At 58.2% G+C, this 109,771-nt stretch carries 97 protein-coding genes, 1 rRNA gene, 5 pseudogenes and 1 riboswitch; of the genes and pseudogenes, 54 read left to right on the forward strand and 49 right to left on the reverse strand.

Annotated features, from left to right (window positions below):
• Positions 1 to 92 (forward strand): 5S ribosomal RNA (gene rrf, locus ACLH1U_RS22255); the annotation flags it as partial.
• A 194-nt stretch (positions 93 to 286) separates the two neighbouring features.
• Here the strand turns inward: rrf and ACLH1U_RS22260 are convergent.
• Positions 287 to 748, reverse strand: coding sequence for an acetyltransferase (locus ACLH1U_RS22260; RefSeq protein WP_032454547.1), 462 nt, complete (start codon positions 746 to 748; stop codon positions 287 to 289).
• 156 nt (positions 749 to 904) lie between these two features.
• Here ACLH1U_RS22260 and metA point away from each other — a divergent pair, with 156 nt between their 5' ends.
• The 4 genes from metA to aceK all read left to right on the forward strand — a co-directional run bounded on the left by metA (position 905) and on the right by aceK (position 6,968).
• Complete coding sequence (gene metA / locus ACLH1U_RS22265) at positions 905 to 1,834, forward strand: homoserine O-acetyltransferase MetA (RefSeq protein WP_004146576.1); 930 nt, start codon at positions 905 to 907, stop codon at positions 1,832 to 1,834.
• 260 nt (positions 1,835 to 2,094) lie between these two features.
• Positions 2,095 to 3,696, forward strand: coding sequence for a malate synthase A (gene aceB / locus ACLH1U_RS22270; RefSeq protein ID WP_101990232.1), 1,602 nt, complete (start codon positions 2,095 to 2,097; stop codon positions 3,694 to 3,696).
• An 80-nt stretch (positions 3,697 to 3,776) separates the two neighbouring features.
• Positions 3,777 to 5,081 (forward strand): isocitrate lyase, encoded by a 1,305-nt coding sequence (gene aceA, locus ACLH1U_RS22275; RefSeq protein WP_004206828.1) that lies wholly within the window; start codon positions 3,777 to 3,779, stop codon positions 5,079 to 5,081.
• Between the two features lie 102 nt (positions 5,082 to 5,183).
• Positions 5,184 to 6,968, forward strand: a complete 1,785-nt coding sequence (gene aceK / locus ACLH1U_RS22280) for a bifunctional isocitrate dehydrogenase kinase/phosphatase (RefSeq protein WP_023291610.1) — start codon at positions 5,184 to 5,186, stop codon at positions 6,966 to 6,968.
• Between the two features lie 50 nt (positions 6,969 to 7,018).
• Here aceK and iclR read toward each other — a convergent pair whose 3' ends face one another.
• Positions 7,019 to 7,849 carry a glyoxylate bypass operon transcriptional repressor IclR gene (gene iclR / locus ACLH1U_RS22285; RefSeq protein WP_004206826.1) on the reverse strand — a complete coding sequence of 277 codons (831 nt, stop codon included), beginning with the start codon at positions 7,847 to 7,849 and terminating at the stop codon, positions 7,019 to 7,021.
• Between the two features lie 194 nt (positions 7,850 to 8,043).
• On the opposite strand from iclR, the gene metH reads away from it, so the two are divergent.
• Both metH and ACLH1U_RS22295 read left to right on the forward strand, forming a co-directional pair.
• Positions 8,044 to 11,727 carry a methionine synthase gene (metH, locus tag ACLH1U_RS22290; protein WP_101862364.1) on the forward strand — a complete coding sequence of 1,228 codons (3,684 nt, stop codon included), beginning with the start codon at positions 8,044 to 8,046 and terminating at the stop codon, positions 11,725 to 11,727.
• Positions 11,728 to 11,856: 129 nt separating this feature from the next.
• Positions 11,857 to 13,488 (forward strand): Na/Pi cotransporter family protein, encoded by a 1,632-nt coding sequence (locus ACLH1U_RS22295; protein ID WP_023291612.1) that lies wholly within the window; start codon positions 11,857 to 11,859, stop codon positions 13,486 to 13,488.
• 112 nt (positions 13,489 to 13,600) lie between these two features.
• Here the strand turns inward: ACLH1U_RS22295 and pepE are convergent, their stop codons facing one another.
• The gene (pepE, locus tag ACLH1U_RS22300; protein WP_032454551.1) at positions 13,601 to 14,290 is read right to left on the reverse strand and encodes a dipeptidase PepE; all 690 of its coding nucleotides are present in this window, start codon (positions 14,288 to 14,290) and stop codon (positions 13,601 to 13,603) included.
• A gap of 198 nt (positions 14,291 to 14,488) precedes the next feature.
• Between pepE and rluF the strand changes: the two genes are divergently transcribed.
• Positions 14,489 to 15,364, forward strand: coding sequence for a 23S rRNA pseudouridine(2604) synthase RluF (gene rluF / locus ACLH1U_RS22305; RefSeq protein ID WP_044525123.1), 876 nt, complete (start codon positions 14,489 to 14,491; stop codon positions 15,362 to 15,364).
• Here the strand turns inward: rluF and ACLH1U_RS22310 are convergent.
• The 3 genes from ACLH1U_RS22310 to lysC all read right to left on the reverse strand — a co-directional run bounded on the left by ACLH1U_RS22310 (position 15,361) and on the right by lysC (position 18,167).
• Positions 15,361 to 15,633 carry a DUF3811 domain-containing protein gene (locus ACLH1U_RS22310; protein WP_004177859.1) on the reverse strand — a complete coding sequence of 91 codons (273 nt, stop codon included), beginning with the start codon at positions 15,631 to 15,633 and terminating at the stop codon, positions 15,361 to 15,363. The two genes, rluF and ACLH1U_RS22310, sit on opposite strands and share 4 nt — an antisense overlap.
• 116 nt (positions 15,634 to 15,749) lie before the next feature.
• Positions 15,750 to 16,679 carry a ketopantoate/pantoate/pantothenate transporter PanS gene (panS, locus tag ACLH1U_RS22315; protein ID WP_023291615.1) on the reverse strand — a complete coding sequence of 310 codons (930 nt, stop codon included), beginning with the start codon at positions 16,677 to 16,679 and terminating at the stop codon, positions 15,750 to 15,752.
• Between the two features lie 138 nt (positions 16,680 to 16,817).
• A complete protein-coding gene (gene lysC, locus ACLH1U_RS22320; protein WP_032454552.1) occupies positions 16,818 to 18,167 on the reverse strand; it encodes a lysine-sensitive aspartokinase 3 in 1,350 nt (449 codons plus the stop codon).
• Between the two features lie 179 nt (positions 18,168 to 18,346).
• A riboswitch (Lysine riboswitch) is annotated at positions 18,347 to 18,582 on the reverse strand.
• A gap of 348 nt (positions 18,583 to 18,930) precedes the next feature.
• On the opposite strand from lysC, the gene pgi reads away from it, so the two are divergent.
• Entirely contained in the window at positions 18,931 to 20,580 is a 1,650-nt protein-coding gene (pgi, locus tag ACLH1U_RS22325) for a glucose-6-phosphate isomerase (RefSeq protein WP_023291617.1), read from the forward strand.
• Positions 20,581 to 20,628: 48 nt separating this feature from the next.
• On the opposite strand, the gene ACLH1U_RS22330 is transcribed toward pgi, so the two are convergent.
• The 6 genes from ACLH1U_RS22330 to ACLH1U_RS22355 all read right to left on the reverse strand — a co-directional run bounded on the left by ACLH1U_RS22330 (position 20,629) and on the right by ACLH1U_RS22355 (position 24,506).
• Positions 20,629 to 21,084, reverse strand: coding sequence for an acyltransferase (locus ACLH1U_RS22330; protein WP_121936473.1), 456 nt, complete (start codon positions 21,082 to 21,084; stop codon positions 20,629 to 20,631).
• A gap of 8 nt (positions 21,085 to 21,092) precedes the next feature.
• Positions 21,093 to 21,602 carry a GNAT family N-acetyltransferase gene (locus ACLH1U_RS22335; protein ID WP_101862368.1) on the reverse strand — a complete coding sequence of 170 codons (510 nt, stop codon included), beginning with the start codon at positions 21,600 to 21,602 and terminating at the stop codon, positions 21,093 to 21,095.
• Between the two features lie 109 nt (positions 21,603 to 21,711).
• Positions 21,712 to 22,092 carry a RidA family protein gene (locus ACLH1U_RS22340; RefSeq protein WP_023291620.1) on the reverse strand — a complete coding sequence of 127 codons (381 nt, stop codon included), beginning with the start codon at positions 22,090 to 22,092 and terminating at the stop codon, positions 21,712 to 21,714.
• Between the two features lie 20 nt (positions 22,093 to 22,112).
• On the reverse strand, positions 22,113 to 22,433 hold the full coding sequence (locus tag ACLH1U_RS22345; RefSeq protein WP_004206276.1) for an AzlD domain-containing protein: 321 nt from the start codon (positions 22,431 to 22,433) through the stop codon (positions 22,113 to 22,115).
• Positions 22,426 to 23,166 (reverse strand): AzlC family ABC transporter permease, encoded by a 741-nt coding sequence (locus ACLH1U_RS22350; protein ID WP_023291621.1) that lies wholly within the window; start codon positions 23,164 to 23,166, stop codon positions 22,426 to 22,428. The genes ACLH1U_RS22345 and ACLH1U_RS22350 overlap by 8 nt, the downstream gene beginning before the upstream one ends.
• A 62-nt stretch (positions 23,167 to 23,228) precedes the next feature.
• Positions 23,229 to 24,506: a serine dehydratase subunit alpha family protein gene (locus ACLH1U_RS22355; RefSeq protein ID WP_411299467.1), complete on the reverse strand. Its 1,278-nt coding sequence runs from the start codon at positions 24,504 to 24,506 to the stop codon at positions 23,229 to 23,231.
• Between the two features lie 370 nt (positions 24,507 to 24,876).
• Here ACLH1U_RS22355 and psiE point away from each other — a divergent pair, with 370 nt between their 5' ends.
• Positions 24,877 to 25,287, forward strand: coding sequence for a phosphate-starvation-inducible protein PsiE (gene psiE, locus ACLH1U_RS22360; protein ID WP_004206282.1), 411 nt, complete (start codon positions 24,877 to 24,879; stop codon positions 25,285 to 25,287).
• Positions 25,288 to 25,480: 193 nt separating this feature from the next.
• Here psiE and malG read toward each other — a convergent pair whose 3' ends face one another.
• The 3 genes from malG to malE form a co-directional block, all read right to left on the reverse strand.
• On the reverse strand, positions 25,481 to 26,371 hold the full coding sequence (malG, locus tag ACLH1U_RS22365) for a maltose ABC transporter permease MalG (protein WP_002884725.1): 891 nt from the start codon (positions 26,369 to 26,371) through the stop codon (positions 25,481 to 25,483).
• 14 nt (positions 26,372 to 26,385) lie between these two features.
• On the reverse strand, positions 26,386 to 27,930 hold the full coding sequence (gene malF, locus ACLH1U_RS22370; RefSeq protein WP_373638464.1) for a maltose ABC transporter permease MalF: 1,545 nt from the start codon (positions 27,928 to 27,930) through the stop codon (positions 26,386 to 26,388).
• Positions 27,931 to 28,059: 129 nt separating this feature from the next.
• Positions 28,060 to 29,250, reverse strand: a complete 1,191-nt coding sequence (gene malE, locus ACLH1U_RS22375) for a maltose/maltodextrin ABC transporter substrate-binding protein MalE (RefSeq protein ID WP_004206285.1) — start codon at positions 29,248 to 29,250, stop codon at positions 28,060 to 28,062.
• Between the two features lie 370 nt (positions 29,251 to 29,620).
• Between malE and malK the strand changes: the two genes are divergently transcribed.
• The 5 genes from malK (at position 29,621) to ubiA (ending at position 34,713) form a co-directional block, all read left to right on the forward strand.
• Positions 29,621 to 30,730, forward strand: a complete 1,110-nt coding sequence (gene malK / locus ACLH1U_RS22380; RefSeq protein ID WP_002884743.1) for a maltose/maltodextrin ABC transporter ATP-binding protein MalK — start codon at positions 29,621 to 29,623, stop codon at positions 30,728 to 30,730.
• An 85-nt stretch (positions 30,731 to 30,815) separates the two neighbouring features.
• On the forward strand, positions 30,816 to 32,105 hold the full coding sequence (locus ACLH1U_RS22385; RefSeq protein ID WP_072421178.1) for a maltoporin: 1,290 nt from the start codon (positions 30,816 to 30,818) through the stop codon (positions 32,103 to 32,105).
• 114 nt (positions 32,106 to 32,219) lie between these two features.
• The gene (gene malM, locus ACLH1U_RS22390; RefSeq protein ID WP_008807310.1) at positions 32,220 to 33,149 is read left to right on the forward strand and encodes a maltose operon protein MalM; all 930 of its coding nucleotides are present in this window, start codon (positions 32,220 to 32,222) and stop codon (positions 33,147 to 33,149) included.
• A gap of 187 nt (positions 33,150 to 33,336) precedes the next feature.
• Positions 33,337 to 33,834, forward strand: a complete 498-nt coding sequence (ubiC, locus tag ACLH1U_RS22395) for a chorismate lyase (RefSeq protein WP_017900123.1) — start codon at positions 33,337 to 33,339, stop codon at positions 33,832 to 33,834.
• A 12-nt stretch (positions 33,835 to 33,846) separates the two neighbouring features.
• On the forward strand, positions 33,847 to 34,713 hold the full coding sequence (gene ubiA / locus ACLH1U_RS22400; protein WP_002884808.1) for a 4-hydroxybenzoate octaprenyltransferase: 867 nt from the start codon (positions 33,847 to 33,849) through the stop codon (positions 34,711 to 34,713).
• Positions 34,714 to 34,771: 58 nt separating this feature from the next.
• On the opposite strand, the gene plsB is transcribed toward ubiA, so the two are convergent.
• Positions 34,772 to 37,195 (reverse strand): glycerol-3-phosphate 1-O-acyltransferase PlsB, encoded by a 2,424-nt coding sequence (plsB, locus tag ACLH1U_RS22405; protein ID WP_017900122.1) that lies wholly within the window; start codon positions 37,193 to 37,195, stop codon positions 34,772 to 34,774.
• 128 nt (positions 37,196 to 37,323) lie between these two features.
• Between plsB and ACLH1U_RS22410 the strand changes: the two genes are divergently transcribed.
• The 3 genes from ACLH1U_RS22410 (at position 37,324) to dinF (ending at position 39,809) form a co-directional block, all read left to right on the forward strand.
• Entirely contained in the window at positions 37,324 to 37,692 is a 369-nt protein-coding gene (locus tag ACLH1U_RS22410) for a diacylglycerol kinase (RefSeq protein WP_004206290.1), read from the forward strand.
• Between the two features lie 122 nt (positions 37,693 to 37,814).
• Positions 37,815 to 38,423, forward strand: a complete 609-nt coding sequence (gene lexA, locus ACLH1U_RS22415; RefSeq protein WP_004206291.1) for a transcriptional repressor LexA — start codon at positions 37,815 to 37,817, stop codon at positions 38,421 to 38,423.
• A 69-nt stretch (positions 38,424 to 38,492) separates the two neighbouring features.
• A complete protein-coding gene (gene dinF / locus ACLH1U_RS22420; RefSeq protein ID WP_411299468.1) occupies positions 38,493 to 39,809 on the forward strand; it encodes an MATE family efflux transporter DinF in 1,317 nt (438 codons plus the stop codon).
• Positions 39,810 to 39,854: 45 nt separating this feature from the next.
• Here dinF and ACLH1U_RS22425 read toward each other — a convergent pair.
• A pseudogene (locus ACLH1U_RS22425) lies at positions 39,855 to 39,981 on the reverse strand (hypothetical protein).
• A 65-nt stretch (positions 39,982 to 40,046) separates the two neighbouring features.
• On the opposite strand from ACLH1U_RS22425, the gene ACLH1U_RS22430 reads away from it, so the two are divergent.
• Complete coding sequence (locus ACLH1U_RS22430; RefSeq protein WP_023291626.1) at positions 40,047 to 40,256, forward strand: CsbD family protein; 210 nt, start codon at positions 40,047 to 40,049, stop codon at positions 40,254 to 40,256.
• 95 nt (positions 40,257 to 40,351) lie between these two features.
• Here ACLH1U_RS22430 and zur read toward each other — a convergent pair whose 3' ends face one another.
• Positions 40,352 to 40,867, reverse strand: coding sequence for a zinc uptake transcriptional repressor Zur (gene zur / locus ACLH1U_RS22435; protein ID WP_049013098.1), 516 nt, complete (start codon positions 40,865 to 40,867; stop codon positions 40,352 to 40,354).
• Positions 40,868 to 41,115: 248 nt separating this feature from the next.
• On the opposite strand from zur, the gene ACLH1U_RS22440 reads away from it, so the two are divergent.
• The 3 genes from ACLH1U_RS22440 (at position 41,116) to pspG (ending at position 43,086) form a co-directional block, all read left to right on the forward strand.
• The gene (locus tag ACLH1U_RS22440) at positions 41,116 to 41,604 is read left to right on the forward strand and encodes a cupin domain-containing protein (protein ID WP_050533632.1); all 489 of its coding nucleotides are present in this window, start codon (positions 41,116 to 41,118) and stop codon (positions 41,602 to 41,604) included.
• Between the two features lie 100 nt (positions 41,605 to 41,704).
• Positions 41,705 to 42,703, forward strand: coding sequence for a tRNA dihydrouridine(20/20a) synthase DusA (dusA, locus tag ACLH1U_RS22445; RefSeq protein WP_072199093.1), 999 nt, complete (start codon positions 41,705 to 41,707; stop codon positions 42,701 to 42,703).
• A 140-nt stretch (positions 42,704 to 42,843) separates the two neighbouring features.
• On the forward strand, positions 42,844 to 43,086 hold the full coding sequence (gene pspG / locus ACLH1U_RS22450; protein WP_004206297.1) for an envelope stress response protein PspG: 243 nt from the start codon (positions 42,844 to 42,846) through the stop codon (positions 43,084 to 43,086).
• Between the two features lie 181 nt (positions 43,087 to 43,267).
• On the opposite strand, the gene ACLH1U_RS22455 is transcribed toward pspG, so the two are convergent.
• A complete protein-coding gene (locus ACLH1U_RS22455; RefSeq protein WP_072421182.1) occupies positions 43,268 to 44,251 on the reverse strand; it encodes a quinone oxidoreductase in 984 nt (327 codons plus the stop codon).
• A gap of 169 nt (positions 44,252 to 44,420) precedes the next feature.
• Here ACLH1U_RS22455 and dnaB point away from each other — a divergent pair, with 169 nt between their 5' ends.
• The 6 genes from dnaB to ACLH1U_RS22485 all read left to right on the forward strand — a co-directional run bounded on the left by dnaB (position 44,421) and on the right by ACLH1U_RS22485 (position 50,131).
• Positions 44,421 to 45,836, forward strand: a complete 1,416-nt coding sequence (dnaB, locus tag ACLH1U_RS22460; RefSeq protein WP_002884942.1) for a replicative DNA helicase — start codon at positions 44,421 to 44,423, stop codon at positions 45,834 to 45,836.
• Between the two features lie 31 nt (positions 45,837 to 45,867).
• Complete coding sequence (gene alr, locus ACLH1U_RS22465) at positions 45,868 to 46,947, forward strand: alanine racemase (RefSeq protein ID WP_064155513.1); 1,080 nt, start codon at positions 45,868 to 45,870, stop codon at positions 46,945 to 46,947.
• 177 nt (positions 46,948 to 47,124) lie between these two features.
• Entirely contained in the window at positions 47,125 to 48,318 is a 1,194-nt protein-coding gene (gene tyrB, locus ACLH1U_RS22470; protein WP_048296433.1) for an aromatic amino acid transaminase, read from the forward strand.
• Positions 48,319 to 48,509: 191 nt separating this feature from the next.
• Positions 48,510 to 49,223 (forward strand): acid phosphatase AphA, encoded by a 714-nt coding sequence (gene aphA / locus ACLH1U_RS22475; RefSeq protein WP_117100577.1) that lies wholly within the window; start codon positions 48,510 to 48,512, stop codon positions 49,221 to 49,223.
• Between the two features lie 131 nt (positions 49,224 to 49,354).
• A complete protein-coding gene (locus ACLH1U_RS22480) occupies positions 49,355 to 49,771 on the forward strand; it encodes a secondary thiamine-phosphate synthase enzyme YjbQ (protein WP_048296434.1) in 417 nt (138 codons plus the stop codon).
• 3 nt (positions 49,772 to 49,774) lie between these two features.
• Complete coding sequence (locus tag ACLH1U_RS22485; protein ID WP_023291634.1) at positions 49,775 to 50,131, forward strand: MmcQ/YjbR family DNA-binding protein; 357 nt, start codon at positions 49,775 to 49,777, stop codon at positions 50,129 to 50,131.
• Here ACLH1U_RS22485 and uvrA read toward each other — a convergent pair whose 3' ends face one another.
• Positions 50,132 to 52,957, reverse strand: coding sequence for an excinuclease ABC subunit UvrA (gene uvrA, locus ACLH1U_RS22490; RefSeq protein ID WP_023291635.1), 2,826 nt, complete (start codon positions 52,955 to 52,957; stop codon positions 50,132 to 50,134).
• 254 nt (positions 52,958 to 53,211) lie between these two features.
• Between uvrA and ssb1 the strand changes: the two genes are divergently transcribed.
• Positions 53,212 to 53,736, forward strand: a complete 525-nt coding sequence (ssb1, locus tag ACLH1U_RS22495) for a single-stranded DNA-binding protein SSB1 (RefSeq protein WP_004151744.1) — start codon at positions 53,212 to 53,214, stop codon at positions 53,734 to 53,736.
• Between the two features lie 128 nt (positions 53,737 to 53,864).
• On the opposite strand, the gene ACLH1U_RS22500 is transcribed toward ssb1, so the two are convergent.
• Both ACLH1U_RS22500 and ACLH1U_RS22505 read right to left on the reverse strand, forming a co-directional pair.
• Positions 53,865 to 55,445 carry a transglycosylase SLT domain-containing protein gene (locus ACLH1U_RS22500; RefSeq protein WP_411299469.1) on the reverse strand — a complete coding sequence of 527 codons (1,581 nt, stop codon included), beginning with the start codon at positions 55,443 to 55,445 and terminating at the stop codon, positions 53,865 to 53,867.
• A gap of 287 nt (positions 55,446 to 55,732) precedes the next feature.
• Positions 55,733 to 56,899, reverse strand: coding sequence for an SMP-30/gluconolactonase/LRE family protein (locus ACLH1U_RS22505; RefSeq protein WP_032454566.1), 1,167 nt, complete (start codon positions 56,897 to 56,899; stop codon positions 55,733 to 55,735).
• A gap of 122 nt (positions 56,900 to 57,021) precedes the next feature.
• Here ACLH1U_RS22505 and ACLH1U_RS22510 point away from each other — a divergent pair, with 122 nt between their 5' ends.
• Both ACLH1U_RS22510 and iraM read left to right on the forward strand, forming a co-directional pair.
• Entirely contained in the window at positions 57,022 to 57,969 is a 948-nt protein-coding gene (locus ACLH1U_RS22510; RefSeq protein ID WP_411299472.1) for a LysR family transcriptional regulator, read from the forward strand.
• 269 nt (positions 57,970 to 58,238) lie between these two features.
• Positions 58,239 to 58,592, forward strand: coding sequence for an anti-adapter protein IraM (gene iraM, locus ACLH1U_RS22515; protein ID WP_023291644.1), 354 nt, complete (start codon positions 58,239 to 58,241; stop codon positions 58,590 to 58,592).
• A 37-nt stretch (positions 58,593 to 58,629) separates the two neighbouring features.
• Here the strand turns inward: iraM and ACLH1U_RS22520 are convergent.
• A pseudogene (locus ACLH1U_RS22520) lies at positions 58,630 to 58,899 on the reverse strand (inositol monophosphatase family protein); the annotation flags it as partial.
• Positions 58,899 to 59,000 (reverse strand): annotated as a pseudogene (locus tag ACLH1U_RS22525) (LacI family transcriptional regulator); the annotation flags it as partial. The pseudogenes ACLH1U_RS22525 and ACLH1U_RS22520, both read right to left, overlap by 1 nt.
• Here ACLH1U_RS22525 and ACLH1U_RS22530 point away from each other — a divergent pair.
• Positions 59,000 to 59,239: pseudogene (locus ACLH1U_RS22530) on the forward strand (ABC transporter permease); the annotation flags it as partial. The pseudogenes ACLH1U_RS22525 and ACLH1U_RS22530 overlap by 1 nt on opposite strands.
• 46 nt (positions 59,240 to 59,285) lie before the next feature.
• On the opposite strand, the gene ACLH1U_RS22535 reads toward ACLH1U_RS22530, so the two are convergent.
• Positions 59,286 to 59,567 (reverse strand): YjcB family protein, encoded by a 282-nt coding sequence (locus ACLH1U_RS22535; protein WP_002885064.1) that lies wholly within the window; start codon positions 59,565 to 59,567, stop codon positions 59,286 to 59,288.
• A 508-nt stretch (positions 59,568 to 60,075) separates the two neighbouring features.
• Between ACLH1U_RS22535 and ACLH1U_RS22540 the strand changes: the two genes are divergently transcribed.
• On the forward strand, positions 60,076 to 61,680 hold the full coding sequence (locus ACLH1U_RS22540) for an EAL domain-containing protein (protein WP_065805940.1): 1,605 nt from the start codon (positions 60,076 to 60,078) through the stop codon (positions 61,678 to 61,680).
• Here the strand turns inward: ACLH1U_RS22540 and soxS are convergent.
• Complete coding sequence (gene soxS, locus ACLH1U_RS22545) at positions 61,665 to 61,994, reverse strand: superoxide response transcriptional regulator SoxS (protein WP_023291646.1); 330 nt, start codon at positions 61,992 to 61,994, stop codon at positions 61,665 to 61,667. The genes ACLH1U_RS22540 and soxS overlap by 16 nt on opposite strands.
• A gap of 84 nt (positions 61,995 to 62,078) precedes the next feature.
• On the opposite strand from soxS, the gene soxR reads away from it, so the two are divergent.
• From soxR to ACLH1U_RS22565, 4 genes are all read left to right on the forward strand, one after another.
• Positions 62,079 to 62,537 (forward strand): redox-sensitive transcriptional activator SoxR, encoded by a 459-nt coding sequence (gene soxR, locus ACLH1U_RS22550; RefSeq protein ID WP_004206331.1) that lies wholly within the window; start codon positions 62,079 to 62,081, stop codon positions 62,535 to 62,537.
• A gap of 259 nt (positions 62,538 to 62,796) precedes the next feature.
• Positions 62,797 to 63,465 (forward strand): glutathione S-transferase family protein, encoded by a 669-nt coding sequence (locus ACLH1U_RS22555; RefSeq protein ID WP_023291647.1) that lies wholly within the window; start codon positions 62,797 to 62,799, stop codon positions 63,463 to 63,465.
• Positions 63,466 to 63,855: 390 nt separating this feature from the next.
• Positions 63,856 to 65,205, forward strand: a complete 1,350-nt coding sequence (locus tag ACLH1U_RS22560) for an NCS2 family permease (protein WP_004206333.1) — start codon at positions 63,856 to 63,858, stop codon at positions 65,203 to 65,205.
• Positions 65,206 to 65,352: 147 nt separating this feature from the next.
• Positions 65,353 to 66,999, forward strand: coding sequence for a Na+/H+ antiporter (locus ACLH1U_RS22565; protein WP_411299470.1), 1,647 nt, complete (start codon positions 65,353 to 65,355; stop codon positions 66,997 to 66,999).
• Positions 67,000 to 67,134: 135 nt separating this feature from the next.
• On the opposite strand, the gene ACLH1U_RS22570 is transcribed toward ACLH1U_RS22565, so the two are convergent.
• Positions 67,135 to 68,016: a LysR family transcriptional regulator gene (locus ACLH1U_RS22570; protein WP_017900105.1), complete on the reverse strand. Its 882-nt coding sequence runs from the start codon at positions 68,014 to 68,016 to the stop codon at positions 67,135 to 67,137.
• Between the two features lie 105 nt (positions 68,017 to 68,121).
• Between ACLH1U_RS22570 and ACLH1U_RS22575 the strand changes: the two genes are divergently transcribed.
• The 7 genes from ACLH1U_RS22575 (at position 68,122) to ACLH1U_RS22605 (ending at position 75,282) form a co-directional block, all read left to right on the forward strand.
• A complete protein-coding gene (locus tag ACLH1U_RS22575; RefSeq protein WP_004206336.1) occupies positions 68,122 to 68,529 on the forward strand; it encodes a CidA/LrgA family protein in 408 nt (135 codons plus the stop codon).
• Complete coding sequence (locus tag ACLH1U_RS22580) at positions 68,526 to 69,215, forward strand: LrgB family protein (protein WP_023291649.1); 690 nt, start codon at positions 68,526 to 68,528, stop codon at positions 69,213 to 69,215. Before ACLH1U_RS22575 ends, ACLH1U_RS22580 begins: the two co-directional genes overlap by 4 nt.
• 509 nt (positions 69,216 to 69,724) lie before the next feature.
• Positions 69,725 to 70,282, forward strand: coding sequence for a fimbrial protein (locus tag ACLH1U_RS22585; RefSeq protein WP_074423164.1), 558 nt, complete (start codon positions 69,725 to 69,727; stop codon positions 70,280 to 70,282).
• 59 nt (positions 70,283 to 70,341) lie between these two features.
• Positions 70,342 to 71,031, forward strand: coding sequence for a fimbrial assembly chaperone (locus ACLH1U_RS22590; RefSeq protein ID WP_032454572.1), 690 nt, complete (start codon positions 70,342 to 70,344; stop codon positions 71,029 to 71,031).
• Positions 70,985 to 73,576, forward strand: a complete 2,592-nt coding sequence (locus tag ACLH1U_RS22595) for a fimbria/pilus outer membrane usher protein (protein ID WP_032454573.1) — start codon at positions 70,985 to 70,987, stop codon at positions 73,574 to 73,576. Before ACLH1U_RS22590 ends, ACLH1U_RS22595 begins: the two co-directional genes overlap by 47 nt.
• A gap of 36 nt (positions 73,577 to 73,612) precedes the next feature.
• The gene (locus ACLH1U_RS22600; RefSeq protein ID WP_050442670.1) at positions 73,613 to 74,164 is read left to right on the forward strand and encodes a fimbrial protein; all 552 of its coding nucleotides are present in this window, start codon (positions 73,613 to 73,615) and stop codon (positions 74,162 to 74,164) included.
• Between the two features lie 20 nt (positions 74,165 to 74,184).
• Positions 74,185 to 75,282, forward strand: coding sequence for a type 1 fimbrial protein (locus tag ACLH1U_RS22605; protein WP_085551761.1), 1,098 nt, complete (start codon positions 74,185 to 74,187; stop codon positions 75,280 to 75,282).
• A 54-nt stretch (positions 75,283 to 75,336) separates the two neighbouring features.
• Here ACLH1U_RS22605 and actP read toward each other — a convergent pair whose 3' ends face one another.
• The 3 genes from actP to acs form a co-directional block, all read right to left on the reverse strand.
• Positions 75,337 to 76,989, reverse strand: a complete 1,653-nt coding sequence (actP, locus tag ACLH1U_RS22610; RefSeq protein ID WP_032429245.1) for a cation/acetate symporter ActP — start codon at positions 76,987 to 76,989, stop codon at positions 75,337 to 75,339.
• The gene (locus tag ACLH1U_RS22615) at positions 76,989 to 77,300 is read right to left on the reverse strand and encodes a DUF485 domain-containing protein (RefSeq protein WP_004206350.1); all 312 of its coding nucleotides are present in this window, start codon (positions 77,298 to 77,300) and stop codon (positions 76,989 to 76,991) included. The genes actP and ACLH1U_RS22615 overlap by 1 nt, the downstream gene beginning before the upstream one ends.
• A 184-nt stretch (positions 77,301 to 77,484) precedes the next feature.
• Positions 77,485 to 79,443 (reverse strand): acetate--CoA ligase, encoded by a 1,959-nt coding sequence (gene acs, locus ACLH1U_RS22620; RefSeq protein WP_004206352.1) that lies wholly within the window; start codon positions 79,441 to 79,443, stop codon positions 77,485 to 77,487.
• Positions 79,444 to 79,543: 100 nt separating this feature from the next.
• On the opposite strand from acs, the pseudogene ACLH1U_RS22625 reads away from it, so the two are divergent.
• Both ACLH1U_RS22625 and gltP read left to right on the forward strand, forming a co-directional pair.
• Positions 79,544 to 79,744: pseudogene (locus tag ACLH1U_RS22625) on the forward strand (hypothetical protein).
• A 111-nt stretch (positions 79,745 to 79,855) separates the two neighbouring features.
• On the forward strand, positions 79,856 to 81,169 hold the full coding sequence (gene gltP / locus ACLH1U_RS22630) for a glutamate/aspartate:proton symporter GltP (RefSeq protein WP_004206354.1): 1,314 nt from the start codon (positions 79,856 to 79,858) through the stop codon (positions 81,167 to 81,169).
• A gap of 34 nt (positions 81,170 to 81,203) precedes the next feature.
• Here gltP and ACLH1U_RS22635 read toward each other — a convergent pair whose 3' ends face one another.
• Both ACLH1U_RS22635 and fdhF read right to left on the reverse strand, forming a co-directional pair.
• Complete coding sequence (locus ACLH1U_RS22635) at positions 81,204 to 81,890, reverse strand: tetratricopeptide repeat protein (RefSeq protein ID WP_032454575.1); 687 nt, start codon at positions 81,888 to 81,890, stop codon at positions 81,204 to 81,206.
• Positions 81,891 to 82,203: 313 nt separating this feature from the next.
• On the reverse strand, positions 82,204 to 84,351 hold the full coding sequence (gene fdhF, locus ACLH1U_RS22640; protein ID WP_077598907.1) for a formate dehydrogenase subunit alpha: 2,148 nt from the start codon (positions 84,349 to 84,351) through the stop codon (positions 82,204 to 82,206).
• A gap of 272 nt (positions 84,352 to 84,623) precedes the next feature.
• Here fdhF and ACLH1U_RS22645 point away from each other — a divergent pair, with 272 nt between their 5' ends.
• The gene (locus ACLH1U_RS22645) at positions 84,624 to 85,352 is read left to right on the forward strand and encodes a response regulator (RefSeq protein ID WP_044525150.1); all 729 of its coding nucleotides are present in this window, start codon (positions 84,624 to 84,626) and stop codon (positions 85,350 to 85,352) included.
• A 40-nt stretch (positions 85,353 to 85,392) separates the two neighbouring features.
• Here the strand turns inward: ACLH1U_RS22645 and ACLH1U_RS22650 are convergent, their stop codons facing one another.
• The 4 genes from ACLH1U_RS22650 to ACLH1U_RS22665 form a co-directional block, all read right to left on the reverse strand.
• Positions 85,393 to 86,409, reverse strand: coding sequence for a carbohydrate kinase family protein (locus ACLH1U_RS22650; protein ID WP_411299471.1), 1,017 nt, complete (start codon positions 86,407 to 86,409; stop codon positions 85,393 to 85,395).
• A 74-nt stretch (positions 86,410 to 86,483) separates the two neighbouring features.
• Complete coding sequence (locus tag ACLH1U_RS22655) at positions 86,484 to 87,425, reverse strand: ABC transporter substrate-binding protein (protein ID WP_032454582.1); 942 nt, start codon at positions 87,423 to 87,425, stop codon at positions 86,484 to 86,486.
• 30 nt (positions 87,426 to 87,455) lie between these two features.
• Complete coding sequence (locus ACLH1U_RS22660; protein ID WP_023291658.1) at positions 87,456 to 88,454, reverse strand: ABC transporter permease subunit; 999 nt, start codon at positions 88,452 to 88,454, stop codon at positions 87,456 to 87,458.
• Positions 88,451 to 89,971 (reverse strand): sugar ABC transporter ATP-binding protein, encoded by a 1,521-nt coding sequence (locus tag ACLH1U_RS22665; protein WP_044525151.1) that lies wholly within the window; start codon positions 89,969 to 89,971, stop codon positions 88,451 to 88,453. Before ACLH1U_RS22665 ends, ACLH1U_RS22660 begins: the two co-directional genes overlap by 4 nt.
• A 179-nt stretch (positions 89,972 to 90,150) precedes the next feature.
• Between ACLH1U_RS22665 and ACLH1U_RS22670 the strand changes: the two genes are divergently transcribed.
• Both ACLH1U_RS22670 and yjdP read left to right on the forward strand, forming a co-directional pair.
• Positions 90,151 to 92,436: an ATP-binding protein gene (locus ACLH1U_RS22670; RefSeq protein ID WP_032454585.1), complete on the forward strand. Its 2,286-nt coding sequence runs from the start codon at positions 90,151 to 90,153 to the stop codon at positions 92,434 to 92,436.
• Positions 92,437 to 92,506: 70 nt separating this feature from the next.
• Positions 92,507 to 92,863 carry a DDRRRQL repeat protein YjdP gene (gene yjdP, locus ACLH1U_RS22675; RefSeq protein WP_032429059.1) on the forward strand — a complete coding sequence of 119 codons (357 nt, stop codon included), beginning with the start codon at positions 92,507 to 92,509 and terminating at the stop codon, positions 92,861 to 92,863.
• Between the two features lie 22 nt (positions 92,864 to 92,885).
• Here the strand turns inward: yjdP and phnP are convergent, their stop codons facing one another.
• The 12 genes from phnP to ACLH1U_RS22735 form a co-directional block, all read right to left on the reverse strand.
• Complete coding sequence (gene phnP, locus ACLH1U_RS22680) at positions 92,886 to 93,644, reverse strand: phosphonate metabolism protein PhnP (protein WP_023291662.1); 759 nt, start codon at positions 93,642 to 93,644, stop codon at positions 92,886 to 92,888.
• Between the two features lie 15 nt (positions 93,645 to 93,659).
• Complete coding sequence (gene phnN, locus ACLH1U_RS22685; protein ID WP_004206368.1) at positions 93,660 to 94,223, reverse strand: ribose 1,5-bisphosphokinase; 564 nt, start codon at positions 94,221 to 94,223, stop codon at positions 93,660 to 93,662.
• Positions 94,223 to 95,359 carry an alpha-D-ribose 1-methylphosphonate 5-triphosphate diphosphatase gene (phnM, locus tag ACLH1U_RS22690; RefSeq protein WP_032454587.1) on the reverse strand — a complete coding sequence of 379 codons (1,137 nt, stop codon included), beginning with the start codon at positions 95,357 to 95,359 and terminating at the stop codon, positions 94,223 to 94,225. Before phnM ends, phnN begins: the two co-directional genes overlap by 1 nt.
• Positions 95,356 to 96,036: a phosphonate C-P lyase system protein PhnL gene (phnL, locus tag ACLH1U_RS22695; protein WP_023291665.1), complete on the reverse strand. Its 681-nt coding sequence runs from the start codon at positions 96,034 to 96,036 to the stop codon at positions 95,356 to 95,358. The genes phnM and phnL overlap by 4 nt, the downstream gene beginning before the upstream one ends.
• Before the next feature lie 107 nt (positions 96,037 to 96,143).
• Positions 96,144 to 96,902, reverse strand: a complete 759-nt coding sequence (phnK, locus tag ACLH1U_RS22700) for a phosphonate C-P lyase system protein PhnK (protein WP_023291666.1) — start codon at positions 96,900 to 96,902, stop codon at positions 96,144 to 96,146.
• A complete protein-coding gene (locus ACLH1U_RS22705; RefSeq protein ID WP_002885202.1) occupies positions 96,899 to 97,747 on the reverse strand; it encodes an alpha-D-ribose 1-methylphosphonate 5-phosphate C-P-lyase PhnJ in 849 nt (282 codons plus the stop codon). The genes phnK and ACLH1U_RS22705 overlap by 4 nt, the downstream gene beginning before the upstream one ends.
• Positions 97,740 to 98,804: a carbon-phosphorus lyase complex subunit PhnI gene (locus tag ACLH1U_RS22710; RefSeq protein WP_023291667.1), complete on the reverse strand. Its 1,065-nt coding sequence runs from the start codon at positions 98,802 to 98,804 to the stop codon at positions 97,740 to 97,742. The genes ACLH1U_RS22705 and ACLH1U_RS22710 overlap by 8 nt, the downstream gene beginning before the upstream one ends.
• Positions 98,805 to 99,389 carry a phosphonate C-P lyase system protein PhnH gene (gene phnH, locus ACLH1U_RS22715; protein WP_008807244.1) on the reverse strand — a complete coding sequence of 195 codons (585 nt, stop codon included), beginning with the start codon at positions 99,387 to 99,389 and terminating at the stop codon, positions 98,805 to 98,807.
• Positions 99,386 to 99,838: a phosphonate C-P lyase system protein PhnG gene (phnG, locus tag ACLH1U_RS22720; RefSeq protein WP_032454588.1), complete on the reverse strand. Its 453-nt coding sequence runs from the start codon at positions 99,836 to 99,838 to the stop codon at positions 99,386 to 99,388. The genes phnH and phnG overlap by 4 nt, the downstream gene beginning before the upstream one ends.
• Positions 99,839 to 100,564, reverse strand: coding sequence for a phosphonate metabolism transcriptional regulator PhnF (phnF, locus tag ACLH1U_RS22725; RefSeq protein ID WP_072421275.1), 726 nt, complete (start codon positions 100,562 to 100,564; stop codon positions 99,839 to 99,841). It abuts the gene before it with no gap.
• A 155-nt stretch (positions 100,565 to 100,719) separates the two neighbouring features.
• Positions 100,720 to 101,154, reverse strand: coding sequence for a VOC family metalloprotein YjdN (gene yjdN, locus ACLH1U_RS22730; RefSeq protein ID WP_023291671.1), 435 nt, complete (start codon positions 101,152 to 101,154; stop codon positions 100,720 to 100,722).
• A gap of 227 nt (positions 101,155 to 101,381) precedes the next feature.
• Positions 101,382 to 101,717, reverse strand: a complete 336-nt coding sequence (locus ACLH1U_RS22735) for a zinc ribbon domain-containing protein YjdM (protein WP_023291672.1) — start codon at positions 101,715 to 101,717, stop codon at positions 101,382 to 101,384.
• A 544-nt stretch (positions 101,718 to 102,261) separates the two neighbouring features.
• Between ACLH1U_RS22735 and proP the strand changes: the two genes are divergently transcribed.
• The gene (gene proP / locus ACLH1U_RS22740) at positions 102,262 to 103,764 is read left to right on the forward strand and encodes a glycine betaine/L-proline transporter ProP (RefSeq protein ID WP_072421214.1); all 1,503 of its coding nucleotides are present in this window, start codon (positions 102,262 to 102,264) and stop codon (positions 103,762 to 103,764) included.
• 49 nt (positions 103,765 to 103,813) lie between these two features.
• On the opposite strand, the gene melR is transcribed toward proP, so the two are convergent.
• Positions 103,814 to 104,752 carry a transcriptional regulator MelR gene (gene melR / locus ACLH1U_RS22745; RefSeq protein ID WP_004206385.1) on the reverse strand — a complete coding sequence of 313 codons (939 nt, stop codon included), beginning with the start codon at positions 104,750 to 104,752 and terminating at the stop codon, positions 103,814 to 103,816.
• Between the two features lie 239 nt (positions 104,753 to 104,991).
• On the opposite strand from melR, the gene ACLH1U_RS22750 reads away from it, so the two are divergent.
• The 4 genes from ACLH1U_RS22750 to ACLH1U_RS22765 all read left to right on the forward strand — a co-directional run bounded on the left by ACLH1U_RS22750 (position 104,992) and on the right by ACLH1U_RS22765 (position 109,465).
• Positions 104,992 to 106,344 carry an alpha-glucosidase/alpha-galactosidase gene (locus ACLH1U_RS22750; protein ID WP_023291675.1) on the forward strand — a complete coding sequence of 451 codons (1,353 nt, stop codon included), beginning with the start codon at positions 104,992 to 104,994 and terminating at the stop codon, positions 106,342 to 106,344.
• A gap of 93 nt (positions 106,345 to 106,437) precedes the next feature.
• Complete coding sequence (gene melB, locus ACLH1U_RS22755) at positions 106,438 to 107,853, forward strand: melibiose:sodium transporter MelB (RefSeq protein ID WP_044525156.1); 1,416 nt, start codon at positions 106,438 to 106,440, stop codon at positions 107,851 to 107,853.
• A gap of 274 nt (positions 107,854 to 108,127) precedes the next feature.
• A complete protein-coding gene (gene parM / locus ACLH1U_RS22760) occupies positions 108,128 to 109,084 on the forward strand; it encodes a plasmid segregation protein ParM domain-containing protein (protein WP_032454592.1) in 957 nt (318 codons plus the stop codon).
• A gap of 9 nt (positions 109,085 to 109,093) precedes the next feature.
• Entirely contained in the window at positions 109,094 to 109,465 is a 372-nt protein-coding gene (locus ACLH1U_RS22765; protein WP_017900087.1) for a plasmid partitioning/stability family protein, read from the forward strand.
• Positions 109,466 to 109,771 lie beyond the last annotated feature (306 nt).

The following is a 109,771-nucleotide window of genomic DNA, read 5'->3' on the forward strand; positions in this document are numbered from 1 at the left end:
CCACCTGACCCCATGCCGAACTCAGAAGTGAAACGCCGTAGCGCCGATGGTAGTGTGGGGTCTCCCCATGTGAGAGTAGGGAACTGCCAGGCATCAAATAAAGCAGAAAGCTCAGTCGAAAGACTGAGCTTTTTGTTTTTGCGTTTAAAAAGAACCCCGTCCCGAAAGGTGCGGGGTTTTTTGCTGTGTGGGGTATATCTCCCTCGGTGGCGCTGCGCTTACCGGGGCTACGGATCCTCGGCCACCTGCTGGCCGAGGGGACATCAATGCCGCAAAGTTACCGACGTCAATCGTAGTCTGCTTCAGCCTGCTGCTCATGTATCAAATTCAATAACGGATACGGTTGACCCAGATCGTCCGTTTCAGAGCGACCTGTCACTTTGAAACCCATTCTCCGATAAAACCCGACCGCTTGTTCATTCTGCTCATTTACGTTGGTCGTCAGTGTTGGCGTTAACGACAGCGCATGCGCGATCAGCAATCTCCCCACACCGCAGCCGCGGACATCCGGATCGACGAACAGCGCATCCATATGATCTCCGGTCAGCAGCATAAAGGCGATCGGCTGGTCCTCCGTGTTAACCGCCACCCACAGCGGAGCCTCCGGTATAAAGGCACGTACCAGCTCCTCCAGCTCTCTCCGATACGCTTTTGACAGAAAATCGTGCGTGGCGTCGACTGACCGACACCAGATCGCAATCAGTTTATCCCCTTCATCAGGCCGGGAACGGCGGATGCTAATAACCATATTTTCTCCTTTTCTTCATTCTTATATTCTAACTCAATGCGCGCCGTGAAATTTTCTCACCGTGAACATGCAGACTCGACATTCACCCGATTCCTGGTTATCTTCAGCTATCTGGATGTCTAAACGTTTATACGTATGCTATGAGGTAATAGAGTTATGCCAATTCGGGTGCAGGACGAGCTACCAGCCGTCAATTTCTTGCGCAATGAAAACGTCTTTGTGATGACGACAACGCGTGCAACAACTCAGGAAATCCGCCCCCTGAAGGTGTTAATCCTTAACCTGATGCCGAAGAAAATCGAGACGGAGAATCAGTTCCTGCGTCTGCTGTCGAACTCTCCGCTGCAGGTGGACATCCAGTTATTACGTATCGATGCGCGTGAGTCACGTAATACGCCGGCGGAGCATCTGAATAACTTTTACTGCAATTTCGATGAGATCTGCGATCAGAACTTCGACGGCCTGATCGTCACCGGCGCTCCCTTAGGCCTGGTTGAATTTAATGATGTCGCTTACTGGCCGCAGATCAAACAGGTACTGGAGTGGGCCAAGGATCACGTCACTTCGACGCTGTTCGTCTGTTGGGCGGTTCAGGCCGCGCTGAATATTCTGTACGGCATTCCCAAGCAGACCCGCGCCGAAAAGATTTCTGGCGTTTATGAACACCATATTCTTCATCCACACGCTTTACTGACCCGCGGTTTCGACGACTCTTTCCTGGCCCCACACTCACGCTATGCTGACTTTCCGGCAGGGCTTATCCGGGACTATACCGATCTCGAGATCCTCGCAGAGACGGAAGAGGGCGATGCGTATCTGTTCGCCAGTAAAGATAAGCGTATAGCCTTTGTCACCGGCCACCCCGAGTACGATGCCAATACCCTGGCAAGTGAATATTTCCGCGATGTGGAAGCCGGTTTGAACCCTGAGATTCCCCACAACTATTTTCCGCAAAACGACCCGCAGAACAAACCGCGCGCCACCTGGCGGAGCCACGGTAATCTGCTGTTCGCTAACTGGCTGAACTATTACGTCTACCAGATTACACCATACGATCTGCGTCATATGAATCCAACGCTGGAGTAATACTCCGCACGAAACGATCCTAAAGCGTTTCAGCACTTTGCCTCTGGCACCTTCGGGTGCCTTTTTTATTTCCGAAATTCACCTCATGGCTGATGATAACTTTAATTTCATTGTTATCAATATGTTAATCTCATTTTAAAATTAAAATGGAAATTGTTTTTGATTTTGAAAATTAATTGAGTAGTCTTAATTGTGCTGAGCGAAAACTGCACAACGATCTTTCGCTCGCTTCCAGCGGATCAACCAAGAGGAGCAGCACAATGACGCAGCAGGCGACAATCACCGATGAACTGGCCTTTAGTCAGCCCTATGGCGAGCAGGAGAAGCAGATCTTGACGCCTGAGGCGGTAGAATTCCTGACGGAACTGGTGAGCCGCTTTACGCCGGCGCGCAATAAACTGCTGGCCGCGCGTCTGCAGCAGCAGCAGGCCATTGACGATGGGCAACTGCCGGATTTTATTTCGGAAACTGCTTCCATTAGAAATGGCGACTGGACCATTCGCGGTATCCCGGCGGATTTGCAGGATCGCCGCGTTGAAATTACCGGCCCCGTCGAGCGCAAGATGGTCATTAACGCGCTGAATGCTAACGTAAAAGTCTTTATGGCGGACTTTGAGGATTCGCTGGCGCCGGACTGGCGTAAAGTCATTGATGGCCAAATCAACCTACGTGATGCCGTGAACGGGACCATCAGCTACACCAATGAGGCTGGCAAAATCTACCAACTGCAGCCCAATCCCGCTGTGCTGGTATGCCGTGTGCGCGGCCTGCACCTGCCGGAAAAGCATGTGACCTGGCGTAATGAGGCCATTCCCGGCAGTCTTTTCGATTTTGCGCTCTATTTCTTTCATAACTACCAGGCGCTGCTGGCGAAAGGAAGTGGTCCCTACTTCTATCTGCCAAAAACCCAGGCCTGGCAGGAGGCGGCATGGTGGAACGATGTCTTCAGCTTTACTGAAGATCGCTTTGACCTGCCGCGCGGCACCATCAAGGCCACGCTGCTGATTGAAACACTGCCGGCGGTGTTCCAGATGGATGAGATCCTGCATGCGCTGCGCGACCATATTGTCGGCCTGAACTGCGGCCGCTGGGACTATATCTTCAGCTATATCAAGACGCTGAAAAACCATCCTGACCGCGTACTGCCGGACCGCCAGGTGGTGACGATGGATAAACCCTTCCTCAGCGCCTACTCACGGCTGTTGATTAGGACCTGCCACAAACGCGGGGCGTTTGCGATGGGTGGAATGGCGGCCTTTATCCCGAGTAAAGAGGCCGAGCGTAACCGTCAGGTGCTGAATAAAGTCACCGCCGACAAAGAGCTGGAGGCGAACAACGGTCACGATGGCACCTGGATCGCCCATCCTGGGCTGGCGGATACCGCCATGGCGGTGTTTAACCGCGTGCTCGGCGACAAGCCGAATCAGCTCTCGGTGACCCGTAGCGAGGACGCGCCAATTACCGCCGAACAGCTGCTGGCCCCCTGCGAGGGCGAGCGCACGGAAGCCGGGATGCGCGCCAACATCCGCGTGGCGGTGCAGTACATCGAAGCCTGGATCTCCGGCAACGGCTGTGTACCGATTTATGGCCTGATGGAAGACGCCGCGACGGCCGAGATCTCGCGCACCTCTATCTGGCAGTGGATCCATCATCAGAAAACCCTGAACGACGGCACGCCGGTCACGAAAGCGCTGTTCCGCCAGTGGCTGGCGGAAGAGCTGATGGTGATTCAGGAGGAGCTGGGGGAGCACCGCTTCAGCCATGGCCGCTTTGACGATGCGGCGCGGCTGATGGAGCAGATCACCACCTCCGACGAACTGATTGATTTTCTGACATTACCGGGCTACCGCCTGCTGGCCTAATCGCCAGATGGTGTTGTTCGCCATTTAGTCCTTCACCAATGACGCCTGGGGAGCCAGGAAATAATATGGAGCATCTGCACATGAAAACCCGTACCCAACAAATCGAAGAATTAAACAAAGAGTGGACGAACCCGCGCTGGGAAGGGATTACCCGCCCGTACAGCGCGGAAGAGGTGGTGAAATTACGCGGCTCGGTGAACCCGGAATGCACGCTGGCGCAGCTTGGCGCAGCGAAAATGTGGCGTCTGCTGCACGGTGAGGCGAAGAAAGGGTACATCAACAGCCTTGGCGCGCTGACCGGCGGCCAGGCCTTGCAGCAGGCGAAGGCCGGCATCGAAGCCATTTATCTCTCCGGCTGGCAGGTGGCGGCGGATGCTAACCTGGCGTCCAGCATGTACCCGGATCAGTCGCTGTACCCGGCCAACTCGGTACCGGCGGTGGTGGATCGGATCAACAATACCTTCCGCCGCGCCGATCAGATCCAGTGGTCAGCCGGGATTGAGCCGAACGATCCGCGCTTTATCGACTACTTCCTGCCGATCGTGGCGGATGCGGAGGCCGGTTTCGGCGGCGTCCTGAACGCCTTTGAGCTGATGAAATCGATGATTGAAGCCGGTGCAGCGGCTGTTCACTTCGAAGATCAGCTGGCGTCGGTGAAGAAGTGCGGTCATATGGGCGGTAAAGTGCTGGTTCCAACCCAGGAGGCGATACAGAAACTGGTGGCGGCGCGTCTGGCGGCCGACGTGATGGGGGTCCCGACGCTGGTGATCGCCCGTACCGATGCTGACGCTGCCGATTTAATTACCTCAGACTGCGATCCGTACGATCGTGAGTTTATTACCGGAGATCGCACCAGCGAAGGGTTCTTCCGCACCCATGCCGGGATCGAGCAGGCGATCAGCCGCGGGCTGGCTTACGCGCCGTATGCGGACCTGGTGTGGTGTGAAACGTCGAAACCGGATCTCGAGCAGGCGCGTCGCTTTGCCGAAGCCATTCATGCGCGTTTCCCGGGCAAATTGCTGGCCTATAACTGCTCGCCGTCGTTTAACTGGAAGAAAAATCTCGATGATAAAACCATCGCCAGCTTCCAGCAGCAGCTGTCGGACATGGGGTACAAATACCAGTTTATTACCCTCGCCGGGATCCACAGCATGTGGTTCAACATGTTCGACCTCGCCCATGCCTACGCTCAGGGTGAGGGGATGCGCCACTATGTTGAAAAAGTGCAGCAGCCGGAATTCGCCGCCGGGCCGGAAGGCTATACCTTCGTCTCGCATCAGCAGGAGGTGGGCACCGGCTACTTCGACAAGGTCACTACCATTATCCAGGGCGGCGCCTCGTCGGTGACGGCGCTGACCGGCTCGACCGAAGAAGATCAGTTTTGAGCCATGCCCGGTGGCACGACGCTCACCGGGCCTGTGAAGGGATCCAGACCGGATAAGCGAGCGCGCCATCCGGCCTGACGTGGTACCGGATGGGGGAGTTCGATGACGCGTGGTCTGGAATTACTGATTGCCCAAACGATATTGCAGGGATTTGACGCTCAGTATGGGCGTTTTCTCGAAGTGACTTCCGGCGCGCAGCAGCGCTTTGAACAGGCCGACTGGCATGCGGTGCAGCAGGCGATGAAACAGCGGATCCACCTCTATGACCACCATGTGGGTCTGGTGGTGGAGCAGCTGCGCTGCATCACGGAGGGAAAAAGCACGGATGCCGACTTTTTGCTGCGGGTGAAAGCCCACTACACCCGTTTGCTGCCGGATTACCCTCGTTTTGAAATTGCCGAGAGCTTTTTCAATTCGGTCTACTGCCGCCTGTTTGACCACCGCTCGCTGACCCCCGAGCGGCTCTTTATTTTCAGCTCGCAGCCCGAGCGTCCTTTTCGCACCCTTCCGCGCCCGCTGGCGAAAGATTTCTATCCAGAGCGCGGCTGGTCGCACCTGCTGGGTAAAGTGCTGTCCGATCTGCCGCTGCGGCTGCCGTGGCAAAATAAAGCGCGGGATATCGGCTATATCATTGCCAGTCTGCAGGAGGCGCTGGGGGAGGAACCGCTCGCCACCTGTCATCTACAGGTCGCCAATGAGCTGTTCTATCGCAACAAAGCCGCCTGGCTGGTGGGCAAACTGGTGATGCCGATGACCACGCTGCCCTTCTTGCTGCCGATCCATCGCAGCGACGAGGGCGAGCTGTTTGTCGATACCTGCCTGACCACCCATGCCGAAGCGAGCATCGTTTTTGGCTTCGCGCGTTCCTATTTTATGGTTTATGCGCCCCTGCCCGGCGCTCTGGTGGAATGGCTGCGCGAGATCCTGCCGGGTAAAACCACGGCCGAGCTGTATATGGCGATTGGCTGCCAGAAGCACGCCAAAACCGAAAGCTATCGCGAATATCTGCACTACATCGCTCGCTGCGATGAGCAGTTTATCGAGGCGCCGGGCATTCGCGGGATGGTGATGCTGGTGTTTACCCTGCCGGGGTTTGACCGGGTGTTCAAGGTGATCAAAGATCGCTTCGCGCCGCAGAAGGAGATGACCGCCGCCCACGTACGCGCCTGCTATCAGCTGGTAAAGGAGCATGACCGCGTCGGGCGGATGGCGGACACGCAGGAGTTTGAAAATTTCGTGCTGGAGAAACGACAAATCGCGCCAGCGCTGCTGGCGCTGCTGCAGGCGGAAGCGGGGAACAAACTGACCGACCTCGGCGACCGGATTGTCATCAGTCATCTGTATATTGAACGGCGAATGGTGCCGCTCAACCTGTGGCTGGAGCAGGTTAACGGCCAGGCGCTGCGCGATGCGGTAGAAGAGTATGGGAATGCTATCCGCCAGCTGGCCGCCGCCAACATCTTTCCCGGCGATATGCTGTTTAAAAACTTCGGCGTCACCCGCCACGGCCGGGTGGTGTTCTACGACTATGATGAAATCTGCTATATGACGGAGGTGAATTTCCGCCAGATCCCGCCGCCGCGCTATCCCGAGGATGAGCTGGCCAGCGAGCCGTGGTACAGCGTCTCGCCGGGGGATGTGTTTCCGGAGGAGTTCCGCCACTGGCTGTGCGCCGACCCGCGCATTGGGCCGCTGTTTGAGGAGATGCATGCCGACCTGCTGCGCGCCGACTACTGGCGCGAACTGCAGACGCGGATTAAAAACGGTCATGTGGAAGATGTCTATGCTTACCGGCGTAAGCAGCGTTTTAGCGTGCGCTATGGCGCCGACAGTAGGCCGGATAAGGCGTTTACGCCGCCATCCGGCAAGGTGCGCCGATCTGCCTGATGGCGCTACGCTTATCAGGCTTACTTAAAATGCCCCTGCGGGGCATTTTTTTATTTAACCCCGCCGTATGCCAGCGTCACTTCCTTCGCCGCTTTGATCACCAGCGCGCCCAGCTCGGTCACCCGATCATCGGTCATGCGTGAGATGGGACCGGAGATGGAGATTGCCGCGAACGGTTCGCGGTGTTCATCATAAATGCAGGCGGCGACGCAGCGCAGGCCGAGCGCGTGCTCCTCGTCATCGAACGAGTAGCCCCGCTTGCGGGTCTGCGCTAAATCTTCCTTCAGATGCAGCGGCGAGACCAGCGTGGCATGCGTATAGGCATGCAGCCCTTTACGGTGCAGCAGACTGGTCACCTGCTCTTCGCTCAGCTGCGAGAGGAACGCCTTCCCGGCGCCGGAGGCGTGCATCGGCAGTTTTCCGCCGATTGGCGCCGACATACGCATCAGCTGGGTGCACTGCACCTGGTCGATAATGATCGCCTGGTGGTCGCTCTGGTCAAGCACCGCCAGATTCACCGTTTCACCGGAATCTTCCATCAGCTGGCGCAGGATCGGGTGGACAATCGCCAGCAGATTGCGGCTTTGCAGAAAGCTGCTGCCGACCACGAAGGCATGCGCGCCGACGGCCCAGTGGCCCAGCTCGCCGACCTGGCGAACGAAACCCAGCTGCTGCATGGTGGTCAGCAGGCGGTGAGTGGTTGAGTTGGGCAGACCCGCCTGCTGCGCCAGCTCGGTCAGCGCGACGCTGCTGTGGGACTCGGCAATCCATTCGAGCAATTTCAGGCCGCGGGTCAGCGACTGAACCTGACCGCCAGCCTGCTGGGCGGTGGCAGCCGCGGGTTTTCTGCCGCGTTTCGCGGGAACGGGGGTAGTGGCCATCGCGGACTCCTTTTTCTGTATCGTGGAAATGATTTTCGTTTTATTTGGCGATAATGCAATCACAACCGGACTCATCGGAGGAGTGAAGCTGAACATGTCTCATATTGCCCGTTGTTGTCTTTTCCGCTCCGGTGGTTTATGCCAGTATGGTTTGTTGGCTATTTGGCCTGTGTTGAGCGTTGTCGGGAGCAAGTGTGAGCAGCAAAGTTGAGCAACTGCATCAGCAGTTAAAAGAACGTATTCTGGTTCTGGATGGGGGCATGGGCACCATGATCCAGGGCTACCGTCTGAGTGAGCAGGACTTTCGCGGTGAGCGCTTTGCTGACTGGCCGTGCGACCTGAAAGGCAACAACGACCTGCTGGTGCTCAGCAAGCCCGAGGTGATCCGCGAGATCCACGACGCCTACTTCGAGGCCGGCGCGGATATCATTGAGACCAACACCTTTAACTCGACGACCATTGCGATGGCGGATTACCAGATGGAATCCCTGTCGGCAGAGATCAACTTTGCGGCGGCGAAGCTGGCCCGCGCCAGCGCCGATGCCTGGACGGCCCGCACGCCGGAAAAACCGCGCTACGTCGCGGGCGTGCTTGGCCCAACCAACCGCACCGCCTCTATTTCGCCTGATGTGAACGATCCGGCGTTCCGCAATATTACCTTTGACCAGCTGGTGGCTGCCTATCGCGAATCCACCCGAGCGCTGGTGGAAGGCGGCGTGGATCTGATCCTGATTGAAACGGTATTTGACACCCTGAACGCCAAAGCGGCCATCTATGCGGTGAAAGAGGAGCTGGAGGCGCTGGGCGTTGACCTGCCGCTGATGATCTCCGGGACCATTACCGATGCCTCCGGCCGCACGCTGTCCGGGCAGACCACCGAAGCTTTCTATAACTCGCTGCGTCACGCCGAAGCCTTATCGTTTGGTCTGAACTGCGCCCTCGGGCCGGACGAACTGCGCCAGTACGTCCAGGAGCTGTCGCGTATCGCTGAATGCTACGTTACCGCGCACCCGAACGCTGGCCTGCCCAATGCCTTCGGCGAATACGATCTGGATGCCGATACCATGGCGGCGCAGATCCGCGAATGGGCGGAAGCCGGTTTCCTCAATATCGTCGGCGGCTGCTGCGGCACCACGCCGGAACATATCGCCGCCATGAGCCGCGCGGTGGCCGGCCTGCCGCCGCGCCAGCTGCCGGAGATCCCCGTCGCCTGCCGTCTTTCCGGCCTGGAGCCGCTGAATATCGGCGATGACAGCCTGTTCGTTAACGTCGGCGAACGTACCAACGTTACCGGCTCGGCGAAATTTAAACGCTTAATCAAAGAAGAGAAGTACAGCGAAGCGCTGGACGTGGCGCGTCAGCAGGTGGAAAGCGGCGCGCAGATCATCGATATCAACATGGACGAGGGGATGCTCGACGCCGAAGCGGCGATGACGCGCTTCCTCAACCTGATTGCCGGCGAGCCGGACATTGCCCGCGTGCCGATCATGATCGACTCCTCCAAATGGGAGGTCATCGAAAAGGGCCTGAAATGCATTCAGGGAAAAGGCATCGTTAACTCCATCTCGATGAAAGAGGGCGTCGAACCCTTTATCCACCATGCGAAACTGGTTCGCCGCTACGGCGCCGCGGTGGTGGTGATGGCCTTTGACGAAGTGGGCCAGGCCGATACCCGCGAACGTAAAATTGAGATTTGCCGTCGCGCCTACAAAATCCTCACCGAAGAGGTCGGCTTCCCGCCAGAAGATATTATCTTTGACCCGAATATCTTCGCGGTGGCGACCGGTATCGAAGAACACAATAACTATGCCCAGGACTTTATCGGCGCCTGCGAAGACATCAAACGCGAGCTGCCGCACGCGCTGATCTCCGGCGGCGTCTCCAACGTCTCCTTCTCTTTCCGCGGCAATGACCCGGTACGTGAGGCGATCCACGCGGTATTCCTCTACTACGCGATCCGTAACGGCATGGATATGGGCATCGTCAACGCCGGCCAGCTGGCGATTTACGACGACCTTCCCGCCGAGTTGCGTGACGCGGTTGAAGATGTGATCCTCAACCGCCGCGATGACAGCACCGAAAGATTGCTCGAGCTGGCGGAAAAATATCGCGGCAGTAAAGTTGACGACGGCGCCAATGCCCAGCAGGCGGAATGGCGCAGCTGGGAGGTGAAAAAACGCCTCGAATATTCGCTGGTGAAGGGCATTACCGAATTTATTGAACAGGACACCGAAGAAGCGCGTCAGCAGGCCGCTCGCCCGATTGAGGTGATCGAAGGGCCGCTGATGGACGGCATGAACGTGGTCGGCGATCTGTTCGGCGAAGGCAAAATGTTCCTGCCGCAGGTGGTGAAATCCGCCCGCGTCATGAAACAGGCGGTGGCCTACCTGGAGCCGTTTATTGAAGCCAGTAAAGAGCAGGGCTCCAGTAACGGCAAAATGGTGATTGCCACGGTAAAAGGCGACGTTCATGACATCGGCAAAAACATCGTCGGCGTGGTGCTGCAGTGCAATAACTACGAAATAATCGATCTTGGCGTGATGGTCCCGGCGGATAAAATTCTCAAAACCGCCAAAGAGGTGAACGCGGATCTCATCGGCCTTTCCGGGTTGATTACCCCGTCGCTCGACGAAATGGTTAACGTGGCGAAAGAGATGGAGCGCCAGGGCTTTACCATCCCGCTGCTGATCGGCGGCGCGACCACCTCTAAAGCGCATACGGCGGTGAAAATCGAGCAGAACTACAGCGGCCCGACCGTTTACGTACAGAACGCTTCGCGCACCGTCGGGGTGGTGGCTGCGCTGCTCTCGGACACGCAGCGCGATGAGTTTGTCGCCCGTACGCGCAAAGAGTATGAAACCGTGCGTATCCAGCATGGGCGTAAAAAACCGCGCACCCCGCCGGTGACCCTGGCCGCCGCACGGGAAAACGATCTGGCCTTTGACTGGGAGAGCTACACTCCGCCGGTGGCCCATCGCCTGGGGATTCAGGAGGTGGAAGCCAGTATCGAGACGCTACGCAACTACATCGACTGGACGCCGTTCTTTATGACCTGGTCGCTGGCGGGCAAATATCCGCGCATTCTGGAAGATGACGTGGTAGGGGAAGAGGCGCAGCGCCTGTTCAAAGACGCTAACGAGCTGCTGGATAAGCTGAGCGCAGAGAAAACCCTCAACCCGCGCGGCGTGGTGGGCCTGTTCCCGGCCAACCGCGTGGGCGACGATATTGAAATCTATCGCGATGAAACCCGCACCCACGTGCTGACGGTGAGCCATCACCTGCGCCAGCAGACGGAGAAGGTCGGCTTCGCCAACTACTGCCTCGCCGACTTTGTGGCGCCGAAGCTGAGCGGCAAAGCGGACTACATCGGCGCCTTCGCCGTCACCGGCGGCCTGGAAGAGGACGCGCTGGCGGAAGCCTATGAAGCGCAGCATGATGACTATAACAAGATCATGATCAAGGCCATCGCCGATCGTCTGGCGGAAGCCTTCGCCGAGTATCTGCACGAGAAAGTGCGCAAGGTCTACTGGGGGTATGCGGCCAATGAGAACCTCAGCAATGAGGAGCTTATTCGCGAGAATTACCAGGGGATCCGTCCGGCGCCGGGGTATCCGGCCTGTCCGGAGCACACCGAAAAAGGCACCATCTGGCAGCTGCTGGACGTCGAAGCCCATACCGGCATGAAGCTCACCGAATCGTTCGCCATGTGGCCGGGGGCATCGGTTTCCGGCTGGTACTTCAGCCATCCTGACAGCAAATACTTCGCCGTGGCGCAGATCCAGCGCGACCAGGTCGAAGACTACGCGCTGCGTAAAGGGATGACCCCGGCGGAAGTCGAGCGCTGGTTAGCCCCTAATCTGGGCTATGATGCGGACTAGTCGTCATCTTTCCTTACAACAAACAAGGCGCTCTGTGAGCGCCTTGTCTCTTTATTGAGGTTAACCCCTTATACTGAGATAGGTTCCAGAATGTCGGAACACCTATAACGATAAGGAGAAGCTGATTCCGTGTTAACTCTGCTACACCTGTTGTCCGCGGTCGCTCTGCTGGTGTGGGGCACGCATATCGTGCGTACCGGGGTGATGCGCGTCTATGGCGCTCGCCTGCGTACCGTTCTCAGTAGCAGCGTAGAGAAAAAGCCGCTCGCCTTCTGCGCGGGTCTTGGCGTGACTGCGCTGGTGCAAAGCAGCAATGCCACCACCATGCTGGTGACCTCGTTTGTCGCCCAGGATTTAGTGGGCCTCACGCCGGCGCTGGTGATGGTGCTGGGAGCCGACGTCGGGACGGCGCTGATGGCGAGGGTGCTGACCTTCGACCTGTCGTGGCTGTCGCCGTTGTTGATATTTATCGGGGTGATTTTCTTCCTCGGCCGCAAGCAGACCCGCGCCGGGCAGCTGGGGCGAGTGGGGATTGGCCTTGGGCTGATCCTGTTGGCCCTGGAGCTGATTGTGCAGGCCGTCCACCCCATTACCCAGGCCAACGGCGTGCAGGTGATTTTTGCCTCGCTGACCGGGGATATTATGCTGGATGCCTTGATTGGCGCCGTATTCGCGATCATCAGCTACTCCAGCCTGGCGGCGGTGCTGCTGACCGCGACGCTGACCGCGGCAGGAGCTATCTCTTTCCCGGTGGCGCTGTGCCTGGTGATTGGCGCCAACCTGGGGTCGGGGCTGTTGGCGATGCTCAACAACAGCGCGGCGAACGCGGCGGCGCGCCGGGTGGCGCTGGGCAGCCTGTTGTTTAAGCTGGTGGGGAGCCTGATCATTCTGCCGTTCGTCCATCCGCTGGCCGCGGCGATGCACAAGCTGCCGTTGGCCGAGTCCGAGCTGGTTATCTACTTCCATGTTTTTTACAACCTGCTGCGCTGCATCGCGATGGTGCCTTTTACCGGACCGATGGCGAAGCTGTGCCAGCGCATGATCCGCGATGAACCCGAGCTGGATAACCATCTCAAACCCAAGCATCTCGACCCGTCGGCGCTGGACACCCCGGCGCTGGCGCTGGCCAATGCCGCGCGCGAGACGCTGCGCATTGGTGACGCGATGGAGCAAATGCTGGAGAGCCTGCATAAGGTGATGCATGGCGAACCGCGTCAGGAGAAAGAGCTACGCCGCATGGCGGACGATATCAACGTACTCTACACCGCCATTAAGCTCTATCTGGCGCGAATGCCAAAGGATGAGCTGGCGGAAGAGGAGTCCCGGCGCTGGGCGGAAATTATTGAGATGTCGTTAAACCTCGAGCAGGCCTCCGATATCGTCGAGCGGATGGGCAGCGAGATCGCTGATAAATCGCTGGCGGCGCGGCGCGCCTTCTCGGTGGAAGGGTTAAAGGAGCTGGACGCCCTGTACGATCTGTTGCTCAGCAACCTGCAGCTGGCGATGTCGGTCTTCTTCTCCAGCGATGTGCCCAGCGCCCGTCGCCTGCGGCGCAGTAAACACCGGTTCCGCATTCTTAACCGCCGCTACTCGCATGCGCACGTTGACCGTCTGCATCAGCAGAACGTGCAGAGTATCGAAACCAGTACGTTGCACCTGGCGCTGCTGGGGGATATGAAGCGTCTGAACAGCCTGTTCTGCTCGGTGGCTTACAGCGTGATGGAGCAGCCGGATGAAGACGACGAACGGGATGACTATTGAGACCTTCCCCGGCGGCGCTGCGCTAACCGGGGTTATGCGTTTGGACGTTCCGTTGAGGCAGCCCGGATAAGGCGCAACGCGCCGCTATCCGGGAAACGTTAGCCATACCAGCTCAGAAGCGGTGGCCTGCAGGCAGGGTTACCGCTGCTTCCCCCGCTTTGAACAACAGCGTTGGGTTCGGGCCGCCGAGGGTCGCGTGCCCATCGGTGACCTGGATCCAGTTTCCTTCCGGTAAACCAATCACCGTTAATTCCGGCGCCACGACCAGCAGTTCGCGGATACGCTGTTCGCGGGTTTCGCCCTGATGCCCGGTCGGCAAGGCGTTGGTGAAGTGTGGGTTAATCTGGAGCGGGAACAGCCCCAGCGCATCAAATCCCTGCGGATCGACAATCGGCATATCGTTGGTGGTGCGAATGGTCGGGCAGGCGAGGTTTGAACCTGCGCTCCAGCCGATATACAACGCCCCGCGTTTGACGACATCGACAATCGGCGCCAGCAGCCCGCGGCTGCGGCACTCTTTCAACAGCTGGAAGGTGTTCCCGCCGCCGACGATCACCATCTCGGCGCTTTCAATGGCGGCGATAGGGTCGGCGACGCGGTGGATACCGGTTACGCTGACCGCCATCGGCGCCATAACCGCAGCCACTTTGGCCGTGTAATCATCCCAGGTTTGCGTCACGCCAGCGAAAGGGATGAATACCGCCGTCCGGCGGCCTTTGACCTGACCGGCAATCAGCGGCAGGGCGTGTTCCAGCCAGGCTTTCCCCGGCAGCGTGGAGTTACTGAGTAGCAGCAGTTCCATCTTTTCTTCCTGTTTTAAACCTATTATTGAAGCAGAAATTCTAGCATCGCCCTGATACCGGCGCGCTGATATGGCGCATGATGTGGGTAAGCGGAATGCTGTTCATGAGCCCGACGAAGCCGTTGAATAATGAATAACGCAATCCAGGTTTTTTCTCGCCCGCAAGGTAGGGTATATTTCGCTTTTACAGGAGAATCTATGCTGCCCGACTCATCAACCCGATTAAACAAATACATCAGTGAAAGCGGCATCTGCTCGCGTCGCGAAGCGGACCGCTTTATTGAACAAGGCAACGTCTTTATCAATGGCAAGCGCGCCACGATTGGCGATCAGGTGAAGCCTGGCGACCTGGTCAAAGTTAACGGACGGTTGATTGAGCCGCGCGAAGCGGATGATCTGGTGCTGATTGCGCTGAATAAGCCGGTCGGCATTGTGAGCACCACGGAAGACGGCGAGCGCGACAACATTGTCGATTTCGTCAACCACAGCAAGCGTATCTTCCCTATCGGCCGTCTGGATAAAGACTCCCAGGGGCTGATCTTCCTCACCAATCACGGCGACCTGGTGAATAAGATCCTGCGCGCCGGCAACGACCATGAAAAAGAGTATCTGGTTACGGTCGATAAGCCGGTGACCGATGAGTTCATTCGCGGCATGGGCGCGGGGGTACCGATTCTCGGGACCGTGACCAAAAAATGTAAGGTAAAGAAAGAAGCGCCGTTCGTTTTCCGCATCACTCTGGTGCAGGGGCTGAATCGCCAGATCCGTCGCATGTGCGAGCACTTTGGCTATGAAGTGACGAAGCTTGAGCGTACGCGGATTATGAACGTCAGCCTGACGGGGATCCCGCTGGGTGAGTGGCGCGATCTGACCGATGACGAGCTGATCGATCTGTTCAAGCTGATTGAAAACTCTTCTTCCGAAGCGAAGCCGAAAGCTAAGCCGAAGGCCAAAGCGGCGACCCCCGGCATCAAGCGCCCGGTGGTGAAGATGGAAAATAGCAACGATAAGGGCCGCCCGACTGGCAACGGCAAACGTTTCACCCAGCCGGGACGTAAAAAGAAAGGGCGTTAACGCCTGCCGCGGGTCGGCGTATTCGCCGACCAGGAAAAGGTCGCTTCCTTATCCGTCTTATAAGCCTGCTGTTTTTTCACCTGGCGGGCTTTCTTCGCTTCCGCTTCACGCTGGGCCATCAGCTTATCGATATATTCTTTTTTCACGCTGTTCGTTTCCGCATTGCTCAGCGGGCGGCCGTGCGCAATGCGCGCGCGGTCAAGCAGCGTTTTCAATTCGCGCTGTTCGCGCTCGGTCATCTCTTTTTGTGTAATACGGGGGAGTGCCATGGTGGTGCCCTCAGTCAGACCAGAGCACCCAGTGTACGGCAATGAATATTTTACTGATAGCCTGTATGGCAACTAAAGCAGGCATACGTCCGGGCCGGCGCCCGGACGTGTCACGCTCAGCGCTTGCTGGTTTTTTTGGCGATGGGCTTCCCTGACCAGTACCCGGCCAGCAGCGAACCGGACAGGTTATGCCAGACGGAGAACAGGGCTCCCGGCAGCGCCGCCAGTGGGCCGAAGTAAATTTTACCCAGCGCGGCCGCCAGGCCGGAGTTCTGCATCCCCACCTCGATCGCCAGCGTACGGCAGGTGGATTCATCAAAACCAAACAGACGTCCGCCCCAGTAGCCGCCGAGCAGGCCAATGGTGTTATGCAGGATCACTGCGATAATCACCACCAGGCCGACGGACGCGATATGGGCCGCGGAACCCGCCACCACCGCGCTGATGATCGCCAAAATGCACACCATCGAGAAAGCGGGCAGGAACGGCTCCACCGCTTTCACCACCTTCGGCAGCAGATGATGGACAATCAGCCCCAGGGCGATAGGAATGACCACAATCTGCAGAATGCTCAGCAACATCCCCATGACGTCGACCTGAATGTGCGCGTCGACGTACAGACGGGTCAGCAGCGGCGTCGCGATGACGCCGACCAGGGTGGAGACCGAGGAGATGGTCACCGACAGGGCCACATCCCCTTTGGCCAGAAAGATCATCACGTTGGAGGCCGTCCCGCTGGCGACGCTGCCCACCAGCACCATCCCGGCGGAGAGCTCCGGCGGCATATGAAACAGCAGCGCCAGCAGCCAGGCGGCGAGCGGCATCACCAGATAGTGCAGAAATATCCCTGCGGCGACCGGCGCCGGACGCGACAGGACGCGTTTGAAATCCGCCAGCTTCAGATGTACCCCCATACCGAACATAATCAGCATCAGCAGGGTGGTAACCCACGGGCCGATCGGGGTGAAGGTGGTGGGGGTGTAATAGGCCAGAACGGAGAGCAGCAGTGCCCATAACGGGAACAGCCGCGTCAGAGTTGCGAGCATGTTGTGTTCCTTGCGATACGCAAACCGGCCGCGCCGTCCCGGTAGAGCGGCGAGCAGGTCAGCTGGTTGTGTTGATGTTGTTATAAAAAAGCCGGGTTCGAGCCCGGCTATAGGTATTGTTTATCGTGCTAAGGAATTTTATTCAAACAAATTATGATGCAACGTCTGCACCACCTTCTCCGCATCGGCGCCAGGCACCAGGAAGCAGAGGTTGTGGCTGGACGCGCCATAGCAGATCATGCGGATGTTAAACGGATCAAGGACGCCAAACACCTCTTTGCCGACGCCGCAGGCTTTCGACAGCTCGTTGCCGATCAGGGCAACCAGCGCCAGGTCTTCTTCCACTTCCACGCGGCACAGCGAGGAGAGCTCGGTCAGCAGCGCCTGGGTCAGCAGGGTATCGCCCGCAGAGGTTGAGCCAGTGGTGTCCATGGTCAGGGCCACGCTCACTTCGGAGGTGGTGATCAAATCGACGGAGATGTTATGGCGCGCCAGAATACCGAACACTTCAGCGAGGAAGCCGCGGGAGTGCAGCATATTCAGGCTGTGCAGCGTCAGCAGCGTCTGGCGGCGACGCAGCGCCAGCGCGCGGAACAGCGGCGGGTTCTCGGTGGTTTTACACACCAGCGTACCGCCCGCTTTAGGTTCTTTACTGGAGCCGACAAATACCGGGATATCGCTGCGCACGGCAGGCAGCAGGGTCGCCGGGTGCAGCACTTTGGCGCCAAAGGTGGCCATTTCCGCCGCCTCTTCAAAGGCGATGACGTCGATGCGTTTCGCCGCAGGCGCGACGCGTGGGTCGGTCGTATAGATCCCGGGCACATCGGTCCAGATATCGACGCGGGTGGCATTCAGCGCTTCGCCGAGCAGAGCGGCGGTATAGTCGCTGCCGCCGCGGCCGAGGGTGGTGGTGCGGCCTTTCGCTTCGCTGCCGATAAAGCCCTGCGTCACCACCAGGCCTTCCGCCAGACGCGGCGTCAGCTGCTGCTGAGTCAGTTCGGCGACGGCGGCGATATCCGGTTCGGCGCGACCAAAGCGATCATTAGTGCGCAGCACTTTACGGGCGTCAAACCACTGCGCCTGAATTCCGCGCTCACGCAGAATCTCTACAAACAGCAGGGTGGACATCAGTTCGCCATGGCTGACCAGTTCGTCAGTCAGCGCGCTAGAGGAGGCGAGCGCGGCGGCTTCCGCCAGCGTGGTGATATTTTCCAGCAGGCGCTCAATCTCTTCGCGGATCACGTTGGGATAGCGCAAACGCTCCAGAATATTGAACTGGATCTGGCGCAGAGCGTCCAGCTGGGCAAAACGTTCGGTGGGTTCCAGCCCTTCCGCTAAGGCCACCAGAATGTTGGTCACGCCGGCAGAGGCGGAGAGCACAACAATACGGGTATTGGCATCGAGCAGCGCCACATCAATGCTGCGGTTCATCGCGTCAAAATCAGCAACGCTGGTGCCGCCAAATTTGGCGACGACTAAATCTGTCATAACAACCTCGTGTCAGGGGGCCTGACTTATTAAAACGATTCCTGAACACCGATCCTGGCAGGGGCTGGATGCCGCCGGATCGCAACAAAATGTCTTAATAAGCCAGGCCAAATTATTCAGCCATGGCACAAGGGAAGAGCGATAAACAGGGTGGCGCAGAATGATAAACAACTACGATGTCACCCAGAAGTGCTCCACCTTGTAGACCCGACTCACCGCTCTGGGCGCTGAAGTGTTCGGGTATGAAACGCCCGACTGCGAACGTTTCTGGTGACAACCCAGGGGATTCAGCCCCTGTGGCCGGTGAGGAGCGTAACCAGACGCTCTTTCACCTCGGCGTTGCTCCCCCTCACGTATTTTCGCCGGACTGGTTCCTCCAATACGGTTACCTGGGCAACGCACCTCTTCTGGCAATTACCGACGTCTTTCACCTGGCCGGGGGAATAAGGACATTATATCCCCCGCGAATACCCTTTCGCTGTAGCGTGAAATGCGCGAGCAATAGATACTTACAATACGTAAGCACTGCGGATATATAAAGGCTTAACGCCAGCTATGTCAACGCTGCGGTTATGCGGATTTTTCATGCCCCTGCCGCTAACAGAAAAAAGCCTTATGATAGCTATACTAATGGGGCTTTTTACTCCGTTTTGACCTGATTCCTGACCGGCGTCAGGGACAAGTCACAAAAATCATCACAATTTTCCGTCACCGGCGCTACAATCGACCGAAGTCACAATCTCAAATCAGAAGAGTATTGCTAATGAAAAACATCAACCCAACGCAGACCTCTGCCTGGCAGGCATTACAGAAACACTTCGACGAAATGAAAGATGTCACTATCAGCGAGCTGTTCGCCAAAGATAGCGACCGTTTTTCTAAGTTTTCCGCGACGTTCGACGATCTGATGCTGGTGGACTTCTCCAAAAACCGCATCACCGAAGAGACGCTGGCTAAACTGCAGGATCTGGCGAAAGAGACCGATCTCGCAGGCGCCATCAAGTCGATGTTCTCCGGTGAAAAGATCAACCGCACCGAAGATCGCGCGGTACTCCACGTCGCGCTGCGCAACCGCAGCAATACGCCGATTGTGGTTGATGGCAAAGATGTGATGCCGGAAGTGAACGCTGTGCTGGAGAAGATGAAAGCCTTCTCTGAAGCGATTATCTCCGGTAGCTGGAAAGGCTACACCGGCAAACCGATCACCGACGTGGTCAACATTGGTATCGGTGGCTCCGACCTCGGTCCGTTCATGGTCACCGAAGCGCTGCGTCCATATAAAAATCACCTCAACATGCACTTTGTCTCCAACGTCGATGGCACCCACATCGCCGAAGTGCTGAAGAACGTCAACCCGGAAACCACCCTGTTCCTGGTCGCGTCCAAAACCTTCACCACTCAGGAGACCATGACCAACGCCCACAGCGCGCGCGACTGGTTCCTGGCGACCGCGGGCGACGACAAGCATGTGGCTAAACACTTCGCGGCGCTCTCCACCAACGCGAAAGCGGTTGGCGAGTTCGGCATCGACACCGCCAACATGTTCGAATTCTGGGACTGGGTTGGCGGCCGTTACTCCCTGTGGTCGGCGATTGGCCTGTCCATCATTCTCTCCGTGGGCTTCGACAACTTCGTTGAGCTGCTGTCTGGCGCGCATGCGATGGATAAACACTTCTCCACCACCCCGGCGGAGAAAAACCTGCCGGTGCTGCTGGCGCTGATCGGTATCTGGTACAACAACTTCTTCGGTGCGGAAACCGAAGCGATTCTGCCGTACGACCAGTACATGCACCGTTTTGCCGCCTACTTCCAGCAGGGCAACATGGAGTCCAATGGTAAGTATGTCGACCGTAACGGCCACGCCGTGGACTACCAGACTGGCCCGATTATCTGGGGCGAGCCGGGCACCAACGGTCAGCACGCGTTCTACCAGCTGATCCATCAGGGCACCAAAATGGTACCGTGCGATTTCATCGCCCCGGCTATCACCCACAACCCGCTCTCCGATCATCATCCGAAGCTGCTGTCCAACTTCTTCGCCCAGACCGAGGCCCTGGCCTTCGGTAAATCCCGTGAAGTGGTGGAGCAGGAATATCGCGATCAGGGTAAAGATCCGGCGACCCTGGAGCACGTGGTGCCGTTCAAAGTGTTCGAAGGCAACCGCCCGACTAACTCTATCCTGCTGCGTGAGATCACCCCGTTCAGCCTCGGGGCGCTGATTGCTCTGTACGAGCACAAAATCTTCACCCAGGGCGCGATCCTTAACATCTTCACTTTCGACCAGTGGGGCGTTGAGCTGGGCAAACAGCTGGCTAACCGCATCCTGCCGGAGCTGAAAGACGGCAGCGAAGTCAGCAGCCACGACAGCTCCACTAACGGTCTGATTAACCGTTATAAAGCCTGGCGCGCATAACGCTTGCGCCGTTAAGACGAAATGCCGACCTTATGGTCGGCATTTTTTTTACAGCCGCCGCAGCAGGCGGGCTGGGTTTCCCGCCCACACGCCTTTCTCGGTGATGGACTTCGTCACCACGCTGCCCGCGCCAATCACCACGCCGTCGCAGATGCTGACGGCCAGAATCGTGGCGCCGCTACCGATCGACACGTCATCGCCAATCTCAATCCGCCCCCAGCTGGTGCGGTCGGCGTTTGGTTTGCCGTCGCGAAACAGGTCGTTGGCGAACATCACCCCGTGACCGATAAAACAGCGCCGGCCAATGGTGACGTACTCGCAGATAAAGGTATGCGACTGGATTTTACTCTCCGCGCCGATGCGGGTATTCCCCTGGATCTCAACGAACGGTCCAACGAAGACGTTATCACCCAGCGTGCAGTCGTACAGGTTGGCGGGCTGATAAATAACGACATTTTTCCCACAGACGACGTTACGTACGCCGGTATCACGAAGCTCAGGCATAGTTCCTCTCACAGCGGTTTGGCCAGAATATGTAAGGTGCTTTGCTGGCTGGCGGAATGGAAAGTCGTGTCTCTGATGTGCTGCATCCCCTGGCGTTCGTAAAAACGGCGCGCGGCGGGATTCGCGGCGAGTACTTCCAGCCACAGCCAGCGTTCGCCGGCCGTTTTTGCTCGCGTCTCGATGGCGTGAAAAATCTGCTCGCCGTAGCGGTGGCCAGTCTCCCCCGGCATCAGGTAGAGCTTATGCAGCAGCGTACCCATCGTGCCATCTTCAGCCATTCGCTGCTGATAGCTATATTTAGCGAAACCAACGGGGGAAGCGGCTTCGGCGATGAGCCAATGATGGTTGGCATCGGTAAGACTCCGACGTAGCGCATCTTCGGCATATTCTTGCTTAAGAAATAACGCCAGTTCATCGGCATTGCGCCAGAGATTGGCGAAGTGGTGCTGGTAACTGGCATAACCCATCGCGCTCAGTTGTGGCGCGTCCTCGGGCAATGCCTTTCGGATAGTTAACATGCTGCGTTCCTCGGGTCGTTCAGTGGCTATAGTGCCTGTAATATGAACAACGTGGAACGACAAAAATCGGTGGGGAAGGGGCTGGAGGTTCTTCCTCCAGCCGGGGGGGTTAACGGGCGAAAGCGATCGCTTCGATTTCGACGCCAGCGTCTTTCGGTAACCTGGCCACTTCCACGCAGGATCGCGCCGGAAAGGCCGCCTGATGTTCGGTAAAGAAGGCCTCGTAGGCGGCATTAATGGCGGCAAAATCCGCCAGGTCTTTCACAAACACCGTGGTTTTGACGATCTGACCAACGGTGAGGCCGGCGGCTTCGACGATGGCTTTCACGTTCTCCAGCGACTGGCGCGTCTGTTCGGCTATGTCGTCGGGCATGGTGCCGTCCTGCGGATTAATGGGCAGCTGGCCGGAGGTGAGGGTCATCGCGCCGAGATTGACGCCCTGAACGTACGGACCAATCGCGGCGGGCGCGTCAGCGGTAGTAATAATCATGTGGTTACCCCTTCAAACAGTTACAGAAAATAATTCAACAGCACCAGCGAGCCGACGCCGCTCACCACCACCCACACCAGACCTAAACGGAAGCTGGCGAGCGTACAGATAATGGCGGCGATCACCTTCGGATTTTTTAAGTCGAACTCCATGCTGGAATTCACGCTCAGGATCTGAATGGTGATGATGGCCGGCAGGACGGTGACCGGCACGAAGCGCAATGTTTTGGTCACCCGCTCAGACATCTGGATCTTGCCGGCCAGACCGATAAACGAGAAACGAATAAGAAAAGTGACCGCGGCCATGCCCAGCGTCAGGGCGATAAAATAGCTATTACTCATTTTCCAGCGCCTCCACTAACGGCATATCGGATTCGGTTGTTGCCATCTGCTTGCGCTCTTCCGCCAGGTCGACGCACAGGCCGGCAAGGACGCCGAGCACGGAGGCGACGACGATACCCAGCGAGTAGGGCAGGACCACTAACAGCACGCCGGAAACGGCGGCCACTACCGCGGCGACGGTGCAGGCCTGGCTTTTAATTTGCGGCACCACGATGGCGATAAAGGCGGCGACCATGGCGAAATCGAGACCGTATTTCTCAATGTGGGGAAACGAGGCGCCGACCAGCGCGCCAAGAAAATCGGCCAGCACCCAAATCGCCCAGAAGGTGACCATCGCCGAACCATAAAACAGATATTTTTCCTTTTTATTTCCTTCCATCTCTTTGACGGTGGTGGCATACACTTCGTCGGTGAGCGCATAGGACATAAAGCATTTTTTAAAGAATGAGGCTTCGCGCACGGTGCCGGAAATAGAGGCGCTATACAGCACATGGCGAAGATTAATAATTAATGTGGTGAAAATAATCACGCCGAGCGTGGCGCCGGTTTTTAACATATTCAGTGCCAGCATTTGCGCCGAACCGGCAATCACAATCGCCGACCACGCGGTACTTTGCCAGACGCTCATGCCGGCGCTGACGCTTAATGCGCCAACAATGAACGAGAAAGGAAAGTCCCCGATGCACAGGGGCATAATGGCGCTGGCGCCGCGTAATATGACTTTTTTATTCATCGTAAAATACCTGTTGGTGCAGGCAATAAATCATTATTGCGTAGGGTACAAAAGGGCTGGTCTTATTTGCTGACCATAATGCGAATGATCTCTTTATCGGTTTGCGCCATAGGCTTAATCACAAGGCGGCACAGGTTATTAATCGACTGTTCGACGTCGGCGCAGACAATGCCGTCGTTGGCGCTGGCGCAGCGGTTTTGCATCGCCATCAACACAGATTTAAAGGCGCTGGAAACCACCGAGGAGACCTTCATCGCGCAGCTGTTGGAAGCGCCATCGCAAATCATGCCGGTAACATCGCTAATCATATTGATGATGGCGGTGTTGATGGTTTCGATATTGCGGGTAAACAGCCATGCCATACCGGCGGCGGCGCCCATGGCGGCGGTGGAGGCCGCGCACAGTGCGGACAGGCGGGTATAGCGCGAATGGATGGAAATGGCCGTCAGATGCGAGAGCGCCAGCGCGCGAGCGAGCGTCTCTTCATCGGCATTCAGATGCTCGGCGACGGTAACTACCGGCATGGTCGCTGCGATCCCCTGGTTGCCAGAGCCGAAGTTCGACATGGCGACCACCGGGGCTCCGCCCATACGCGCATCGGAAGCTGCGACGGTGTTGATAATGACCTCGCTCATTAAGTCATTACTTAACAAACCATTTTTAACGGCTTCAGAGAATGTTCCGTTAATATTCAACCCATACTTTTTCGATTTGCCTTCTGCAGCCAGTGCGCTATTGAGGCGGGCGGCTTCCAGAATAAACGTAATATTCTCAACCGGGGTGGAGATAATAAAGTCATACGCTTCCTGGAGAGAGAAAGTTGGCAGTTCAGTCTGCGCTGTGGCGCTATTTTCCCCGGCGTGTAATGGCTGCTGTTCGCCATTAATATATAACTCGACCACATTGGTATGCGTGCCTTTTACCACGACGCGACAGGTCTGGTCACCGGCGCTGAGGGTGAGATCGAGATGAATAAAGTCAGGCGTATCCTGGACGTCAATAGTAACGTGGCCGGCATCCACCAGCGCTTGTGCCTGTACCACATGCTGTGAAGTAATGCCTGCCAGGGTCTGTAATCCCTTATCGGCATCGCCACCAAAGGCGCCGATGGCGGCGGCCAGCGCGACGCCATTAACTGTCGTGCCGGGAATCGTGACGCCCGTGGCGTTTTTATACAGGTTGGCAGAAATAAAACCGCTAATTTTTTCGCAGGGTGTCGCTAAATGTTTCGCGGCGTAAGCGGTGGTAAATGAAATAGCAACAGGTTCCGTACAACCTAATGCTGGTGCGACTTCTCGCTGTAGCCAGCGAATAAAAAGTGAGGATGTTTGGTCAGACATTATTATGATTCCTGGACGTAAGATGATGAGGAAATATGCTAAGGGAATCGGCAGAAAAAAACTTTCTCAAATAACCCTTTATTTATTGAGGTATGGAGAAAAGTTTTATTTTTAGCCTTATCAAAACATGCAGGCCTGTATGTAAATTAAGTTATTGATTAACAATGATTGTGCAGGGATAGTTTTATACAAAAAAGGGGATTCAGTTATGTCGATCACACGCCGTTAAGGAGAGCATTTTTCTCTTTTGCCGAAATCCTGTCCTGAGGGCGCAAACGTGGAAAGCCCACGCGGTGAGGGGTAACTGTAGATCTGGATCACACTTTTGCGCTATACCGGACGCAACAAGGACTGATTATGAGGTGTGAATATGTCGTCGGTTTATCGCCCACTGGTGAATTTTATCGCCACTGCGATGCAAACGGTTTTGAATCTGGGGCTGCTGTGCCTGGGGATTATCCTGATCGTCTTCCTCGGTAAAGAGACGCTGCATCTGGCCGATGTCCTCTTTACCCCGGAGCCGACCAGTAAGTACCGGCTGGTGGAAGGACTGGTGGTCTACTTTCTCTACTTCGAATTTATCGCGCTGATCGTCAAGTATTTTCAGTCGGGGTTCCACTTCCCGCTGCGCTATTTCGTCTATATCGGCATTACCGCGATTGTGCGTTTGATCATCATCGATCATGAATCGCCGATGGCGGTGCTCATATACTCCGCCGCGATCCTGATCCTGGTGATTACGCTCTGGCTGTGTAACTCCAATCGCCTGAAACGCGAATAAAAAAAAGCGGCCTCCAGGGCCGCTGACCAACAGTCACAAATAGAATTTATGTAGGGTCCAGTTGAGGATAGCAGTGGCATTGGCCTTACTTTTTCAGCTGAGGGCGACGGCGACAATACCCGGTTGGGGTCGTGTATTGCGGCTAGACCGTCGGCCCCCATCTGAAATTTGGGGCCGGTGTTACAAAAAAAACTTAACCTTTCACCCCACCCGCCGTCAGGCCGTTCACCAGCCAGCGCTGCGCCAGCAGGAACACTACCGTGATTGGGATGGCGGAGAGTACCGCCGCGGCGGCAAAATCGCCCCACAGATAGTTCTGCGGGTTGAGATACTGTTGCATGCCTACCGCCAGGGTATAGCTGTTCACATCGCGCAGCAGCAGCGAGGCGACCGGCACTTCGGTGATGGCGGCGATGAACGACAGAATAAAGACCACCGCCAGAATCGGCACCGACAGCGGCAGCAGCACGAGGCGGAACGCCTGCCATGGGGTCGCGCCATCCAGCGCCGCCGCTTCTTCCAGCGAGCCATCGATGGTTTCGAAGTAGCCTTTAATCGTCCAGACGTGCAGGGCGATACCGCCCATGTAGGCAAAGATCACGCCGCCGTGGGTGTTGAGGCCGACGAACGGGATGTACTGGCCCAGGCGGTCAAACAACGCGTACAGGGCAACCAGCGACAGCACCGCCGGGAACATCTGGAAAATCAGCATCCCTTTCAGCAGGGTCGCTTTCCCCGGGAAGCGCATACGGGCAAAAGCGTAGGCGCAGGTGGTGGAGAGGGCGACGATACCGATCGCGGTAATCCCGGCGACCTTAATCGAGTTCCACAGCCACAGCAGGACCGGGAACGGTGGCGGCGTGACGCGGCCATCCGCGTGTTCGACGCTGAAGCCTAACGCCAGACGCCAGTGCTCCCAGGAGATGGTATCCGGGATCAGGCTGCCGGTGGCGAAGTTGCCTTCGCGCAGCGAGATAGCGATAACCATCAGCAGCGGAAACATAATCGCGGCGATAAAAATCAGTAGCAGGAGATGCGTGGTAAATAAACGTAGCTTCTGCGATTTGGGTTGGACCATAGCCATTATCGTTATCTCCCTTAATCAAACTTCATGCGTGTGGCTTTCAGATTCACAATCGCTAACGCGCCAACCAGCAGGAAGATAAGCGTTGCGATAGCCGCCGCCAGGCCGAAGTCCTGACCGCCGCCGCCTTCAAAGGCGATACGGTAGGTGTAGCTCACCAGCAGGTCGGTATAACCGGCCGGGGTGGTGGTGCCGAGACGGTCCGGACCGCCGTTGGTCAACAGTTGAATCAGGACGAAGTTGTTAAAGTTAAAGGCGAAGCTGGCGATCATCAGCGGCGTCAGCGGCTTAATCAGCAGCGGGAAGGTAATTTTAAAGAAGTTCTGGAACGGGCCGGCGCCATCCATTGCCGACGCTTCGTACAGATCGTCCGGAATCGCCTTCAGCAGCCCCATGCACAGGATCATCATGTACGGGTAGCCCAGCCAGGTGTTGACGATGATGATCATGGTGCGCGCGGTGGTCGGGTCGCTAAACCACGCCGGTTTAATGCCGAACAGCGCGCTGAGCATCATGTTGATTTCACCAAAGCTCTGGTTGAACAGGCCTTTGAAAATCAGAATCGAAATAAATGACGGTACGGCATACGGCAGAATCAGCAGGACACGGTAAATCGCTTTGCCTTTCAGCGCTTCCCACTGCACCAGGCAGGCGAGGATCATCCCCACCGCGACGGTCAGCACCACGGTCAGAACCGAGAACACCACCGTCCAGACGAAGATGGCGAAGAACGGTTTCTGGATGCCTTCATCGTGGAAGACGCGGGTAAAGTTATCCCAGCCGATAGTCACGGTGTAGCCCGGGCTCAGCTTTTCTGTGCCCCAGCTACCGTCGGCGTTGATTGCCTGGTAGAAACCAACGTCGTTGTTCGGGCGGTATTTGACGTGGGTTTGATTGTTGGTCAGCTCGCCGTTTTCGCCAAGCGTATACAGCGGTTGGGTGCCGGAGAACTGGCGCAGCGAGCTCATGATCACTTTGCTGTCATCAGGCAGTACGGCGGTCAGCTGGTTCAGCGCGGTGCGGTTCTGGGTAATGACGCGCAGGTTGGCGCGCTCGCCTTCCGGCAGGGCGTCAGTTTCTTTTAACGCCAGCTTCTGCTCGCCGCCGAATTTAAAGGCGTCGGAAAGGTAGTTTTTACCGCTCTCGCCATCGGCCAGGGCCAGCTTCCACTCGTCGCCTGCCGGGATCAGCGTGAAGTTATAGGCTTTGCCGGCCTGGAAGGAGCGATCCATCAGCACCTGCTGCGCGCGCTCAAAGGTCAGCTGGTTGGTGCTGCTGTAGTTGGTGAACGCGATAGCGATAGTACAGATCAGCGGAAACAGGACAAACAGGCCCATGCCGGCGAGGCCGGGATAGACATAGCGCCAGGCATAGGCCTTGCGATTAGCGAAAATATACAGGCCAACTGAGCTTAAAATCAGCGTCATGATGGCGAACAGGTACTCCCCCTGGGCGTACATCAAAACAACAAGGTAACCCACCAGCAGGCACAGTAAGCCAATCACAGACCATGTGAGTTGCGGACTTTGCCACCAGTGTCTCTTTTTAACGGCATCCATGGGGATCATCCTCTACAGCGTTAAACATCTGTCGGCGTCAGTGCCTGATGGCGCTGCGCTTATCCGGCCTACGGATTGTGTAGGCCGGATAAGGCATTCATGCCGCCATCCGGCACGTGCGCTACAGCATTACTTAGTGATACGGCTCTGGGCATCCTTCAGCGCAGCATCGACAGTCTGACGACCGCTGGCGGCGTTGATAACCGCGGTACGAACGGCATACCAGAAGGCAGACATCTGCGGGATGTTAGGCATAATTTCGCCTTTCTGGGCGTTCGCCATGGTGGCAGCGATGCGCGGATCTTTTTCCAGTTTTTCCTGGAAGGATTTCAGCGCCACCGCACCCAGCGGTTTGTCGTTATTAACGGATTCCAGACCCTGATCGGTCATCAGGTAGTTTTCGAGGAACTCTTTCGCCAGCTCTTTGTTCGGGCTGGCGGCGTTGATCCCCGCGCTCAGCACGCCAACGAACGGTTTCGATGGTTTGCCTTTAAAGGTCGGCAGCAGGGTTACGCCGTAGTTAACCTTGCTCTTATCGATGTTAGACCACGCCCACGGACCGTTGATGGTCATCGCGGTTTCACCTTTGTTGAAGGCCGCTTCCGCGATGGAGTAATCGGTATCGGCATTCATGTGCTTGTTCTTGATCAGGTCAACCAGGAAGGTCAGGCCCGCTTTCGCGCCTGCGCTGTCCACGCCGACGTCTTTCACATCGTACTTGCCGTTTTCAAACTTGAACGCGTATCCGCCGTCGGCAGCGATCAGCGGCCAGGTGAAGTACGGTTCCTGCAGGTTGAACATCAGCGCGCTCTTACCTTTCGCTTTCAGTTCTTTATCCAGCGCCGGGATCTCTTCCCAGGTCTTCGGCGGGTTCGGCACCAGGTCTTTGTTGTAAATCAGGGACAGCGCTTCCACCGCGATCGGGTAGGCGATCAGTTTGCCGTTATAGCGAACGGCATCCCAGGTGAATGGATAGAGTTTGTCCTGGAACGCTTTGTCCGGGGTGATTTCCGCCAGCAGGCCGGACTGCGCGTAGCCGCCGAAACGGTCATGCGCCCAGAAGATGATGTCCGGGCCGTCGCCGGTCGCCGCAACCTGCGGGAATTTCTCTTCCAGCTTGTCCGGGTGTTCTACAGAAACTTTAATGCCGGTGTCTTTTTCAAACTTTTTACCCACTTCAGCGAGGCCGTTGTAGCCTTTGTCGCCGTTAATCCAGATAACCAGCTTACCTTCTTCAATTTTCGCGAGGGCAGAGGCGGAAAACATCATCGTGGTCAGTGCCGACAGCGCGAGGATGCGAGCGCCAGTTTTGATTTTCATATACCCGTCCTTTTTGGTGTTGTACTCGTGGATACACTTCGGTGGCTTAACGATGATGAGTTTCCTTTTTTAACAACCCCTTTCCATCCTCCCCAGGTCTACGCCCCACCCGCTGGTTGTGTGATCTCCATTGCAAAAACGGCCGTATTGCGTCCTGGAGCACAGAAAAAAGCGCCCAATTTTGTCGCCTCCATCACGAAATCACCCGCTGCCCGCCATCCCCCGCGGCGAGAGCCAATCTCTCATCCTCCCATCTCCTCCCCCATAAAAAAGCCGGGGGGTGGAGGATTTGCCCGGCTAATGAATGCCGCATAGTCGACCCATCTTGAATGTGACTGTTAGTGACAGGTTGTAACGAAGGGAGAAGGGCATGGCGAGCGTACAGCTGCGAAATGTAACGAAAGCCTGGGGTGACGTGGTGGTATCGAAAGATATCAATCTCGATATCCACGAAGGGGAATTCGTCGTGTTTGTCGGGCCATCGGGCTGCGGCAAATCTACCCTGCTGCGTATGATTGCCGGGTTAGAAACTATTACCAGCGGGGACCTGTTTATCGGTGACACCCGCATGAACGAGATCCCACCGGCAGAACGCGGCGTTGGGATGGTATTCCAGTCTTATGCGCTCTATCCCCACCTTTCCGTTGCGGAAAATATGTCGTTTGGCCTGAAGCTGGCCGGCGCGAAAAAAGATCTGATTAACCAGCGGGTGACCCAGGTGGCGGAAGTGCTGCAGCTGGCCCATCTGCTGGAGCGTAAACCGAAAGCCCTCTCCGGCGGTCAGCGCCAGCGTGTGGCGATTGGCCGTACGCTGGTGGCTGAGCCGAGCGTCTTCCTGCTGGATGAGCCGCTCTCCAACCTCGATGCCGCCCTGCGCGTTCAGATGCGTATCGAAATCTCCCGTCTGCATAAGCGACTGGGCCGCACCATGATCTATGTGACCCACGATCAGGTGGAAGCGATGACCCTCGCGGACAAGATCGTGGTCCTCGACGCCGGCCGTGTGGCGCAGGTCGGGAAACCGCTGGAACTCTATCACTATCCGGCTGACCGCTTCGTCGCCGGCTTTATCGGTTCACCGAAGATGAACTTCCTGCCGGTCAAAGTCACCGCGACGGCTATCGATCAGGTGCAGGTTGAACTGCCAAACCGTCAGCAAATCTGGCTACCGGTGGACAGCGCCAACGTTCAGGCGGGCGCCAACATGTCCTTAGGTATCCGCCCGGAGCATTTACTGCCCAGCGATATCGCCGATGTGACCCTCGAAGGCGAGGTTCAGGTTGTCGAGCAGTTAGGTCACGAAACGCAAATTCATATCCAGATCCCCGCCATCCGTCAAAACCTGGTCTACCGCCAGAACGACGTGGTGTTGGTAGAAGAGGGAGCCACATTCGCTATCGGTTTGCCGCCAGAACGTTGCCATTTATTCCGTGAGGATGGCACCGCTTGTCGTCGGCTGCATAAAGAGCCGGGCGTGTAAGGCTTCCCATTAAAAAAAGGCGCGAACCCGGCTGGCGGTACACCGGCGAAGCGTGCAAAGAAAAGCAATGATCTCAGGAGATAGAATGATGATTACTCTGCGCAAACTTCCACTGGCGGTCGCCGTCGCGGCAGGCGTTATGTCTGCTCAGGCGCTGGCTGTCGATTTCCATGGCTACGCGCGTTCCGGCATTGGCTGGACCGGCAGCGGCGGCGAGCAACAGTGCTTCAAAGCGACCGGCGCTCAAAGTAAATACCGTCTTGGTAACGAATGTGAAACCTATGCGGAACTGAAGCTGGGCCAGGAGCTGTGGAAGGAAGGAGATAAGAGTTTTTATTTCGATACTAACGTTGCCTATTCCGTGAATCAGGAAGATGACTGGGAAAGCACCTCTCCGGCGTTCCGTGAAGCCAACATCCAGGGTAAAAACCTGATCGACTGGCTGCCGGGCTCCACGCTGTGGGCGGGTAAACGCTTCTATCAGCGTCATGACGTTCACATGATCGACTTCTACTACTGGGATATCTCCGGCCCGGGTGCAGGTCTGGAAAACGTTGACCTTGGCTTCGGTAAGCTCTCTCTGGCCGCTACCCGTAACTCAGAAAGCGGCGGTTCTTATACTTTCTCCAGCGATGACACCAAGAAATATGCTGCGAAAACTGCCAACGACGTCTTTGACATCCGTCTGGCGGGCCTGGAAACCAACCCGGGCGGCGTGCTGGAGTTAGGCGTCGATTACGGCCGTGCTAACCCGCAGGATGACTATCGCCTGGAAGACGGCGCGTCGAAAGACGGCTGGATGTGGACCGGTGAACATACTCAGTCCATCTGGGGCGGCTTCAACAAGTTTGTCGTTCAGTACGCCACTGACGCAATGACCTCCTGGAACAGCGGCCACTCTCAGGGAACCAGCATCGATAACAACGGCAGCATGATCCGCGTTCTGGATCACGGCGCGATGGACTTCAACGATGACTGGGGCCTGATGTACGTTGCAATGTACCAGGACGTGGATCTGGACAGCAAAAACGGCTCCACCTGGTACACCGTGGGTGTCCGTCCGATGTACAAATGGACGCCGATCATGAGCACCCAGCTGGAAATCGGTTACGACAACGTGAAATCCCAGCGTACCAGCGAAAACAACAACCAGTACAAAATTACTCTGGCTCAACAGTGGCAGGCAGGCAACAGCGTCTGGTCTCGTCCGGCTATCCGTATCTTCGCAACCTACGCGAAGTGGGATGAAAACTGGGGCTACAGCAACAACACGGGTCTGCAGACGAAAGACAGCAGCGGAAGCGGCATGTACACCTCCAGCCGCGGTGACGACAGCGAAGTTACCTTCGGCGCCCAGATGGAAGTGTGGTGGTAATACCGTCCGCAGGACGGATGTAACCTGGGAGGGGCGTCAGCCCCTCCTGATTATTCAGGGTTAGCGCGCTATTGCCTGGCTACCGCTAAACCGATGCTATCCAAGGTGAGAAGAATGAAAATGAAGAAAACTCTCGTCGCTCTGTGTTTATCCGCAGGGATGTTGGCATGCGTGCCGGGGATGAGCCTTGCCGATGTTAACTTTGTACCGCAGAACACCAGCGCCGCGCCGTCTATTCCAGCCAGCGCGCTGCAGCAGCTGATCTGGACGCCTGCCGATCAATCGAAGACGCAGAGCGTAGATTTAACCACCGGCGGTCAACGCCTGGATGTTCCAGGGATCGTCGGACCGGTCGCCGCCTGGAGCGTGCCGGCCAATATCGGTGAGCTGACCCTGACCCTCGACAGCGAACTGAACAAACATAAACAGATTTTTGCGCCGAACGTGCTGATTCTCGACCAGAACATGACGCCAGCGGCGTTCTTTCCCAGCAACTACTTTACCTATCAGCAGCCGGGCGTGATGACTGCCGATCGCCTGGGCGGTGTGATGCGCCTGACCCCGGCGCTGGGCCAGCAGAAGCTCTATGTGCTGGTGTTTACCACTGAGAAAGATCTCCAGCAGACCACCACCCTGCTGGATCCGGCGAAGGCCTATGCCAAAGGCGCAGGCAATGCGGCGCCGGACATCCCGGATCCGATCGCCAAACATACCACCGATGGCGTGCTGAAGCTGAAAGTGAAAACCAACAGCACCTCCAGCGTGCTGGTGGGGCCGCTGTTCGGCTCCTCCGGCCCGGGCCCGGTCACCGTCGGTAACACCGCGGCGCCGGTAGCCGCGCCAGCCGCCGCAGCCGCTGCGGCGCCGGCCGCCAAAAGCGAACCGATGCTCAGCGATACCGAGACCTACTTCAACAACGGTATTAAGCAGGCGGTGAAACAAGGTGACATCGACAAAGCCCTGAAATTGATGAACGAAGCTGAGCGCCTCGGCTCGAAATCCGCTCGTTCCACCTTTATCAGCAGTGTAAAAGGCAAGGGGTAATCGTCTCCCCACAATGCTGATGTTTAGGCACAGCCTTTAGGTGCATCCTCCGGGATGCACCTTTTTTTGCACGCGCGGCGGTCTGTTGCATGGCTGTTGCGTGAATGATCGTATATTGACGTTTGCCCGCCACCAACCGCCTATTCTGCGATACAATGCTCTCACGTTATGTACCGGAGAATCAGGCATGTCCCATCCTGCGCTTACGCGACTGCGTGCGCTGCGCTATTTTGCCGTTATGCCGCCCCTGGCGCCGCCCCTGAGTGACTGGCTGCTGCTGGAGGACTCAATGACCCAGCGTTTTGAGCAACAAGGAAAGCAGGTCACCGTCACCCTGGTTAACGAAGGGTATATCGGGCGTGAGGCGCTGGCTGACGAAGCGGCGCTGTTGCCCGACGAGCCGCGCTACTGGCTGCGGGAGATTATACTCAATGCCGATGGCGAGCCCTGGCTGGCCGGACGCACGGTGGTGCCGGAGTCGACGCTGTGTGGGCCGGAGCTGGCGCTACAGCAGCTCGGGCAGACCCCGCTGGGCCGATACCTGTTCACGTCGTCGACGTTAACCCGCGATTTTATTGAAATTGGTCGCGATGCAGCGCTGTGGGGGCGTCGTTCCCGTCTGCGGCTGAGCGGCAAACCCCTGCTGCTGACCGAGCTGTTTTTGCCTGCGTCGCCGTTGTACTAAGAGGAAGAAAAAATGGAGTGGAGTCTGTCGCAGAATAAGCTGTTGGCGTTTCATCGCCTGATGCGCACTGACAAACCGATCGGCGCCTTGCTGCTGCTGTGGCCGACGCTGTGGGCGCTGTGGGTGGCCTCGCCGGGCGTCCCGCCGCTGTGGATCCTGGCGGTGTTCGTCGCCGGCGTCTGGCTGATGCGTGCCGCCGGCTGCGTGGTGAATGACTATGCCGATCGAAAATTTGATGGTCACGTAAAGCGTACCGCCCGCCGTCCGCTGCCGAGCGGCGACGTCACCGAGAAAGAGGCGCGAACGCTGTTTATCGTTCTGGTGCTGCTCTCCTTCCTGCTGGTGCTCACCCTCAACACCATGACGATTTTGCTGTCGGTGGCAGCGCTGGCGCTGGCGTGGGTCTATCCGTTTATGAAGCGCTACACCCATCTGCCGCAGGTGGTGCTGGGGGCGGCCTTTGGCTGGTCGATCCCGATGGCCTTCTCGGCCGTCAGCGAATCGCTGCCGCTGAGCTGCTGGCTGATGTTCCTCGCCAACATTCTATGGGCGGTGGCCTACGATACCCAGTATGCGATGGTGGATCGCGATGACGACGTCAAGATCGGCATTAAATCGACGGCGATCCTGTTCGGCGAAAACGATCGTCTGATTATCGGTATCCTGCAGGTGGCCGTGCTGGCGCTGATGGGCGCGGTAGGCTGGCTGAACGGGCTGGGCTGGGAATACTACTGGTCGCTGTTCGTGGCGGCGGGTCTGTTTGGCTGGCAGCAGAAGCTTATCTTCAATCGCGACCGCGATAACTGCTTTAAAGCGTTTATGAACAATAACTACGTCGGACTGGTGCTGTTCCTCGGCCTGGCGATGAGCTACCTGTAAAATCCCTGTCCCCATCCCCCCGGTTTGCCGGGGGGCGAGGAGGACAGCAAACGCCGCGTTACGCGTCGTCCTGCGTGACGCTTTCGATCGTCAGACGTACATCCGACGTAATCAAATCCGCCAGCATCCGATAGACCTTCAGGGTCTCTTCCGGCTCGGCATCGCCCGTATCGCTGATATAGCCTTCATCGCGCAGGGTCAACACCAGGGTACTGAACACCGCTTTATCGAAGAACTCCGGCGCGTTGATGCCATGCAGCACCGACAGGCGCTGAGCCACGGTACGGCTCTCTTTCTCCAGCGAGCTGCGGTTGATCGACGGGTTAGCGCTCAGCAGCCAGAAGGTAATGGCGTAGCGCTGCAGCGTCTCGCGGGCGCCTGCGGCCAACAGCTGCAGAGAGCGAGAGTGCGACGGGTTGAGGCTCATCACATCGCCATCGATGACGATCAGCTCCTGACGCAGCATCTCGGCAATCAGCGCATCCATCACTCCGGCCAGCTCCGCTTTCTCCCAGCGCAGGAACAGCTCGGCTTTGAGGAACGGATAGAGCGTTTCCACATGGCGCAGCACTTCGGCGCGGCTGAGATGACGATGCTGAGTCACCAGGGCGGCTAACAGCGACGGCATCACCAGCATATGGGCGATGTTGTTGCGATAGTAGGTCATCAGCACCGCCTGCTCGCGCGGCAGAATGATGATGTCGCCAATGGTGTCTTTCTCGACTTCGAACTTGTTCATCTGCAGCGCGTGGTCGATAAGTTCGCTGGCCGAAGCGGACGGCGCGGTGGCATCCGGCGAATAGGGCACATTGCGCAGCAGCGCGAGGTAACACTCCAGCTGCTGGGTGAGCTGCTCACGGGTCAGCGAACGCTGGCGGGAGGCCAGCAGCGCCGTACAGCAGAGGTTCATGGCGTTGGCCGCGCCGGCGTTGTTGATGCGTACCATCAGGTCAGCGGCGATGTTATTCACCGTCGGCGTCAGCCAGGAAGGGCGGACCGCTTCGATCGGGTCAATCGCTTCCCGCCACTCCGGCACATGGTGGTTCAGATAGGTCATCAGCGGCAGCGGTTCGCCGAAGTTAACGTAGCCCTGGCCAAGATTGCGCAGCTTGCTTAAGCCGCGCACCATCTGCGGCAGACTCTCTTTCTCTTTGGTGGCGCCGCGCAGCTCTTTGGCATAGGTCCCTACCTCCATCACGTGCTCGTAGCCGATGTAAATCGGCACCAGGGTGATCGGCCGGGTGCCGCCGCGCAGCATCGCCTGGATAGTCATCGACAGCGTACCGGTCTTCGGATCGAGCAGACGGCCGGTACGGGAGCGGCCGCCTTCGACGAAATACTCTACGGAATAGCCGCGGCTGAACAGTTCGCCAAGGTACTCGCGGAACACCGTGGAGTAGAGCTTATTGCCCTTAAAGGTGCGGCGAATAAAGAATGCGCCGAGGCGGCGGAAGATTGGCCCGGCTGGCCAGAAGTTAAGGTTGATACCCGCCGCGATATGCGGAGGCACCAGCCCCTGGTGGTACAGGACGTAAGAGAGCAGCAGATAGTCCATGTGGCTGCGGTGGCAGGGGACATAGACAATCTCATGGCCATCGTGCGCCAGCTGGCGTACGCGCTCGGCGTTATGCACGTTGATGCCCTGGTACAGGCGGTTCCAGGTGAAGCCGAGAATGCGGTCGGTCAGGCGGATCATCTCGTAAGAGAAGTTCGCGGCAATCTCTTCCATCAGCGCAATCGCGTTCTGCTGGGCCTTCTCGTGGGAAATTTTCTTGCTGCGCGCTTCGTCTTCCACCGCCCGGGCAATGGCCTTCGACGCCAGCAGCTTGTTAAACAGATCCTGGCGGGCCGGCAGACGCGGGCCGACGGCGGCCAGGCGCTGGCGGGCAAAATGCATCCGCGCGACGCGAGCCAGTTTCTGGGCGATGATCTTATCGGTACCGTGCTCATCCGCCATGCGGCGCAGCGATACGGAAGGCGAGAAGCGCACGAAGCTGTCGCGGCCGAGCCAGGAGACGGCGAAAAATTTCTGAATGCCGTTAAGCATCCGCAGCGGCGGATTAACTTCCCCTTTCTCACGACCCGGCGAGCGGCCGAACATCACCGACACCGGCACCATTTGCACATCGAGATCCGGATGGTTGCGGTGCAGATCGAGGTAGTCGTGGAACAGCTTGATGGACTCTTCTTTTGGCGTGTAGTAGGTGAATACGCGCGGCCCGCCGTGGATGAATACGTAGCGCGGCAGCAGGGCGCCGTCGATTTCCAGCGGTTCAAGCGGGTCAGGTAAATCATGCGCCAGACATTGGGCGCGCAGCGTCAGCAGGTCCGCCTTGGAGTTATAGGGCAGGACGTACATGACCGGACGCGAGGTATCGAGTCCTAATTCCTGAGCAGGCTCTGCCGGAATAGACTTGCTTTTTACCAGCACCCGTAATGGTAAATTCAGTAATTTATAGTAAATTCGTTGCCAGCCGGACATAAACGATGTGAAGCCTCTGGTTAATCATGCAAATGCGCGGCAAGAATAACAGAAAGCGGGCAAAATTTCCGTTACCGCGCGGCAAACGCGTACACTCATCGACGTCATTTACATAAAAAGGTTTTGTGATGGCCAATAATACCACCGGGTTAACCCGAATCATTAAGGCGGCAGGTTACTCCTGGAAAGGATTTCGCGCGGCGTGGATCAACGAGGCCGCGTTTCGTCAGGAAGGTGTCGCCGCCATCGTGGCCGTCGCGATAGCCTGCTGGCTGGACGTCGACGCCATCACCCGCGTATTGCTGATTGGCTCGGTCCTGCTAGTGATGATAGTCGAAATTCTCAACAGCGCGATTGAGGCGGTCGTGGACCGTATTGGCTCGGATTATCACGAGCTTTCAGGGCGCGCCAAAGACATGGGGTCGGCGGCGGTCCTGCTGGCGATTATCATCGCGCTGATCACCTGGGGAACGCTGCTGTGGAGCCATTATCACTAACGTTCTTCGCTAACCCTCGCAAAATATAAACAATCTGCCGATTTTTGTGTGCCATGTGGTTCCAAAATCACCGTTAGCTGTATATACTCACAGCATAACTGTATATACACCCAGGGGGCGGAATGAAAGCGTTAACGACCAGGCAGCAAGAGGTGTTTGATCTCATTCGGGATCATATCAGCCAGACGGGCATGCCGCCGACGCGTGCGGAGATTGCTCAGCGCTTGGGGTTCCGTTCCCCAAACGCGGCGGAAGAACACCTGAAAGCGCTGGCGCGTAAAGGCGCAATCGAGATCGTCTCCGGCGCCTCGCGCGGTATCCGCCTGCTGACGGAAGAAGAGCACGGCCTGCCGCTGATCGGCCGCGTCGCCGCCGGTGAGCCGCTGCTGGCGCAGCAGCATATTGAAGGCCACTATCAGGTCGACCCGTCGATGTTCAAGCCCAACGCCGATTTTCTGCTGCGCGTCAGCGGGATGTCGATGAAAGACATCGGTATTCTGGATGGCGATCTGCTGGCGGTCCACAAAACCCAGGATGTGCGAAACGGCCAGGTGGTGGTAGCGCGCATTGACGATGAAGTGACGGTGAAGCGCCTGAAAAAGCAGGGCAACGTCGTCGAACTGTTGCCGGAAAACAGCGAATTTACCCCTATCGTTGTCGATCTGCGTCAGCAGAGTTTTACCATTGAGGGTCTGGCCGTTGGCGTGATCCGTAATGGAGAATGGCTGTAACGCCTGCCCCCGCGCAGCGTCATCTGATGCATGACGCTGCGACGTTTGTCCTCAATCAGGTCTCCGAACATGCTGCTCAACGCTGCCGATAAAGCGCTGTGGCGCCTTGCACTCCCCATGATTTTCTCCAATATCACCGTCCCGCTGCTGGGGCTGGTGGATACCGCGGTGATCGGCCACCTTGACAGCCCGGTATACCTCGGCGGCGTCGCGGTCGGAGCGACGGCCACCAGTTTCCTGTTTATGCTGCTGCTGTTTCTTCGCATGAGCACCACCGGGCTGACCGCTCAGGCCTGGGGGGCCAAAGATCCGCTGCGACTGGCGCGGGCGCTGGTGCAGCCGCTGGCTCTGGCGCTGGGCGCCGGCGTGTTGATTATCCTGTTTCGCCTGCCGCTGATTAACCTCGCCCTGCATATCGTCGGCGGCAGCGAGGCGGTTCTCGAGCAGGCGAGACGGTTTCTCGATATCCGCTGGCTCAGCGCTCCCGCGTCGCTGGCCAACCTTGTGCTGCTCGGCTGGCTGCTGGGGGTCCAGTACGCCCGGGCGCCGGTGATTTTGCTGGTGGTCGGTAATCTGTTGAATATTGTGCTCGACCTGTGGCTGGTGATGGGCCTGCGGATGAACGTCCAGGGGGCGGCGCTGGCCACGGTCACCGCGGAGTACGCCACTCTCATTATCGGCCTGATGATGGCGAAGCGGGTGCTGACGCTGCGCGGCGTGTCGCTGGCGATGCTGAAAAACGCCTGGCGCGGCGACATGCGCCGTCTGCTGGCGTTGAATCGCGACATCATGCTGCGCTCCCTGCTGCTGCAGCTGTGCTTTGGCGCGCTGACCGTCTACGGCGCCCGTCTGGGCAGCGATATCGTGGCGGTCAACGCCGTACTAATGACCATGCTGACCTTTACCGCCTACGCGCTGGATGGCTTTGCCTATGCCGTGGAGGCCCACTCCGGCCAGGCCTACGGCGCGCGCGACGGCAGCCAGCTGCTGGAGGTGTGGCGGGCGGCCTGCCGGCAGTCCGGTATGGTGGCGCTGGCGTTTGCCCTGGTTTACAGCCTGGCGGGGGAGTACATCATCGCGCTGTTAACCTCACTGCCTTCCCTGCAGCAGCTGGCCGATCGCTATCTGATCTGGCAGACCATCCTGCCGGTGGTCGGGGTCTGGTGCTATCTGCTGGACGGCATGTTTATCGGCGCGACGCGCGGCGCGGAGATGCGGAACAGTATGGCGGTCGCCTCGGCCGGCTTCGCAGTGACGCTGCTTACGGTCCCGGCGCTCGGCAATCACGGCCTGTGGCTGGCGCTGGCGGTGTTTCTCGCGCTGCGAGGCCTGTCGCTGGCGCTGATCTGGCGCCGCCACTGGCGACGCGGCACCTGGTTTAGTTAGCCCTTTCTCTACCTCGCCATTATCGGGGAACGTCCTCCGGTAGCGTCAGGCTTGCCGGAGCGACTCAGTAGCCCGGCCGAGCGTAGCGCGTGCCGGGAAAACCACCTTCAGCGTTTCCAATGAGGGCTATGGTTAAAAATTCCGAATAACGAATCGGCGCCAGCATTCTCATCTATAGTTAATACCATGTCCGGCACAAAACGGGCTGTAAACCCACCGAATGATGAGGACGTTATCATGAATAAAGACGAAATCGGCGGTAACTGGAAACAGTTGAAAGGTAAAGCCAAGGAACAGTGGGGCAAACTTACCGATGACGATATGACCGTAATCGAAGGGAAGCGCGACCAGCTGGTCGGCAAAATTCAGGAGCGTTACGGCTATGAGAAAGATCAGGCTGAGAAAGAAGTCTCAGACTGGGAGCATAAGAACGACTATCGCTGGTAGCGTTCCTTGATCCGAAGAATGAAGCATTTGTGTTAGTGCCTGTCTAAATGGCGCAGGGACGCGCCGTTAACCCTTTTTCCCGCTGCGGCTGCCGCTCAGCGGGCTTTCTTTTTGAGCTGAATCGTATGATCGTGCTGGCAGTGTCCCGGCGTGCTGCAGGCTTCCACTTCCACGCAGCTCGCGCAAAGGCCATGAGCTTCAATCACGTTGTGACGCAGGGCGAAGCCCATTCTGGCCGCCAGCGTATGCATGATATCTTCCACCCCTTCAGCCGCCTCTTCCTTCACCACGCCGCAGCGGTCGCAGATAAACATGGCCGAGCTGTGGGTTGGCTGGTCAAAGAGATGACACAGCACATAGCTGTTGGTCGATTCCACCTTGTGGACAAAACCCTGCTCGAGTAAAAACTCCAGCGCGCGGTAGACCGTCGGCGGCTTCGCCTGCGGCTCTTTCTCACGCAGCAGATCCAGCAGGTCGTAGGCGCTGATTGCCCCTTGCTGCAGGCTCATCAGGCGCAACACTTCCAGACGCTGTGGGGTCAGGCGTACGCCGCGTTGCGCACACAGCTTTTCAGCATGCGCTAACATCTCTTGCGAAGGGGTCTTATCCATGAGCATCCTCAGGTTGCGTGAAATTGAATCTGTTACTTTATCACGTTCCGCGGAAAACGCCGAGACCCGACGGGTGATGCGGGTCATACTTCAGATTGTCGGCGCCAGTCCACTCCCTGGCGCTGGCCGCTGACGCTCGTGGAGGCTGCGCCTTAGCCGGTCGCTAAAACCGTCATGCCCGATTTAATCGCAACACGCCTGACCCAGGGTATGCTATATCTGAAGTGTCTCATTTTCGGGAGAAAACGATGAAACGACCTGATTGCATTCGCCACTGGCGCGAACTGGAAGGGCCCGACGATGCCACTTATCCCGACAGCCCGGAGCGTTTTTCCATTGGCGCGCCGCTGGGGCGCGGTTTGCGCCTCAACCGGCTGGGGATCCACCACGAGAGACTGCCGCCCGGGCGGCGCACCTCTTACCCGCACGCGGAGAGCGATGAGGAAGAGTTCATCTATGTGCTGGAGGGCTATCCGGAAGTGTGGATAAACGGCTATCTCTGGAAGCTGGAGCCGGGCGATAGCGTGGGTTTCCCCGCCGGCACCGGTGTTTGCCACACCTTTCTCAATAACACCGGGCAGGAGGTTCGTCTGTTGGTGGTGGGTGAGGCCAACAAAAAGTACAACCGAATTTACTACCCGCTCAATCCCGGCTATGCCGCGACGCGCCAGGATCGCTGGGTTGATCATCCGCCGCAGTTCTTTGGCCCACATGACGGCAAACCGCGGATAAAGTAATCGACACCGGGAAGGGGCGAAGCGCGGCGCACTACGCGCCTGTGGTTTATCTTTATGCTATAGTAGCGCCCCTTTTTACCCGGATGCTTATTTATTCGCCATGATGCCTGAATCAACGTCACCTGTTTTTCCTGCTCACCGCTTCTCCATCGCGCCGATGCTCGACTGGACTGACCGGCATTGCCGCTACTTCCTGCGGCTGCTGTCGCGGCATACGCTGCTGTATACCGAAATGGTGACCACCGGGGCGATTATTCACGGCAAAGGGGACTATCTGGCCTATAGCGAAGAAGAACACCCGGTTGCTCTGCAGCTCGGCGGCAGCGATCCGCAGGCCCTGGCGCAGTGCGCGAAGCTGGCCGAGGCGCGCGGCTATGATGAGATCAATCTCAACGTCGGCTGCCCCTCCGATCGGGTGCAGAACGGGATGTTTGGCGCCTGTCTGATGGGGAACGCCCAGCTGGTGGCCGACTGTATCAAAGCAATGCGCGATGTGGTGTCGATCCCGGTCACGGTGAAGACCCGTATCGGCATCGACGACCAGGATAGCTATGAATTCCTTTGCGATTTCATTGAGACGGTCTCCGGCAAGGGCGAATGTGAGATGTTTATTATTCACGCCCGCAAAGCCTGGCTCTCCGGTCTGAGCCCGAAAGAGAACCGCGAGATCCCGCCGCTGGATTACCCCCGCGTCTGGCAGCTGAAGCGCGACTTCCCTCATCTGACGATGGCGATTAACGGCGGCATCAAATCGCTGGATGAAGTCAGAGCACAGCTTGAGCATATGGATGGGGTGATGGTCGGGCGTGAGGCCTATCAGAATCCGGGCATTCTGGCTTCGGTCGACCGGGAGATTTTCGGCGTCGCCGGCGCGGATGCCGATCCCGTGGCCGTCGTGCGGGCCATGTACCCGTATATTGAGCGCGAGCTCAGCAAGGGTACTTATCTGGGCCATATCACCCGTCATATGCTGGGACTGTTTCAGGGTATCCCGGGCGCCCGGCAGTGGCGTCGCTACCTGAGCGAGAATGCGCATAAAGCCGGCGCCGACATTGCGGTGCTGGAGCAGGCCCTGAAGCTGGTGGCCGATAAGCGTTAGTTTCTCACCAAAACCTGGTGAAATTGACCACGCCCCGCACACCATTGCGGGGCGTTTTCTTTTAAATTCAGTTGGTTATGGTTGGCATGTTTTTTGTAATACCTGCAGAGCGACGTATTAATGACTGTGGGGAGAGAGCCATGCTGGAACTGTTATTTGTCATCGGATTTTTTGTCATGCTGCTGGTCACCGGCGTATCGTTGTTGGGGATTATCGCCGCCATCGTGGTGGCTACGGCGCTGATGTTCGTCGGCGGTTTGTTTGCTTTAATGATTAAATTGCTGCCGTGGCTGCTGTTGGCGGTGGTGGTGGTGTGGGTTATTCGGGCACTGAAAACCCCGGACGGAAACGCTTTTCGCGACAATAACCGTTGGCGTTACTAAGGTATTGAGGGGTATGTCACAACCTGAACAATTTTGCACAGAACCGCGTAGGCATTACTGCGCAAATCTGTCACTATTAGCGCGTTAACGAATTCATCGCGCTGTACCCTACATACAGCCGAACTAAAAAAAAGTAAGGGCTTCCCAGGTGGAAGCCCTAAACTTTTGTCCCTTTGTCCGCTTACGGCAGCAGCAGACTCGACCCCTGTGTCACCCGGCTCTCCAGAACTTCATGCGCCCGTCGCGCTTCGGTGAGCGGATAGGTCTGACTCTCGGGCACGTCCACTTTAATCACGCCGCTGGCGATCAGCGAAAACAGCTCACTGCAGGCTTCCGCCAGCTCTTCCCGGTTGGTGATATAGCCCTGCAGCGATGGGCGGGTGACGTACAGAGAACCTTTCTGGTTCAGGATCCCCAGATTAACGCCGGTTACCGGGCCGGAGGAGTTGCCAAAGCTGACCATCAGGCCGCGGCGTTGCAGACAGTCCAGAGAGGCTTCCCAGGTATCTTTCCCTACCGAGTCATAGACCACGGCGACTTTCTTACCGTCGGTGATCGCTTTGAGCCGCTCCGCGATAGGTTCTTCGCGATAGTTAATCACCTGCCAGGCGCCCGCCGCTTTGGCGCGCTGCGCCTTCTGCGCGCTGCCGACGGTGCCGATAAGTTTCGCCCCCAGCGCTTTCGCCCACTGACAGGCTATCAGCCCCACGCCGCCGGCGGCCGCGTGAAACAGGAACATCTCATCAGGCTTAATTTCATAGGTTTTACGCAGCAGATACCAGACCGTTAATCCCTTGAGGAACGACGCGGCGGCCTGTTCGAAAGAGATGGCGTCCGGGAGGACTGCCGCTTTGTCGGCCAGCACATTGTGCACCGTGCTGTAGGCGCCGAGCGCCGACTGGGCGTACACCACCCGATCGCCTACCTTAATGTGCGATACCCCGTGGCCAACTTTACTGACGACGCCGGCCGCTTCGGTGCCGAGGCCGCTCGGCAGCGAGGGCGGCGGATAGAGGCCGCCACGAACATAGGTGTCGATATAATTGATACCGATGGCTTTGTTTTCGACCTGAATTTCATGCTCAGCGGGATCGCGGGGCGTGAATTCAACCGCCTGAAGCACCTCCGGCCCCCCGTGTTTTGAAAATTCGATGCGTGTTGCCATGTTCGCTCCTGTGTTGTTCTGAGATTATCCAGTAAGCTTAACAGCCTGCGGCGGCGGCGACGGATTTTCTTACCCGCCTCAGGCCAGTCACGCTGAATGGGTTCTTTAGCGGCAATGGCTTTCTCGCTATACTGTCACGCTCTTTTCCGTATCGGTGAAACGTTAGGCTATGGCAGGAAATAAACCCTTCAACAAACCACAGACAGAAACCCGCGAACGCGATCCGCAGCTCGCCGGGCTGAAAGTCCCGCCGCACTCGATTGAAGCGGAGCAGTCGGTGTTGGGCGGTTTAATGCTGGATAACGAGCGCTGGGACGACGTCGCCGAACGCGTCGTTGCCGACGACTTTTATACCCGTCCGCATCGTCATATCTTTACCGAGATGGCGCGCCTGCAGGAGTCGGGCAGCCCGATTGACCTCATCACCCTTGCGGAGTCGCTGGAGCGTCAGGGACAGCTGGACAGCGTGGGCGGCTTCGCCTATCTGGCTGAACTGTCCAAAAATACCCCCAGCGCGGCAAACATCAGCGCCTATGCCGACATCGTGCGCGAACGCGCGGTCGTGCGCGAGATGATCTCGGTGGCCAATGAGATCGCCGAGGCCGGCTTCGACCCGCAGGGGCGAACCAGCGAAGATCTGCTCGACCTCGCCGAGTCCCGCGTCTTTAAAATCGCTGAAAGCCGGGCCAATAAAGACGAAGGGCCGAAAAACATCGCCGATGTCCTCGACGCCACCGTCGCCCGTATCGAACAGCTGTTCCAGCAGCCCCACGACGGCGTTACCGGGGTCAACACCGGCTACGACGACCTCAACAAAAAGACCGCCGGCCTGCAGCCGTCGGATCTGATTATCGTCGCCGCCCGTCCGTCGATGGGTAAAACGACCTTCGCCATGAACCTCGTGGAAAACGCCGCGATGCTGCAGGACAAGCCGGTACTCATCTTCAGTCTCGAGATGCCCTCCGAGCAGATCATGATGCGTTCTCTGGCCTCGCTGTCGCGTGTCGATCAGACCCGCATTCGTACCGGTCAGCTGGACGATGAGGACTGGGCGCGGATCTCCGGCACCATGGGCATTCTGCTGGAAAAACGTAACATCTATATCGATGACTCCTCCGGCCTGACGCCGACGGAAGTGCGTTCCCGCGCGCGGCGTATCGCTCGCGAGCACGGCGGTATCGGGCTGATTATGATCGACTACCTGCAGCTGATGCGCGTGCCGTCGCTCTCCGACAACCGTACCCTTGAGATCGCCGAAATCTCCCGCTCGCTGAAGGCGCTGGCCAAAGAGCTGCAGGTGCCGGTGGTGGCGCTGTCGCAGCTGAACCGCTCGCTGGAGCAACGTGCCGATAAACGCCCGGTCAACTCCGACCTGCGTGAGTCCGGCTCTATCGAACAGGATGCCGACTTAATCATGTTCATTTACCGTGATGAGGTCTATCACGAGAACAGCGATCTGAAAGGCATCGCGGAAATTATCATTGGTAAACAACGTAACGGCCCGATCGGCACCGTGCGACTGACCTTCAACGGCCAGTGGTCGCGTTTCGATAATTATGCTGGCCCTCAGTATGATGATGAGTAATCCTTCCTCCTTCTTTTATTAAGGAATTCAAATGCAAGCGGCAACTGTAGTTATCAACCGCCGCGCTCTGCGACACAACCTGCAACGTCTGCGTGAACTGGCGCCTGCCAGCAAACTGGTTGCGGTGGTGAAAGCGAACGCCTACGGACACGGTCTTCTTGAGACCGCGCGAACGCTGACCGACGCCGACGCTTTTGGCGTCGCCCGCCTGGAAGAGGCGCTGCGCCTGCGAGCGGGGGGGATCGCCCAGCCGATCCTCCTGCTGGAAGGCTTTTTTGCGGCGGAAGACCTGGCGGTGATCGCCGCTCAGCGTCTGCATACGGCGGTGCATAGCCCCGAACAGCTGGCGGCGCTGGAGCAAGCCGACCTCCCCGAGCCGGTGACCGTGTGGATGAAACTGGATACCGGTATGCATCGCTTAGGGGTGCGCCCGGAGGAAGCTGAGGCGTTTTATCAGCGTCTGAGCCAGTGCAAAAACGTCCGCCAGCCGGTCAACGTGGTGAGCCACTTCGCCCGCGCCGATGAGCCGACCTGCGGCGCCACCGAACGGCAGCTGGATATCTTCACCACCTTTACCGAAGGCAAGCCGGGATGGCGCTCTATTGCCGCCTCGGGCGGCATCCTGCTGTGGCCGCAGTCGCATTATGACTGGGTGCGTCCGGGCATTATCCTGTATGGCGTGTCGCCGCTGGACGATCGCTCCACCGGGAAAGATTTTGGCTGTCAGCCGGTGATGACCCTGACGTCCAGCCTGATTGCCGTGCGCGAGCATAAAGCAGGGGAGCCCGTCGGCTACGGCGGCACCTGGGTCAGTGAACGCGACACTCGGCTCGGCGTGGTCGCGATGGGCTATGGCGACGGTTATCCGCGCGCCGCGCCGTCGGGCACCCCAGTGCTGGTCAATGGCCGCGAAGTGCCGATTGTCGGCCGGGTGGCGATGGATATGATCTGTGTTGACCTCGGCCCGCAGGCCGAGGATAAAGCCGGCGACGCGGTGGTGCTGTGGGGAGAGGGACTCCCGGTAGAGCGCATTGCCGAGATAACGAAAGTGAGCGCTTACGAACTTATTACGCGACTGACCTCCCGCGTAGCCATGAAATACCTCGACTGAGCCTCGTTCGTACCGGATAGCTCAGACGCTGGTCCGGTACGCAATCGGTATAGCCGCGGACAAAAAAGCGGTCTATACCGCTGCGCAGTCACTTTCCCCTCAACATCCTCTCGACCTGCCGTCATATCCGGTTTATTGTGTAAGAACCTGCCCTATGTAAACCTGGAGATACATCGCGTGTTTCAAAAAGTTGACGCCTACGCCGGCGACCCAATTCTTTCTCTGATGGAACGCTTCAAAGAAGACCCGCGAAGCGACAAAGTCAACCTGAGTATCGGGCTATATTACAACGATGACGGCATTATCCCGCAGCTGCAGGCGGTGGCGGAAGCGGAAGCGCGCCTGAACGCCGAGCCGCACGGCGCCTCGCTGTATCTGCCGATGGAAGGGCTGAGCGGCTACCGCCAGGCGATTGCCCCGCTGCTGTTTGGCGCAGAGCATACCGCGCTTAAGCAAAACCGCATCGCCTCCATTCAGACGGTCGGCGGTTCGGGCGCGCTGAAGGTCGGGGCCGACTTCCTCAAACGCTACTTTCCTGAGTCTCATGTCTGGGTCAGTGACCCGACCTGGGAAAACCACATCGCCATATTTGAAGGGGCTGGCTTCGAAGTAAGTACTTACCCCTGGTTTGATAAAGCCACCAACGGCGTGCGCTTTGAAGCGCTGCTGGCGACGCTGCAAACGCTGCCGGCGCGCGACATTGTGCTGCTGCACCCCTGCTGCCACAACCCGACCGGCGCCGACCTGACGCCGGAACAGTGGGATCGTGTGGTGGAGATCCTGAAAGCGCGTCAGCTGATCCCGTTCCTCGACATTGCCTACCAGGGCTTTGGCGCAGGGCTGGAAGAGGATGCCTACGCCATTCGCGCCATCGCCAGCGCCGGGATGCCGATGCTGGTCAGCAACTCCTTCTCCAAAATTTTCTCCCTGTACGGGGAGCGCGTCGGCGGCCTGTCGGTGGTTTGTGAAGACAGTGAAACCGCAGGCCGCGTGCTGGGCCAGCTGAAGGCCACCGTGCGCCGCAACTACTCCAGCCCGCCGAGCTTTGGCGCCCAGGTGGTGGCGACGGTGCTGAACGATGCCGGGCTGAAAGCCACCTGGCAGGCGGAAGTGGACGCCATGCGCGCGCATATCCTGACCATGCGTCAGGCGCTGGTCGACGCGCTGCAGCAGGTTGCTCCGGGCAGCAAAGTGGATTATCTGCTCAAGCAGCGCGGGATGTTCAGCTACACCGGCTTCAGCGCGGCGCAGGTGGATCGCCTGCGCGACGAGTTTGGCGTCTACCTGATTGCCAGCGGACGTATGTGTGTGGCGGGGTTAAACTCACGTAATGTTCAGCAGGTAGCGAAAGCCTTTGCCGCGGTAATGTAAGCCGCTCTCCAGCAGGTTGTCTCTGCCGGTCAACGGGCAGGGGCAACCCCCTCTGATTGTGATCATCCTCTTTTTCTATGACATCTGCGCGAAAAAGGCTTTTCATCCCTGTCGCCTGCGGGTAAGGTCGGGACGTTACTAAGCATGCACATTATTGAAAACAATAATGATTGATAGATTTAGGGATAAATATGCGCAAACTTACTCTCGCCCTTGCGGCGGCCTCTCTCCTGTTCACGCTGAACAGCGCCGTCGTGGCGCGCGCCTCCACGCCGCAGCCGCTGTGGGTCGGTACCAACGTGGCCCAGCTGGCCGAGCAGGCGCCGATCCACTGGGTTTCGGTGGCGCAAATTGAGAACAGCCTGCTGGGGCGCCCGCCGATGGCCGTCGGTTTTGATATCGATGACACCGTCCTCTTCTCCAGTCCCGGTTTCTGGCGCGGGCAAAAAACCTTCTCCCCCGGCAGTGAGGATTACCTGAAAAACTCGCAGTTCTGGGAAAAAATGAACAACGGCTGGGACGAATTCAGTATGCCAAAAGAGGTGGCGCGCCAGCTGATTGCCATGCATGTGAAGCGTGGCGACAGCATCTGGTTCGTCACCGGCCGCAGCCAGACCAAAACAGAAACCGTTTCTAAAACCCTGCAGGATGATTTCCTCATCCCGGCCGCCAATATGAACCCGGTGATTTTCGCTGGCGATAAGCCGGGTCAGAACACCAAGACCCAGTGGCTGCAGGCGAAGCAGATAAAGGTTTTCTATGGCGACTCGGATAACGACATTACCGCTGCCCGCGAGGCGGGCGCCCGCGGGATCCGCGTGCTGCGCGCCGCCAACTCCTCCTACAAGCCGCTGCCGATGGCCGGCGCGCTGGGCGAAGAAGTGATCGTCAATTCCGAATACTGATGGGCGCCTGAACGGGATAAACGGCAGCGGTGACGCTGCCGTTTTTTTATGCAAAATCCGGGGTGGAAGGTTTTACCTTTTCACGTATTGCTGCACACTTAGAGGAATTCATTCGCAAAAAGGAGTCGATGATGTGGTATCAGCAAACCCTGACGCTTGGGCCCAAATCCCGTGGTTTTCATCTGGTCACCGACGAAATCCTCGGCCAGATCCGCGGGCTGTCCGGGATGAAGGTCGGCCTGCTACACCTCCTGCTCCAGCATACTTCCGCTTCCCTGACGCTCAACGAAAACTGCGATCCCACCGTCCGGTATGACATGGAGCAGTATTTTCTCAACGCCGTGCCGGACAATGCGCCGTACGAACATGATTATGAAGGCCCTGACGATATGCCGTCGCACATCAAATCATCGATGCTTGGCGTGTCGCTGATGCTGCCGGTCGAGGACGGACGCGTCAGGCTGGGGACCTGGCAGGGCATCTGGCTGGGGGAGCATCGGATACACGGCGGTTCGCGGCACATCGTTGCGACGCTCATGGGGGAATAAAAGATGACAATTTCGGAGTTATTGCAGTACTGCATGGCGAAGCCGGGAGCAGAGCAGAGCGTCCACAGCGACTGGAAAGCCACGCAAATTAAGGTCTCGGACGTGCTGTTTGCCATGGTGAAGGAGGTCGAAGACCAGCGGCCGGCGGTTGCGTTGAAGGCGAGTCCGGAGCTGGCGGAGCTCCTGCGGCAGCAGCATCGCGACGTCCGGCCCAGCAAGCATCTCAATAAAGCGCACTGGAGCACCGTCTTTCTGGATGGCTCGCTGCCGGATTCGCAAATCTACTACCTGGTCGATGCGTCTTACCAGCAGGCGGTGAAAATGCTGCCGGAGCCGGTCCGGCAGCAGCTTTCCCGCTAATTATTTCAGCATCGGCTTCAGGAAGCGCGCGGTGTGCGAGGCTTCGCACTCAGCGACGGTTTCCGGCGTACCGGAAACCAGAATTTCGCCGCCGCCGCTGCCGCCTTCCGGGCCGAGATCGACAATCCAGTCGGCAGTTTTTATCACGTCGAGGTTGTGCTCAATCACCACGATGGTATTGCCCTGATCGCGCAGCTGGTGCAGCACTTCCAGCAGCTGCTGGATATCGGCGAAGTGCAGACCGGTGGTCGGCTCATCGAGGATATACAGCGTCTGGCCGGTACCGCGCTTGGACAGCTCGCGCGCCAGCTTCACGCGCTGCGCCTCGCCGCCGGACAGCGTCGTCGCCGACTGGCCGAGACGGATATAGGTCAGGCCGACATCCATCAGGGTTTGCAGCTTACGCGCCAGCGCCGGTACGGCATCAAAGAACTCGCGCGCTTCTTCAATGGTCATATCCAGCACTTCGTGGATGGTTTTGCCCTTGTACTTAATCTCCAGCGTTTCGCGGTTATAGCGCTTACCTTTGCACTGGTCGCACGGTACGTAGATATCCGGCAGGAAGTGCATTTCGACCTTGATCACCCCATCGCCCTGGCAGGCTTCGCAGCGACCGCCGCGGACGTTAAAACTGAAACGACCCGGCGTATAGCCGCGGGAACGTGATTCCGGCACCCCGGCGAAAAGCTCGCGCACCGGCGTAAACACCCCGGTATAGGTCGCGGGGTTGGAGCGCGGCGTACGGCCGATCGGGCTCTGGTCGATATCGATGACTTTATCGAAGTGCTCCAGCCCCTGAATATCGCGATACGGCGCCGGTTCGGCGATGGTCGCCCCGTTAAGCTGACGCTGGGCAATCGGGAACAGGGTATCGTTGATCAGCGTTGATTTACCCGAGCCGGAGACGCCGGTGATGCAGGTAAACAGGCCCACCGGCAGAGTCAGCGTCACGTCTTTCAGGTTGTTGCCGCGCGCGCCGGTCAGTTTGAGGACTTTCTCCGGATCGGCGGGCACGCGCTGCTTCGGCACTTCAATTTTGCGCTTGCCGCTCATGAACTGGCCGGTCAGGGATTCCGGGACGGCCATAATGGCCTCCAGCGGCCCTTCCGCCACCACCTGGCCGCCGTGGACCCCGGCCCCAGGGCCGATATCGATCACATGGTCGGCGGCGCGAATGGCGTCTTCGTCATGCTCAACGACGATCACCGTGTTGCCTAAATTACGCAGGTGAATCAGGGTCCCGAGCAGGCGCTCGTTATCTCGCTGGTGCAGGCCGATGGAGGGCTCATCCAGGACGTACATCACGCCAACCAGTCCGGCGCCAATCTGGCTCGCCAGACGGATACGCTGGGCCTCGCCGCCGGAGAGCGTTTCCGCCGAACGGGAGAGCGTCAGGTAGTTGAGGCCGACGTTGACGAGGAACTTCAGGCGATCGCCAATCTCTTTCAGCACTTTTTCGGCGATTTTCGCCCGCTGGCCGGAGAGTTTCAGATTGTTGAAGAAGTCCATCGCGTGACCGATGCTCATATCGGAAATGGTCGGCAGCGGGGTGTTTTCCACAAACACGTGGCGCGCCTCGCGGCGCAGACGCGTACCGTCGCAGCTGGCGCACGGGCGATTGCTGATGAACTTCGCCAGCTCTTCGCGCACCGCGCTGGATTCCGTCTCTTTGTAGCGGCGCTCCATGTTATGCAGCACGCCTTCGAACGGATGGCGGCGTACCGAGGTGTCGCCGCGGTCGTTCATGTATTTGAATTCAATATTCTCTTTACCGGAACCGTACAGGACCACTTTCTGCACGCTGGCGCTGAGAGTGCCCCACGGCGCTTCGACGTCGAACTTGTAGTGCTCCGCCAGCGACTTCAGCATCTGGAAGTAGTAGAAGTTACGCCGATCCCAGCCGCGGATGGCGCCGCCCGCCAGCGACAGCTCCGGATTTTGCACCACGCGATCGGGGTCGAAATATTGCTGCACGCCGAGGCCGTCGCAGGTCGGGCAGGCGCCCGCCGGGTTGTTGAAGGAGAACAGGCGCGGCTCCAGCTCGCGCATGCTGTAGCCGCAGATCGGGCAGGCGAAGTTGGCGGAAAACAGCAGTTCTTCCGCTTTCTCATCATCCATATTGGCCACGATGGCGGTACCGCCGGAGAGCTCCAGCGCGGTTTCGAACGACTCGGCCAGACGTTGCGCCAGATCGTCGCGGACCTTGAAGCGGTCAATTACCACCTCGATGGTGTGTTTCTTCTGCAGCTCCAGCTTCGGCGGATCCGAGAGATCGCAGACTTCGCCGTCGATCCGTGCGCGGATATAGCCTTGGCTGGCGAGGTTTTCCAGGGTTTTGGTGTGCTCGCCTTTACGCTCTTTAATAATGGGCGCCAGCAGCATCAGACGCAGGCCTTCCGGCTGGGCGAGGACGTTATCGACCATCTGGCTGACGGTCTGCGCCGCCAGCGGCACGTCGTGGTCCGGACAGCGCGGCTCGCCGACGCGGGCGTACAGCAGACGCAGGTAGTCGTGAATTTCGGTAATAGTACCCACCGTCGAGCGGGGGTTGTGAGAGGTTGATTTCTGTTCGATGGAAATCGCCGGCGACAGCCCTTCGATATGGTCGACGTCCGGCTTCTCCATCAGCGACAGGAACTGTCGCGCATAGGCGGAGAGCGATTCGACGTAGCGACGCTGGCCTTCGGCATACAGGGTGTCGAAAGCGAGTGAAGATTTGCCAGACCCGGAAAGCCCGGTGACGACAATGAGTTTGTCGCGCGGGATAACGAGGTTGATGTTTTTGAGATTATGGGTGCGGGCGCCCCGAACTTCGATCTTATCCATTCACCTTTCCCGGTAGGTAGATACACGGATTGCCTGGTTTGCTTGAAGGACAAACGGCAGAAACGGCTAATTATGACACAATTTAACCTGTCTGGATATACAGTATTGGAATGGCGCTGCGGGAAGCGTGTGAAAATTTGCATAGCGGCGGCATGTTTTCTGGAATTGGCTTAGCAGCTATCAAATTGTCCCTTTGTGGTGTTAGAATTCCCGGTTTACACTTATACAAAACGTATTATTCAGGAGATTCGATCATGGCCAGCAGAGGCGTAAACAAGGTGATTCTCGTCGGTAATCTGGGGCAGGACCCGGAAGTACGCTACATGCCAAGTGGCGGCGCAGTCGCCAACTTCACGCTGGCAACTTCCGAATCCTGGCGTGACAAGCAGACCGGCGAAATGAAAGAGCAGACTGAATGGCACCGCGTTGTGCTGTTCGGCAAACTGGCGGAAGTCGCTGGTGAGTACCTGCGTAAAGGCTCTCAGGTGTACATTGAAGGCCAGCTGCGTACCCGCAAGTGGACCGATCAATCCGGTCAGGACAAATACACCACTGAAGTGGTGGTGAACGTTGGCGGCACCATGCAGATGCTGGGCGGCCGTCAGGGCGGCGGCGCACCGGCAGGCGGCGGCCAGCAGCAGGGCGGTTGGGGTCAGCCTCAGCAGCCGCAGGGCGGCAACCAGTTCAGCGGCGGCGCGCAGTCCCGTCCGCAGCAGCAGGCTCCGGCAGCGCCTTCCAACGAACCGCCGATGGACTTCGACGACGATATCCCGTTCTAAGGCTTGCCTTAGACGCAATATTCGCGTAGTTAAAACAGAAAGCCCCGGTTTCGCCGGGGCTTTTTTTATGATTATTCCACCACCGCCTCAGGAGTCGTTTTGACCACTGATCGCGGATCGCGAGCGCTTCAGGCCGCGGGCACCTGAGCGGTTGCGGGCGTCGCCACGCCTGGCTGCGGTGCGGCGGGCTGTGTCGCTGGCCTCTGCCGCGGCGCGGCCGTCGCTTTCTGTTTGCGGGCCATGTCATCGACGATCAGCCGATAGGCGATGTAATACTTATAGATATTGCTGACGTAGGTCACCGTTTCCGCGCCGATTTTTTCTGCCGCCAGATTTTCGACATTACCGAACCAGACGTTTGGATCAAACCCGCGCTGTTTGGTCATGGTGCGCAGGCGAGCGATACGCGCTGGACCGGCGTTGTAGGAAGCAAAGGCAAATAGCGCTTTATCCAGCCGGGTCATGGGCTCATCAGCATAGTATCGATCTATCATCCAGCGCATATATTTCACGCCAGCATGAATGTTGGGATCCAGCTGTTTAATATCGCCCACCTTCAGCTCTCTTCCGGTGCTGGGCATCACCTGCATTACCCCGACGGCGCCGACGTGGCTTCGAACCGACTGGTTCAGCCGCGACTCCTGGTATCCCTGGGCCGCCATCAGCAGCCAGTCGACATCGTAGCGATCGCCATATTTACGGAAGACGTCCACCATGGCGAGGAACTTGCGCCGTTCCTGACTCGCTGCGGCATTTTTGACATATTTAGCGTTTTTCAGGTAACGCAGCAGGAGAGTATTGCCCAGCGTGGTGCCCTGACGATTCTTTTTCACAAAGTTGTTCAGCAGCGCCAGCAGCTGCGGACTGTTCTGGCGTACCGCCCACGCAATGTTGCCGCCGTCGCGCAGCACCACGTTGTCATGGACCTGGATTTTCGGAAACACCTGTTTCCAGAAAACAGCTTTATGCTGATCGACGACTATCAACGGCACCAGCCCGGCGTTGAGCATTTCCAGCAGATCTTCATCCTCCAGCGCTTCCGGCGCCGCTTCCAGGATAACCGGCGGTCTTGACTCACTGGCAAATCGGGCGTTCAGTGCTTGTAGACTGTCGTAATAGCTGGAGGAGCGGCGAACAAAGACCGTTTGACCGGAAAGCTGCTCCAGGCTGTCGACCTTTGGCGACGCCGGGCCGGAGATCAGCAACTCTTTGACGCCGCTGTAGAGCGGCTGAGCGAAAGCGGCCTGGGCTTCCCGCGACGGAGTGATGGTCAGGTTGGCGGCGACGATATCCCCTTTACCTTCATTGAGCGCGGTGAAGAGATTATCCCGGCTGACCGGCACGAAAACGATATGTAGCTTCAGGTGGCGCTGTTTTAGCTTTTTATCCCTGGCCAGCTGTTTATTCAGATCGTTTTCCAGCGCCATGAAAATGTCGTGCGTCGCTCCGCGTTGGGTTCCCTTATCAATAAAAAAGAAGGTCTTGCTGTAGGTGGTTAATACCCGGATGGTGCGCCGATCAAGCATGCCAGGCAGATCGCCTTTCCACGGCTGCAGCATGTCGTCGATATGGATCGACAGCGTGTTGTCTTCGGTTGCCACCGGCGGCGCTTTTTCCGCCTCCGCCGCAAGCAGGATAGGGGCGAATAACAGCGTCGCGAGGCAGGTGAGCCAGGCGATAAACAGGCGTGATAGCAAGTTGGCGTTCATGGAGGAACACTCCGCAGGGGAATAGGCTTATTTTAGCAGAACGGCCGCCGTTAGCCGGATTCAATAACAGGAAAATAACGCTGATAAACCTGAACATGCCGCCGAGTATCGTTCGGCAGATTATTATTATTTGGCTATGCAGGAAGGGAAAAGAGAATAGCGAAGAAGGAAGATCTGATGATATTTCAGGGCCAGTCATAAGGCTTCCGTTTGCGTTAATTATCGGCAGATATTATTGCGGTTGAATAAACCCCAGGCAGGCCCGTTGGGCCTGCCTGCTGTGTGGATCAGGGCTGCACCACTTTCCAGATGGTATATTTCTCTTCGCCCGGTTTTACCGCCTGAGCAAAGTGCTGGTTTAAATGGCTGGCGGTGAACATTACCGCGCCGTCCGGGCCGATAGTCGGCGTATCGGGCCAGTATACGCGCTCGTCAGCGGCCAGCAGGGTGAACTGTCCGCTCTGCGGGCGATACCGGACAATACCGTTATGGGTCACATCGGTGATATAGAGCGCGCCATGCTTATCGACCACGATGCCATCGCTATTCCCGCCGACCTCACCCGCTGTACGGATGGCGGCGGCGAGTTGTCGTTCGCTCATGGCGGGATCGCGCAGCGCGGCGGTGGCGATGGTCCGCGCCGTGGTGCCGGTGGTGACCGTCCAGTAGAGGGTTTCCTGGTCCGGTGACAGCGCGATACCGTTGATGCCCAGAATAATGGGATTGCCCGGCCAGACGGTTTCCCCATGGGACGTCACCTGCAGGCCGGCAACCGGCATCAGCGCCGGGTGCTTATTCAGTACCCGGCGAACCGTCCCACGCTGAGCATCCACAACGATCAGTCCGGCCTGGTTATCCGGCGCGCTGCGCAGGCCGCTGTCGGCGATATAGGCCACCCGGCGCGCTTCATCGACCACAATATCGTTAAGAAAGCTCCCTTCACGATCGGCAACGCTGTCGAGCGGAATACGCTGCACCAGTTTGCCGTCGCTGAGCGCATAAATCATGATCTTTTGCGCCTCCGGCGGCGCCGTCTTTTCGCCGGCGACAAAGCCCTGATCTAATGCCCACAGCCAGCCGTTGCGGTGGTCGACATAAAAGCCCAGCACATTGCGCAGGTGCGTGCGGGGATCGGCGCTGATGCTGTTCGCCTCGGTGGATGGAAAGGCGGTAAGGCGTGCGGGGCCGCTCAGCGACGCGGTATCGAGCAGGCTGAGCGTAGCGGGCGCCTGGGGCGAGATCAGGCGTGGGGTACTGACAAACGCCCGGCCAGCGGCGTCAAAATGCAAGCCCGCGATGGGGGCATCGACGGAGCGCGCATCGACGCGCTGCTCCCAGGTTACCCCGGCATAACTGCGCCAGAGCGCTAAATGGGCGGGGTCGTCGGCTCCTGCCGCCAGCGCGTTCTGTCCCAGGGACAGCAGGCCGAGAATAACAAGTGAAAAACGATGCATTATGGTCTCCAGGAAGCAGAAAAACGAGAGAGGGTTGGTTAGCTCTGGTAAAGGATTTTATTAATTCCCCTGGCGAAGATAAGATGCCGGGAATGACAATCATTTGTTCTCTGGAGAACCAAATGGCCCGGCGGTTTGATTATCTTTCGGATGTGGAAGTGTTTCTGGCTGTGGCCGAGCGCGGGTCATTTACCGCCGGCGCGGTGGCGCTATCGTCAACGCCGTCGGTGCTCAGCCGGGCCGTCACCCGTCTTGAGACGCGCCTGGGATGTCAGCTGCTGCGCCGTTCCACCCGGCGGATCAGCCTGACTGAGGCCGGAAATGCTTACCTGATTCAGGTCCGCCAGGCATTTGAGGTGCTGGATAATGCCGAACGGGAGGCGCAGGGGCAAAAAGGGTCGCTGTCCGGACGCGTAAAGCTGAGCGTACCCACCACCTGGGGACACTACCGTCTGCCGCCGCGCCTGGCGCTGTTCCGTCAATTACATCCCGACGTCCAGATTGAGCTGAATATGACCAACCGTAATGTCGATATTATCGCCGAAGGTTTCGACCTGGTGGTGCGCCAGGGACATTTACCCGACAGTGGTCTGGTGGCAAAAAAACTGGAAGATGCCGGGCTATGTCTGGTGGCCTCGCCGGCTTATTTACGCTCTACGACGCAACCGCTCAATAAAATAGCCGATTTGCGCCATCACTCATGCCTGACATTTATTTTGCCGGCGACGGGAAAAGTTGCGGAATGGGTATTTCGTGAAAATGACCAGGATATTAACTGGCTACCGCCTTCCTCCCTGCATGTTTCTGATGATGTGCTCGGGGTAGTCTCGTTGGCCCTCGCAGGGGCGGGGATCTGCCAGAGCTATGCGTTTATTGTGCAGGAGGCGGTCGCGCGTGGGGAGCTGGTCCCTGTGCTTCCGGCATTCGCCGGACGCTCACGGCCTTTCTCGGTCGTTTACCCGCCGCATAAAAGTCAGTCAGCCGCCGCACGGGCGTTGATTGCGCTGCTGACCCTGCCGGCGGAAGCTTTGGCGACGCTCAGCGCCACATTGTCTGATACGAATGGATGAAGGCTCATCTAAAGGGACTAATACATATTGTCAATTATTTTTATTTAATCTTATTTTTTATTGTATTTTCTTTTCTTAGGTTGATTTGTTTCTGTTTTTATAGGGTCTAATCATTAATCTCTCGACGAAAAGTAAACGTTACTAATAATGGAGTATGTTGTTAGGAATCGTCTTAAGTCACATAATTGTCAGGGATGCTTGCAGTTTATATTAATGAATGCTATCACTATATATGGTAACAATTTGTAGCATTTATATAAGGAAGGAATATGAAATGGACTATTCTTAATACTCTGATCTGCCCGCAATCCGGCATCGCCTTTTCGGCGATATCCAGCCTGCGTTTCTTAAAATTTATTATGTGGTACGAGGCCGATGTGATCCTGCTGCCCGGCGAGACAATGAAGCTCTATTCCTCAAGAGTTTTAATTAATGACCAGTATCATTCATTAAAAATCTACAATATTGCGGTGTACGACGAGGCGCAGTGGGAAATATTACGCGAGCGGCCATCGTGCCCGTACCATGCCGGCGGCGAGCGGTCTGACTCCTGTTTTTACCAGTCCTTTTGCGCGATTAAGCGCTGCCCGAATAATATTCCCCGCAGCGAAACCTGGCGTTAGTCAGGCCACGCCGGGGCCAGCCGCCGGCGGTGGGGCGTCATTTCTCCAGCAGGGCGGCCAGTCGTGGCTGGACGCCTGCGCAGCCGGCCAGCACGCGGTTACCTCGCCGCAGCCCCTCATTGGCGAGAAACGCATTGCACGTTCCGCCCGCCTCCTCAATCAACAGCATGCCTGCCAGCGCGTCCCAGCTGTTCATATGTGCTTCATAATAGGCATGGAGCTGGCCGGCGGCGACATGCGCCAACATCAGGGCGCCCGCGCCGAAGCGGCGATATTCCAGGTCGGCGTCGAGCAGGGTGGTGATGGCCAGGTGGAAGGGAGAGTATTGAGCCAGCCGCTGCGCAACAGCTGGTTAGCGGCCAGTTCGGCGCCGGCGGCGTTATCAGAGCAGACATAATCCACCCCGGGGGATCGTTGCCGCCAGCATCTTTGTTTTTCTGGAGTCGTTGGATGAGTTTACCGGCACCTACTTCGTCGGGGCGCCGGATGTCACTACGCTGCCGCTGCTGCTCTATAACGCCAGCATGTCGGGTAACTATCAGGTCTCGTCGATTACCGCGCTGATTTTGCTGGCGCCATCGCTGCTCTTTATGGTGGTGATCCATAAATTTATGCGTCCGGAGATGATGGCGAAACTGGGGAAATAAGGGCTGCAGAAAACGAAAAAGCTTCCCGGTGGGAAGCTTTTTAACCTCAGGTCATCATCATTGGCCATTCTGGCGGTGTCTGACTCATGACTTCAATCATCACATCTTTGATATTGCCCCAGATTTTGGCAATATCGAGCAGGGTGATGCCGAGCAAACCGGTGGCGAACCAGCAGGCGGCGGCAAGGCCGAGGCAGCTGCAGATCACCGCCAGACCGGCATAATCGCTTTTGCGAAGTTGGATATTCAGTGAACTGGCAAGAAACATCAGTACCGCGCTCACCAGGGGCCAGCGCAACAACACAACACTGGTAGTAATGGAAGCCATTAACCTGTCCTCAAAGAAAGTCGGGGAGCCATGGACGACCTGGCGCGACTGACGATGGCATAGCGCTCTGGTCTCAACTGGCGTACTAGAGAGTGATGAAACGCCATTTCTGTTTCATCAACTTGTGTGAACTATATCACACTTGGCGCTTTATTCACCAGTCAAAAAATGAGCTTTCGCTGCGCTTAATAACACTTCTATTTATGTGGATATTGGTAAGTAACCCCTGATGATCTTATTTTCATTCTCTTGCTAATGATTATTATTCTGCGGGTTTTATTACTTGTTCTTGTTTAATACACGGAGAAACCGAGTCAGAAGCGCGTCTATTCTTAATCTTGGCGGAATATCTTCCGAATACCTGATAAATAAGTATTATTCTTCCCTGTCAGTGGTAAAGCTGACGCCCGTGAGGGCTGGCGGAAATCGGCTGATGTCTATCGCAGTCGCGATTGCTAACGTGTTTGGGCTACCTTAATTAAGGCATATCGCATGGATGTAAGCGTAAATGGGTGACAGTACGCCGCATAAGGCGCTAAGGCTCATCGGAACGGGGTTGGTTATTTTATTGCCAGTGGTACTGGCATTGTGGTTTGCCCAACTGCGGGCAAAAGCCGAAACCATTGATCAATTACACTCATTTTCGCAGCTGGCGCTGCAAAAAACGGAAATGGTCATCCGCGAAGCGGATCAGGCCCGGGCGAAAGCCAGCCAGTATCGCGGGGAGCTGTGCTCAGCGGACCATCAGCGTTATTTATTGCATATCGTTCGCGGCCTGCTGTATGTGGAAGATCTGATCTACGCTAACGGTCAGCGCTTTATCTGTTCAACGTCCGTTCATCAGCAAACCGGCTGGCGGATGCCGGCGGCCAGTTATACCAAAAAGCCGGATGTCGCGATTTACTATTACCGGGACACGCCGTTTTATCCCGGCTTTGCCATGAACTATATGCAGAAGGGGCCCTATGTGGTGGTGGTCAATCCCTTCTCGTTCAGCTCAGTGATCGCCAGCGATCGCGATTTAGCCTATGGCGTGTTCGATACCAAAACCAACCTCTTTTTCTCGGTTAGTAACAATGTCGAGCCCGCGGAGCTCCATGCGTTAATTCGTGAAGGCGATACCTTTTTTAATCAGAATGGCCGGGTGTATACGATAGCCCGCTCCGCTATCCGGCCGATCGCCGTCATTATGTCCACCTCGCGGGCCAGCTATTATCACAACTTTTGTGACCAGGCCAGCCTGACGCTGCCGCTGGGGATCATCTGCAGTATTTTACTGGTGCTGGTGTGGTCGCGCACCCGCCGGCAGTATCACTCGCCGCGCAATATGCTGCAGCGGGCTCTGAGCTGCCGCCAGCTGCGCCTGCACTACCAGCCGATTATCGATATTAAAAATAACCGCTGCGTCGGGGCGGAAGCGCTGCTGCGCTGGCCAGGGTTTGACGGTCCGGTGATGAACCCGGCGGAGTTTATTCCGCTGGCGGAAAATGAAGGCATGATTGCCCAGGTGACGGACTACGTGGTGGATGAGCTGTTTTACGAAATGGGAGAGTTTCTTGCCAGCCATCCGCAGCTGTACGTGGCGATCAATCTCTCTGCGTCGGACTTCCACTCGGCGCGGCTGATTTCACAGATCAGTGAGAAAGCGCGCAGCTATGCGGTCTGTATCGGGCAGATCAAAATCGAAGTAACCGAGCGGGGGTTTATCGACGTACCGAAGACCACGCCGGTGATTCAGGCGTTCCGCGAAGCGGGCTATGAAATTGCCATCGATGATTTCGGTACCGGCTATTCGAATCTGCATAATCTGCACGCCCTGAACGTCGATATCCTTAAAATCGATAAAACCTTCGTTGATACGCTGACCACCAACAACACCAGCCACCTGATTGCCGAACACATCATCGAGATGGCGCGCGGGTTACGTCTAAAGACTATCGCGGAAGGCGTGGAGACGCCTGAGCAGGTAAGCTGGCTCTACAAGCGCGGCGTGCAGTATTGCCAGGGCTGGCTGTTTGCGAAAGCGATGCCGGCGCGGGAGTTTATGCAGTGGTTAGCCAATGCGCCCGCGCCCGTGAACGTGCCTCAGCCGTCGCGTCACGCGGAGATCTGATGGCGGTAGTCGCTGGGGGTGCGGTCGAACTCCCGGCGGAAGACCCGCGAGAAGGTTTGCTGCGAGACGTAGCCCAGATCCATGGCGATATCAAAGATCGGCCGCTGGGTGGTTCGCAACGCCTCCGCCGCCAGCAGCAGACGGCGCTGACGAATATAATCCCCCAGCGTCTGATGCATCACGGTGCGGAACATCCGCTGCAGGTACCACTTCGAGTATCCTGACTTTCTGGCGACTACATCAATGTTAAGTGGTTGATCGATATGTTCATCAATCCATTCAATCAGTGTTTGAATAATATCCTGATGGGACATAAAGCGGCCTCTCTCAATTCTCGATTCGTCGTTTTGTCTGCGGGCGAGTATAATTCCTCAAGTTAACTTGAGGTAAAGCGCTTTATGGAAAAGAAATCACCCCGCATCAAAATGCTGCTGACGCCCGGGGAAGTGGCAAAACGAACCGGCGTGGCGGTCTCGGCCCTCCATTTTTATGAGAGTAAAGGGCTGATCCACAGCCAGCGGAATGCCGGCAATCAGCGGCGCTACCGGCGCGATGTCCTGCGCGCGGTGGCGATTATCAAAATTGCGCAACGTATCGGCATCCCGCTGGCCACCATCGGCGACGCGTTTGGCGTGCTGCCGGAAGGGCACAATCTCAGCGCAAAAGAGTGGAAAATGTTGTCATCCCAGTGGCGCGAGGAGCTGGACCGGCGTATCCACACCCTGACGGCGCTGCGCGACCAGCTCGACGGCTGCATCGGCTGCGGCTGTTTATCGCGGCGCGACTGCCCGCTACGCAACCCGGGCGATAAACTGGGGGAAGAGGGGACCGGCGCCCGGCTGCTGGAGGAGGAGTGATAAAACTAAAGCGCCACAACTGGGCGCTTTAGTTGTTTTCCGGTCTTGGTCTTTCGCATTATCTCGTTGGTTCACGAGAGGGTTTCCCCCGACGTCGACGTCCCTCAGTATTGCGCAATCTGTTGATGGAGGTTCCGGTTTGCGTCGACACTTTAACTATGGCATCCGCCGCCGTTTTTTCCTCACTATTTTGCCGAAATTTTCCCGGCAATCCGCGCCTGTTCCTATAGTTAATTTGAACAAACCACGGGAGAGGCCCATGCTGACGGTACATCATCTTAATCAGTCACGATCGCAACGCGTACTGTGGGCGCTGGAGGAGCTACAGCTGCCTTATCAGATAGTCCGCTATCAGCGGGAAAAGTCGATGCTGGCGCCAGCGGCATTGAAGAAAATCCACCCGCTGGGTAAATCGCCAGTGCTGGAAGACAACGGCTATGTGCTGGCGGAGTCCGGAGCGATCCTTGAGTATTTGCAGGAGAGCTGGGACAGCGATGGGCTGCTGAAGCCACAGGGCGCGGATGACAAACTGCAGTACCGCTTCTGGCTGCACTATGCCGAAGGCTCGCTGATGCCGCTGCTGTTAATGAAGCTGGTGTTCGCCAGCCTCGGCAAACCCCCGGTGCCCTTTGGCGTCCGCTCGCTGGGCTCGCTGCTGGGCAAAGGTATACAGAAAGCGTGGCTCGATCCTCAGTTGGCCACCCATGCGCGGTTCATTGACGACCATCTTGCCACGCGGCCATGGTTTGCCGGCGATCGGCTGAGCATGGCCGATATCCAGATGAGCTTCCCGGTGATGGCGCTGCTGGCCCGCGGCGGCATGCATGATCTTCGCCATATTGAGGCCTGGCGACAGCGGGTGGAGCAGCGCCCGGCCTGGCAGCGGGCCATCGAGCGCGGCGGCCCCTTCACCTTACCCGGCGCCTGAAGTATCAGCGGATCCGATGACGCGGCTAAATGAAAGCAACTCACTAAAAAATTGTTAGCGGATTGCGCATGGACGATAACGTTTGCGCATCGGCTGGTTATTTTCTGTTCGTCATAAGCGAAATTTAGCGAAATACGATAAACATCGGTTGAAAAGGGTTATCTAAAGGCCGGATAATCGTTTGCCTTTCTGTTTTGCTCCCTCTTTTTTCTGCTAGCCGGGGGGAGTTGATAAGGTTGACACACCGTAGTGTATGCGCGGAGTTAAACGTTTGCTTTTTTGCGGCCCCCCTGGCGCTGCGATTCGGTACAAGGAGATCGCGTTTAACTGGCAGTGGAAGGTCCACCACGCATATCAACGAACAATAAAAATTTTCAGGGGAAGTTTTCTATGTCTACGCCTTCAGCGCGTACCGGCGGTTCATTAGACGCCTGGTTTAAAATTTCGGCGCGCGGTAGCACCGTGCGTCAGGAGATTGTTGCAGGTCTTACTACCTTTCTGGCAATGGTGTACTCCGTCATCGTGGTGCCGGGCATGCTCGGAAAAGCGGGCTTCCCGCCGGCCGCGGTGTTTGTTTCTACCTGTCTGGTGGCGGGCGTTGGCTCGCTGGCGATGGGATTATGGGCAAACCTGCCGATGGCCATCGGCTGCGCTATCTCGTTGACCGCTTTCACCGCCTTCAGCCTGGTGCTGGGGCAGCACATCAGTATTCCGGTGGCGCTCGGCGCGGTATTCCTGATGGGCGTCCTGTTTACGGTGATCTCGGCAACCGGCATCCGCAGCTGGATCTTGCGCAACCTGCCGCAGGGCGTGGCCCACGGTACCGGGATCGGGATCGGTCTGTTCCTGCTGCTGATTGCCGCCAATGGCGTTGGCCTGGTGATCAAAAACCCGCTGGACGGTCTGCCGGTGGCGTTGGGGAACTTTGACAGCTTCCCGGTGGTAATGTCGCTGATTGGCCTCGCGGTGATCATCGGTCTGGAAAAAATGAAGGTACCGGGCGGTATTCTGCTGACCATTATCGGCGTGTCGATTGTCGGCCTGATTTTCGATCCTAACGTCCATTTCTCCGGGATTTTCGCCATGCCATCCCTGAGCGATGACCAGGGCAACTCGCTGATTGGCAGTCTGGATATTGTCGGCGCGCTAAATCCGGTCGTGCTGCCCAGCGTACTGGCCCTGGTGATGACGGCGGTCTTTGACGCAACCGGCACCATCCGCGCGGTGGCCGGTCAGGCGAACCTGCTGGACAAAGACGGACAGATCATCAACGGCGGTAAAGCGCTGACCACCGACTCCCTGAGCAGCGTCTTCTCTGGCTTAGTCGGGGCGGCGCCGGCGGCGGTGTATATCGAATCGGCGGCGGGTACGGCAGCCGGCGGTAAAACCGGCCTGACCGCGGTGACGGTAGGGGTCCTGTTCCTGCTGATCCTGTTCCTCTCTCCGCTCTCTTATCTGGTGCCGGCCTACGCGACCGCGCCGGCGCTGATGTACGTCGGCCTGCTGATGCTGAGCAACGTGGCGAAGATCGATTTCAATGACTTCGTTGACGCCATGGCTGGCCTGATCACCGCGGTGTTTATCGTGCTGACCTGCAACATCGTGACCGGCATCATGATCGGTTTCGCGACCCTGGTGATCGGCCGCCTGGTCTCCGGCGAGTGGCGTAAGCTGAACCTCGGCACGGTGATTATCGCTGTGGCGCTGGTGGTGTTCTACGCCGGCGGGTGGGCGATTTAAACCCTTTGTGCTCCTCACGGGCGGCTCAGGCCGCCCGTTTTATTTTTAAGCCACATCCTGTTTCCATTTGCGTTAATCTGGGTAGCGTATGATTCAAAGGCAAGACGCCTCACAGGTATAAAAGAAAACGCAGCAAACAGGGAACACATGGAAATATTCTTTACCATCCTCATCATGACCCTTGTGGTCTCACTCTCCGGGGTAGTGACGCGCGTACTGCCCTTTCAGGTTCCACTCCCACTGATGCAAATCGCCATTGGCGCGCTTCTGGCGTGGCCGACCTTTGGTTTGCATGTTGAATTTGATCCAGAGCTGTTTCTGGTCCTGTTTATCCCGCCGCTGCTGTTCGCCGACGGCTGGAAAACGCCAACTCGCGAATTCATTGAGCACGGGCGCGAGATCCTCGGCCTGGCGCTGGCGCTGGTGGTCGTGACGGTGGTCGGCATCGGCTTTCTGATCTACTGGATTGTGCCGGGCATTCCGCTGATCCCGGCGTTCGCGCTGGCGGCCGTGCTGTCGCCGACCGATGCCGTGGCGCTCTCGGGTATCGTCGGGGAAGGGCGGATACCGAAAAAAATCATGGGCATTTTGCAGGGTGAGGCGCTGATGAACGACGCCTCCGGCCTGGTCTCGCTCAAGTTTGCCGTCGCGGTGGCGATGGGCACCATGGTCTTTACCGTCGGCGGCGCCACCGTCGAGTTTCTGAAAGTGGCGATTGGCGGCGTGCTGGCCGGGTTTGTGGTGAGCTGGTCGTATGGCCGCTCGATGCGCTTCCTCAGCCGCTGGGGCGGTGACGAGCCCGCCACGCAGATCGTCCTGCTGTTCCTGCTGCCGTTTGCCTCCTATCTGATTGCCGAACATATCGGCGTCTCCGGCATTCTGGCGGCGGTGGCGGCAGGGATGACCATCACCCGTTCCGGCGTGATGCGTACCGCGCCGCTGGCGATGCGCCTGCGCGCCAACAGCACCTGGTCGATGCTGGAGTTTGTCTTTAACGGCATGGTGTTTCTGCTGTTGGGCCTGCAGCTGCCGGATATCCTCTCCAGCTCGCTGGTGGCGGCGGAAGCCGACCCCAATGTCGAGACCTGGATGCTGTTTACCGACATCATCCTGATCTATGCCGCGCTGATGCTGGTGCGTTTTGGCTGGCTGTGGTCGATGCGTAAGCTTAGCCAGCGCTTCCTGAAGAAGAAGCCGATGGAGTTTGGCTCCTGGACCACGCGCGAGCTGCTGATCTCCTCCGTTGCCGGAGTGCGCGGGGCGATTACCCTCGCCGGTGTGCTCTCTATTCCGCTGCTGCTGCCGGACGGGAATGTCTTTCCGGCGCGCTATGAGCTGATTTTCCTCGCCGCCGGGGTGATCCTGTTCTCGTTGTTCGTTGGGGTGATTGCGCTGCCGATCCTGCTGCGCCACATTGAATCGAGCGATAATGTGCAGCAGCGGAAAGAGGAGCGTCTGGCGCGCGCGGCGACGGCGGACGTGGCGATTGTGGCGATCCAGAAGATGGAAGAGCGGCTGGCGGCGGATACCAAAGAGAATATCGATAACCAGCTGCTGACCGAAGTCAGTTCGCGGGTGATCGGTAACCTGCGCCGCCGCGCCGATGGTCGTAACGATGTGGAAACCTCGATGCTCGAAGAGAGCCTGGAGCGGCGCTTCCGCCTGGCGGCGCTGCGCTCTGAGCGCGGTGAGCTGTACCATCTGCGCGCCACCCGGCAGATCAGTAACGAGACGCTGCAGAAGCTGCTGCACGACCTCGACCTGCTGGAAGCGCTGTTGATCGAAGATCAGTGATCGTCAGACCCGGTGGCGTAGCGCCGCCGGGTGATCTCTCGTAACGCAAGTGTGCCCGCGGGCAGCTGACGCCTTACCGGGCTGACAACCTCCGCGGTATCCACCCGATGCGCCCCAGCCTGGCGCCGCCAGGCGTTATTCCAGCCAGAACGCTTTACTGCACGCCAGCCAGGCCTCAGCGCTACGCGACATATATACGCCTTCCCGCCAAATCATCCCCAGCTCCCAGCGCAGCTCGCTTTGCAATGGGATCCAGCAAAAATTCTGCGGGTCGAGACGCTGGCAAATCGGCTCCGGCAGGATCGCCACGCCAATGCCGGCCTGCACCATGGCGGCGAGAAAATCCCACTGGCCGCTGCGCACAGCGATCCGCGGCTTCACGTCGTGCTCGCTAAACAGGCGCATCAGCTGCTGGCTGAGGGCAAATTCCTCGTTGTAGATAACCAGCGGATGCGCCGCCAGCTCCGCCGGCGAGAGCGACGTTTTGCCTTCCCACGCCGCGGTCCTGGGCGTCAGGACGCACAGTGGGTGGTTGAACAACGGCAGGGTGGTGAGGCTGCTGCCCTCTTCGATCGGCAGGGCGGTCATCGCCATATCAAGTTCGCCATTGCTGACCGCCTGCTGGACCGTCAGGCCGCCAAACTCGGCGATTTTCAGCTCGACGCCCGGGTAGCGCTGGCGGAAACGGCTGATCGGCTCCGCCATCAGCATCCCGACCATCGGCGGAATGCCAAGACGCAGCACCCCCTTATGCAGGTGATTGATATCGCTCAGCTCTGACTCCAGCTGGCTGAACTCGCCGAGGATCGCCTGGCCGCGTTCAAAAACCACGCGCCCGGTATCGGTAAGCAGCAGTTTGCGGCCGTCGCGGATCAACAGCGTGCAGTTCAGTTCATCTTCGAGATTTTTGAGCATCTTGCTGATGGTGGGCTGTGTGACAAACAGCTTTTCCGCCGCGCGAGTAAAACTCTGCTGACGAACCACTTCAACGAAATAGCGCAGCGTTCGGATATCCATAATTATTCCCTGAGACTATACCTGCGATGATTTTAATTCATTTCTGTCCGCGTCGGCGGCTCTCTATACTGCATGCCTGACTTCTTTTTTTCAGGACTATCGCTCATGGCCTTCGCGCCAGCTCGCGTTGCCCCTGCTGTGGCGCAGCGACTTCAGATCCCGATACAGGTGCTGCTCTACGTCGGGTTATTCATCTTCGCACAATATCTAGTGAACAGGTGGCAGGTACCCTTGCCGGCCAACTTAGTGGGCATGGTGATGCTCCTGTTGATGATCGTTTGCCGGGTGATCCCCCTCAACTGGGTTCGCGCCGGCGCCCGCTGGCTGTTGGCGGAGATGCTGCTGTTTTTCGTCCCGGCGGTGGTGGCGGTGGTCAATTATGCCCAGCTGTTGATGGTCGACGGATGGCGTATTTTCCTGGTCATTGCGTTAAGCACGCTGATGGTGCTCGGCGCTACGGCCTGGGTCGTTGACAAGGTTTATCGTTACGAAGTGAACAGGATAAAAAAATGAGCGATGCCACGCTAAGTATCCTGTGTCTGGTGGCGACGCTGGGCCTCTATTACGCTAACAAAAAACTGTATCGCCGTTTTCATAAACTGCCGTTGATGCCGCTGGTATTTACGCCGATCCTGCTGGTGCTGATCCTGGTGGCAGGCCATATCTCTTATCAGAGCTATATGGGAGAGACCCACTGGCTGCTCTGGCTGCTGGGCCCGGCGACCATCGCCTTTGCCGTCCCGGTCTATGAAAATATCGCGGTGATCAAACGCCACTGGATGTCTCTCAGCGCAGGGGTGGTAACGGCGGTGGTGGTAGCGGTGACCAGTTCCGTGTGGCTGGCGCGCGGATTGATGTTGTCTGACGAAATACAGCGTAGCCTGGCGGTGCGTTCGGTGACCACGCCTTTTGCCCTGGCGGCGGCGAAACCGCTTGGCGGTCAACCCGATCTGGTTGCGCTGTTTGTGGTGATCACCGGCGTCTTTGGTATGGCGGTGGGGGACATGCTGTTTTTACGGCTTGCTATCCGGGAAGGGATGGCGAAAGGGGCCGGGTTCGGGGCGGCCTCCCACGGTGCCGGAACCGCGCGCTCCTATGAGCTGGGCCAGCAGGAGGGCGTAGTGGCCAGCCTGGTGATGATGCTCTCAGGTGTGGTCGTCGTGCTGGCTGCGCCGGTCGTGCGCTGGCTGCTGTTTTAACATGGTCCCGTAACCGGATATTATGAAATATTGAGGGGGAGAATAGTTATGGACTATTTTCCCCTGTTTTTGTTTATACCCGTTATTACTCATCATAAAAGATTAAGTCGATTCTTATGTTTTTCCTGAATTTGTAACTAAATATTTCGCTGATGTCGATTATTTAATTGTAATCTAAATAATATTCAGAGGTTTTATTATTTTCACGAATTATATTACTGGTTATCTAATTGATTTTTAAGTGTTCTTATGTTGCGCTGCTAATGTTTTAATACACTTTATTTAAAAAGTGGTATATCCATTGATAATTGAAACTTTACCTTTTGTTCGTTATTCTCTTTACGCGAGCTTGTATTATTGAATGGATTCAAAACGGGTCGTTTATTTCTGCATAATAGTGACTGTCATCAAGCCGATAGCATGTAAATGCCTGCATGACGCCGCGCTGATTGAATTTCATTCTCTAATATCGCTGCATACAGCAATTGACGGACTGATTGTCGTTTATAATGGATATGGGAATAAATATGAAGATGAGTAAAAAATTTCTGGCGGGTGCCCTGATTTTCTCTGCCTGCAGCGCGCTGTCTACCGTTGCCCAGGCTGATAACACCATTACCTTTAATGGCGTTGTTTCAGATACCACCTGTACGGCGACCATCGATGGCGGTGTGACTGCCATTGATATGGGCACCACCTCGGTGGCGGACCTGAAAGCGTATACCTACGGTGCAGCTAAGAACTTCTCCTTTAGCTTAGCGGATTGCCCGACGCTGGAAGAGGGGGGAAATAACTCCGCCCGCGTGACTTTCGGCGGGGTTTCCGATACCGCGAATAGCGATTACTTTAAAAACCAGGCAACGGAAGACGCAGCAACGGGCGTCGCTGTGGCGCTGTATGACGAAGCCGGTAGCCTGATGAAAAATAACGAAGAAGGTTCAGATGTCGATATCTCTTCGGGTGCCGCAACGATTCCGTTCACCGTTAAGATGGTGAAATCGGGCGCTGGTGAACCGACAAAGGGTGCCGTTCAGACAACGGTAACTTATAACGTGACCTATCATTAATTCTGCATTTTATTGAAAGGAGAAAGGGGGATCGTCTGTTATTCCCCTTATTTAAGCGTATGAGATATCCTTTTTTTGTGGTTGGTTTAGTGCTGTCGTCCTCTATCGCGCAAGCCAGCGTGGTAGTTGGCGGTACGCGCCTTGTCTTTGATGGGACGAAGAATAACGCCGTCATTAACGTTGAGAATAAAGATCCGAGCAGCAATATCGTACAGTCCTGGCTCTCTGTGGCTGATGCTCGCTCACCAGCAAAAGATGCATTTATTATTACACCGCCGCTATTTCGTCTTAAAGCCGGAGAGAAAGGATTTGTGCGCGTTGTGCGTTCAGGAAAGACGCTACCAGACGACCGCGAGTCCATATTTTGGCTTAATATTAAAGGGATCCCGGCAACAGAATATACTCCTGATAAAAATGTCGTGCAGTTTGCTATCAACTCGAAAATAAAATTAATTTACCGGCCTGCCGCATTAAAAGGTAATACACCAGAAAGCTATGCCGACAAATTACAATGGGGTAAAGAAGGGGCGGCGGTAACGGTAAAAAATAGTTCGCCATTGTATATGAATTTCTCACAGATCAGTCTTAACGGTAAAAATATTTCTGGTGCATGGTTTGCAGCCCCGTTTTCTACTTTAAAAATACCCGTCAGGAATAACCTGTCCGCGGCAGGAAAAAAAGAAATCACATGGAGCGTGATTAATGATTATGGTATGTCAGGGAAGAAATATACCGCTCTTATTCAGTAGCATTGAGCCGCTATGTTCAACTAAAAGTCTCTGCGTCGCTATTGTTCTGTGCCTGAGTACCCTACCTACTTGCGCCGAGGCCGATGAATATTTCAACCCGAATCTACTCGAAGTTACGGATAATAGTGCGACTTCGGTTGATCTGTCCTATTTTTCGCAAGACGGCGTACCGCCGGGCACCTATCACCTGGATGTTTACGTCAATGATAAGTATGTCGGTTCTGAATCACTCCTGTTCCAGGTAAATAACCCTGACGCTGGTGCAAACGCAACGGCGACTCCCTGTCTTTCTTCGGAGTTTCTTCATTCGTGGCTCATCAATACCGCCGCCTATCCGAAGCTGTTCGAGGCAGGAGAAACCTGTGCTCAACTGTCGGCGATCCCGGGCGTAACGTTTACGGTTTCGCTTGCCCAACAGCGGATAGATTTTACCGTCCCGCAGGCCGCGATGCTGAATCGCCCCAGAGACTATGTGCCGGAGAGCCAGTGGCAGCAGGGGATTAACGCCGGTATTCTCAACTACAGCATTTCCGGGCAGCGCAATACCCCGCGGCATAACGGCGCAACTATCGACAGTCAGTTTATCAGCCTGCAGCCTGGCGTGAATCTGGGGCCGTGGCGCCTGCGCAATTACAGCACCTATAGCCACAGCGACAACACCAGTCGCTGGGAGTCGGTATACTCCTATATCACCCGCGATATCCAAACCCTGCGCAGTCAACTGGTGGTGGGCAACACCTATACGTCGTCCGGCATCTTCGACAGCATGAGCTTTACCGGCCTACAGCTCAGCTCAGATAAAGAGATGTTGCCGGATAGCCTTCACGGGTTTGCGCCGACGATCAAGGGTATTGCGCGTACCACCGCTGAGGTCTCGATCTATCAGAATGGCTATAGCATTTATAAAACCACCGTTGCCCCCGGCGCTTTTGAAATAAAAGATCTTTACGCCACCGGCAGCGCCGGCGATCTGTACGTCAGCATTAAAGAGTCCGACGGCAGCGAGCAAAACTTTGTGGTGCCATTCGCCTCGTTGGCGATCCTGCAGCGCGAGGGCCAACTGGACTATGCGCTGAGCAGCGGCAGAACGCGCTCAGGTAGCTCCGACGATAAAGAATATAACTTTATTCAGTCCTCTCTGGTTTATGGCGTGACCAGCAACGTTACTCTTTATAGCGGTTTTCAGCAGGCGGAAGATAAGTACACCAATTTGCTGTTAGGCGCTGGTTTTAATCTTGGGACTATCGGCGCCCTCTCATTTGATGGTTCTCAGTCATGGGCTGATGTTAACGCCAACGCCGCGGCCACATCGACCAGTCAAGAACAGGGGCAATCTTATCGCGTCCGCTTTAGCAAAAGTTTTCTCCAGACCGGCACCAACTTTTCCGTGGCCGGTTATCGCTATTCCACCGCGGGATACTATTCGTTTCAGGATTTTGTCGATAACGCTTCCACTCAGTATGACTGCTGTACCAGCAAGGGCAGAACGAAAGGCCGTTTTGACGCTTCGGTGTCACAGACGCTGTTTGGCTATGGCTCACTTTCGCTGTCGCTGATCAATGAAACCTACTGGGACAACTCGCGCATGGCGTCGGTCGGGGTGGGCTATAGCGGAGCAATCGGCAAAGCCTCCTACTTTATTAACTATTCCTATAACCGCAACGTGCAGAACACCGATGACAGCGGTGATAACCGGCCGACCAGTGATACGGTCGTCTCCCTGACGTTAAGCATTCCGCTGGGGGACTCACTCTCCGCGAATTACACCTTGAACCATGCCCGCCATAACGACACCACGCACAGCGTGGGACTCAACGGCTCGGCGTTCGAGGATCGCTCCCTGAACTGGAGCGTGCTTGAAGGGTACAACACCCAGGATAAGAGCACTTCCGGCAACCTCAGCGTCAACTACCAGGGAGCAAAAGGCGACGCGGCGGGCGGCTATGGCTACGACCGCTACAGCAATCACTACAGCTATTCGCTGCGCGGCGGCATGGTTGCCCATTCCGGCGGACTCACGCTGTCACGCTTTCTGGGGGAGAGTTCGGCGCTGGTCGAGACCCCCGGCCTCAGCGATGTGACGGTGCGCGGCCAGACAAACGTGACGACGGATGCCGCCGGATATGCCGTGGTGCCCTACGTCCGTCCGTACCATCGTAATAGCCTGGCGCTGGATGAACAGGAAATTCCCGGCGCTGAAGTGGATAACGTTGCCAGAACGGTAGTTCCGACGCGCAACGCGATCGTCAAAGTGCAGTATGACACGCGAATTGGCTATAAGGCGATGCTCACGCTGCGCACCCGCAGCGGGGTGGTGCCCTTCGGCGCGCTGGTGACCCTCGATAACGCGCGGCCTAATACCAGCGTCTCGCGCAGCAATATCGTCGGCGATGAGGGGCAGGTTTACCTGACGGGGTTGCAGAAAAAAGGTCAGCTGTTAGCGCGCTGGGGGGAAAAAAGCAATGAGCAGTGCACCGCTCATTATGATTTTTCCAGCACCACGCTGAGCGACAATATTCTGTTTTATCAGGCCATTTGCCGATAATGGCCGCACGTGCGCAACAGGAAAAGAAGGGCTGATATGAGGATTAAAGACTGCGGAACAGGGGGCTGCGTACTGGCTAGCCTTTTGCTGCTCTCCGCTTCCGGGTTGGCTTACGAGAGCAGCAGCACGGTCAATTTTAAGGTTACGGGCACGATCGAAGCGCCCTCCTGTGAGGTGGCCGTGGATCCGTCGAATCGTATTGATTTAGGCACCGTTCCCTATCAGACGTTCTCCGGAAAAGCGGGATCGAGCAGCGCCAGCGTGCCGGTTAAGCTGCTCTTTTCCCACTGTTCGGCCTATGCGTCGGCGGTGACGATCGCATTCGATGGGGCCCGTTTCGATGAAGCCCACGCTTCGATCTATAAAAGCTATAGGACAGGCAATAACGGGGCCAGCGGCATTGGTTTGCAACTGCTCAGCATGGCCGACCAGCAGCCTCTGGGCCCCGGAGACCAGTATCTCTACACCTTTGATAGCGAAACGGACATCCACACGTTCAACATGGTGGCACGGATGTACTCACCCTATGGCCAGGTGAGTCCCGGTATTGTCGGTTTTACCGCCACGTTTGAAGTGACCTATAAATAATGATTTCGACAGGGAGTGTTATGAAAAAGCTAATTTTATTTTTCATTGTCGTGCTGGTCCCCTCCTACAGCTGGGCGGTATGCGGGGGGAAAAATTACGGCGATATTTCGATGACTAAGCTGCCTGAAAAAATACTGATCAATGCCGGAAATTATACCGCGGGTACGGTGCTGTATGATTCCGGGAAATTGAATCACGCGCAAACGTATATGCTCAATTGCGAGGGGAAAATTTACGCGGTGTTTGCCTGGTCTTCGGGCAATGCCGGGGCATTGGTCGGCGATAACATCTATACCACCTCGGTGCAGGGGGTCGGGATACGCGTTAAAATGTGGCTTAATATCAGTGGTGAATATGATAACGATACAAATGATTTCGCCCCCGACTCGCAGGTGCATTATATCGGGGATGCCAACTTTGCACTCGGTGAGCCTCGGGGCTTTTTAGATTACTACGCTTCCACCCATTACACCCCGGCGTATCAACTGCAGCTGGTGGCGACTGGCGGCCCGATTGCCAGCAATAGTACATTATCATTTAACGATCCGGTGGCGACGGTATCGGCAAAGGACAGTAATAGCACGGTAGCGATTTCCCAACTGCATATCAGCGGAACCACCAGCATCCAGATGATCCCGATGGGGTGCGTTGTCAGTAGCATCAATCTCAGTTTTGCCATGGGCAGCATCAATACCGGCGAGTTTAATAGCGCGACGAAGGTAGGATCAGCGCGGCAGTCCATGAACCTCTATTGCGAGCCGGGAACCAATGTTTCGATGCGGGTGGTGGCGGCGGAAGCGAGTGGGGATAATCCTGATAACACCGTAATGGCCTTAACGGCAGAAGAGAATGTTGCCACCGGGGTGGGGGTTCAGTTGAATCTGGATGGCGAAGCGCTGCCATTGAATACCGACATCAGCCTCTATACCTCGAGCCGTACGACGGTAACGAACGACGGCGCAGATGCCAGCTATAGCTATTTCACCCATCCCGACAGCCCTGGCGGGGCAGCCGCTCAGCAGTCGCTCGCTTTTTCCACAAACTATTATAAGACGGGAAGTATAGTGACAGCAGGTTCAGCAAATGCAGCAGGGGTGATCACCTTCACCTACAACTGACGGGGGCAGAATAAGCCCCTTCCCCGGCAGGTGCCGGAGAAGGGAAGGCGGCGGTTAATGCGCCTGGCCGCGTTCGATACCGATCCCGGTTTGTGAACGAATGAACTGGGCGCGGAACTGCTCGCGCTCGCGCATTCCTTCCGGTGAGTTATCGGTCGCGGAGAAGAGCCAGATACCGATGAACGCGATAGCGATGGAGAACAGCGCCGGGTATTCATACGGGAACAGCGCTTTCTCATGACCGAGGATCTGCACCCAAATGGTCGGGCCGAGGATCATCAGAATCACCGCCGTCAGCAGACCCAGCCAGCCGCCGATCATCGCCCCGCGGGTGGTCAGCTTCGACCAGTACATCGACAGCAGGATAATCGGGAAGTTACAGCTGGCGGCAATAGAGAACGCCAGGCCGACCATGAAAGCGATATTCTGATTTTCGAACAGGATGCCCAGCAGAATGGCCACCACGCCGAGGATCAGCACCGTAATTTTGGAGACCTTCAGCTCCTGACGCTCGGTCGCCCCTTTACGGAAGACGTTGGCGTACAGGTCGTGCGACACCGCCGAGGCGCCCGCCAGCGTCAAGCCAGCGACCACCGCCAGAATGGTGGCGAAGGCGACCGCGGAGATAAAGCCGAGGAACAGGTTGCCGCCCACCGCATCCGCCAGATGCACCGCCGCCATATTATTGCCGCCGATAAGCTGTCCGGCTGCGTCTTTGAACACTGGGTTCGCGCCGACCAGCATGATGGCGCCGAAGCCGATGATAAAGGTCAGAATATAGAAGTAGCCCATAAAGCCGGTGGCGTAGAACACGCTTTTACGCGCTTCTTTGGCGTCGCTCACGGTGAAGAAACGCATCAGGATATGCGGCAGGCCGGCGGTACCAAACATCAGACCGAGGCCAAGGGAGAGCGCGGATATCGGATCTTTCACCAGCCCACCGGGGCTCATAATCGCCGCGCCTTTCGGGTGGACGGCCATCGCTTCGGTAAACAGATTATTGAAGCTGAAGCCGACGTGCTTCATCACCATAAAGGCCATAAAGCTGGCGCCGAACAGCAGCAGAACCGCTTTGATAATCTGCACCCAGGTGGTCGCCAGCATGCCGCCGAACAGGACATAGAGCACCATCAGGACGCCCACCAGCACCACCGCAACGTGATAGTTAAGGCCGAACAGCAGCTGGATCAGCTTGCCGGCGCCGACCATTTGGGCGATCAGATAGAGGGCCACCACCACCAGCGAGCCGCAGGCGGAGAGGGTGCGGATCGGTCCCTGTTTGAGACGATAGGACGCCACGTCGGCAAAGGTGTAGCGGCCAAGGTTGCGCAGACGTTCGGCAATCAGAAACAGGATAATCGGCCAGCCGACAAGGAAGCCCAGCGAGTAGATCAGACCGTCGTAACCGGAGGTATACACCAGCGCAGAGATACCAAGGAACGACGCTGCCGACATAAAGTCGCCGGCAATCGCCAGCCCGTTCTGGAAACCGGTGATATTGCCGCCGGCGGTGTAGTAATCGCTGCGCGAACGCACCCGTTTTGACGCCCAGTAAGTGATGTACAGGGTCAGGGCGACGAAAATCAGGAACATGACAATCGCCTGCCAGTTGGTCGGCTGGCGCTGTACCGCGCCGGTAATGGCGTCTGCGGCCTGAACGCCGAGGGGCAGCAGCGTGGCGGCGAGCGCCGTCAGGACTCTCTTGATCATGCTTTTACCTCGTTGAGAACGCTCTTGGTCAAACGGTCGAATTCACCGTTGGCCCGCCAGACATAAATACCGGTGAGAACAAACGAAATGACGATCACACCGATGCCCAGCGGGATCCCGCGGGTGACGCTGGTCCCGGCGTGCAGCGGCGTGCCGAGCCAGCCTGGCGCGAAGGCGATAAGCAGAATAAAGCCCACATAGATCACTAACATAATCACTGACAGAATGGCGGCAAACCGTTGCCGTGATGCCACCAGCTCCCTGAAATGCGCACTATTTTCTATCCGCTGACAAAGTTGTTCATTCATCTTAGCGTCTCCAGAGGTCTCCCTTTCGTCATCCACGCAGCGGACGCTGGCGACAGCAACCCCTCCGGCGTTAAAGGCCGGGATACGGTTCGCTGACGGCGTTCCTGCGAGTGAAATCCTGGGGGAGGGACTTATTTTTATCCTCTCCCCGGTGGGGGAGAGGGTGTAGGGAATCGGTCCTTACTTAAGAAGGCATGGTAATGGCCTGCTTCTCTTCGAGCAGTTTTTCCACTACGCCAGGATCGGCGAGAGTCGAGGTATCGCCGAGGTTGCTGGTGTCGCCCGCGGCGATCTTGCGCAGAATGCGGCGCATGATTTTGCCCGAGCGGGTTTTTGGCAACGAATCGGTCCAGTGCAGAACATCCGGCGTCGCCAGCGGGCCAATCTCTTTACGCACCCAGTTACGCACTTCCGCATACAGCTCCGGCGTCGGTTCTTCACCGTGATTGAGCGTCACGTAGGCGTAGATAGCCTGGCCCTTGATGTTGTGCGGAATACCGACCACTGCCGCTTCGGCGATTTTCGGGTGCGACACCAGCGCCGATTCGATCTCGGCAGTACCCAGACGGTGGCCGGAGACGTTCAGAACGTCATCCACGCGGCCGGTGATCCAGTAATAGCCATCTTCATCTCGGCGCGCGCCGTCGCCGCTAAAGTACATATTTTTGAAGGTGGAGAAGTAGGTTTGCTCAAAGCGCTCATGATCCCCGAACAGGGTTCGCGCCTGGCCGGGCCAGGAGTCGGCGATAGCAAGATTGCCCTCGGTGGCGCCATCCAGCGGCAGGCCTTCGTTATCCACCAGCACCGGCTGAACGCCGAAGAACGGGCGGGTAGCGGAGCCAGCCTTCAGCTCAATCGCCCCCGGCAGCGGGGTGATCATAAAGCCGCCGGTTTCGGTCTGCCACCAGGTGTCCATCACCGGGCACTTCTCGTTACCGATCTTCTTCCAGTACCACTCCCAGGCTTCCGGGTTAATGGGTTCGCCGACCGAGCCGAGAATGCGCAGTGAGGAGCGGTCCGTGCCTTCGATAGCCTTGTCGCCTTCCGCCATCAGGGCACGAATCGCCGTCGGAGCGGTATACAGAATGCTGACCTTATGCTTATCGACGACCTGGCACATACGCGCCGGGGTTGGCCAGTTCGGCACCCCTTCGAACATCAGAGTGGTGGCGCCGCAGGCCAGCGGGCCGTACAGCAGATAGCTGTGGCCGGTGACCCAGCCGACATCGGCGGTGCACCAGTAAATATCGCCCGGGTGGTAATCGAAAACGTATTTAAAGGTGGTGGCCGCGTAGACCAGATAGCCGCCGGTGGTGTGCAACACCCCTTTCGGTTTACCGGTGGAGCCAGAGGTATAGAGGATGAACAGCGGATCTTCGGCGTTCATCTCGACGGGGCGGTGTTCGGCGCTGGCGTTCGCCATCAGATCGCTCCACCACAGATCGCGGCCTTCCTGCCAGTCGATTTTACCGCCGGTACGTTTCAGGACCACGACGTGTTCAATGCTGTTGACGTTCGGGTTTTTCAGCGCGTCATCGACGTTTTTCTTCAGCGGGATGGCGCGACCGGCGCGCAGCCCTTCATCCGCGGTGATCACCAGGCGCGAGCTGGAGTCGATAATGCGTCCGGCCACCGCCTCCGGCGAGAAGCCACCGAAAATCACCGAGTGGATGGCGCCGATGCGGGCGCAGGCCAGCATCGCCACCGCGGCTTCCGGCACCATCGGCATATAGATGGCGACCACGTCGCCTTTTTTAATCCCGAGGCCGAGCAGCACATTGGCGAAGCGGCAGACGTCCGCATGCAGTTCACGGTAGGTGATGTGCTTGCTCTGGCTGGCGTCGTCGCCTTCCCAGATGATGGCGGTTTGATCGCCGCGCTCGGCGAGATGGCGGTCGAGGCAGTTGGCGGCGAGGTTAAGGGTGCCGTCTTCATACCATTTGATGGAAATGTTACCCGGCGCAAAGGAGGTATTCTTCACGCGGGTGTAGGGGCGCATCCAGTCAAGGATTTTGCCCTGCTCGCCCCAGAATGTATCAGGGTCGGTTATGGATTGTTGATACTGCGCCTTGTACTGATCCGGGTTAATCAGGCAACGTTCCGCAATGTTAGCGGGAATAGGGTGTTTGTGTATTTGGCTCATGGCTTTTTTTCTCCTTTGAACTTGTTAAATATATGTCAAACAAACGTTAATAGTAGGGGTTTTGGCAGCTTTGTTTGTTAATTGGGGGGCAGATCACGCAATGATTCAACTGAGTGAAATTTCGTCAAATGAAACTTTGAAGTGAAATAATTGCGTAAATGAATTTATAGGAACGGAAGATGTGAAATATTTTTTATTACAAATACTTATGCATTGTAACTGGGGAAAATTCGTGACTTTATGCAGAAAACCAGAAGAAAGCCCTATTCTTAAAGGCTTGCGCAGCATGCCGTGCAAATGATACTGATATTGCGCGTTAAATAACCCCACAAAGCAACGCAACACAATTCATACCCCCTGCAGTGGGTACCATGACGAAAAGGAATGGTGCCTTTCATTGAGGAAGTCTGTAGTGAAGAAAACAAAAAAAGTCAGTCTGGCCTGGCAAATTTTGCTAGCCCTGGTGCTGGGTATCCTTTTGGGCAGTTATCTGCATTACCACGCCGAAAGTCGCGATTGGTTGATTAGCAATTTGCTGACGCCGGCGGGCGATATCTTTATCCATCTGATTAAAATGATCGTAGTCCCGATTGTTATTTCGACCCTGGTGGTCGGGATTGCCGGCGTGGGCGATGCCAAACAGTTAGGCCGGATCGGCGCCAAAACCATTATCTATTTCGAAGTGATCACCACGGTGGCGATCGTGCTGGGTATCACCCTGGCCAACGTCTTCCAGCCGGGAACGGGCATTGATATGTCGCAGCTGGCGGCGGTTGATATTTCGAAATACCAGAACACCACCGCTGAGGTGCAGAGCCATGCGCATGGCCTGATGGGCACCATCCTGTCGCTGGTGCCGACCAACATCGTGGCGTCGATGGCGAAAGGCGATATGCTGCCGATTATTTTCTTCTCGGTGCTGTTTGGTCTGGGGCTCTCCTCGCTGCCGGCGACGCACCGTGAGCCGCTGGTGACGGTCTTCCGCTCCATCTCCGAAACCATGTTCAAAGTCACCCATATGGTGATGCGCTATGCGCCGATCGGGGTGTTCGCCCTGATTTCAGTGACCGTCGCCACCTTTGGTTTCGCCTCGCTGTGGCCGCTGGCCAAGCTGGTGCTGCTGGTTTACTTCGCGATCCTGTTTTTCGCGCTGGTGGTGCTGGGGATTGTCGCCCGCCTGTGCGGCCTGAGCATCTGGATCCTGATCCGCATCCTGAAAGATGAGCTGATTCTGGCTTACTCCACCGCCAGCTCCGAGAGCGTGCTGCCGCGTATTATCGAGAAAATGGAAGCCTATGGCGCGCCGGCGTCGATCACCAGCTTCGTGGTGCCGACCGGCTACTCCTTTAACCTCGATGGCTCAACGCTGTATCAGAGCATCGCGGCGATCTTTATCGCCCAGCTGTACGGCATCGACCTCTCCATCTGGCAGGAGATCACCCTGGTACTGACCCTGATGGTGACCTCGAAAGGGATCGCCGGCGTGCCGGGCGTCTCTTTTGTGGTGCTGCTGGCCACCCTGGGCAGCGTCGGGATCCCGCTGGAGGGCCTTGCCTTTATCGCCGGCGTCGACCGTATCCTCGACATGGCGCGTACCGCGCTGAACGTGGTGGGCAATGCGCTGGCGGTGCTGGTTATCGCCAAGTGGGAGCATAAGTTCGACCGCAAAAAAGCGCTGGCGTATGAACGCGAAGTGCTGGGCAAGTTTGATAAAACCGCGCAATAAAACACAAAGCCCGGCGCGAGCGCCGGGCTTTTTCTTATCCTTTACTGATCCTGTCAAACTCTTCGCAGCCGGTATCAAACCCCTCCAGGCAACTGACGTTAAGCCAGTGCAGCGCCTTCTGCTTATTCGGTTCGATAAAGCCTTTCTCTCCCTGCTGGAACATCATCCCGGCCCAGTATTCGGCATAGCCGGTCCGCGAGAGCGCCGAGCTGCCTTTAAAGTAGGCGCTCGCTTTCACATCATCTTCCGGACCGTGCACGCCGCTGGCGTAGATCAGCCCCAGCAGCATCTGGGCGTCTACCGCCGCATCGCTTTCGCTGTCCCGGGCGGCATCCTGCAGAAGCGTGATGGCGTGCGCCACGTCGGTGGGGCCAGCCTGACGGTTCACCAGCACTCGCGCGAGGACGATCTCCCCGGATTTACTGCCGGCCTCGACGGCTTTTTCCGCCAGCTGGCGGGCCTGCGGATAGTCCGCCTGCTGCGGATTGCGAATTTTTAGCTGCGCCAGCAGGGCCAGCGCGTCGCCATCGCCCTGCGCCGCTGCTTTCTGTGCCCAGAATTCGGCTTTCTGATAATCGCCGGAGCTCACCCAGGTATCCGCAAGGTAATATTGCGCGCGTCGATCGCCGGCTTCCGCCTGCTGTTGATACCGGCTACCCGGTTCGGTGGCCACCGCTGCGCCGCTGGTAATGACCAGTAAAAATAAAAAGAGGTATTTCATTTGTATTTATTATCAGCAAGGAACATAGCGCGCAGTATAAAGGGAGGCGAAAAAGAAGAAAATGACAGGGATCGGTAGGTAGAGCGGATTCGCTCTACCTACCGCAGGTACGCGGGCACGGCGCCGCTTGTATGCCGGGTGGCGGCTGCGCCTGACCCGGCCTGGGGAGGGAGACGCGCCTGCCAACCGTAGGCCCGCGCAAGCGCAGCGCCGCCGGGCGACAGTCTACGGGCACGGCGCCGCTTGTATGCCGGGTGGCGGCTGCGCCAGATCCGGCCTACGCATCGCGCGAGCCGGATCAGGCCGCCGCACCTTAACCCATCGCGCTTTCGCGCAGGCGGGATTTCAGCTTGTTGTACTCGTCGATCACGTACTGTTCCGCCGCGCGCTGATCGGCAATCCGCTCAACGTTGACCGCGCAGTACTTGTACTCCGGCGTTTTGGTTATCGGGCTCAGGTTCTCCGACACCAGCTCGTTACAGGCGCCAATCCACCACTGGTAGGTCATATACACCGCGCCTTTGTTCGGCCGGTCGCTGACCTGCGCGCGGGTGATGATCCGACCCTTGCGCGAATTCACCCACACCAGCGCTTCATCCTCAATGCCTAACCGTTCGGCGTCGGCGGTGTTGATCTGCGCATAGCCAGGCTCATCCGCCAGCGCCGCCAGCGCCGCGCAGTTACCGGTCATTGAACGGCACGAGTAGTGGCCGACTTCGCGCACCGTCGACAGCACCATCGGGTACTCGTCGGTGAGCTTATCGATCGGCGCGACCCAGTCGCAGGTGAAGAACTGCGCCAGCCCGTTCGGGGTATCGAACTTCTCTTTAAACAGATACGACGTCCCCTGATCGGCGTCGGACTCATCGCGGCACGGCCACATGACGTAGCCAAGCTCACCCATTTTCTCGTAGGTGGCGCCGTAGAAGTCCGGGCACAGATGCCGCAACTCGTCCCAGATCTCCTGGGTGTTGTTATAGTGCATCGGATAACCCATCCGGGTGGCGATTTCGCTGATGATCTGCCAGTCGGTTTTCAGATCCCACTTCGGCTCTACCGCTTTAAAGAAGCGCTGGAAGCCGCGGTCCGCTGCGGTGTACACGCCTTCGTGCTCGCCCCACGAGGTGGACGGCAGGATGACGTCGGCCGCGGAGGCGGTTTTGGTCATGAAAATGTCCTGGACGATAACCAGCTCCAGATCGTCGAACGCTTTGCGCACCGCCGACAGTTCGGCATCGGTCTGCAGCGGATCTTCACCCATAATGTACGCCGCCCGCACTTCGCCGTGCGCCGCGCGGTGCGGCAGCTCGCTGATGCGATAGCCGGTATGTGCCGGCAGGCTGTCGACGCCCCAGGCTTTGGCGAACTTCTCGCGGTTTTCCGGGAACTTAACGTACTGATAGCCCGGATAAGTATCCGGCAGCGCCCCCATATCGCAGGCGCCCTGGACGTTGTTCTGGCCGCGCACCGGGTTGACGCCGACGCTCGGTTTGCCGAGGTTGCCGGTGAGGATCGCCAGGCTGGTCAGGGAACGCACGGTCTCCACGCCCTGGTAGAACTGGGTCACGCCCATGCCCCACAGAATGGCGGCGGATTTGGCGCTGGCGTACATCCGGGCGCAGGCGCGGATCTCCTGGGCGCTGACCCCGGTGATCTCCTCCACCGACTCCGGCGTATAGCCTTCAACGATTTTGCGATACTCCTCGAAGCCTTCGGAACGGCTGGCGACGAAGGATTTATCGTACAGATCCTCTTCAATAATCACGTGGCCAATGGCGTTGAGCAGCGCGATATTCGAGCCGTTCTTCAGCGCAATGTGCATATCGGCGATGCGCGCGGTTTCAATTTTGCGCGGGTCGCAGACGATAATTTTCGCCCCGTTGCGTTTAGCGTTAATGACGTGATTCGCCACGATAGGGTGGGAATCCGCCGGGTTGTAACCGAAGATAAACACCAGATCGGTGTTATCAATCTCCGTGATGGCATTACTCATGGCGCCATTACCGACCGACTGGTGCAGACCTGCAACCGAAGGGCCGTGTCAGACGCGGGCGCAGCAGTCGACGTTATTGGTACCAATAACGGCGCGCGCGAATTTTTGCATCACATAGTTGGTTTCATTACCGGTACCGCGGGAGGAGCCGGTGGTTTGGATCGCATCCGGGCCATATTTGGCTTTAATGGCGCTGAGGCGAGTGGCGACGTAATCCAGCGCCTCATCCCAGGAGACAGCTTCCAGCTTGCCGCCGCGTTGACGACGGATCATGGGGGTTTTCAGGCGCGGCGTCAGGATCTGGGTATCGTTAATAAAGTCCCAGCCATAATAGCCCTTCAGGCACAGGGTTCCCTGGTTGGTTTTCCCCTGCGCCGCTTCAGCCCGAACGATTTTGCCGTTATCGACCACCAGGTTGATTTTGCAACCTGATGCGCAATACGGGCAAACCGTGACGACTTTTTTCATCGGTCTTGCTCCAGTTATTCAATGGGCGCGTTTGCGCTATCGCGCCGTCACTATGCATCTTCTATGCCATATTTTCATTGTGGGTATTCCTTGATGATACGTGGCTTTTTTGGGCGAAATGCTGACGAAAAACAGCCTGTCGACAGATTTGACGTGTCGATACCCTGGAGATGTGACGGCGCTTGAAAAAATGTCACCGGGAGAGGAATTTGTCGGCGCAGCCTTGCAGAATCGATCAGACTGACACTAACTCCCCGCGGGCAGAGGCAAAGATGAAACCGGTCATTTTAGTGGTTGATGACGACATAGCGATGGGCGAGCTGCTCAGCGATGTGCTCGGCGCGCACGCGTTTGAGGTGCTGGTCTGCCAGACCGGCGGCGACGCGCTGGCGACGGTGGCGCAGCGGGCGGACATCGCGCTGGTTTTGCTGGATATGATCCTGCCGGATACCCATGGTCTGCAGGTGCTCCAGCAGCTGCAGCGCACACGGCCTGAGCTGCCGGTGGTGATGCTCTCCGGCCTGGGCAGCGAGTCCGATGTGGTGGTGGGCCTGGAGATGGGCGCCGATGATTACATCGCCAAACCGTTCAGTTCGCGGGTGGTGGTCGCCCGGGTGAAGGCGGTGCTGCGGCGCAGCGGGGCGCTGGCCAGCGAGGCGCCGGGCGGCGTCGCCGGCCTGACGTTCAACGGCTGGCGGCTGGATACCACCCGCTGTGAGCTGTATAACCCACAGCAGCAGGCGATCCCGCTGACCCAGGGAGAATACGGTTTGCTGCTGGCGCTGGCGCAGAACGCCCGCCGGGTGCTGAACCGTGAACAGCTGCTGGCGCTAACCCATACCGAAAGCACCGAGGTGTTCGATCGCACCATCGATGTGCTGATCATGCGCCTGCGGCGCAAAATCGAATTGAACCCGCATCAGCCGACGCTGATTAAAACGCTGCGCGGCCTGGGCTATGTCTTTTCCGCCGACGTGACCCACAGCGAGAAGGCGGCGTAGGGCGGGGGCTGTCTAACCGGCCTGCCCATTGCTGGCGGTGTTAACCCCTCTCACTATTCTGCAACTGAATAAACGCCTGCAGCTCAGAGAGCGTTTTGGCGCCGTCGATCGCATTGGCGGCCTGCAGGCTGGCGCGGGCGCAGGCATGAGCCAGCTGCAGACTGTCGGTTAACGGCCAGCGTTCGTGGCTGCCGTACAGCAGGCCGGCGCAGAAGGCATCTCCGGCGCCGACGCTGCCGACAATCTCCTCCGGCGGCAGCCGCCATGACGGTACCCAGCGCCCGGCTTCGGTACGGGAGACGCCCCATGCCCCCTCCGGACAGTGGATCACCACCCGCTGGCGCACGCCTGCGTCAAGCAATGCGCTGGCGGCGCGGGCGATATGGGCGACGTGCGGCTCGCCGTTGGGTAGACGAATCTCCAGCCCGCTAAACTCGCTGGCTTCCAGCTCATTGATGGTCAGGTAGTCAAGATGTGCCAGCGCCGGCAGGACCAGCGGGCGGTAGCGCGGGTCGCCCTTGCGCGACACCAGATCGAGGGAAACCTCATAGCCTCGCTCGCGCATCTGCGCCAGCAACCGCGCGCTGCGGGTGCCGTACTCTTCGTCGGGGCGATCGAGACTCTCAAGCAGCAGCAGATAGCCGAGATGGAAAATTTTCAGCGGCGCATCCAGCGGCTCAAAGGCCGGAAGGTCAAGCAGGCGGTTGGCGCCGGGAGAGTGAAAGAAGGTGCGCTGGCCTTCGGCGTCGGTCATCACCTGAGTCATCGAGGTGGGAGCGGAGCTGGTGCGCTGCACAAGCTGGCGATTGATATGATACTGATCGAGCATGGCGGTAATGTAGTCGCCATCGTTATCCTCGCCAATCAGGCCGACCGCCAGCAGCGGCAGTCCGGCGTGCATTTTGGCCAGGGTCAGCAGGACATTCAGCGGCGCGCCGCCGGTGGCGCGTTCGCTGTGAATAATTTCCACCAGCCAGCCGCGCTCCGGCCACTGTCTGATCTGGTGAACATGATCGACCAGCATGTTGCCTGCGGCAATGATGCCTTTGCGTTCCATGATCGCTACTCCGCGCCGTCATACCTGTTAAGCGTAGCGCACAATCGACGGAACGATTGTGCGCCCGGTTGCGCTTATTTCACGGTCCAGCCTTTGTAAGAGCTGACGTTGTTTTTGTCGATCATGGTCACCGGGATCAGCACCGGCGCGGTTGGGGCCGGTTTGCCCTGCAGGATGTTGTAGCCAATTTCCACCGCCTTCGCCGCCATCACCTGCGGATCCTGCGCCGGCGTCGCGACGAACAGCGAGTTCTTACGCTTCAGCGCCTCTTCGCCGTCCGGGCTGCCGTCGACGCCGACGATGAAGAACTCGCTGCGCTGCGCCTGTTTCGCCGCCAGATCGGCGCCAATCGCCGTCGGATCGTTGATCGCGAACACGCCGTCAATCTTCGGATTGGCCGCCAGCAGGGAGGTCATCACCTCCAGTCCGCCTTCCCGGCTGCCTTTCGCGTTCTGGTTGGAGGACAAAATTTTAATATCCGGGTGTTTTTTGAACTCCGTTTCGCAGCCTTCGACGCGGTTTTGTACCGCGGAGACCGGCGGCCCGTTGATGATCACCACGTTGCCTTTGTTGTTCAGACGGTCGCTAATGTATTTACAGGCCAGCTCGCCCGCCTGGGTGTTATCGGAGGTGATGGTGGCGTCGGCCCCTTCGGCGGCAACGTCAACCGCCACCACCACGATCCCGGCCTCTTTGGCCCGCTTCACCGCCGGGCCAATGCCTTTCGAATCGGCGGCGTTGAGGATAATCATATCGACCCTGGCGGCGATAAAGTTGTCGATCTGCGCCACCTGCTGGCCCAGGTCGTAGCCGCTGGAGACCAGCGTCACTTTGACGTTATCCCCCGCCAGCTTGCGGGCTTCCAGCTCCGCGCCCTTGGTGATCTGCACAAAAAACGGGTTGGCAAGGTCGCCCACCGTCACGCCTATCGCTTTCAGCTCTTTGGCCGACGCAAAGGGGGAGGCGGCCAGCAGCGCGCCAGCACACAGCGCGGTGACTATCGGTTTTAAACGCATTCGCTTTTCCTCGCAGGTAAGATGGTGTTGTTATGCACTTTGATGGTGTCGGGTACGGTATTTGTCGATCAGCACCGCAATGATGATCACCGCCCCTTTGATCACCAGTTGCCAGAAGTAGGAGACCCCCATCAGGGTCATACCGTTATTGAGGGTGGCGATAATCAGCGCCCCCACCAGCGTACCGGTGATGGTGCCGATGCCGCCGACGAAGCTGGTGCCGCCGAGAATGACCGCGGCGATGGCGTCCAGCTCGTAGCCGACCCCGAGGTTGCCGTTGGCGCTGTACAGCCGGGAGGCGCTCATCACCCCGCCAAGGCCGGAGAGCAGGCCGCTCATGCCATAGACAAACAGCAGCACCAGCCAGACTTTGATGCCGGTCAGCCGCGCCGCCTGCATGTTGCCGCCCACCGCGTAGATATGCACCCCAAGGGTGGTTCGGCGCAGGATAAACCAGCACACCGCGATAACCGCCAGGGCGATGACCACCAGCCACGGCACCGGGCCGAGGTAGTCATTGCCGATCCACTCGAAGCTGATATCGGAGTTGATTACCGTGGTGCCGTCGGCCAGCAGATAGGCGGCGCCGCGCAGCGCCGTGTAGGTACCGAGGGTGACGATAAACGGCGGTAGCCCGGCGAAGGCCACCAGCGCGCCGTTGAACAGCCCAAGCAGCAGGCCGAGCATCAGCGCCGCCGGAATCGACAGCAACGCCAACTCCGGGATCAGCGAGACCACCATTGCCGCCACCGCGGTGGTGCCGAGAATGGAGCCGACGGAGAGGTCAATGCCGCCGGTGAGGATGATAAAGGTCATTCCCGCCGCCAGCACAATGTTGATCGAGGCCTGGCGGGTGATATTCAGCAGATTGCTTTCCGTGAAGAAGTTGGGGGCGATAAAGCCGAAAACGGCGACGATCAGGATGAGGATCGGCAGAATGCCGACGGTCTGCATCAGGTCGCCCATCAGCATTTTTTTCGCCGAAGCGGATGTCGCGACCGGCGCGGAGGTCTCTTTCGGTATGCTCATAGTTGCCCTGCCTTAAGGTGAGAATCGTTCACGCCGGTGGCCAGCGTCATGATCTGTTCCTGGCTGATATCGCCGGACTGCAGCTCGCCGGCGATAGTCCCTTCGCGCATCACATAGACCCGGTCGCTCATGCCCACCACTTCAGGCAGTTCGCTGGAGATCATCAGAATAGCGACGCCCTGGCGCGCCATGTCGTTCATGATGCGGTAAATCTCGCTTTTCGCGCCGACGTCGACGCCGCGGGTGGGTTCATCGAGGATCAGAATGCGTGGGCCAATCGCCACCCAGCGCGAAATTAACAGCTTCTGCTGGTTGCCGCCGGACAGTCCGCCGGCGCGCACCTGGGCGTGAGGCACGCGGATGTTCAGCAGCTGGATGGCGTCATCGGAAATAGTTTGCGCCTTACGGCGGTTGAGCATCCCCCAGGTCGCGTCGCGTTCCAGCGTCGCCATGGTGATGTTTTCCTGGGCCGCCAGTTCGAGAAACAGGCCCTGCTCTTTGCGATTTTCGGTCAGAAAGCCGATTCCATGGTCGATGGCTTCGCGCGGCGAGTGGATCACCACCGGCTCGCCGTCGATCTCGATCACCCCGCCGGTGGCTTTGCGCACGCCAAAGATCAGCTGCGCCAGCTCGGAGCGTCCGGCGCCGACCAGCCCGGCGAGGCCGACGATTTCGCCAGCATGCACCACCAGGCTGCTGGGCTTAACTTTGCCGCCATCGGTCAGATCCTCGACCCGCAGGCGCGGCTGGCCGCGGGGAATATCGCGCGCTTTATTGAACAGATCGCTGAGCGGACGGCCGACCATCATGCGCACCAGCTCCGGCGCATTGAGCTTGTCGCGCACCAGGCTGCCGACATACTGCCCATCGCGCAGGACGCTGACCCGGTCGGAGAGCTCATACACTTCCGCCATGCGGTGGCTGATATAGATGATCGCCATGCCCTCGTCACGCAGGCGCAGGATGAGGTCGAACAGGCGCTGGGTTTCCCGCGAGGAGAGGGCGGCGGTGGGTTCATCCATCACCAGAATGCGGCTTTGACGGTGCAGAGCGCGGGCGATCTCCACCTGCTGCTGTTCGGCGATGGTCAGGGTCATCACCCGGTCGCTGGCCTTGAACTGGGCGCCGAGACGGTCGATCACCGCCTGCGCCTGGCTGAGCATCGCTTTGCGCTGCACCAGGCCACCGCGCGCCAGCTCGCTGCCGAGAAAGATGTTTTCCGCGACGGTCAGGTTCGGCGCCAGCTGCATCTCCTGGTAGATCAACGTGATCCCGGCGGCCAGCGCGTCCTTGGGGCCGCGGATCGTTTGCGGTTTTCCGTCGATCAGGATCTCGCCGCTGGTGGCGGTATAGGCGCCGGCGAGGATCTTCATCAGCGTGCTTTTTCCGGCGCCGTTTTCCCCCATCAGGGCATGGATCTCGCCGGGCCAGACCGTCAGGTCGACGCCCTTCAGCGCGTAGAATTTGCCAAAAGCTTTGGCGATATGGCGCATTTCCAGTACCGGGGTGGCGGTCATCACGGCGCTCCTGTCTGCGAGAACAATAGCTGCAGTCCACCACCAGAAAATAAATGCAGGATGTCAGAATCCATTCATATTTGTCATAGTGATAAATAGTTAACCGCGATCACAGTTACGCGGCGTCATTTTCTGCACCGTCACGCTTATCTGCCGACCGTTCCTTCACCGGAGTTGCTATGACCGCTCGCCGACACCCGTTTTTCACCAGCGCCCGTGGCCGCCTGCTCTCCTTTAATCTGCTGATGGTGGTCGTCACCCTGCTGGTGAGCGGCGTGGCGGTGTTCGGCTTTCACCACGCCAGCCAGCTGCAGGAGCAGGTGCAGCGCCAGACCCTCAACGATATGCGCGGCAGTATGGATCTGGCGCGGGACACGGCGAATGTCGCCACGGCGGCGGTGCGCCTGTCGCAGGTGGTGGGCGCGCTGGAGTACAAAAGCGAAGCGGAACGGCTGCTGGCGACGCAGCAGGCGCTGAAGCACTCGCTGGCCCAGCTGGCGGCGGCCCCGCTGGCGCAGCAGGAGCAGGCGCTGGTGGCCAGTATTATTCGCCGTAGCAACGCGCTGCAGCAGAGCGTGGCGGAGATGCTGGAGCGCGGCCAGCGCCGCCATCTGCAGCGCAATGCGCTGCTGAGTTCGCTTTACCAGAATCAGAGCAACCTGCGCCATCTCGCCGATCTTAACGATCGCGGCGGGGAGCGGGCGATCGATCCTCGCCGGCTGGCCGAGATGGACCGGCTGATTGTCGCCGCGATCCATACCGTCACGCCGCGGTCGATCGTCCTGCAGCTCGACCAGCTGCGCGGCGACCTGCCGGCCCATAGCGCCGATCCCGCGCTGGCGTTTGTTCTCCCCGACGTCACCCGGGAGCTGGCGAAACTTGCCCCGCTGTCGGCCCAGCTGGAGGAGAGCGACCTGACGATCAGCTGGTACATGTACCACATCAAAGCGCTGGTCGCGCTGCTTAACGACGACATCAATCAGTACGTGACCCGGGTGGCGGAAGCCTCCGAACAGCGGGCGGCGCAGAGCCATCGGGAGCTGCGCTCCATCAGCATGTTTATTCTGCTTTCCGCGCTGCTGGCGCTGGCGATCACCGGCTGCGCCGGGTGGTACATCTACCGTAACCTGGGCTCTAACCTGACCGCTATCTCGCGGGCGATGTCGCGGCTGGCTCAGGGAGAGCCGAACGTCTCGGTGCCGGCCCTGCAGCGGCGCGACGAGCTGGGCGAACTGGCGCGCGCCTTTAACGTTTTCGCCCGCAATACGGCGTCGCTGGAGCACACCACCCGGCTGCTGAAAGAGAAGACCACCCAGATGGAGATCGATCGGATTAAGCGCCAGGAGCTGGAGGAGGCGCTGCTGCACAGCCAGAAGATGAAGGCCGTCGGCCAGCTGACCGGAGGCCTGGCGCATGATTTTAACAACCTGCTGGCGGTGATCATCGGCAGCCTTGAGCTGGTGGAGCCGAATGCGCAGGATGCGCCGCGCCTCACCAGGGCGCTGAAGGCGGCGGAACGCGGGGCGCTGCTGACCCAGCGGCTGCTGGCCTTTTCGCGCAAGCAGGCGCTGCATCCCCAGGCGGTGGCGATGGCGCCGCTGCTGGAGAACCTCAGCGAGCTGATGCGCCACTCCCTGCCGGCGACCTTGAGCCTGGAGATTGAGGCGCAGTCGCCGGCATGGCCGGCATGGATAGACGTCGGCCAGCTGGAAAACGCCCTGATCAATCTGGTGATGAACGCCCGCGACGCCATGGCCGGGCGCACGGGCGTCATTAAAATTCGCACCTGGAATCAGCGGGTCACTCGCAGCAGCGGCCAGCGGCAGGATATGGTGGCCCTGGAGGTGATCGATCACGGCAGCGGCATGTCGCAGGCGGTGAAAGCCCGGGTGTTTGAACCCTTCTTCACCACCAAAGCCACCGGCAGCGGCAGCGGCCTGGGGCTGTCGATGGTGTATGGCTTTGTGCGCCAGTCGGGCGGCCGGGTGGCGCTGGAAAGCGCGCCGGGGCAGGGGACGACGGTGCGGCTGCAGCTGCCCCGGGCGATGACCGAGGTCGGGAAGGCGGTGGCGCCGGTGGAAGACGAACCCATCCCAGCGGGAGAGCGGCTGGCGCTGGTGCTGGAGGATGAAGAGGATGTTCGCCAGACGCTGTGCGAACAGCTGCATCAGCTGGGCTGGCTGACGCTGGAAACCACCAGCGGGGAAGAGGCGCTGCAGCTGCTGGAGGCCTCGCCGGATATCGCCCTGTTGATCAGCGATTTGATGCTGCCCGGCGCGCTGAGCGGCGCCGATGTGATTCATACCGCCCGACGCCGCTTTCCGGCGCTGCCGGTACTGCTGATCAGCGGTCAGGATTTGCGCCCGGCGCAGAACCCGGCCCTGCCGGAGGTGGAGTGGCTGCGTAAGCCCTTTACCCGCGCCCAGCTGGCGCAGGCGCTAAGCGCGGCGTACGCGAGGATTTGAGATTCCTCCGCTACCCGGGCGGCATGCCGTTGATTAAGGTAGCGGCAGGACTCTGATGAGATTGGCCCCGATGAAACGTTACGCAACCGCACTGCTCTTTTGCACTCTGTCGCTGACCAGCCTGGCCGCTCGCGCCGATATTATCGATGACGCGATCGGCAATATTCAGCAAGCCATTAACGACGCCTATAACCCGGGCAGTAGCCGTTCCAGTGACGACGACGACAGAGACAACGACGATGGCCGTTATGATGACGGGCGCTATCAAGGGAGCCGCCAGCAGAGTCGTGACAGCCAGCGTCAGTATGACGATCGGCAACGCCAGCTGGACGATCGCCGCCGTCAGCTGGATGAACGCCAGCGCCAGCTCGATCGCGATCGCCGCCAGTTAGAAAGCGATCAGCGTCGTCTGGACGATGACTATTGATCGCCCCGCTGCAGACCGACGCTTAATCCAGTACTATTTCCATCCCGTCATAGCCCGCTTCGAAACCTTCCGGTAGCGGGTTATCCATCATCCAGACGTCAAACTGATGGCTGATATGGGTGAGGATCACTCGCGGACAGCCTATCGCCTGGTTAAGGGCGCGAACGGTAGTGAAATCGTTGTGGTTACGCGGGGTCTGCGCGCGCGGCTCATGGCTGCAGTCGATGATCATCGCCTGCGGGCGATTGTTGAGTAAAAACTTCAGCGTCTTGTCCGGCAGCCCGGCGGTATCCGAGAGCCAGGCCACCCGACTGTGGGCCGACTCCAGCAGATAACCGAAGGTGAGCTTCGAATGGTTGAGCGGCAGGGGCGTCACCCGCAGGCCCTGCAGCTCAAACACCACAAACGGCGTGACGGTATGGCTGAAGTCGAGCAGACCGGGGTGCTTGAGCAGATCGTCGCAGCCGGCGTCGTCCGGCGGGCCATAGACCGGGATCGGCCCGCCCACGCCCCAGCGCAGCGGAAACAGCCCCTGCACATGATCCAGGTGATAGTGGGTTAGCAGCACTTGCTGAAAGCTGCCGGCGGGATGATGTTCCATCAGATCCGGCCTGCCGGCGTCCAGCAGCGTCACTGCGCTGTTGAACGTCACCACCCCGCTGCAGGGGCGGCGGCGATGGCTTTCCTCACGGCGGGCGCGGCGGCAGGCCGCGCAATCGCAGCCGAAGACCGGCACCAGCTGAGCGCCGCCGGTGCCGGTTAAGCGGAGGGTCAGGCTCATCGTGTCACCTTGTGTTTATACCAGCGGATCCGCTTCGCGCACCGCGTGGCTGCGCAGCAGGCGGAAAAATTCATCGACCGATTGTCGGAGACTGCCGTCGTTATTCAGCGTCAGGCAATCGTCCGGCTTATAGCGCGCGGCGCGGTCCAGACGCTGGGCGATGTCCACCGCATTTTCCCGGCCGCGCTGCTCCAGCCGCTGGCGCAGCACCGGCGGCGAGACGGCGAGACAGATCGGCACCAGCACCTCGCCGTAGCGTTCCCGCGCCAGCGCCAGATGGGCGCGGGATCCATTGGCCACCACGTCGAAGCCGGCGTGCAGCCAGAGGTCGATCTCCACGCCAATGCCATAGTAAGTATGGTTGGCGTGCCAGCTGAGGGCAAAGAGATGCTGCTCGGCGCGGGTAAAAAATTCATGTTCGCTGAGGGCGATATGGTTTTCGTTACCGGCGTTAAAGGGCCGGGTAATGTAACGATGCGCCACCAGCAGCTGCGGGTGCTCGCGCTGGCGCAGCGCCGCCAGCAGGCTGTCTTTACCGGAGCCGGAGGGCCCCACCAGCCAAATCAGTTTCCCCGGCATTAAAAGACCCTCCTTCCCTGGCGCCAGACATGGTCGATGTGGACATGCTCGCCGCGACGGTGCGCCAGCACCAGGTCGGCGCGTTTCCCCTCGGCGATGACGCCGCGATCGTCAAGGCCCAGCGCCTGCGCCGGATGTTTGCTGACCAGACGGATCGCCTGCGCCAGGGTGAAGGCGTTATCCTCGGCGTCGGCGATGCGGAATGCGGCATCCAGCAGGCTGGCGGGGTAGTAGTCGGAAGAGAGAATGTCGAGCAAACCGTGATTCGCCAGCTGGTGGGCGGCGACGTTGCCGGAGTGGGAACCGCCGCGCACGATATTCGGCGCCCCCATCAGGACGTGCATCCCGTGCTGACGTGAAGCCTGCGCCGCGACCAGGGTGGTAGGAAACTCGGCGATCACGCTACCCAACTGGTGGGATTCAGCCACATGCGCCTCGGTGGCGTCGTCGTGGCTGGCGAGGGCGATACGGCGGGCGCGGCACATGGCGGCAATGGTCTGGCGATTGGGCTGCGACCAGGTAGCGGCCAGGGCCATCTGCTCGGCTTCAAAACGATCCATCTCGTCATGCGTCAGATGGTACTTTCCCTGATAGTAATCGCGGTACTTGCTGCGATCGGCATACTGGCGCTGGCCCGGGGAGTGATCCATCAGCGAGACCATGCTCACCGATTCGCGCTCGATCAGCTTTTCAAACAGCGGCAGCGTGGTGTGATGCGGCAGCTCGCAGCGCAGGTGCAGACGGTGCTCGGCGCGGTTAAGACCACGCTTTTGCGTCTCTTCCACCGCATTGACCATCTTCTCCAGATTCTCAAGACGATCGCCGCCATCGCGCACGTCGCCAATCGCCACGGCGTCGAGCACGGTGGTGATGCCGCTGGCGACCATCATTGCATCGTGGCTGCTCATCGCCGAGTGGGCCGGCCAGTCCACCTTCGGTCGCGGGGTAAAGAATTTGTCGAGGTTATCGGTATGCAGTTCGATAAGGCCCGGCAGCAGCCAGCCGCCTTCGCCATCCAGCGCCTGCGGCAGCCGGCTCTGGCTTTCCGCGAAGGCGAGAATGCGACCGCCCTGGACTTCCAGCGAACCGTGTACCACGTCGTCGTCGAGAACCAGTTTTACGTTATTGATAATCATGCTGTCATTCCCATGGGGTGCAGCCGGTCGGCGACCTGGCGGCGTACCCCTTCGTCATGGAAAATCCCGACGATGGCCGCGCCGCGCGCTTTGGCATCGTGGATCAGGTCGACCACGGCAGCACTGTTTTTGGCATCCAGTGAGGCGGTGGGTTCATCGAGGAGCAGGATCGGATAGTCGACCGCAAAACCGCGGGCGATATTGACCCGCTGCTGTTCGCCGCCGGAAAAGGTCGACGGCGCAAGATGCCACAGACGTTCGGGAACGTTGAGGCGGGTCAGCAGCTGGGCGGCTTTGGCGGCGCTCGCTTCACGCGGCGTCCCGAGGTCGAGCAGCGGCTGCATCACCACCTCCAGCGCCGAAATGCGCGGGATCACCCGCAGAAACTGGCTGACCCAGCCGATGGTGGTTTGACGCACTTCCAGCACCTTGCGCGGCGTGGCGGTGACCAGATCGACCCATTCGTCGCCGTGGCGGATATGAATATGGCCGCTGTCCGGCAGATAGTTGGCGTACAGCGAGCGCAGCAGGGTCGATTTGCCGCTGCCGGAGTGGCCATGGAGCACCACGCACTCCCCGGCGTTAACGGTCAGCGAGGCGTCGGCCAGCACCGGCAGACGCACGCCGTGCTGCTGGTGCAGAACAAAGGTTTTATGAATGTTTTCAACGCGGATCATGTTAGCCCTCACGGGGTTGAGTTGCCGGGTGGCGCTTCGCTGACCCGGCCTACGAATAACGCATCTGCAGGCCGGGTCAGGCGCAGCCGCCGCCCGGCAAAACAGCGTCAGTTCTGCAATACCGACGACACCAACAGCTGGGTGTAAGGGTGATGCGGATCGTCGAGCACCCGGTCGGTTAAGCCACTCTCCACCACCTGGCCCTGCTTCATCACCAGCAGTCGGTTCGCCAGCAGGCGGGCGACGCCGAGATCGTGGGTGACAATCACCACCGCCAGATTCAGCTCCACCGCCAGGCCGCGCAGCAGGTCAAGCAGCCGCGCCTGCACGGACACATCCAGCCCGCCGGTGGGTTCATCCATAAACACCAGCTTCGGCTGGGTGACGAGATTGCGGGCGATCTGCAGGCGCTGCTGCATGCCGCCGGAAAAGGTGGTGGGCAGGTCGTCGATGCGCGAGGGCGGGATCTCCACCTCCTGCAGCCACTTTTCGGCGGTGGCGCGAATGTTGCCGTAGTGGCGCGCGCCGGTGGCCATCAGCCGTTCGCCGATGTTGCCCCCGGCGGAGACCTGGCGACGCAGGCCGTCCATTGGGTGCTGATGCACCACCCCCCATTCGGTGCGCAGCAGGCGGCGGCGTTCGGCTTCGCTCATGGCGTACAGCGAGCGCTGCTGGTACAGCACCTCGCCCCGCTGCGGCGTCAGGCGGGCGGAAATCGCCTTCAGCAGGGTGGTTTTACCGGATCCGGACTCCCCAACGATGCCGAGCACTTCCCCCGGCCACAGTTCGAAGGAGACGTCGCGGAAGCCTTTATCCGGGGCATAGAGATGGGTCAGGTGATTGACGGCAAGTAACGGCTGGCTCATTTTTTCTGCCCCTCGCTCTGCTGGCGGCAATAGTCGGTATCGGAGCAGACAAACATTCGCTGGCCGCTGTCATCCAGCACCACTTCGTCGAGGTAGCTGTGGCGTGAGCCGCAGATGGCGCAAGGCTCATCCCACTCCTGGACGGTAAACGGATGGTCGTCGAAATCGAGACTTTCCACCGGGGTATAGGGCGGCACGGCGTAGATCCGCTTTTCGCGCCCGGCGCCGAACAGCTGCAGCGCCGGCATCATGTGCATTTTCGGGTTATCGAATTTCGGGATCGGCGAGGGGTCCATCACGTAGCGGCCATTGACCTTCACCGGGTAGGCGTAGGTGGTGGCGATATGGCCGAAGCGGGCGATATCTTCATACAGTTTCACCTGCATCACGCCGTACTCTTCCAGGGCGTGCATAGTGCGGGTTTCGGTTTCGCGCGGCTCGATAAAGCGCAGCGGCTCCGGGATCGGCACCTGATAGATCAGGATCTGATCCTCCACCAGCGGCGTCTCCGGGATGCGGTGGCGGGTCTGGATCAGGGTGGCGTCTTCAGTGCGCTCAGTGGTGGCGACGCCGGTCACGCGCTTAAAGAACTGGCGGATCGACACCGCGTTGGTGGTGTCATCGGCGCCCTGGTCAATCACCTTCAGCACGTCGTTCTCGCCGATGACGCTGGCGGTCAGCTGGATGCCGCCAGTGCCCCAGCCGTAGGGCATCGGCATTTCGCGACCGCCGAACGGCACCTGATAGCCGGGAATGGCTACCGCTTTGAGAATAGCCCGGCGGATCATGCGCTTGGTTTGCTCGTCGAGATAAGCAAAGTTATAGCCAGTCAGTGGGTTAGCCACGTTCGTTCTCCCGTTGCAGGCGTTTCAGCAGCGCCAGTTCGGCCTGGAAATCGACATAGTGCGGTAGCTTTAGATGCGAGACGAAGCCGGCGGCTTCAACGTTATCGGCGTGGGCCAGCACAAACTCTTCATCCTGGGCGGGACCGGCAATCTCTTCGTCATAGTCCGCCGCCTGCAGGGCGCGGTCGACGAGGGCCATGGCCATCGCTTTGCGCTCGCTCATGCCGAAGGTCAGACCGTAGCCGCGGGTGAAGTGCGGCGGTTCATCCTGCGGGGCGACGAAGCCGTTGACCATTTCGCATTCGGTCAGCAGCAGCTCGCCAATATTGACGCTAAAGCCTAGCTCTTCCGGGACAATCTCCACCTGCACGTAGCCGCTGCGGATCTCGCCGGCAAACGGATGGTTGCGGCCATAGCCGCGCTGAGTCGAATAGGCCAGCGCCAGCAGGTAGCCTTCATCGCCGCGCATCAGCTGCTGCAGGCGCGAAGAACGCGAGCAGGGGTAGACCGGCGGGGTGCGGGTGATATCGTCGGGCGGTGTGCCGCGATCTTCCTCGGCCTTCGCCAGCCCCTGCTGCGTGAGCAGGCTGAAAACATGCGGCGAGGTCGGCGCTTCGCTATCGGCTTTCGGCACAGACGGCGCGTCGCCGTTCGCCAGCAGGGTAAAATCGAGCAGGCGGTGGGTGTAGTCGTAGGTAGGGCCCAGCAGCTGACCGCCGGGGATATCTTTGTACACTGCCGAGATGCGGCGTTCGAGACGCATTCCGGCGGTGTCGATCGGTTCGCTAACCGCCAGCCGCGGCAGGGTGGTGCGGTAGGCGCGCAGCAGGAAGATCGCTTCGACGTTATCGCCGCTGGCCTGCTTGAGCGCCAGCGCCGCCAGTTCGCGATCGGCGATGCCGCCCTCGGTCATCACCCGGTCCACCGCCAGATTGAGCTGGTCGCTTATCTGGTCAACGCTCAGTTCGGGAAGCCGTCCATCGCCCCGTCGTTTCTGTTCCTGTAAGGCGTGAGCGGCGCGGATCGCCTTCTCGCCGCCCTTGACGGCAACGTACATTTAGCAAACCTCCACGTGGGTGGTGCGCGGGATCGCCAGCAGGCGCTCGCCGCAGGTGAGGATCAGGTCAATGCCCAGCGGGAACGGGTGCGGGCGCTCCGTCAGTTCGTCAATGATGCAGTCCGGCAGCTGAGGGGCGATCATTCGCTCTTCGGCAATGCCTGCCCCGGTCAGGCGCAGCATGCGCCCGCCGCTCAGGCTGGCGAGCTGGACGATCAGCGTGACGCCGGTCTCCGGGGCGGTGACGGTGCCCGCGGAGAGGACGTTGAGCTGCTCGGCGCTGATGCCGTCATTGGCGACCGCAAAGACCGCCTGCTGCGGCTGGTCCACCAGCGGCGCGCCGGTATGGAAGCGCAGATTCTGTCCCACCAGATCGTTATGCAGGGCGCTGGCGAGCCAGACCGGCGTTTCGTGATCGGCAAGGGTCAACAGCAGGCTGGTGGAGGCGACGTTCAGCGGCTGCCAGCCGTGCTGCAATTGCTGCAGGGAGACAATCACCCCCGGCTCGCTCATCGCTTTCAGCAGGCGACGAAAACTGTGTTGGGCATCCTGCACAGCCAGGGTAAAAGCGGGTTGTAAGGTCATGCGTTATCTCCGCGAACCAGGGTAAAGAAGTCGACCCGGCTGGCGTTGACTTCGGCGCGTCGGGCTTCAATGCGCGCGCTGCGTAGCGCTTCCAGCGGGGTTATCAGGGTTTCCATTAAATTGTGAAAATGGCGGGGCGACTGCAGCAGGGCGTCGATGGCCGCGCAGCGTTCGGCGTGCGGGCGGTCGCGGCCTAAGATCCAGCTGTAGCCGAGCGTACCATCGGCCAGACGTACCGCCGCCCGGGTGAGCGTGGCGTCGCCGGCGAAGAAACGGTCGCCGATACCGCCCATCCGGGCCTGAAGCTGCACCAGGCCTGTCTCGGGAGAGCGGATCAGCTCATACTCCGGCGCCAGCTGCAGGGCGTGCATGCGTGCCAGAAGATCTTGCGGTTCACTGTGGGCCAGCACGGACATCCAGCGCTGGCGGGTGGCGGTATCGAAGTGCATTCAGTGCTCCATGGTGAATTCAATCATGTCGGCGCGGGTCAGGCTGACGGAGTATTCGGTGACGGCCTGCTCGCCCTGGCGGCTGTTGAGGGTGCGCACGCAGAGCAGCGGCGCCATATTGGGGATCTCCAGCAGCTTGCTCTCTTTCGCTTGCGCGCGACGGGCGCTGATTTTGGTGCGCACCCGGGTCAGTTCGACGTCAAGCCGATCGCGGAGCAGGTTGTGCAGCGAGCCGTGGCTGAAGGTCTGCAACACCGGCCAGAAGCGCAGGTCGGCGAAGTAGTGGTCAATCAGGCACAGGGCGACGCCATTGACCCGGCGCAGGGTGCGCAGGTGGATGACATTCTCGCCCTCGGTAATGCCAAAGGCCTCGGCAACGTGCGCGCTGGCGGGGCGCAGTACCGACAGCAGTTTTTCGCTGGTGGGATCGCTGCCTTGTTCCAGCAGGTTCTGGCTGAACCGCGCCTGGGCATTGAGCGGGTAATCGATCGGCCGCATCAGCACCAGCACGCCGACGCCCTGACGGCGTTGTACCCAGCCGCGCTCAACCAGCTGGTCGATAGCCCGACGCAGGGTATGGCGGTTTACGTCGAAGCGCGTCGCCAGCTGCTGCTCGGCGGGCAGATAGTCGCCGCAGCGATAGTGGTGGCGCAGCTCCTGCTCAAGCCGGGCGGCGATTTCCTGATAGCGCGTGGGATAACTGGTCGGATGTCTGGACAGGTGCATGGTCATCAAGCCTCACACAGCATAGGCGAGGAGCCTCCTCGCGTTGTGAGCCGATCCTGACCGGTTTATGTTGCAGTTCTGTTAAGTGATGATGACTAAAGGATGAAGAGTTAATGCCAGACGGATGACAGGGCGGCCAGGCCGCCCTGGCGGGGTCAGCCTTGTTTGACCACGTTGATCATCCATGGGACGCCAAAGCGATCGACGACTTTGCCGAAGCCGTGGGCCCAGAAGGTTTCCTGCCAGGCCATCTCAATGCGCCCGCCGACCGCCAGCGCGTCGAACCAGCGCTGGCCTTCAGCGACATCGTTGGGATCGAGGACGAGGGTGAAGCCGGCGTAATGCACATCGGGCCCGAAGGCGCTGTCGCTTAGCATCAGCTCGCCGTTGCCGATGCGCAGGCTGGCGTGGGCGATGGCGTCATCCGCCATCTTCTGGCCAGACGGGCAGCCGTCAGAGGCTTCCTGCGCCGAAGGCGGCATTTCGCCAAAGGTCATTTTAAACATCAGCTCGGCGCCCAGCGTCTGCTGATAGAAGGCGATCGCCTCGGCGCAGTTGCCCGCAAAGGCAAGGTAGGGACTTAAGGACATGGTGAATACCTCAGTGACCGTAACCCGTAAAGCGTAGTCGCCCACAGCGGGATTGAGCCAGACGGCAGCGCGAAAATGGGGCGGGAATAGTGCTGCAGGCGGCAGCGTAAATAGCGGCGGCTGGCGGGATAAATAACCGGATGCGCAGGGAGGCGAAGGGCAGTGAGGATATCGGGAGCGGCGACGGCGATAGGGGAAAATAATCGCGTCGCCTGCCCGGAAATAAATCAGTTCTTTTTGACGAATTCAGATTTCAGCTTCATCGGGCCAAAACCGTCAATTTTGCAGTCAATATTGTGATCGCCTTCGACCAGGCGGATATTCTTCACTTTGGTGCCGATTTTCAGCATCGAAGAGCTGCCTTTAACCTTCAGATCTTTCACTACCGTGACGCTGTCGCCATCGGCCAGTAAATTGCCATTGGCATCTTTAACGATCAGAACGTCGTTTTCTTCCGTGGCTTCGGCAGGGTTCCACTCATGGGCGCATTCCGGGCAGATGTACATGCCGTTGTCTTCATAAGTGTAAGTCGAATCGCATTTTGGGCAGTGTGGCAGTTGCATGACGTTCCTCGTGATGTCGTCGAAAAACAGGACGTTGGTCCTTTAAACAGCGGCTGAGAGCCGAAAGTGGCTATGATTATAGCGCAATCACCCACTTTTGTCGGGTGTTTTTTTGCTAAAAAATAGCCGGGGCGCTATTCCGGGAAGAACCGAATAATTGCTGAAATTAACCGCCGGCGATGGAACAACATCGACGAAATAATTTCCGGGCGATCGGCAGGAAATGAACTTATTTATTTTATGGGACTCTGTAATTAGGCGGTAAATTTATGTGAAGTTGATCGCAGATATAAACACTGTTAGGGTAAAAAAGGGGAGCAGGTCAATTTCATCAATGATGACGATGAGCCGCTCCATTTATTCACCAGTAGCCACAGCAGGCGTCAACAGGTTCGGTTGTACATTCTGTCAGCAGACAGTGCAGGCAAACCTGCTACGCTTGAAATGAGGAGCACAGCAATTCACCGCTCCTGACGCACGTTGCGAATGGCTTTGCCATTCGGCGAAGAGACGTGCATTCAAGGCGGAGTAGCAGAGGAAAAATATGCTTAAAAGGAAAAAAATAAAGCCCATCACCCTTAAGGATGTGACCATCATCGACGATGGTAAACTGAAAAAGGCGATCACCGCGGCCTCTCTGGGCAACGCGATGGAGTGGTTCGATTTCGGCGTCTACGGCTTTGTGGCCTACGCCTTAGGTAAAGTCTTCTTCCCCGATGCCAACCCAAGCGTGCAGATGATTGCCGCACTCGGTACCTTCTCCGTTCCATTTTTAATTCGTCCGCTGGGCGGCCTGTTCTTCGGGATGCTGGGCGATAAATACGGTCGGCAGAAAATTCTCGCGATAACTATCGTGATCATGTCGATAAGTACTTTCTGTATCGGCCTTATTCCTTCGTATGCCACGATAGGTATCTGGGCGCCGATCCTGCTGCTGCTGTGTAAAATGGCGCAAGGCTTCTCGGTCGGTGGTGAATATACCGGGGCGTCGATCTTCGTCGCGGAATACTCCCCTGACCGTAAACGCGGGTTTATGGGCAGCTGGCTGGACTTTGGCTCCATCGCCGGGTTTGTGATGGGGGCCGGCGTGGTGGTCCTGATCTCCAGCGTAGTGGGGGAACAGAACTTCCTTGAGTGGGGTTGGCGTATCCCGTTCTTCCTGGCGCTGCCGCTAGGCATCATCGGCCTCTATCTGCGCCATGCGCTGGAAGAGACCCCGGCGTTCCAGCAGCATGTGGACACCATGGAGCAGGGCGACCGTGAAGGTCTGCAGGACGGGCCGAAGGTCTCTTTTAAAGAGATTGCCACTAAGCACTGGCGCAGCCTGCTGACCTGTATCGGTCTGGTGATTTCCACCAACGTGACCTACTACATGCTGCTGACCTACATGCCGAGCTACCTGTCGCATAACCTGCACTACTCGGAAGACCATGGGGTGCTGATCATCATCGCTATCATGGTCGGGATGCTGTTTGTACAGCCGGTTATCGGTATGCTTAGCGACCGTTTCGGCCGTCGCCCGTTTATCCTGATTGGTAGCGTGGCGCTGTTTGCCCTGTCGATCCCGGCCTTCATTATGATCAACAGCAACGTGACGAGCCTGATCTTCGCCGGTCTGCTGCTGCTGGCGGTGGTGCTGAACTGCTTTATCGGGGTGATGGCCTCCTCGCTGCCAGCGATGTTCCCGACGCACATCCGCTTCAGCGCCCTGGCCAGCGCCTTTAACATCTCGGTGCTGATTGCCGGTCTGACGCCAACCCTGGCGGCGTGGCTGGTGGAAACCACTCAGAACCTGATGATGCCGGCGTACTACCTGATGGTGGTCGCCATGGTGGGTATGGCGACGGGCCTGTCGATGAAAGAGACCGCTAACCGCCCGCTGAAAGGGGCGACCCCGGCGGCGTCGGATATTCAGGAAGCGAAAGAAATCCTTGGCGAGCACTACGATAACATCGAACAAAAAATCGAAGATATCGATCAGGAGATCGCCGATCTGCAGGCAAAACGGTCGCGTCTGGTGCAGCAGCATCCGCGTATCAACGACTAACGGTTTTCACTGCTAATCATGCCGCCTGGGGAAACCCCGGCGGCATTTTTTATGCCTCCGGCAAGGCCAGACCGTGACGACGCTGTTGGCTGAGTTTACGGTACTGCTGCGGCGGCATCCCCACGTAGCGGGTAAAGGTGCTGTAGAAGCGGCTGCTGGAGCGGAAACCGGCGGTGAGGGCGATATCCAGGATGGTCTTGTCGGTATCGCTCAGCAGCGCCCGCACGTGATTGATACGCATGGCGGTAATGTACTGCTTCATGGTTTGCTGCATCACTCTCTGGAATACCCCCATCGCATAGTTCGGGTTGAGCTTAACGTGCTCGGCGACGGCATTGACGGTCAGCGCCTGGTCGTAGTGGGCGGCGATAAACTCCAGCATCTGGCTGACATAAAACTGCGCATGGCGCGAGACGCTGTTCTTATGGGTGCGCGAGGTTTTGTTGACCAGAATCGGCTGCCAGCCGGCGAGGCTCAGCCGCTTCAGCATCAGGGCGATTTCATCGATCGCCAGCTGGCGAATCTGTTCATTGTCGTGGTTCAGCTCCTGCTGCCAGCGGCGCACCTCGAAGGCGCTCAGCTGCTGGGCGGCGAGGGATTTAATCACCATCCCGTGAGTGACGTGGTTGATCAGCTCCCGGTCCAGCGGCCATGAGAGAAACAGATGCATCGGCAGGTTAAAGATCGCCATCTGCTGGCAATCCCCCGGGCGGGTCAACTGATGCGGCGTACAGGCCCAGAACAGGGTGATATAGCCTTTCTCTATGCGCACCACTTCGTTATTAATCAAATATTCCACGTCGCCATCGAACGGTACGTTGACCTCCACCTGGCCATGCCAGTGGCTGGTAGGCATGGCGTGCGGCGGGCGCAGCTCGATATCCATACGCTGATACTCAGAGTAGAGCGCCAGCGGGCTGCGGCTCTGCTTTTCATCGCTGCTGCACATAAAGGGATCGGGGGGCAGGGAGGTGAAGCGGTATTCCATCGTTAGCGTATTCCTGAATTGTCAGAGTGGCTGCATTTTTCGCCAGAACTGACGACAGCTTAGCGGAAGAATCGGCCCATTTTCTCTCCTTTTTGCGCAATCTGTTCCCGAAAACTCAGATTTTGTGGCGCTTAATGGCCGATCTGAGCTTTCGGGAATGCTCCGGTGGGAACAGGGCAGCGCAACGCTGAACGGCGTGCCACTCTGCAAGGGTTCAATGACCAGATGGAGAGAGCGTAATGACCGCACCAAAAATTACCTTTATCGGCGCCGGTTCGACGGTGTTCGTTAAAAATATTCTCGGTGATGTTTTCCAGCGCCCGGCGCTGAAATCGGCGCATGTCGCGCTGATGGATATCGATGACACCCGGCTGGAAGAGTCGCATACCGTGGTGCGCAAGCTGATGGATTCCGTCGGCGCGAAGGGCGAAATCAGCTGCCATCGCGATCGCAAAACCGCCCTGCAGGGCGCTGATTTCGTTGTGGTCGCCTTCCAGATTGGCGGCTATGAGCCCTGTACCGTCACCGATTTTGAGGTCTGTAAACGCCATGGCCTGGAGCAGACCATCGCCGATACGCTGGGTCCGGGGGGCATTATGCGCGCCCTGCGCACCATACCTCACCTGTGGGCTATCTGCGACGACATGACCGAGGTCTGCCCGGACGCCACCCTGCTTAACTACGTCAACCCAATGGCGATGAACACCTGGGCCATGTACGCCCGCTACCCGCATATTAAACAGGTTGGCCTGTGCCACTCGGTGCAGGGAACGGCGGAAGAACTGGCGCGCGATCTTGACCTCAACCCGGCGGATTTACGCTACCGCTGCGCCGGGATTAACCATATGGCGTTCTATCTCTCGCTGGAGAAAAAGCTCGCCGACGGCAGCTATGTCAGCCTCTATCCCGACCTGCTGCAGGCCTACGCCGACGGGCGCGCGCCGAAGCCTAACCTGCACGGCAACCCGCGCTGCGAAAACATCGTCCGCTATGAGATGTTCAAAAAGCTCGGCTACTTTGTGACCGAGTCATCGGAGCATTTTGCCGAATACACGCCATGGTTTATCAAGCCGGGCCGCGAGGACCTTATCGCCCGCTATAAAGTGCCGCTGGATGAATACCCGAAACGCTGCGTCGAGCAACTGGCCAACTGGCATCAGGAGCTGGAGAGCTATCAGCGCGGCGAGCGCATCGAGGTGAAGCCATCCCGCGAATATGCCAGCACCATCATGAACGCCATCTGGACCGGCGAGCCAAGCGTGGTGTATGGCAACGTACGCAATGACGGCCTTATCGACAACCTGCCGCAGGGCTGCTGCGTGGAAGTGGCTTGCCTGGTGGACGCCAACGGCATTCAGCCGACCAAAGTGGGCGCGCTGCCGGCGCATCTGGCGGCGCTGATGCAGACCAACATCAACGTGCAGACGCTGCTCACGGAGGCGATCCTCACCGAAAATCGCGATTACGTCTATTACGCCACGATGATGGATCCGCACACCGCCGCGGTGCTGGGGATCGAAGAGATCTACGCGCTGGTGGACGATCTGATCGCCAGCCACGGCGACTGGCTGCCGTCCTGGCTGCATCGTTAATCTTCTCATGCCGCCGGGTGCAACGACCCCGGCGGCGTCCTGCATGCTCTATCAAACACTGAAGGAGGCGCTGGCGACAGCGACCTGTACCCTATGAGTATTTCAATGACAACAAAGCTCAGCTACGGATTTGGTGCCTTTGGTAAAGATTTCGCTATCGGTATCGTCTACATGTACCTGATGTATTACTACACCGATATTGTTGGACTGTCGGTTGGGGTGGTCGGCACCTTGTTTCTGGTGGCGCGGATCCTCGATGCGATAGCCGATCCGATCATGGGGTGGATCGTCAACTGTACGCGATCGCGATGGGGGAAATTCAAACCGTGGATCCTGATTGGCACGATAACCAACTCGGTGGTGCTGTATATGCTGTTCAGCGCCCATCACTTCTCCGGCGGGGCGCTGCTGGCATGGGTGTGGCTGACCTACCTGCTGTGGGGGTTCACCTACACCATCATGGATGTGCCGTTCTGGTCGCTGGTGCCGACCATTACCCTTGATAAACGCGAACGTGAACAGCTGGTGCCGTATCCACGCTTTTTCGCCAGCCTGGCGGGATTCGTCACTGCCGGCGTCACGCTGCCGTTTGTCAGCGCCGTGGGCGGCGCCGACCGCGGTTTCGGTTTCCAGATGTTCACCCTGGTGTTGATCGCCTTCTTCGTGGTTTCCACCCTCGTCACGCTGCGCAACGTCCACGAGGTTTACTCCTCGGATAGCGGCGTGAGCGAGGATGCCAGCCATCTTTCACTGCGCCAGATGGTGGCGCTGATCTATAAAAACGATCAGCTGGCCTGCCTGTTGGGCATGGCGCTGGCCTATAACACGGCGGCGAATATTATCGCTGGCTTTGCGATTTACTACTTTACCTACGTGATTGGCAGCGCGGAGATGTTCCCGTATTACATGTCCTACGCCGGCGCGGCGAACCTGCTGACGTTGGTGCTGTTTCCGCGGCTGGTGAAAGGGCTGTCGCGGCGCATTCTGTGGGCGGGCGCTTCGATCATGCCGGTGCTGGGCTGCGGCGTGCTGTTGCTGATGGCGCTGAGCGGGGTCTACAACGTCGCGCTGATTTCGCTGGCCGGCGTGCTGTTGAATATCGGCACCGCGCTGTTCTGGGTGCTGCAGGTTATTATGGTGGCCGATACCGTCGACTACGGCGAATATACGATGAACATCCGCTGCGAAAGTATCGCCTATTCGGTGCAGACGCTGGTGGTGAAAGCGGGCTCGGCGTTCGCGGCCTGGTTTATCGCCATCGTGCTCGGTATCATCGGTTATGTGCCGAATGTGGCCCAGTCGTCCCAGACGCTGCTGGGGATGCAGGCGATTATGATTGCGTTGCCGACGCTCTTTTTTGCCCTGACGCTGTTTCTCTATTTCCGCTATTACAAGCTCAACGGCGATATGCTGCGTCGCATTCAGATTCACCTGCTGGATAAATATCGCCGGGTACCGGAAAATGTGGCTGAGCCGGAACGGCCCATTGTGGTACCCAACCAGGTGTAAAAAGCGTTTGAAAACAGCTGACGAAAGAGGGGAGGGATACTCTCTTTTTTGGACAAAAATGAGCGTTGAAAGCGGACGAAAAGAGAAATCGCATTTCTCTAATTTGTCTCAAAATATTCTCTCTTTAGGTTCGTGAAGTTGTTATTTGCTCCAATTGTTCTCAATTAAAACTCAGAATTGTCTCTTTTTCGTGCTCTTGCGCTGCTTTTTAACTCTTGCTACTCTTTTGGGTGTTACATTTTTCTCTTATTTGTCTCAGTGATGGAGCAATGCGATGCGCATTTTTATCGATGATGGTTCAACCAATATCAAAATGCTGTGGGAGCAAGATGGCGAAACTTTCACCCATATCAGCCCCAATAGTTTTAAACGCGGCTGGTCTGCCACCTTCGGTTCCGGGAAGCCCTTTAACTACACCGTGGATGATGAAAAGTACTCATTCGACCTGATCACTCCCGATGCGCTCCCGACCAATAATATTGACTGGCAGTACAGCCCGTTGAACTCCATCGCTGTCCATCACGCGCTGCTGACCAGCGGTCTTGAGCCACAGGACGTCGAAATAGTTGTGACGCTGCCGCTGACTGAATTTTATGACGAGGATGCGCAATATCGCCTCGACAACATTGAGCGTAAGAAAAAGAGCCTGCTGCGCGAAGTTAAGCTGAATAAAGGCGTGGTGTTCAACATCACCAAAGTCACCGTGCGCCCGGAATCGATTCCGGCGGGCATTAGCCTGTGCGATGAACTCAAGCCCTCCCATTCGGTGTTGATTATCGACCTCGGCGGCACCACGCTCGATATCTCGATGGTCGCCGGGCAGATGACCTCGGTTTCGCGCATTTACGGCGACCCGAAGCTGGGCGTATCGCTGGTGACCGACGCCGTTAAGCTGGCGCTGGCGCGGGCGAATACCGATACCTCAAGCTATAACGTCGACCAGATCATTATCAATCGCCATGACGAAGCGTACCTGACCGATAACATCAACGATCCGGATGCGGTTTCTGAGGTGAAAAAGGTGATCACTAACAGCATCGAACGTCTGACCACCCGCGTCCTGACGGCTATCGATAGCTTTAAAGGCTACTCGCATGCCATCGTGATTGGCGGCGGCGCGCCGCTGGTTGCCGATGCCATTCGTGAACGTATGGGCCTGCGTGAGGACCGTTTCGTGGTGGCTGAAGAGCCGCAGTTCGCCCTGGTGCGTGGTCTGAAAATTATTGGCTAAGGAGCGTCTATGACTCTGGAACGCAGAAAAGTGCTGATTTACCTGCGCCCGGATATCAGCGCCAGCGAGCGCTTCGCGGACGCAAAAATTGAGGCCCACCATCGCGGCGACCGCGGCGATATGTCGCGCACGGCGCTGCTGGCGGGGCTGGCGTTAGGGGAAGTCGATAGCCGCTTGCCGTCGATGCTGGCGGCGCTGCTGGCGGAAGACACTAAACCGGAAACGCTGCGCAAGATGCTGGCCTCGTTCCTTGAGATCCAGCCGGCCTCTTCCGCCCCGACAGCCGCGCCAGCGGCCGCCCCGGCTAAGGCGCCGGAGCCGCCCGCGCCGGTCAGCGAGAGCGTTTCGGCGCGCAACCTCGCCGGTTCGCTGCCGGACTAAGCGCTATTCGCGGTTTGCGCTATCCGGGAAACTCCCCGGCTTGCGCTGCGCTTAGCCGGGCTACTGTTTACACTGTCCGGTAGCCCGGGTAAGGCGGAACGCCGCGACCCGGGAAATTCCCCGGCTTGCGCTGTGCTTATTTTGTAGGCCGGGTAAGGCGTAGCCGCCACGCGGCATACAGGCGGCTCCCTGGCAGTGGCCATGCCCGGCGGCGCTACGCTTGCGCGGGCCTACGGATCCAGTGCAATGGTGGGCCTGGTCCGGTAGCCCGGGTAAGGCGGAACGCCGCGACCCGGGAAATTCCCC

Origin of the sequence: Klebsiella sp. 1SOBk5mer (genome assembly GCF_046603115.1) — a bacterium.
Classification (GTDB): domain Bacteria; phylum Pseudomonadota; class Gammaproteobacteria; order Enterobacterales; family Enterobacteriaceae; genus Klebsiella; species Klebsiella quasipneumoniae.

Coding starts and splice junctions, on each gene's coding strand:
- phnH (WP_008807244.1), bottom strand. CDS start 99,389: ATGACCTTACAACCCGCTTTTACCCTGGCTGTGCAGGATGCCCAACAC.
- ACLH1U_RS22735 (WP_023291672.1), bottom strand. CDS start 101,717: ATGCAACTGCCACACTGCCCAAAATGCGATTCGACTTACACTTATGAA.
- ACLH1U_RS22480 (WP_048296434.1), top strand. CDS start 49,355: ATGTGGTATCAGCAAACCCTGACGCTTGGGCCCAAATCCCGTGGTTTT.
- ACLH1U_RS22340 (WP_023291620.1), bottom strand. CDS start 22,092: ATGATTATTACTACCGCTGACGCGCCCGCCGCGATTGGTCCGTACGTT.
- ACLH1U_RS22580 (WP_023291649.1), top strand. CDS start 68,526: ATGAGCGATGCCACGCTAAGTATCCTGTGTCTGGTGGCGACGCTGGGC.
- ACLH1U_RS22645 (WP_044525150.1), top strand. CDS start 84,624: ATGAAACCGGTCATTTTAGTGGTTGATGACGACATAGCGATGGGCGAG.
- malM (WP_008807310.1), top strand. CDS start 32,220: ATGAAAATGAAGAAAACTCTCGTCGCTCTGTGTTTATCCGCAGGGATG.
- aphA (WP_117100577.1), top strand. CDS start 48,510: ATGCGCAAACTTACTCTCGCCCTTGCGGCGGCCTCTCTCCTGTTCACG.
- phnK (WP_023291666.1), bottom strand. CDS start 96,902: ATGAGCCAGCCGTTACTTGCCGTCAATCACCTGACCCATCTCTATGCC.
- phnL (WP_023291665.1), bottom strand. CDS start 96,036: ATGATCCGCGTTGAAAACATTCATAAAACCTTTGTTCTGCACCAGCAG.
- iraM (WP_023291644.1), top strand. CDS start 58,239: ATGAAATGGACTATTCTTAATACTCTGATCTGCCCGCAATCCGGCATC.
- ACLH1U_RS22575 (WP_004206336.1), top strand. CDS start 68,122: ATGGCCTTCGCGCCAGCTCGCGTTGCCCCTGCTGTGGCGCAGCGACTT.
- phnN (WP_004206368.1), bottom strand. CDS start 94,223: ATGCCGGGGAAACTGATTTGGCTGGTGGGGCCCTCCGGCTCCGGTAAA.
- ACLH1U_RS22345 (WP_004206276.1), bottom strand. CDS start 22,433: ATGAGTAATAGCTATTTTATCGCCCTGACGCTGGGCATGGCCGCGGTC.
- lysC (WP_032454552.1), bottom strand. CDS start 18,167: ATGACAGATTTAGTCGTCGCCAAATTTGGCGGCACCAGCGTTGCTGAT.
- ACLH1U_RS22350 (WP_023291621.1), bottom strand. CDS start 23,166: ATGAATAAAAAAGTCATATTACGCGGCGCCAGCGCCATTATGCCCCTG.
- ACLH1U_RS22655 (WP_032454582.1), bottom strand. CDS start 87,425: ATGCGTTTAAAACCGATAGTCACCGCGCTGTGTGCTGGCGCGCTGCTG.
- pgi (WP_023291617.1), top strand. CDS start 18,931: ATGAAAAACATCAACCCAACGCAGACCTCTGCCTGGCAGGCATTACAG.
- metA (WP_004146576.1), top strand. CDS start 905: ATGCCAATTCGGGTGCAGGACGAGCTACCAGCCGTCAATTTCTTGCGC.
- ssb1 (WP_004151744.1), top strand. CDS start 53,212: ATGGCCAGCAGAGGCGTAAACAAGGTGATTCTCGTCGGTAATCTGGGG.
- parM (WP_032454592.1), top strand. CDS start 108,128: ATGCGCATTTTTATCGATGATGGTTCAACCAATATCAAAATGCTGTGG.
- melR (WP_004206385.1), bottom strand. CDS start 104,752: ATGGAATACCGCTTCACCTCCCTGCCCCCCGATCCCTTTATGTGCAGC.
- ACLH1U_RS22605 (WP_085551761.1), top strand. CDS start 74,185: ATGAAAAAGCTAATTTTATTTTTCATTGTCGTGCTGGTCCCCTCCTAC.
- ACLH1U_RS22585 (WP_074423164.1), top strand. CDS start 69,725: ATGGATATGGGAATAAATATGAAGATGAGTAAAAAATTTCTGGCGGGT.
- proP (WP_072421214.1), top strand. CDS start 102,262: ATGCTTAAAAGGAAAAAAATAAAGCCCATCACCCTTAAGGATGTGACC.
- ACLH1U_RS22560 (WP_004206333.1), top strand. CDS start 63,856: ATGTCTACGCCTTCAGCGCGTACCGGCGGTTCATTAGACGCCTGGTTT.
- yjdN (WP_023291671.1), bottom strand. CDS start 101,154: ATGTCCTTAAGTCCCTACCTTGCCTTTGCGGGCAACTGCGCCGAGGCG.
- soxR (WP_004206331.1), top strand. CDS start 62,079: ATGGAAAAGAAATCACCCCGCATCAAAATGCTGCTGACGCCCGGGGAA.
- ACLH1U_RS22335 (WP_101862368.1), bottom strand. CDS start 21,602: ATGTTAACTATCCGAAAGGCATTGCCCGAGGACGCGCCACAACTGAGC.
- ACLH1U_RS22765 (WP_017900087.1), top strand. CDS start 109,094: ATGACTCTGGAACGCAGAAAAGTGCTGATTTACCTGCGCCCGGATATC.
- melB (WP_044525156.1), top strand. CDS start 106,438: ATGAGTATTTCAATGACAACAAAGCTCAGCTACGGATTTGGTGCCTTT.
- ACLH1U_RS22385 (WP_072421178.1), top strand. CDS start 30,816: ATGATGATTACTCTGCGCAAACTTCCACTGGCGGTCGCCGTCGCGGCA.
- soxS (WP_023291646.1), bottom strand. CDS start 61,994: ATGTCCCATCAGGATATTATTCAAACACTGATTGAATGGATTGATGAA.
- ACLH1U_RS22410 (WP_004206290.1), top strand. CDS start 37,324: ATGGCCAATAATACCACCGGGTTAACCCGAATCATTAAGGCGGCAGGT.
- acs (WP_004206352.1), bottom strand. CDS start 79,443: ATGAGCCAAATACACAAACACCCTATTCCCGCTAACATTGCGGAACGT.
- ACLH1U_RS22555 (WP_023291647.1), top strand. CDS start 62,797: ATGCTGACGGTACATCATCTTAATCAGTCACGATCGCAACGCGTACTG.
- ACLH1U_RS22310 (WP_004177859.1), bottom strand. CDS start 15,633: ATGGCACTCCCCCGTATTACACAAAAAGAGATGACCGAGCGCGAACAG.
- yjdP (WP_032429059.1), top strand. CDS start 92,507: ATGAAACGTTACGCAACCGCACTGCTCTTTTGCACTCTGTCGCTGACC.
- malK (WP_002884743.1), top strand. CDS start 29,621: ATGGCGAGCGTACAGCTGCGAAATGTAACGAAAGCCTGGGGTGACGTG.
- ACLH1U_RS22635 (WP_032454575.1), bottom strand. CDS start 81,890: ATGAAATACCTCTTTTTATTTTTACTGGTCATTACCAGCGGCGCAGCG.
- zur (WP_049013098.1), bottom strand. CDS start 40,867: ATGGATAAGACCCCTTCGCAAGAGATGTTAGCGCATGCTGAAAAGCTG.
- ACLH1U_RS22355 (WP_411299467.1), bottom strand. CDS start 24,506: ATGTCTGACCAAACATCCTCACTTTTTATTCGCTGGCTACAGCGAGAA.
- ACLH1U_RS22565 (WP_411299470.1), top strand. CDS start 65,353: ATGGAAATATTCTTTACCATCCTCATCATGACCCTTGTGGTCTCACTC.
- pspG (WP_004206297.1), top strand. CDS start 42,844: ATGCTGGAACTGTTATTTGTCATCGGATTTTTTGTCATGCTGCTGGTC.
- plsB (WP_017900122.1), bottom strand. CDS start 37,195: ATGTCCGGCTGGCAACGAATTTACTATAAATTACTGAATTTACCATTA.
- dusA (WP_072199093.1), top strand. CDS start 41,705: ATGATGCCTGAATCAACGTCACCTGTTTTTCCTGCTCACCGCTTCTCC.
- psiE (WP_004206282.1), top strand. CDS start 24,877: ATGTCGTCGGTTTATCGCCCACTGGTGAATTTTATCGCCACTGCGATG.
- panS (WP_023291615.1), bottom strand. CDS start 16,679: ATGCTCGCAACTCTGACGCGGCTGTTCCCGTTATGGGCACTGCTGCTC.
- aceA (WP_004206828.1), top strand. CDS start 3,777: ATGAAAACCCGTACCCAACAAATCGAAGAATTAAACAAAGAGTGGACG.
- ACLH1U_RS22485 (WP_023291634.1), top strand. CDS start 49,775: ATGACAATTTCGGAGTTATTGCAGTACTGCATGGCGAAGCCGGGAGCA.
- ACLH1U_RS22330 (WP_121936473.1), bottom strand. CDS start 21,084: ATGCCTGAGCTTCGTGATACCGGCGTACGTAACGTCGTCTGTGGGAAA.
- ACLH1U_RS22660 (WP_023291658.1), bottom strand. CDS start 88,454: ATGAGCATACCGAAAGAGACCTCCGCGCCGGTCGCGACATCCGCTTCG.
- ACLH1U_RS22650 (WP_411299471.1), bottom strand. CDS start 86,409: ATGGAACGCAAAGGCATCATTGCCGCAGGCAACATGCTGGTCGATCAT.
- ACLH1U_RS22595 (WP_032454573.1), top strand. CDS start 70,985: ATGATTATGGTATGTCAGGGAAGAAATATACCGCTCTTATTCAGTAGC.
- ubiA (WP_002884808.1), top strand. CDS start 33,847: ATGGAGTGGAGTCTGTCGCAGAATAAGCTGTTGGCGTTTCATCGCCTG.
- ACLH1U_RS22665 (WP_044525151.1), bottom strand. CDS start 89,971: ATGACCGCCACCCCGGTACTGGAAATGCGCCATATCGCCAAAGCTTTT.
- aceK (WP_023291610.1), top strand. CDS start 5,184: ATGACGCGTGGTCTGGAATTACTGATTGCCCAAACGATATTGCAGGGA.
- dinF (WP_411299468.1), top strand. CDS start 38,493: ATGCTGCTCAACGCTGCCGATAAAGCGCTGTGGCGCCTTGCACTCCCC.
- malE (WP_004206285.1), bottom strand. CDS start 29,250: ATGAAAATCAAAACTGGCGCTCGCATCCTCGCGCTGTCGGCACTGACC.
- phnG (WP_032454588.1), bottom strand. CDS start 99,838: ATGCACTTCGATACCGCCACCCGCCAGCGCTGGATGTCCGTGCTGGCC.
- pepE (WP_032454551.1), bottom strand. CDS start 14,290: ATGGAACTGCTGCTACTCAGTAACTCCACGCTGCCGGGGAAAGCCTGG.
- ubiC (WP_017900123.1), top strand. CDS start 33,337: ATGTCCCATCCTGCGCTTACGCGACTGCGTGCGCTGCGCTATTTTGCC.
- ACLH1U_RS22750 (WP_023291675.1), top strand. CDS start 104,992: ATGACCGCACCAAAAATTACCTTTATCGGCGCCGGTTCGACGGTGTTC.
- alr (WP_064155513.1), top strand. CDS start 45,868: ATGCAAGCGGCAACTGTAGTTATCAACCGCCGCGCTCTGCGACACAAC.
- rluF (WP_044525123.1), top strand. CDS start 14,489: ATGCTGCCCGACTCATCAACCCGATTAAACAAATACATCAGTGAAAGC.
- malF (WP_373638464.1), bottom strand. CDS start 27,930: ATGGATGCCGTTAAAAAGAGACACTGGTGGCAAAGTCCGCAACTCACA.
- malG (WP_002884725.1), bottom strand. CDS start 26,371: ATGGCTATGGTCCAACCCAAATCGCAGAAGCTACGTTTATTTACCACG.
- phnP (WP_023291662.1), bottom strand. CDS start 93,644: ATGAGCCTGACCCTCCGCTTAACCGGCACCGGCGGCGCTCAGCTGGTG.
- ACLH1U_RS22600 (WP_050442670.1), top strand. CDS start 73,613: ATGAGGATTAAAGACTGCGGAACAGGGGGCTGCGTACTGGCTAGCCTT.
- ACLH1U_RS22570 (WP_017900105.1), bottom strand. CDS start 68,016: ATGGATATCCGAACGCTGCGCTATTTCGTTGAAGTGGTTCGTCAGCAG.
- phnF (WP_072421275.1), bottom strand. CDS start 100,564: ATGCACCTGTCCAGACATCCGACCAGTTATCCCACGCGCTATCAGGAA.
- aceB (WP_101990232.1), top strand. CDS start 2,095: ATGACGCAGCAGGCGACAATCACCGATGAACTGGCCTTTAGTCAGCCC.
- lexA (WP_004206291.1), top strand. CDS start 37,815: ATGAAAGCGTTAACGACCAGGCAGCAAGAGGTGTTTGATCTCATTCGG.
- ACLH1U_RS22615 (WP_004206350.1), bottom strand. CDS start 77,300: ATGAATGAACAACTTTGTCAGCGGATAGAAAATAGTGCGCATTTCAGG.
- uvrA (WP_023291635.1), bottom strand. CDS start 52,957: ATGGATAAGATCGAAGTTCGGGGCGCCCGCACCCATAATCTCAAAAAC.
- ACLH1U_RS22670 (WP_032454585.1), top strand. CDS start 90,151: ATGACCGCTCGCCGACACCCGTTTTTCACCAGCGCCCGTGGCCGCCTG.
- ACLH1U_RS22535 (WP_002885064.1), bottom strand. CDS start 59,567: ATGGCTTCCATTACTACCAGTGTTGTGTTGTTGCGCTGGCCCCTGGTG.
- ACLH1U_RS22455 (WP_072421182.1), bottom strand. CDS start 44,251: ATGGCAACACGCATCGAATTTTCAAAACACGGGGGGCCGGAGGTGCTT.
- phnM (WP_032454587.1), bottom strand. CDS start 95,359: ATGATTATCAATAACGTAAAACTGGTTCTCGACGACGACGTGGTACAC.
- dnaB (WP_002884942.1), top strand. CDS start 44,421: ATGGCAGGAAATAAACCCTTCAACAAACCACAGACAGAAACCCGCGAA.
- ACLH1U_RS22430 (WP_023291626.1), top strand. CDS start 40,047: ATGAATAAAGACGAAATCGGCGGTAACTGGAAACAGTTGAAAGGTAAA.
- ACLH1U_RS22540 (WP_065805940.1), top strand. CDS start 60,076: ATGGGTGACAGTACGCCGCATAAGGCGCTAAGGCTCATCGGAACGGGG.
- iclR (WP_004206826.1), bottom strand. CDS start 7,849: ATGGCCACTACCCCCGTTCCCGCGAAACGCGGCAGAAAACCCGCGGCT.
- ACLH1U_RS22440 (WP_050533632.1), top strand. CDS start 41,116: ATGAAACGACCTGATTGCATTCGCCACTGGCGCGAACTGGAAGGGCCC.
- ACLH1U_RS22590 (WP_032454572.1), top strand. CDS start 70,342: ATGAGATATCCTTTTTTTGTGGTTGGTTTAGTGCTGTCGTCCTCTATC.
- ACLH1U_RS22260 (WP_032454547.1), bottom strand. CDS start 748: ATGGTTATTAGCATCCGCCGTTCCCGGCCTGATGAAGGGGATAAACTG.
- ACLH1U_RS22500 (WP_411299469.1), bottom strand. CDS start 55,445: ATGAACGCCAACTTGCTATCACGCCTGTTTATCGCCTGGCTCACCTGC.
- ACLH1U_RS22710 (WP_023291667.1), bottom strand. CDS start 98,804: ATGTACGTTGCCGTCAAGGGCGGCGAGAAGGCGATCCGCGCCGCTCAC.
- ACLH1U_RS22505 (WP_032454566.1), bottom strand. CDS start 56,899: ATGCATCGTTTTTCACTTGTTATTCTCGGCCTGCTGTCCCTGGGACAG.
- ACLH1U_RS22510 (WP_411299472.1), top strand. CDS start 57,022: ATGGCCCGGCGGTTTGATTATCTTTCGGATGTGGAAGTGTTTCTGGCT.